At 40.1% G+C, this 115,343-nt stretch carries 104 protein-coding genes and 5 tRNA genes (2 of these 109 cut by a window edge); 51 read left to right on the forward strand and 58 right to left on the reverse strand.

The genetic code is table 11. The annotated features are described in order from the left end of the window. Window positions 1-32: the 5' end (the start) of a BlaI/MecI/CopY family transcriptional regulator gene (locus tag ABTV71_RS04965; protein WP_104385877.1), read on the reverse strand. The gene continues 343 nt to the left of window position 1, outside the view; the window shows 32 of its 375 coding nt (coding positions 1-32); its start codon is at window positions 30-32; the stop codon falls past the left edge of the window. Between the two features lie 172 nt (window positions 33-204). Then, window positions 205-597 (reverse strand): group III truncated hemoglobin, encoded by a 393-nt coding sequence (locus tag ABTV71_RS04970; RefSeq protein ID WP_121126524.1) that lies wholly within the window; start codon window positions 595-597, stop codon window positions 205-207. 185 nt (window positions 598-782) lie between these two features. Here ABTV71_RS04970 and ABTV71_RS04975 point away from each other — a divergent pair, with 185 nt between their 5' ends. Further along, entirely contained in the window at window positions 783-1,349 is a 567-nt protein-coding gene (locus ABTV71_RS04975; RefSeq protein WP_121126523.1) for a hypothetical protein, read from the forward strand. Between the two features lie 156 nt (window positions 1,350-1,505). On the opposite strand, the gene ABTV71_RS04980 is transcribed toward ABTV71_RS04975, so the two are convergent. Then, window positions 1,506-2,042, reverse strand: a complete 537-nt coding sequence (locus ABTV71_RS04980; RefSeq protein ID WP_121126522.1) for an ExbD/TolR family protein — start codon at window positions 2,040-2,042, stop codon at window positions 1,506-1,508. Window positions 2,043-2,261: 219 nt separating this feature from the next. Here ABTV71_RS04980 and ABTV71_RS04985 point away from each other — a divergent pair, with 219 nt between their 5' ends. After that, a complete protein-coding gene (locus ABTV71_RS04985) occupies window positions 2,262-2,777 on the forward strand; it encodes a methylated-DNA--[protein]-cysteine S-methyltransferase (protein WP_433902395.1) in 516 nt (171 codons plus the stop codon). A 132-nt stretch (window positions 2,778-2,909) separates the two neighbouring features. Here ABTV71_RS04985 and ABTV71_RS04990 read toward each other — a convergent pair. The 3 genes from ABTV71_RS04990 to ABTV71_RS05000 all read right to left on the reverse strand — a co-directional run bounded on the left by ABTV71_RS04990 (window position 2,910) and on the right by ABTV71_RS05000 (window position 4,383). After that, window positions 2,910-2,994 (reverse strand) — tRNA-Ser (locus tag ABTV71_RS04990). Window positions 2,995-3,320: 326 nt separating this feature from the next. After that, window positions 3,321-3,405, reverse strand: a tRNA-Ser gene (locus ABTV71_RS04995). A 93-nt stretch (window positions 3,406-3,498) separates the two neighbouring features. Continuing rightward, window positions 3,499-4,383, reverse strand: a complete 885-nt coding sequence (locus tag ABTV71_RS05000) for a bestrophin family protein (RefSeq protein ID WP_433902396.1) — start codon at window positions 4,381-4,383, stop codon at window positions 3,499-3,501. A 67-nt stretch (window positions 4,384-4,450) separates the two neighbouring features. On the opposite strand from ABTV71_RS05000, the gene ABTV71_RS05005 reads away from it, so the two are divergent. Genes ABTV71_RS05005 through trxA (ABTV71_RS05015) form a run of 3 tightly spaced genes read left to right on the forward strand, consistent with a single transcriptional unit; the run spans window position 4,451 to window position 6,335 of the window. After that, complete coding sequence (locus tag ABTV71_RS05005) at window positions 4,451-5,299, forward strand: glycoside hydrolase family 25 protein (protein WP_433902397.1); 849 nt, start codon at window positions 4,451-4,453, stop codon at window positions 5,297-5,299. Window positions 5,300-5,307: 8 nt separating this feature from the next. Continuing rightward, on the forward strand, window positions 5,308-6,036 hold the full coding sequence (locus tag ABTV71_RS05010) for a rhodanese-like domain-containing protein (RefSeq protein WP_433902398.1): 729 nt from the start codon (window positions 5,308-5,310) through the stop codon (window positions 6,034-6,036). 2 nt (window positions 6,037-6,038) lie between these two features. Continuing rightward, entirely contained in the window at window positions 6,039-6,335 is a 297-nt protein-coding gene (gene trxA, locus ABTV71_RS05015) for a thioredoxin (protein WP_108636998.1), read from the forward strand. A gap of 101 nt (window positions 6,336-6,436) precedes the next feature. Here the strand turns inward: trxA (ABTV71_RS05015) and ABTV71_RS05020 are convergent, their stop codons facing one another. From ABTV71_RS05020 to mqnC, 3 genes are all read right to left on the reverse strand, one after another. Continuing rightward, the gene (locus ABTV71_RS05020) at window positions 6,437-6,592 is read right to left on the reverse strand and encodes a hypothetical protein (protein WP_172395758.1); all 156 of its coding nucleotides are present in this window, start codon (window positions 6,590-6,592) and stop codon (window positions 6,437-6,439) included. 153 nt (window positions 6,593-6,745) lie between these two features. Further along, window positions 6,746-7,306 (reverse strand): SMC-Scp complex subunit ScpB, encoded by a 561-nt coding sequence (scpB, locus tag ABTV71_RS05025; protein WP_121126517.1) that lies wholly within the window; start codon window positions 7,304-7,306, stop codon window positions 6,746-6,748. A 9-nt stretch (window positions 7,307-7,315) separates the two neighbouring features. Then, complete coding sequence (gene mqnC / locus ABTV71_RS05030) at window positions 7,316-8,440, reverse strand: cyclic dehypoxanthinyl futalosine synthase (RefSeq protein ID WP_121126516.1); 1,125 nt, start codon at window positions 8,438-8,440, stop codon at window positions 7,316-7,318. Between the two features lie 419 nt (window positions 8,441-8,859). Between mqnC and ABTV71_RS05035 the strand changes: the two genes are divergently transcribed. The 8 genes from ABTV71_RS05035 (at window position 8,860) to ABTV71_RS05070 (ending at window position 21,796) form a co-directional block, all read left to right on the forward strand. Continuing rightward, entirely contained in the window at window positions 8,860-12,129 is a 3,270-nt protein-coding gene (locus tag ABTV71_RS05035; protein WP_433902399.1) for a SusC/RagA family TonB-linked outer membrane protein, read from the forward strand. Window positions 12,130-12,150: 21 nt separating this feature from the next. Then, a complete protein-coding gene (locus ABTV71_RS05040) occupies window positions 12,151-13,887 on the forward strand; it encodes a RagB/SusD family nutrient uptake outer membrane protein (protein ID WP_433902400.1) in 1,737 nt (578 codons plus the stop codon). 123 nt (window positions 13,888-14,010) lie between these two features. Next, the gene (locus ABTV71_RS05045; RefSeq protein WP_183078815.1) at window positions 14,011-15,330 is read left to right on the forward strand and encodes a D-alanyl-D-alanine carboxypeptidase; all 1,320 of its coding nucleotides are present in this window, start codon (window positions 14,011-14,013) and stop codon (window positions 15,328-15,330) included. A 10-nt stretch (window positions 15,331-15,340) separates the two neighbouring features. Further along, window positions 15,341-16,639, forward strand: coding sequence for an MFS transporter (locus ABTV71_RS05050; protein ID WP_433902401.1), 1,299 nt, complete (start codon window positions 15,341-15,343; stop codon window positions 16,637-16,639). A gap of 20 nt (window positions 16,640-16,659) precedes the next feature. Then, the gene (locus ABTV71_RS05055) at window positions 16,660-17,388 is read left to right on the forward strand and encodes a (Fe-S)-binding protein (RefSeq protein ID WP_433902402.1); all 729 of its coding nucleotides are present in this window, start codon (window positions 16,660-16,662) and stop codon (window positions 17,386-17,388) included. A 24-nt stretch (window positions 17,389-17,412) separates the two neighbouring features. Further along, on the forward strand, window positions 17,413-18,303 hold the full coding sequence (locus ABTV71_RS05060) for a TIM barrel protein (protein ID WP_433902403.1): 891 nt from the start codon (window positions 17,413-17,415) through the stop codon (window positions 18,301-18,303). A 245-nt stretch (window positions 18,304-18,548) separates the two neighbouring features. After that, a complete protein-coding gene (locus tag ABTV71_RS05065; RefSeq protein ID WP_121126510.1) occupies window positions 18,549-20,123 on the forward strand; it encodes a peptide MFS transporter in 1,575 nt (524 codons plus the stop codon). A gap of 83 nt (window positions 20,124-20,206) precedes the next feature. Continuing rightward, a complete protein-coding gene (locus ABTV71_RS05070) occupies window positions 20,207-21,796 on the forward strand; it encodes a peptide MFS transporter (protein ID WP_121126509.1) in 1,590 nt (529 codons plus the stop codon). A gap of 87 nt (window positions 21,797-21,883) precedes the next feature. Here the strand turns inward: ABTV71_RS05070 and ABTV71_RS05075 are convergent, their stop codons facing one another. Then, window positions 21,884-23,176 carry a hemolysin family protein gene (locus tag ABTV71_RS05075; protein ID WP_121126508.1) on the reverse strand — a complete coding sequence of 431 codons (1,293 nt, stop codon included), beginning with the start codon at window positions 23,174-23,176 and terminating at the stop codon, window positions 21,884-21,886. 149 nt (window positions 23,177-23,325) lie between these two features. Continuing rightward, entirely contained in the window at window positions 23,326-24,672 is a 1,347-nt protein-coding gene (locus ABTV71_RS05080; protein WP_121126507.1) for a Gfo/Idh/MocA family protein, read from the reverse strand. Window positions 24,673-24,903: 231 nt separating this feature from the next. On the opposite strand from ABTV71_RS05080, the gene ABTV71_RS05085 reads away from it, so the two are divergent. Together ABTV71_RS05085 and ABTV71_RS05090 are read left to right on the forward strand one after the other, a co-directional pair. Next, window positions 24,904-26,010: a phosphotransferase enzyme family protein gene (locus ABTV71_RS05085; protein WP_121126506.1), complete on the forward strand. Its 1,107-nt coding sequence runs from the start codon at window positions 24,904-24,906 to the stop codon at window positions 26,008-26,010. A gap of 73 nt (window positions 26,011-26,083) precedes the next feature. Then, the gene (locus ABTV71_RS05090) at window positions 26,084-26,731 is read left to right on the forward strand and encodes a carbohydrate-binding family 9-like protein (RefSeq protein WP_433902404.1); all 648 of its coding nucleotides are present in this window, start codon (window positions 26,084-26,086) and stop codon (window positions 26,729-26,731) included. 25 nt (window positions 26,732-26,756) lie between these two features. Here the strand turns inward: ABTV71_RS05090 and ABTV71_RS05095 are convergent, their stop codons facing one another. After that, the gene (locus ABTV71_RS05095) at window positions 26,757-27,095 is read right to left on the reverse strand and encodes a DUF2853 family protein (RefSeq protein WP_077437479.1); all 339 of its coding nucleotides are present in this window, start codon (window positions 27,093-27,095) and stop codon (window positions 26,757-26,759) included. 227 nt (window positions 27,096-27,322) lie between these two features. Here ABTV71_RS05095 and ABTV71_RS05100 point away from each other — a divergent pair, with 227 nt between their 5' ends. The 8 genes from ABTV71_RS05100 to ABTV71_RS05135 all read left to right on the forward strand — a co-directional run bounded on the left by ABTV71_RS05100 (window position 27,323) and on the right by ABTV71_RS05135 (window position 35,714). Then, window positions 27,323-27,571 (forward strand): type B 50S ribosomal protein L31, encoded by a 249-nt coding sequence (locus tag ABTV71_RS05100; RefSeq protein ID WP_077437478.1) that lies wholly within the window; start codon window positions 27,323-27,325, stop codon window positions 27,569-27,571. A 78-nt stretch (window positions 27,572-27,649) separates the two neighbouring features. Beyond that, window positions 27,650-28,816 carry a putative sugar nucleotidyl transferase gene (locus tag ABTV71_RS05105; protein WP_433902405.1) on the forward strand — a complete coding sequence of 389 codons (1,167 nt, stop codon included), beginning with the start codon at window positions 27,650-27,652 and terminating at the stop codon, window positions 28,814-28,816. Window positions 28,817-28,828: 12 nt separating this feature from the next. After that, window positions 28,829-29,596 carry a triose-phosphate isomerase gene (tpiA, locus tag ABTV71_RS05110; RefSeq protein WP_433902406.1) on the forward strand — a complete coding sequence of 256 codons (768 nt, stop codon included), beginning with the start codon at window positions 28,829-28,831 and terminating at the stop codon, window positions 29,594-29,596. 9 nt (window positions 29,597-29,605) lie between these two features. Beyond that, the gene (gene prmA, locus ABTV71_RS05115; protein WP_433902407.1) at window positions 29,606-30,445 is read left to right on the forward strand and encodes a 50S ribosomal protein L11 methyltransferase; all 840 of its coding nucleotides are present in this window, start codon (window positions 29,606-29,608) and stop codon (window positions 30,443-30,445) included. A 7-nt stretch (window positions 30,446-30,452) separates the two neighbouring features. Continuing rightward, window positions 30,453-31,823, forward strand: coding sequence for a Mur ligase domain-containing protein (locus ABTV71_RS05120; RefSeq protein WP_121126501.1), 1,371 nt, complete (start codon window positions 30,453-30,455; stop codon window positions 31,821-31,823). A 65-nt stretch (window positions 31,824-31,888) separates the two neighbouring features. Continuing rightward, complete coding sequence (locus ABTV71_RS05125; protein ID WP_070566095.1) at window positions 31,889-32,218, forward strand: helix-turn-helix domain-containing protein; 330 nt, start codon at window positions 31,889-31,891, stop codon at window positions 32,216-32,218. Window positions 32,219-32,353: 135 nt separating this feature from the next. After that, the gene (locus ABTV71_RS05130; RefSeq protein WP_433902408.1) at window positions 32,354-34,129 is read left to right on the forward strand and encodes a peptide MFS transporter; all 1,776 of its coding nucleotides are present in this window, start codon (window positions 32,354-32,356) and stop codon (window positions 34,127-34,129) included. A 55-nt stretch (window positions 34,130-34,184) separates the two neighbouring features. Further along, window positions 34,185-35,714 carry a peptide MFS transporter gene (locus tag ABTV71_RS05135; RefSeq protein ID WP_433902409.1) on the forward strand — a complete coding sequence of 510 codons (1,530 nt, stop codon included), beginning with the start codon at window positions 34,185-34,187 and terminating at the stop codon, window positions 35,712-35,714. A gap of 554 nt (window positions 35,715-36,268) precedes the next feature. On the opposite strand, the gene ABTV71_RS05140 is transcribed toward ABTV71_RS05135, so the two are convergent. Continuing rightward, entirely contained in the window at window positions 36,269-37,264 is a 996-nt protein-coding gene (locus ABTV71_RS05140; RefSeq protein WP_121126498.1) for an acyl-ACP desaturase, read from the reverse strand. Between the two features lie 209 nt (window positions 37,265-37,473). Here ABTV71_RS05140 and ABTV71_RS05145 point away from each other — a divergent pair, with 209 nt between their 5' ends. Beyond that, window positions 37,474-38,709, forward strand: coding sequence for a SufS family cysteine desulfurase (locus ABTV71_RS05145; protein ID WP_433902410.1), 1,236 nt, complete (start codon window positions 37,474-37,476; stop codon window positions 38,707-38,709). A gap of 11 nt (window positions 38,710-38,720) precedes the next feature. Next, the gene (locus ABTV71_RS05150) at window positions 38,721-39,140 is read left to right on the forward strand and encodes a SufE family protein (RefSeq protein ID WP_108636977.1); all 420 of its coding nucleotides are present in this window, start codon (window positions 38,721-38,723) and stop codon (window positions 39,138-39,140) included. Here ABTV71_RS05150 and ABTV71_RS05155 read toward each other — a convergent pair. Genes ABTV71_RS05155 through ABTV71_RS05175 form a run of 5 tightly spaced genes read right to left on the reverse strand, consistent with a single transcriptional unit; the run spans window position 39,137 to window position 41,644 of the window. After that, window positions 39,137-39,409: a VOC family protein gene (locus tag ABTV71_RS05155; protein ID WP_433902411.1), complete on the reverse strand. Its 273-nt coding sequence runs from the start codon at window positions 39,407-39,409 to the stop codon at window positions 39,137-39,139. The two genes, ABTV71_RS05150 and ABTV71_RS05155, sit on opposite strands and share 4 nt — an antisense overlap. A 27-nt stretch (window positions 39,410-39,436) precedes the next feature. Next, a complete protein-coding gene (locus ABTV71_RS05160; protein WP_433902412.1) occupies window positions 39,437-40,366 on the reverse strand; it encodes a DUF1801 domain-containing protein in 930 nt (309 codons plus the stop codon). Between the two features lie 4 nt (window positions 40,367-40,370). Continuing rightward, window positions 40,371-40,805, reverse strand: coding sequence for a DUF1801 domain-containing protein (locus ABTV71_RS05165; protein ID WP_433902413.1), 435 nt, complete (start codon window positions 40,803-40,805; stop codon window positions 40,371-40,373). A 14-nt stretch (window positions 40,806-40,819) separates the two neighbouring features. Next, window positions 40,820-41,266: an SRPBCC domain-containing protein gene (locus ABTV71_RS05170; RefSeq protein WP_121126494.1), complete on the reverse strand. Its 447-nt coding sequence runs from the start codon at window positions 41,264-41,266 to the stop codon at window positions 40,820-40,822. 27 nt (window positions 41,267-41,293) lie between these two features. Further along, the gene (locus tag ABTV71_RS05175) at window positions 41,294-41,644 is read right to left on the reverse strand and encodes a hypothetical protein (RefSeq protein WP_433902414.1); all 351 of its coding nucleotides are present in this window, start codon (window positions 41,642-41,644) and stop codon (window positions 41,294-41,296) included. 216 nt (window positions 41,645-41,860) lie between these two features. Between ABTV71_RS05175 and ABTV71_RS05180 the strand changes: the two genes are divergently transcribed. Then, entirely contained in the window at window positions 41,861-43,762 is a 1,902-nt protein-coding gene (locus tag ABTV71_RS05180; protein ID WP_433902415.1) for an alpha-L-fucosidase, read from the forward strand. Between the two features lie 82 nt (window positions 43,763-43,844). On the opposite strand, the gene ABTV71_RS05185 is transcribed toward ABTV71_RS05180, so the two are convergent. Together ABTV71_RS05185 and ABTV71_RS05190 are read right to left on the reverse strand one after the other, a co-directional pair. Next, window positions 43,845-43,917: transfer RNA gene (locus tag ABTV71_RS05185), tRNA-Lys, on the reverse strand. Between the two features lie 278 nt (window positions 43,918-44,195). Further along, a complete protein-coding gene (locus tag ABTV71_RS05190; protein WP_121126491.1) occupies window positions 44,196-45,149 on the reverse strand; it encodes an acetyl-CoA carboxylase carboxyltransferase subunit alpha in 954 nt (317 codons plus the stop codon). A gap of 160 nt (window positions 45,150-45,309) precedes the next feature. Between ABTV71_RS05190 and ABTV71_RS05195 the strand changes: the two genes are divergently transcribed. From ABTV71_RS05195 to ABTV71_RS05205, 3 genes are all read left to right on the forward strand, one after another. Continuing rightward, window positions 45,310-47,499, forward strand: coding sequence for a glucoamylase family protein (locus tag ABTV71_RS05195; protein WP_433902416.1), 2,190 nt, complete (start codon window positions 45,310-45,312; stop codon window positions 47,497-47,499). A 96-nt stretch (window positions 47,500-47,595) separates the two neighbouring features. Beyond that, window positions 47,596-48,117 (forward strand): OmpA family protein, encoded by a 522-nt coding sequence (locus ABTV71_RS05200; RefSeq protein WP_121126540.1) that lies wholly within the window; start codon window positions 47,596-47,598, stop codon window positions 48,115-48,117. A 233-nt stretch (window positions 48,118-48,350) separates the two neighbouring features. Next, window positions 48,351-48,944 (forward strand): chromate transporter, encoded by a 594-nt coding sequence (locus ABTV71_RS05205; protein ID WP_433902417.1) that lies wholly within the window; start codon window positions 48,351-48,353, stop codon window positions 48,942-48,944. A gap of 34 nt (window positions 48,945-48,978) precedes the next feature. Here ABTV71_RS05205 and ABTV71_RS05210 read toward each other — a convergent pair. The 3 genes from ABTV71_RS05210 to ABTV71_RS05220 all read right to left on the reverse strand — a co-directional run bounded on the left by ABTV71_RS05210 (window position 48,979) and on the right by ABTV71_RS05220 (window position 49,742). After that, window positions 48,979-49,063, reverse strand: a tRNA-Leu gene (locus ABTV71_RS05210). Between the two features lie 5 nt (window positions 49,064-49,068). Beyond that, window positions 49,069-49,141, reverse strand: a tRNA-Gly gene (locus ABTV71_RS05215). A gap of 112 nt (window positions 49,142-49,253) precedes the next feature. Further along, a complete protein-coding gene (locus ABTV71_RS05220) occupies window positions 49,254-49,742 on the reverse strand; it encodes a regulatory protein RecX (protein ID WP_121126488.1) in 489 nt (162 codons plus the stop codon). A gap of 75 nt (window positions 49,743-49,817) precedes the next feature. Between ABTV71_RS05220 and ABTV71_RS05225 the strand changes: the two genes are divergently transcribed. Together ABTV71_RS05225 and ABTV71_RS05230 are read left to right on the forward strand one after the other, a co-directional pair. Next, a complete protein-coding gene (locus ABTV71_RS05225) occupies window positions 49,818-52,259 on the forward strand; it encodes a bifunctional UDP-N-acetylmuramoyl-tripeptide:D-alanyl-D-alanine ligase/alanine racemase (protein WP_121126487.1) in 2,442 nt (813 codons plus the stop codon). 47 nt (window positions 52,260-52,306) lie between these two features. After that, the gene (locus ABTV71_RS05230) at window positions 52,307-52,909 is read left to right on the forward strand and encodes a DUF502 domain-containing protein (protein WP_121126486.1); all 603 of its coding nucleotides are present in this window, start codon (window positions 52,307-52,309) and stop codon (window positions 52,907-52,909) included. Between the two features lie 79 nt (window positions 52,910-52,988). Here ABTV71_RS05230 and ABTV71_RS05235 read toward each other — a convergent pair whose 3' ends face one another. Beyond that, window positions 52,989-53,888 carry a pirin family protein gene (locus ABTV71_RS05235; RefSeq protein WP_121126485.1) on the reverse strand — a complete coding sequence of 300 codons (900 nt, stop codon included), beginning with the start codon at window positions 53,886-53,888 and terminating at the stop codon, window positions 52,989-52,991. 45 nt (window positions 53,889-53,933) lie between these two features. On the opposite strand from ABTV71_RS05235, the gene ABTV71_RS05240 reads away from it, so the two are divergent. Then, window positions 53,934-54,533 (forward strand): hypothetical protein, encoded by a 600-nt coding sequence (locus tag ABTV71_RS05240; RefSeq protein WP_433902418.1) that lies wholly within the window; start codon window positions 53,934-53,936, stop codon window positions 54,531-54,533. On the opposite strand, the gene ABTV71_RS05245 is transcribed toward ABTV71_RS05240, so the two are convergent. Beyond that, a complete protein-coding gene (locus ABTV71_RS05245; protein ID WP_121126483.1) occupies window positions 54,530-55,312 on the reverse strand; it encodes a Cof-type HAD-IIB family hydrolase in 783 nt (260 codons plus the stop codon). The two genes, ABTV71_RS05240 and ABTV71_RS05245, sit on opposite strands and share 4 nt — an antisense overlap. Window positions 55,313-55,743: 431 nt before the next feature. Here ABTV71_RS05245 and dnaE point away from each other — a divergent pair, with 431 nt between their 5' ends. Both dnaE and trxA (ABTV71_RS05255) read left to right on the forward strand, forming a co-directional pair. After that, window positions 55,744-60,162 (forward strand): DNA polymerase III subunit alpha, encoded by a 4,419-nt coding sequence (gene dnaE / locus ABTV71_RS05250; RefSeq protein WP_433902419.1) that lies wholly within the window; start codon window positions 55,744-55,746, stop codon window positions 60,160-60,162. A gap of 125 nt (window positions 60,163-60,287) precedes the next feature. Beyond that, on the forward strand, window positions 60,288-60,608 hold the full coding sequence (gene trxA / locus ABTV71_RS05255) for a thioredoxin (RefSeq protein ID WP_121126481.1): 321 nt from the start codon (window positions 60,288-60,290) through the stop codon (window positions 60,606-60,608). A gap of 569 nt (window positions 60,609-61,177) precedes the next feature. Here the strand turns inward: trxA (ABTV71_RS05255) and rplI are convergent. The 7 genes from rplI to ABTV71_RS05290 form a co-directional block, all read right to left on the reverse strand. Then, window positions 61,178-61,621: a 50S ribosomal protein L9 gene (rplI, locus tag ABTV71_RS05260; RefSeq protein WP_121126477.1), complete on the reverse strand. Its 444-nt coding sequence runs from the start codon at window positions 61,619-61,621 to the stop codon at window positions 61,178-61,180. A 15-nt stretch (window positions 61,622-61,636) separates the two neighbouring features. Next, complete coding sequence (rpsR, locus tag ABTV71_RS05265) at window positions 61,637-61,900, reverse strand: 30S ribosomal protein S18 (protein ID WP_028071347.1); 264 nt, start codon at window positions 61,898-61,900, stop codon at window positions 61,637-61,639. After that, window positions 61,900-62,268: a 30S ribosomal protein S6 gene (gene rpsF / locus ABTV71_RS05270; RefSeq protein WP_104385828.1), complete on the reverse strand. Its 369-nt coding sequence runs from the start codon at window positions 62,266-62,268 to the stop codon at window positions 61,900-61,902. The genes rpsR and rpsF overlap by 1 nt, the downstream gene beginning before the upstream one ends. A gap of 144 nt (window positions 62,269-62,412) precedes the next feature. Continuing rightward, window positions 62,413-63,291, reverse strand: a complete 879-nt coding sequence (gene dapA, locus ABTV71_RS05275; protein WP_433902420.1) for a 4-hydroxy-tetrahydrodipicolinate synthase — start codon at window positions 63,289-63,291, stop codon at window positions 62,413-62,415. Between the two features lie 37 nt (window positions 63,292-63,328). Next, window positions 63,329-65,353 (reverse strand): NAD-dependent DNA ligase LigA, encoded by a 2,025-nt coding sequence (gene ligA / locus ABTV71_RS05280; protein WP_433902421.1) that lies wholly within the window; start codon window positions 65,351-65,353, stop codon window positions 63,329-63,331. 119 nt (window positions 65,354-65,472) lie between these two features. After that, the gene (locus ABTV71_RS05285) at window positions 65,473-66,504 is read right to left on the reverse strand and encodes a glycosyltransferase family 2 protein (RefSeq protein ID WP_433902422.1); all 1,032 of its coding nucleotides are present in this window, start codon (window positions 66,502-66,504) and stop codon (window positions 65,473-65,475) included. Beyond that, on the reverse strand, window positions 66,501-67,367 hold the full coding sequence (locus tag ABTV71_RS05290; RefSeq protein WP_121126473.1) for a lysophospholipid acyltransferase family protein: 867 nt from the start codon (window positions 67,365-67,367) through the stop codon (window positions 66,501-66,503). Before ABTV71_RS05290 ends, ABTV71_RS05285 begins: the two co-directional genes overlap by 4 nt. An 88-nt stretch (window positions 67,368-67,455) precedes the next feature. On the opposite strand from ABTV71_RS05290, the gene ABTV71_RS05295 reads away from it, so the two are divergent. Both ABTV71_RS05295 and ABTV71_RS05300 read left to right on the forward strand, forming a co-directional pair. Further along, window positions 67,456-68,067 carry a WbqC family protein gene (locus ABTV71_RS05295; RefSeq protein ID WP_433902423.1) on the forward strand — a complete coding sequence of 204 codons (612 nt, stop codon included), beginning with the start codon at window positions 67,456-67,458 and terminating at the stop codon, window positions 68,065-68,067. A gap of 66 nt (window positions 68,068-68,133) precedes the next feature. Further along, complete coding sequence (locus ABTV71_RS05300) at window positions 68,134-68,820, forward strand: hypothetical protein (protein ID WP_433902424.1); 687 nt, start codon at window positions 68,134-68,136, stop codon at window positions 68,818-68,820. A gap of 5 nt (window positions 68,821-68,825) precedes the next feature. On the opposite strand, the gene ABTV71_RS05305 is transcribed toward ABTV71_RS05300, so the two are convergent. After that, on the reverse strand, window positions 68,826-69,827 hold the full coding sequence (locus tag ABTV71_RS05305) for a YihY/virulence factor BrkB family protein (RefSeq protein WP_121126470.1): 1,002 nt from the start codon (window positions 69,825-69,827) through the stop codon (window positions 68,826-68,828). A gap of 35 nt (window positions 69,828-69,862) precedes the next feature. Beyond that, window positions 69,863-71,629, reverse strand: a complete 1,767-nt coding sequence (locus ABTV71_RS05310) for an AMP-dependent synthetase/ligase (protein ID WP_433902425.1) — start codon at window positions 71,627-71,629, stop codon at window positions 69,863-69,865. 169 nt (window positions 71,630-71,798) lie between these two features. Between ABTV71_RS05310 and ABTV71_RS05315 the strand changes: the two genes are divergently transcribed. Beyond that, complete coding sequence (locus ABTV71_RS05315) at window positions 71,799-72,299, forward strand: hypothetical protein (protein ID WP_121126468.1); 501 nt, start codon at window positions 71,799-71,801, stop codon at window positions 72,297-72,299. A gap of 99 nt (window positions 72,300-72,398) precedes the next feature. Here ABTV71_RS05315 and ABTV71_RS05320 read toward each other — a convergent pair whose 3' ends face one another. Continuing rightward, window positions 72,399-74,144 (reverse strand): M61 family metallopeptidase, encoded by a 1,746-nt coding sequence (locus tag ABTV71_RS05320; RefSeq protein WP_433902426.1) that lies wholly within the window; start codon window positions 74,142-74,144, stop codon window positions 72,399-72,401. A 260-nt stretch (window positions 74,145-74,404) separates the two neighbouring features. On the opposite strand from ABTV71_RS05320, the gene ABTV71_RS05325 reads away from it, so the two are divergent. Together ABTV71_RS05325 and ABTV71_RS05330 are read left to right on the forward strand one after the other, a co-directional pair. Next, window positions 74,405-75,271 (forward strand): N-acetylglucosamine kinase, encoded by an 867-nt coding sequence (locus ABTV71_RS05325; protein WP_108636951.1) that lies wholly within the window; start codon window positions 74,405-74,407, stop codon window positions 75,269-75,271. A gap of 12 nt (window positions 75,272-75,283) precedes the next feature. Further along, window positions 75,284-75,808: a glutathione peroxidase gene (locus ABTV71_RS05330; protein ID WP_121126466.1), complete on the forward strand. Its 525-nt coding sequence runs from the start codon at window positions 75,284-75,286 to the stop codon at window positions 75,806-75,808. Window positions 75,809-75,958: 150 nt separating this feature from the next. Here ABTV71_RS05330 and ABTV71_RS05335 read toward each other — a convergent pair whose 3' ends face one another. Both ABTV71_RS05335 and ABTV71_RS05340 read right to left on the reverse strand, forming a co-directional pair. Further along, the gene (locus ABTV71_RS05335) at window positions 75,959-77,095 is read right to left on the reverse strand and encodes a serine hydrolase domain-containing protein (protein ID WP_433902427.1); all 1,137 of its coding nucleotides are present in this window, start codon (window positions 77,093-77,095) and stop codon (window positions 75,959-75,961) included. 30 nt (window positions 77,096-77,125) lie between these two features. Next, window positions 77,126-78,010: a LysR family transcriptional regulator gene (locus ABTV71_RS05340; protein ID WP_121126464.1), complete on the reverse strand. Its 885-nt coding sequence runs from the start codon at window positions 78,008-78,010 to the stop codon at window positions 77,126-77,128. A gap of 196 nt (window positions 78,011-78,206) precedes the next feature. Here ABTV71_RS05340 and ABTV71_RS05345 point away from each other — a divergent pair, with 196 nt between their 5' ends. Then, entirely contained in the window at window positions 78,207-78,920 is a 714-nt protein-coding gene (locus ABTV71_RS05345; protein WP_433902428.1) for a class I SAM-dependent methyltransferase, read from the forward strand. 416 nt (window positions 78,921-79,336) lie between these two features. Here the strand turns inward: ABTV71_RS05345 and ABTV71_RS05350 are convergent, their stop codons facing one another. Genes ABTV71_RS05350 through ABTV71_RS05360 form a run of 3 tightly spaced genes read right to left on the reverse strand, consistent with a single transcriptional unit; the run spans window position 79,337 to window position 81,818 of the window. After that, the gene (locus ABTV71_RS05350) at window positions 79,337-79,792 is read right to left on the reverse strand and encodes an NUDIX domain-containing protein (RefSeq protein WP_433902429.1); all 456 of its coding nucleotides are present in this window, start codon (window positions 79,790-79,792) and stop codon (window positions 79,337-79,339) included. A 36-nt stretch (window positions 79,793-79,828) separates the two neighbouring features. Next, the gene (locus tag ABTV71_RS05355) at window positions 79,829-80,575 is read right to left on the reverse strand and encodes a hypothetical protein (RefSeq protein ID WP_433902430.1); all 747 of its coding nucleotides are present in this window, start codon (window positions 80,573-80,575) and stop codon (window positions 79,829-79,831) included. A gap of 52 nt (window positions 80,576-80,627) precedes the next feature. Next, a complete protein-coding gene (locus ABTV71_RS05360; RefSeq protein ID WP_433902431.1) occupies window positions 80,628-81,818 on the reverse strand; it encodes a DEAD/DEAH box helicase in 1,191 nt (396 codons plus the stop codon). Between the two features lie 278 nt (window positions 81,819-82,096). Between ABTV71_RS05360 and ABTV71_RS05365 the strand changes: the two genes are divergently transcribed. After that, the gene (locus tag ABTV71_RS05365; protein ID WP_433902432.1) at window positions 82,097-84,514 is read left to right on the forward strand and encodes an alpha-ketoacid dehydrogenase subunit alpha/beta; all 2,418 of its coding nucleotides are present in this window, start codon (window positions 82,097-82,099) and stop codon (window positions 84,512-84,514) included. 120 nt (window positions 84,515-84,634) lie between these two features. Here ABTV71_RS05365 and ABTV71_RS05370 read toward each other — a convergent pair whose 3' ends face one another. The 5 genes from ABTV71_RS05370 to ABTV71_RS05390 form a co-directional block, all read right to left on the reverse strand. Further along, complete coding sequence (locus ABTV71_RS05370) at window positions 84,635-85,489, reverse strand: ROK family protein (protein ID WP_433902433.1); 855 nt, start codon at window positions 85,487-85,489, stop codon at window positions 84,635-84,637. Continuing rightward, a complete protein-coding gene (aroC, locus tag ABTV71_RS05375) occupies window positions 85,476-86,582 on the reverse strand; it encodes a chorismate synthase (protein ID WP_121126457.1) in 1,107 nt (368 codons plus the stop codon). The genes ABTV71_RS05370 and aroC overlap by 14 nt, the downstream gene beginning before the upstream one ends. A gap of 216 nt (window positions 86,583-86,798) precedes the next feature. Continuing rightward, window positions 86,799-88,049, reverse strand: coding sequence for a 3-phosphoshikimate 1-carboxyvinyltransferase (gene aroA / locus ABTV71_RS05380; protein ID WP_433902434.1), 1,251 nt, complete (start codon window positions 88,047-88,049; stop codon window positions 86,799-86,801). Then, on the reverse strand, window positions 88,049-89,161 hold the full coding sequence (locus ABTV71_RS05385; protein ID WP_121126455.1) for a chorismate mutase: 1,113 nt from the start codon (window positions 89,159-89,161) through the stop codon (window positions 88,049-88,051). The genes aroA and ABTV71_RS05385 overlap by 1 nt, the downstream gene beginning before the upstream one ends. 117 nt (window positions 89,162-89,278) lie before the next feature. Continuing rightward, on the reverse strand, window positions 89,279-90,103 hold the full coding sequence (locus ABTV71_RS05390; protein ID WP_108636938.1) for a prephenate dehydratase: 825 nt from the start codon (window positions 90,101-90,103) through the stop codon (window positions 89,279-89,281). Window positions 90,104-90,646: 543 nt separating this feature from the next. Between ABTV71_RS05390 and ABTV71_RS05395 the strand changes: the two genes are divergently transcribed. The 4 genes from ABTV71_RS05395 to ABTV71_RS05410 are packed head-to-tail and all read left to right on the forward strand — an operon-like array spanning window position 90,647 to window position 93,476. Continuing rightward, the gene (locus tag ABTV71_RS05395) at window positions 90,647-91,123 is read left to right on the forward strand and encodes a thermonuclease family protein (protein ID WP_121126480.1); all 477 of its coding nucleotides are present in this window, start codon (window positions 90,647-90,649) and stop codon (window positions 91,121-91,123) included. A gap of 15 nt (window positions 91,124-91,138) precedes the next feature. Continuing rightward, window positions 91,139-92,011, forward strand: a complete 873-nt coding sequence (locus ABTV71_RS05400; RefSeq protein WP_433902435.1) for an EamA/RhaT family transporter — start codon at window positions 91,139-91,141, stop codon at window positions 92,009-92,011. Beyond that, window positions 92,008-92,625 (forward strand): IMPACT family protein, encoded by a 618-nt coding sequence (locus tag ABTV71_RS05405; protein ID WP_077437423.1) that lies wholly within the window; start codon window positions 92,008-92,010, stop codon window positions 92,623-92,625. The genes ABTV71_RS05400 and ABTV71_RS05405 overlap by 4 nt, the downstream gene beginning before the upstream one ends. After that, a complete protein-coding gene (locus ABTV71_RS05410; protein WP_433902436.1) occupies window positions 92,622-93,476 on the forward strand; it encodes a nucleoside phosphorylase in 855 nt (284 codons plus the stop codon). The genes ABTV71_RS05405 and ABTV71_RS05410 overlap by 4 nt, the downstream gene beginning before the upstream one ends. 28 nt (window positions 93,477-93,504) lie before the next feature. Here the strand turns inward: ABTV71_RS05410 and rodA are convergent, their stop codons facing one another. From rodA to ABTV71_RS05465, 11 genes are all read right to left on the reverse strand, one after another. Beyond that, window positions 93,505-94,770, reverse strand: coding sequence for a rod shape-determining protein RodA (gene rodA / locus ABTV71_RS05415; protein ID WP_121126451.1), 1,266 nt, complete (start codon window positions 94,768-94,770; stop codon window positions 93,505-93,507). Beyond that, on the reverse strand, window positions 94,763-96,745 hold the full coding sequence (gene mrdA, locus ABTV71_RS05420) for a penicillin-binding protein 2 (protein ID WP_121126450.1): 1,983 nt from the start codon (window positions 96,743-96,745) through the stop codon (window positions 94,763-94,765). The genes rodA and mrdA overlap by 8 nt, the downstream gene beginning before the upstream one ends. Before the next feature lie 27 nt (window positions 96,746-96,772). After that, on the reverse strand, window positions 96,773-97,291 hold the full coding sequence (locus ABTV71_RS05425) for a rod shape-determining protein MreD (RefSeq protein ID WP_104385799.1): 519 nt from the start codon (window positions 97,289-97,291) through the stop codon (window positions 96,773-96,775). Next, window positions 97,284-98,126 carry a rod shape-determining protein MreC gene (gene mreC, locus ABTV71_RS05430; RefSeq protein ID WP_433902437.1) on the reverse strand — a complete coding sequence of 281 codons (843 nt, stop codon included), beginning with the start codon at window positions 98,124-98,126 and terminating at the stop codon, window positions 97,284-97,286. The genes ABTV71_RS05425 and mreC overlap by 8 nt, the downstream gene beginning before the upstream one ends. Window positions 98,127-98,218: 92 nt before the next feature. Beyond that, window positions 98,219-99,241: a rod shape-determining protein gene (locus tag ABTV71_RS05435; protein WP_028071379.1), complete on the reverse strand. Its 1,023-nt coding sequence runs from the start codon at window positions 99,239-99,241 to the stop codon at window positions 98,219-98,221. A 451-nt stretch (window positions 99,242-99,692) separates the two neighbouring features. Beyond that, window positions 99,693-101,000: an NAD(P)/FAD-dependent oxidoreductase gene (locus ABTV71_RS05440; protein WP_121126448.1), complete on the reverse strand. Its 1,308-nt coding sequence runs from the start codon at window positions 100,998-101,000 to the stop codon at window positions 99,693-99,695. A gap of 252 nt (window positions 101,001-101,252) precedes the next feature. Further along, window positions 101,253-101,585 (reverse strand): 2Fe-2S iron-sulfur cluster-binding protein, encoded by a 333-nt coding sequence (locus ABTV71_RS05445; RefSeq protein WP_121126447.1) that lies wholly within the window; start codon window positions 101,583-101,585, stop codon window positions 101,253-101,255. Window positions 101,586-101,587: 2 nt separating this feature from the next. After that, window positions 101,588-102,592 (reverse strand): NAD(P)/FAD-dependent oxidoreductase, encoded by a 1,005-nt coding sequence (locus ABTV71_RS05450; protein WP_433902438.1) that lies wholly within the window; start codon window positions 102,590-102,592, stop codon window positions 101,588-101,590. 5 nt (window positions 102,593-102,597) lie between these two features. Then, on the reverse strand, window positions 102,598-103,032 hold the full coding sequence (locus ABTV71_RS05455) for a MarR family winged helix-turn-helix transcriptional regulator (protein ID WP_121126445.1): 435 nt from the start codon (window positions 103,030-103,032) through the stop codon (window positions 102,598-102,600). 114 nt (window positions 103,033-103,146) lie between these two features. Further along, a complete protein-coding gene (gene secDF / locus ABTV71_RS05460; RefSeq protein ID WP_433902439.1) occupies window positions 103,147-106,134 on the reverse strand; it encodes a protein translocase subunit SecDF in 2,988 nt (995 codons plus the stop codon). Window positions 106,135-106,391: 257 nt separating this feature from the next. Then, entirely contained in the window at window positions 106,392-106,868 is a 477-nt protein-coding gene (locus ABTV71_RS05465; RefSeq protein ID WP_121126443.1) for a hypothetical protein, read from the reverse strand. 224 nt (window positions 106,869-107,092) lie between these two features. Between ABTV71_RS05465 and guaB the strand changes: the two genes are divergently transcribed. The 4 genes from guaB to murA all read left to right on the forward strand — a co-directional run bounded on the left by guaB (window position 107,093) and on the right by murA (window position 113,438). Further along, window positions 107,093-108,568, forward strand: a complete 1,476-nt coding sequence (gene guaB / locus ABTV71_RS05470) for an IMP dehydrogenase (protein WP_433902440.1) — start codon at window positions 107,093-107,095, stop codon at window positions 108,566-108,568. Window positions 108,569-108,709: 141 nt separating this feature from the next. Beyond that, window positions 108,710-110,989, forward strand: coding sequence for an ATP-dependent helicase (locus ABTV71_RS05475; RefSeq protein ID WP_121126441.1), 2,280 nt, complete (start codon window positions 108,710-108,712; stop codon window positions 110,987-110,989). 52 nt (window positions 110,990-111,041) lie between these two features. Beyond that, window positions 111,042-111,842, forward strand: coding sequence for a DUF4290 domain-containing protein (locus ABTV71_RS05480; RefSeq protein WP_121126440.1), 801 nt, complete (start codon window positions 111,042-111,044; stop codon window positions 111,840-111,842). 270 nt (window positions 111,843-112,112) lie between these two features. Next, entirely contained in the window at window positions 112,113-113,438 is a 1,326-nt protein-coding gene (gene murA / locus ABTV71_RS05485) for a UDP-N-acetylglucosamine 1-carboxyvinyltransferase (protein ID WP_121126439.1), read from the forward strand. Window positions 113,439-113,532: 94 nt separating this feature from the next. Here murA and ABTV71_RS05490 read toward each other — a convergent pair whose 3' ends face one another. Together ABTV71_RS05490 and ABTV71_RS05495 are read right to left on the reverse strand one after the other, a co-directional pair. Next, window positions 113,533-113,937 carry a DUF5606 family protein gene (locus ABTV71_RS05490; RefSeq protein ID WP_104385787.1) on the reverse strand — a complete coding sequence of 135 codons (405 nt, stop codon included), beginning with the start codon at window positions 113,935-113,937 and terminating at the stop codon, window positions 113,533-113,535. Between the two features lie 25 nt (window positions 113,938-113,962). Next, on the reverse strand, window positions 113,963-114,421 hold the full coding sequence (locus ABTV71_RS05495; protein WP_104385786.1) for a peptidylprolyl isomerase: 459 nt from the start codon (window positions 114,419-114,421) through the stop codon (window positions 113,963-113,965). Between the two features lie 163 nt (window positions 114,422-114,584). On the opposite strand from ABTV71_RS05495, the gene radC reads away from it, so the two are divergent. Together radC and ABTV71_RS05505 are read left to right on the forward strand one after the other, a co-directional pair. Continuing rightward, window positions 114,585-115,283 carry a RadC family protein gene (gene radC / locus ABTV71_RS05500; RefSeq protein ID WP_121126438.1) on the forward strand — a complete coding sequence of 233 codons (699 nt, stop codon included), beginning with the start codon at window positions 114,585-114,587 and terminating at the stop codon, window positions 115,281-115,283. A 15-nt stretch (window positions 115,284-115,298) separates the two neighbouring features. Further along, window positions 115,299-115,343 carry the 5' end (the start) of a class I SAM-dependent methyltransferase gene (locus tag ABTV71_RS05505; protein WP_433902441.1) on the forward strand. 705 nt of this gene lie beyond the right edge of the window, so the window shows 45 of its 750 coding nt (coding positions 1-45); the start codon lies at window positions 115,299-115,301; the stop codon falls past the right edge of the window.

Consider the following 115,343-nt stretch of genomic DNA (forward strand, 5'->3'; position numbering starts at 1 on the left):
AATTGTTCCTCGGTCGCTGATAATTTATTCATACTACAAATATAGAATATATTCTACATTGTGTAGAATTAAAAAGTGTTAAAAATCTATTTTGCTATTTATTTTATTGATTTTGAATGTTTTTATTCGTGCTTGTTAGTCGCGGATAACCTTTTTAGTGGCAAAAATTGGGCGGGAGAGAACCTCAATATCGCGAAGACTTTTTTATAATAAAGGTTTCTTTTTAGGATTGGTATTGAAATATTCTTTTTTAAACTGGAACATTTGCGCCATTTTTTGAGCACGCCACTTAGCTTCTTCGGCTTTTTCACCCTTGTACAGACGGTCCACAGTCGCTTCAAATAACAGAAGCCAGTGGTCGAAATGCTTTGCTTCGATCGGCAGGGGAATATGAGGCGGAAATGGGCTGCCGAAGTAGGTGTGTTCATCCAGAAGTATGGTCTGCCAAAAGCGATACATCTTTTCCAGATGTTGGGCCCATCTGTCCTGGATACGTTCCTGAAAAATTGGTCCAAGAAGACTGTCCTGACGGACAGTGCCATAAAACTGATCGACTAATATTTTAATGTCCGCAATGGTCTGAATATCCTGCTTCATGGGAATACGTGTAAAGTTTTGTGAAGCGGATACGAATTAACTATAGCTGCCCCACAGTATATAATAAAGTTAAATTTAAGTAGAATAATGGAGAAATGAATCAGGCTGATGTAAAGAAGCCTGTTAAAAATATTGGATTTTTCTTTTATTGTCAGTAATTTGAATGCACATTTAGGGAAAAACAGATGGGAAAATACACTTTTTTTGCCCTGCTGCTGCTGGGATGCTCCGTCGCGCAGGCACAGATTACCGATATTACGGTCAATAAAGAAAACTTTCAATCTTCGGGCTTTCCGTTTAAAGGCAAACGGGTGTTGCAAGTTGAGCGTATTCAGACCCCAAAGGAAGATAATTATATCATTTTTTCAAAAGAGGAACGTGGAGCAGATCCGGATAAACTGTATGCGCAGCAATTTCAACGAATCGATGGTATGTGGGTGCCGATAGTGGAAGAAACTATTCAGGAAGATGGTATTATTACTTCCGTCTGGGAATCCCGAAAAGCTTTTTTTGATGCAGACAAAGACGGAAAATTGGATGCGGTGTTTATTTATTCCCGACATCCGAAGGATAATGTCGAAAAGCAGTTGAGCTGTATTGCCCTGATTTTATACAAAGGACAATTTTATCGTATGCGAGCAGAGGCGGAGGACGGGTACGAAAAAACGACGTACTCGGATAATTATGCTTCTTTGCCCGCGGAAGTAAAAGAAAATGCGGAACGTTACTGGCAAAACCTGGACAAAAGATAATTTATTATTGTTGGAATAATATTGAACAGGGCTGCCCATTTTTTGGATAACCCTGTTTTATTTCATTGTCCATATGTCTGCGATTCTGCTTTAAAAGATAAAGATTGCTCGGACTGGTTATTGTTGCGGATATAAACTTTTGATCGCTGGGAGCCTTTATTGAATGGATGCCAATAATTGCTTTTCCTCTTCGTTTTGAGTTTTACCTATGACATAACGGGTAATGTTCTGATGTTTGAGCTCGTCAATCGTTCGAATGACATCTTTCGTCCGTGCTTCTTTGCTCGGTTTGATCAGGACAATCATATCTTTCGTATTGGGCATGGTACTGATCTTGCCTTTGAGCTGTGCGACCACCTGTGCCAATGTCTTTTCTATATCGGCCGGTTTTTCAGATGAAGCAATGGGTTTCTTAAAGTCACCATGATACCACATAAATTTTCCATCGCCAAGGATCAGGGTTGCTGTCCGGTTTTCATCAATAAAGACCGGGCTATCCACATCGTCTTTTGTTTTGTCTGGCATGGCAATATCCATCGCCGCAGGTTTGTTTAGGGTCGTGGTCAGCATGAAGAAGGTAATCAGAAGGAAGGCAAGATCTACCATTGCTGTCAGATCCACCTTTGGTGCCATTTTCCGGCTTCTAATTTTTTTCTTTCCGCTTTCCTGTGTTTTTTGGTTTAATTCTGCCATGATCTTTATTTTTTAGGTAACAACTATTGTTCATTCTTATGGATATGATGTTCAACGTGCGTGAATTCCATATTTTTTATAACAAAATCCATTTTTTTCTTAGTTATTTTTAGAAGTAATTTAGGATTAAGGTAAGATAGGAATGGCATTATAAAAAGAGAAGCAATGTTTCCTTTTTCGGAAATGGAATAAAAAAGATTAGTAACTTGGTAAAAAAATATGGCACAGGATAATGGACTTGTCTATACGGATATTGCATCACCTTTAGGGAAAATAAGGCTTGTAGCTACCATTCGTGGTCTTACTGCCGTATTGTGGGAAGGAGAAGATTATACCCGTGCAAAGATATCAATACCTCATAGAGATGATGGTGCGCAAATATTATTGCTTGCAGCGCAACAACTTTTTGAGTATTTTGAACGCAAACGCACTATTTTTGATCTGCCGCTGGATATGCAGGGCACAGCTTTTCAGCTTAAAGTTTGGAAAGCTTTATTGGCTATTCCATACGGTCACACAACAACTTATGGAGATTTGGCGCGCCAGCTAGGTGATATAAAAGCTGTGCGGGCAGTCGGAGGTGCATTGAATAAAAATCCAATATCTATTATTGTACCTTGTCATCGGATCATTGGTGGATCTGGTAAACTTGTTGGTTTTGCTGGTAGTCTGAAAAACAAATCTATTCTTATTGATCTGGAGAGCAAAGATCGGACACCTACGCTTTTTGATTGAAAACAAATCGACCAGTCCTTATTTAAGTACCCCTTAAAATTTTCATCGAAGAGAGCATTCAAATCCCGTTTCCGTTTGTTTCGAAGCCCGATAACATGCAAAAAGCCTTTCATTTCTGAAAGGCTTTTTCTGCGGAGAGTGAGGGATTCGAACCCCCGAACCTGTGACAGTTAACGGTTTTCAAGACCGCCGCATTCGACCACTCTGCCAACTCTCCGCGACAAAAGTAGAAATTCTGAACAGATTTACAAAACTTATTTTGCATTTTTCTCTGTTTAATGTGCTATATGAATGGCTTGTTCTAGGGATATGATTGTGTATCAGGTTTTTATTTCAATGTCTTATTTAGATCATTAAAACTTTGTCATACGAATCAGTCCTTTTCAGCCGGATATCAACGATAAAAAAAGTTAGTGAAAGAAATTCCAGTTGGGATTTATAGTTCTGATAAGGAATGCGGTTCATTTTTCGGTCTTCGGCCGGCCCTTTTTTCCGAAGCCGATAGCATGCAAAAAGCCTTTCATTTCTGAAAGGCTTTTTCTGCGGAGAGTGAGGGATTCGAACCCCCGAACCTGTGACAGTTAACGGTTTTCAAGACCGCCGCATTCGACCACTCTGCCAACTCTCCGCGACAAAAGTAGAAATTCTGTATAGATTTGCAAAACTTATTTTTGTAATGATGTCTTATGGTTTGAAAATGAGCTAGATTATTTTCAAAACTCTATGCCATAATAATCTCGTGGCAGTGTTTTTTTATATTAGCCGCGATTTTGTCAATCGGTAGGTCGTCCTGGTCTATACCAAAAGGCTCCTCGATGGACTCCCCGATTAATTCCAGTGATGCAAGTACATATAGGATGAACGGAACGGCAACAACGACAAAGTATCCGATCGAGAAAACATAGCCTACAGGCAGTGTCATCGTATAGAAGATAATGAACTTCTTGATAAAAGCACTGTACGCCAAGGGAATCGGTGTATTTTTAATCCGTTCACATGCGCCACAGACATTGGTCATTGATACGATTTCCTCGTTGAGTATAATCAATTGGTCTCCGCTGACTATACGTTCCTTATAGAGCTGGTTTATCTTCTGAAAAATCATATTGGAAACCTGATTTGGACCATGCTTTTTGCTATCCAATGATTTAAGCTCAGGATGTTCATTTTCATCCAGCATAAACTTGGTATAGTCAGACCGTAAAAAGTCATACAGGGTCTCCGCAAAAAGCGGGATACTTTTTCGGAAGAAGCTGCGATTGACCTTGTCTTCCTCATCAAGAATCGCATTAAGCTTATAGGCAAAAGCACGGCTGACATTGGTCAATGTACCCCATTGTTTGCGCGCCTCCCACCAACGGTCATAAGCCGAGTTGGTTCTAAAGACCAACAGTAAGGAGATAACGAAACCTAAGAGATTATGGACGATAGTGATATTTTTGACCCAGCTCCTTTCACTCAATTTGAGGTATTCCAATTCGAGGTAAGCAATACCCCAAGAATAGATAGCGATAAAAATAAGAAAGGGAAACAGCTTTTTGAAGGTGTCTGATTTATGCAATTTGAAAGTTGCTGACAGCCAGTCTTTAGGATTGTATACGATCATGTACAAAAATATAAATTGTTGCGAAAATTTTGCGAGTTAATTGTGATTCCCGTAACTTCATCATCGTATGGGGCAACGGCAAACAAAACGAACAAAAACTGGCAGGAAGCAGCAGCAGTCTCGAGAGACCAGATGGATCTGGGTGATGGCAGGGATGCTTATGTTTCTCTTATGTCTTGTTGCATGGCACTATAAGGCTGGAATCATGTATTACTTCCGCGTGGCGACATCAAAAAATAAAGCGTTAACAAAGGATGCTAAATATGATATCCGTAATATCGAAATCATGAGTAAGCATGATGATAAGGTGTTTGGTATTGATGTTTCGACTTATCAGGAAGATATCGACTGGCAGAAAGTGAATACGATCAACGATCAATTTCCAATAGATTTCGTGTTTATCCGTGCGACAATGGGGGAGAAGGGGATAGACGATAAATTTAGCCGGAATTGGTCCAAAATACAAAATCGTGCCATCCTAAGGGGAGCATATCATTACTTTCGACCAAATGAAAATTCGGTTAAACAAGCCAAAAATTTCATCCGTAAGGTACAGCTTCATCCGGGGGATCTTCCGCCGGTACTGGATATCGAGGAACATCCGAAGCAACAGTCCATGGATAGCCTTAAAGTAGGATTGAAACGTTGGCTAGAAGAGGTGGAAATGCATTATAAAGTCAAGCCCATCCTGTATTCCGGAGATAAATTCTATAGTGATTTTTTAGAGAATGAATTCGCGAACTATACCCTATGGATCGCGAACTATAATTTCTGGATCGAAAACCCAAAAGAGCATTGGGCATTTTGGCAATTTTCGGAGAAAGGAACAGTAACCGGTATCCGTGGAAATGTCGATCTGAATATTTACAATGGAAAAATAACGGAATTGGAAAAATTGCTTATTCCCTTTAAATAGTAAATAAGATGAACAAAGTTTTTATAACCACGCTTATATGGGGTATCTTGACATGTCATAGTGTGCTGCCCGCCCAAACAAAATCACATCCAGGACAGGGAGTGCCGCAATATACGGTAACAGGCTTGCCTGTACTTTCCCTGAAGCAATTTAAAAAATTACGTGCTCAGGGCGATGTAGTTGTTTTGGACACACGATCTGCTGATGACTTCTTAAAAGGATTTATTCCGGGAGCGATTAATATTGGTTTTAAAGGCCCTTTTGATACCTTTTTGGCAGAAGTCATTCCGAATAGAAATCAAAAACTTTTGCTTGTGATAGAGCAGGGGAATCATACGGCAGTGGGGGAACGTTTGATACAATTGGGGTATACTGCGGCGATTGGTGTATTGGACGGAGGCATGGGGCGCTGGAAAGAGCGAGAATCAGTAGATTCGGTTGTTAACCTGTCAGTACAGAAATTTGGAGAAAGATCAGATGCAGGTCATATTGTTGACGTACGGACGGAGAAAGAATTTGATAAAGGACATATTGACAATGCAATGAACATTCCGTTGTCGGATTTCGCTAATTTTGGTAACACGCTGGAAAAAGATGGTACACAGTTGTATGTGCATTGTCAATCGGGCTATCGCAGCGCGGTCGCCGTGTCTATCTTGCGTGCAAAGGGATTTAAAAATGTGTGCAATATTCAGGGTGGATATAAGGCATTGAAAGATGAAATAAAGGAGAATTAATAATGGCAACTTTTGACCAGATTATTCAATCAAATTCGCTGGTTTTAGTGGATTTTTTTGCGACGTGGTGCGGTCCATGCCAGACGATGGCGCCGGTATTACAGGATGTGAAGGAATTTTATCAGGAAGATCTTTCCATCATAAAGATTGATGTGGATAAAAATCCGAAAATCGCTTCCATTTATAAAGTAAGTGGTGTGCCTACATTTATCTTATTTAAAAATGGTCAACAAGTGTGGCGCCAAAGCGGGATGATCCCAAAAATGGAATTGCATAAGTTGATAGACCAGGCGAAGTAGATCGGAAGGCTTAAAAAAATAAGGCGTTCAATCAAATTGAACGCCTTATTTTTTTAAATGATTCGCTGGTTTTAATAGGTAGTGTTATATCGCACTAAATATTAAAATTCATCATCATCATCGAAGTCATCCAATCCTTCAATTTCAGGGATTTCGAAATCATCGTTATCGAAATCATCGTCATCGTCATCAGGTCCATTGAAAGATGCGAATTTTACTTCTTCAAGATCTTCGGTAGCTAATATTGCCGTGTTCATAAAATAATACTTTATTGTTTCTTATTCAATGTTGTAAAATTAGAGAAGAAAACTATTTTTTAAAACTTTTTTTAAAAAAAATATTAGTCTTTATTTTTCTGTTAATCAGTATGTTGGATTGTTTTTTGAAAATAAAAATTTATTTTATTTTATTTACTCATTTGTTTCGCCAATTGCGTTGTCCTCTGTGACGATATCTTTTAGCTGTGGAAGATCGCGAACGCCATTGATTCCGAAATGATCCATAAACTGTTGGCTGGTCGCATACAACAATGGTTTACCAATTGTATCGGCTTTTCCGGCTATTTTGATCAGTTTCTTTTCTAAAAGTCTCTGGACAGAATAATCGCAGCTGACCCCTCTGATCTGTTCGATCTCAAGCTTTGTAATCGGCTGTCTGTAGGCGATGATGGCAAGTGTTTCGAGTGCCGACTGACTGAGCTTACGTTTGTTGTTGTGATTTTGTAATTGCTGTATTGCCTCATGATAAACTGCTTTGGTCAAAAACTGATAAGCATTATTGATATACCGTAATTCCAGAACATGCTCTTCATCCCGATATTTATCTTCGATCTTTTTAATCAATTCACGCAGTTCCTCTCTGGATACTTCAATAGCAAGCGCCTCCTGCAAGATGTGTTTGATATCCGCAAGATCTATTCCTTCTGCAGAAGCAAAAATAATTGCTTCAATATTTCTGATAACGTCTTTCAATGTCGGGTATTAATAGTTAATGACTTGCTCGACCATGTGAGCAGGCAGTTCTCTAAAATCATATTTTTGTGTTCTCAGCTGGGGGTCAAAGCCCGCTTCCAAAATCGCTTCCTGTATAGATTTAGAAGTGAATCGATGGGGAGCACCGGCTGCTGAAACAACATTTTCTTCAATCATGATGGATCCAAAATCGTTGGCTCCGGCATGCAGGCACAACTGCGCTGTACGTTTTCCAACTGTAAGCCAAGATGCTTGAATATTTTTAATATTGGGCAGCATAATTCTGCTCAAGGCAATCATACGGATATACTCTTCTCCCGTCACATCATTGGTAATGCCGCGCAGTCTTTTCAATAATGTACCGTCATCTTGGAAAGGCCATGGAATAAATGCAATAAAGCCGTAGGAATCCTGCGGTTTTTCATCCTGTACTTCTCTGATCCAGACCAAATGCTCGAATCGCTCTTCGATGGTTTCGATATGGCCAAACATCATTGTGGCAGAAGTAGGCAAATTGATTTTATGTGCGGCACGCATCACATCAAGCCATTCTTTGCCGCCACATTTTCCTTTGGATATCAAACGCCGGACCCGGTCATTTAGAATTTCTGCTCCGGCTCCGGGCAACGAATCTAACCCCGCCTCTTTCAGCTGCGTCAATACCTCGATATGACTCATATGTTCTAACTTGGAAATATGTGCGATTTCAGGGGGACCGAGTGAATGTAGTTTTAAGTTAGGGTAAAGCTCCTTTAATTGCCTATATAAATTTTTGTAAAATTCAATGCCCAAATCAGGGTGATGACCGCCCTGTAAAAGGAGTTGATCTCCGCCATACTTAAAGGTCTCTTCAATCTTCTGTTTGTAGCTCTCGATATCGGTGATGTAACTGTCTTCGTGGCCCGGACGACGAAAGAAATTGCAAAATTTGCAATTTGCAACACAGACGTTGGTCGTATTGACATTCCTGTCGATCTGCCAGGTTACCTTGCCGTGTGGTACTTGTATCTTACGCAATTCATTGGCTACGAAAGTCAAATCAGCTGTCGGTGCATTTTGATATAAAAAAACACCTTCTTCCTTGGAAAGGAACTCAAATCGGAGCGCCCGTTCTAATAAACTACTTACATTCATCAGAACAAATATAAGTACCTTTTAGCGTATTTAAATGTATTTGGCGAATATTTGACATTCAGGCTTGCTATAAGAAGAAACCGGATCAAAGAAAATCCGTGAATTGTCTTTTGTAACAAAAGTATAGCGATAAGACTTAGTGTATTAATTACAATAACTTGATTTATAGTGGTTTGTAATTTAATTATGATTTTTCTTTTTTTTTATATTTATTATTCTTTACATTTATTTAACAGATTTTAACATTTCTACGAATAACCAAACTAAAGGAAAAAATGATAACCAAAGGGCTCGCTGCCTGAAACAATGCATATTGTTCCTGCTAGAGCAGAATGACCAATAACTGAACAACCAATATCAAATTAAAAACAAACAGAGAAATAAACATAAATTTTTTTAAACCACCTATTTATAAAATTATGATGAAAAAAACGGACCAAAAACGCTGTTTTGATCTCATATTGGGCCAAAAGTTCAATAAGAGTTTTCTGCTTATGAGTTCTCTTCTCATTGCAGGAGGAATGAACGCTCAAGTGTCAGCCAATGGGGTAGTTGCCCATGGCAGAATTGAAGTCGTTTCGTTAACGAAATCCAAAGGGTTACAAGAAATACCCATTAAAGGTGTGGTGAAGGATGCTACTACGGGGCAGACCATCACGGGTGTCTCCGTTAAGATCAAGGGAACCAACAAAGGTACATCAACAGATGGGGACGGCGCATTTACGATCCAGGGGAAGGTAGGTGATGTATTGGTTGTGAGCTACATCGGTTACACAAGCTCCGAAGTTACGGTCACGGGAAAGGCTGATTTGACAATTTCCTTAAACTCTTCAGAAGATGCATTGGAAGAGGTTGTCGTGACAGGCTATTCAACGCAACGCAAGAAAGATCTGACGGGATCTGTTGCTGTAGTCAATACGGACCAATTGAAAACAACACCGGCAGCAAGTGCGGTGGAGTCCCTGCAAGGTCGCGCCACGGGTGTTCAAGTTGTCACAGATGGAGCTCCGGGCTCTACACCACAGATTAAAATCCGGGGCTATAGTACCATTAATAATAACGAACCACTATATGTGATTGATGGCGTGCCATTTGAAGGTAAATTGAGCTGGCTAAATCAGAATGACATTGAAACAATGCAGGTGCTGAAAGATGCATCGGCAGCTTCTATCTATGGTTCACGTGCCAACAATGGTGTCGTTATCATTACAACAAAATCTGGCAAATCTGGCAAACCACAGATTAATTTTGATGCGTATTACGGTGTTCAGGTGCCTAATAGTGGCCGTTTCCCCAAGATGCTGAGTCCGCAACAGATCTATGATTTGAATGGGAATAAAGATCCTCTTCCTGATTATCTCCTTTATGGTTCACTTTCTGGAAATAAAATTGATCCTAAGAGTGTTGATATGTCCAAATATAACTATGCGGACAACAAAGAAGAATTTTTTCAAATTACCAAAGCGAACAAAGCGGGAACGGATTGGTTCAAAGAATTGAGCCAGAATGCGCCGACACAATCTTATCAATTAAATACTGTTGGAGGTGGCGAAAATGCTTCTTATGCGGTTTCTGGAGGATATTTGGGCCAAAAAGGAACGGTGGTCCATACGGGATTTGAACGCTTTAATGTACGTTCGAATACGAATTTTTCCGCTTTTAATAAAAAACTGCGTTTTGGTGAAAATATGCAGTATAGCATGACCAAAGGGCATGGTATCGGTGTAAATACAAATACGGCCGGCGATTATATCGGTGAGGGCAGTGCGATCGGATTTGCATACCGTATCAAGAATATTATTCCTGTATACGATGAAGGCGGTAATTTCGCTGGTTCCAGAGGCGGCTGGGGAAATGGTGAGAATCCCGTGGCGATCGCTTACCGCGCGAAAGATAATGTGAACAAAAGCAATTTCTTCTTCGGGAATGCTTTTGGAGAGTATGACATATTAAAAGGATTAACATTTAGAACAAGCTTTGGTATCAAATATGAAAATTATTACAATTTAAGTTATACCTATCCAAATCTGGAGTTTACAGAGGGTAGCGCAAATAGTGCATCGTCAGAGACCTCAGGTTATAATACGGAATGGACTTGGACAAATACATTGAACTATAAGGCTAACTTTAATGATGCCCATAGCTTAAATGTGTTATTGGGAACAGAGGCGATCGATAATACCTATCGTCAGGTTCAAGGAAATGGAAATGGTTACTTCATTACCAATAGCACGGATTTCTTTTACGTGAGTCAGGCTTCCAAAAATTCGGCATCAAGTGAGGGTGCTTTGGGATCGTTGTTCTCCATTTTTGGAAAAGTAGATTATTCCTATAAAGATCGCTATATCTTAAGTGGAACAGTCAGAAGAGACGGATCGTCAAACTTTGGCTCCAAAAACAAATATGGTACTTTTCCTGGGGTGAGTGGGGCATGGCGGATATCCCAAGAGGAGTTTATGAAAAATGTAAGCTGGTTAAGTGACCTGAAATTGAGAGCAGGTTACGGTATTACGGGGAACCAACGTATTCCGTCTTATCAATATTTAAAGCGTTATGCGACTTCTATTAATTCGGCTTCTTATCCAATAAATAATGAATTAGTAAGCGGGTTATGGGTAAACAACTACCAAAATGAAAATGTAAAATGGGAACAGGTTGCTTCCTTAAACTTAGGAGTGGACTTCTCGATTTTGGGAGGTAAAATTGATGGTGCTTTTGACTGGTATAATAAGAAAACTTCAGACATGTTATTTGCATTGCCGCTGCCTGCTACTGCTGTGGGGCGTGCTGCGTCACCTTATGTGAATATTGGCGATATGCAAAACAAAGGGGTGGAGTTTTCGTTGAATTATCACCATAAACAAACTGATCCGAACAAATTCAACTTCGATATTGGAGCAAACATCTCAAGAAACAAAAATACAATTGTTGGTTTGGCACCGGGTATCAATGACGTGGTATACGGTGCTTTCCGAAGCATGGAAACCTCGATTTTGAGAACAGGGCAACCTTTTGGTGCATTTTATGGATTCAAAGTAGCAGGAATTTATCAAAACGAAGCTGAGCTGACACAATACCCTTCTTACGAAAAAGCCCGTGTGGGAGGTTTTAGATTTGAAGATGTGAATGGTGATGGGATCATTGATGCAAAAGATAATACCGTTATCGGAAGCCCACATCCGGATTTTACGTATTCACTTAATTTCAATGCCAATTACAAAAACTTCGATATCATGATGTATTTCTATGGCTCGAAGGGAAATGAGAACTATGAGGCAACACGTTACTTTACGGATTTTGGCGTGTTTGATGGTCAAAAGAGCGTACGCGTATTGGATGCATGGAGTCCAAGCAATACATCAAGTTTAATTCCATCGCAAACGAAAGAAGAGGTATCGGCCAATGAGTATGCATCTTCTAGCTATTTCGTACAGGATGCAAGCTTCTTTAAGATGAAAAACTTACAGATCGGTTATAATTTCTCTACAGATAAACTCTTTGGCGCAAATACAGGCGTGAAAAGATTAAGGGCTTATGTCGGAGTAACAAATCTATTCACCATTACAAAATACGAAGGTCTTGATCCGGAAGTATCGGCAACGCCATCGGATTATCCAGCATTGGGGGTTGATTTTGGGGTATATCCGCAATCTAGGCAGTATATGTTGGGTGTAAGTTTAGGTTTTTAACGAAATTATAAAGCAATTAAAATGAAAAAGAGAACTATTCTATTATACAGTCTGTTGGGACTGACAACTTTTGGCATGTTTGGATGCAGTAAAGGGTTTTTGGAAAAAAATCCCCAAGGGGAATTGATCGAAGAGCAAATAGAGGGAAAAAAAGGGGTAGAAGCCACTCTGATCGGCGCTTATGGAATTATGAACGGTAATATAAATGGGACCTGGGGGAACTATGGGTCGGCGCCAAGTCAATGGATTTTCGGAGAAATTACATCCGATAATGCGCACAAAGGATCGGTGATCACCGACCAGCCGAACATGAATATGATCGAATCTTTTACTACCATTTCCTCCAACGACAACCTGAGCACCATGTGGCAGGTGTATTATGAAGGGGTACTTCGTGCGAATACCACTCTTCGCTTGTTGAAGCAAGATCAAGATGGTGGCAAAACAGTTAAAGCCGAGCGTGCAAAAGAAATCGAAGGTGAAGCGAAATTGTTGCGTGCGCACTACTACTTTTTTCTGTGGCGTGTATTTAAAAATATTCCCTATATAGATGAAAATACAAGCATTGATGATGCAAAGGTTGTTAAAAATGACAAGGATGTACAACCGATGATTGAAAGCGATCTGAAAATTGCTATAGCAAATCTACCAGATAAGAAGATCAATGATGAAGGGGGACGCATGGATCAGCGTATTGCAAAAGCCTATTTGGGAAAATTATATCTCTATCAGAAAAAATATGCTGAAGCTTTGGTTTTATTTAAGGAGGTCATTGGCAGTCGGGACATCACAACAATGCCTTTTCAGGATAATTATGACGTGAATAAGGAAAATGGCCCTGAAGCGCTTTTGGTGGCCAAGCATGCCATCAATCCTGATGGTGGGGGTGACAATGCCAATGTGGGCGATATGTTGAGCGGATTGAATGGAACGAATCCTGTCGGTTGTTGTGGTTTTTACCAACCGTCCATAGATCTTGTTAACGCTTATAAGGTAGGTGCAGATGGACTTCCAATGTTAGATGATTCATACCGTGATAACCCTTATACATCCGATATCCTGCTGACTGATACAGCAGCGATCAAAAAATACGAATTAAATCTGAATTTGCGATTTGATCCACGTCTTGATTATACGGTCGGCCGTCGGGGTGTCAACTTCCTGGATTATGGGGAGTTTCCCGGTGATGCTTGGTTGCGGCCTGAAGAAGGTCGTCGCCCGCATGGAGGTCCATTTACAGGTATAAAGACGATGATTCCAAAAAGTCAACATGCTGCCCATACTCAGGCCGGTGCAGCTTATGTAACCGATTTAGATGTGAATATCATGCGTTTGGCGGACGTCATTCTCATGGCTGCGGAATGCGAGATTGAACTGGGGAATCTCCCAAATGCTTTACAATATGTTAACTCTATTCGGTTGCGTGCCGCAAAACTGCCTGCAAAAAGAACTGGAAGCGGGGCCGTCGCAGCGCAGTATCTGGTTAAACCCTATCCAGCGTTTTCGAGTCCAGATCAGGCGCGCAAAGCTGTCCGATTTGAAAGAAGATTGGAACTTGCCATGGAAGGTCACCGTTTCTTTGACTTGGTGCGCTGGGGTATAGCAAAAGAGGTTATCGCAAATTATGCAAAGTTTGAAGGCGGTATTCTCCCCGTCTTTAAAAGCAAAGCATATGCGGATAAAAATGCTTATTTCCCAATTCCACAGGAGGAAATCAATAAAAGTAACGGTAGCCTCACACAGAACCCAGGCTACTAATAACTGATGTAATAAATGCAAAAGGAGGAAATTAATCCTCCTTTTGCTGTTTTAACTGATTTGTATCTGAATTTTGGCAATGGGAGAAATGGAGTTAGTGCTCTTTTTTGTATGTTTGAACCAATGAAAAATTCCCTGCGTACAATATTACTGCTTTGGCTTGCCCTATTTTCTACCCGTATTGTAAAGTCCCAGGATTTTGAAGACGTCTATCGGATGCTTCAGGAATCCAAAATATTGAATGACCATTTTTATGGATTTTCATTATATGATTTAACGGCAAATAAGTTTGTCATGGACGTCAATGGCAATAAACATTTTACACCGGCTTCGAATACTAAAATGTATACGACTTATGCCGCACTGGAGCTTCTGGGAGACTCCATACCCGGGTTGGAGTACGTCGAACGCGGCGATTCTTTACTGATCTGGGGAACAGGTGATCCGACTTTTTTGCACAATCGGCTGGATACGCGGGTGGTCTATAATTTTCTGAAAAGAACGAACAAAACGATCTATATGGTGCCCGGAACAATGAAGAATAAGTTCTACGCACATGGTTGGGCAATGGAGGATTTTGAGGCATATTATCAGCCTGAAATAAGTACCTTCCCGATCTATGGAAATGTGGTTACTTTTCGTCAAAAGGGATACAACCATTTAAACACTTCTCCGGGGTATTTTCAAAAGGATCTGGATTTTTTACCGCAACCTAAATTGGGTGACTTTGAACTTTCACGCTCGTTTCGGAGCAATACTTTCTGGATGTCAAAACGACCCGTACCAAATGATTATGTCAATGAGGTACCTTTTATCTATTCCGATAGTTTATTTGTGAAATTGTTGTCGGATACGCTGGGCAAGAAGGTAAATCTGTTGGCCTATAAAAAACCAAATGATACAAAAATATTGTATTCAGGAGAAACCAAAAATCTCCTACGTGAAATGATGTTGCCCAGTGATAATTTTATTGCTGAGCAATTTTTGATGATGTGTACCCGGAAACAATTTGGACAGTTCGATACTTATCTTGTGCGGGATTGGATGAAAAATAAGGTCTATAGCTTTTTTTCAGATGAAGTGGCAATTTTTGATGGGTCGGGGCTGTCTTCCTATAACAAGGTTACACCACAGAATAACGTTGACCTTCTGGTGCTTCTGAAAAATAAGATACCCGATGAAAAGGTGCTGTTTCGGCTGTTTCCTGCCGGCGGAGTAGATGGTACCTTGAAACGGACCTATAGTAAAGACCAAGGGGAGCCTTTTGTATTTGCAAAAACCGGAACAATTACCTCAGTGTATAATCAGAGCGGTTATCTGATCACACGATCCGGAAGACGGCTTGCTTTCTCTTTTATGAATAATAATTATATTGATGATCGCGCAGCTGTAATTCGTAAAGAAATGGCTAAAATAATTACTTATATTCGTCAAACTTATTAAGCCAATTTAAATGGAAGCAATTGCAAAAAACAATAAAAAACTCATTCGTTCCTGGGCGATGTTTGATTGGGCCAATTCTGCTTATAACCTCGTAATTACCTCAACCATCTTTCCTGTATATTATACAGCAATAACAACGACAAAAGAGCATGGTGATGTCGTTAAATTTTTTGGTATTGAGATTGTCAATACAGCGCTTTCCAATTTTTCACTGGCTGCAGCTTACTTGCTGATGTCATTTTCTTTGCCTTTTATATCATCCTACGCTGATGCGAAGGGTTTAAAGAAACAGATCATGAAACTCTTTACCTATGTTGGTGCGATCGCATGTATGTGTCTGTTTTTCTTTAAACTGGAAACCTTGGAGATCGGTATTGTATGTTTTGCTTTAGCTGCAATGGGCTATATTGGTGGTGTTTTGTTCAATAATTCATACCTGCCCCTGTTAGCGACGGTAGATCAGCAGGACCGTGTGAGCGCACAGGGCTTTGCTTTTGGCTATATCGGTTGTGTAACTTTACAGATTCTTTGTTTTATCGTGGTCCTGAAGCCGGAATGGTTTGGAATTACAGATCCATCGTTGCCTGCCCGAATATCTTTTCTGATGGTAGGGCTGTGGTGGCTGGGATTCTCCATGATCCCATTTAAATATTTACCTAAAATTGAACCCACGGGCAATAATTTAGGGAAAAGCTTTATACAGAATGTACGGGACGAATTTAACCACGTGATCCATGAAATCAAAGGCATCCCTGAGATTAAACAGTTTTTGCCCGCTTTTTTCTTTTATGCGATCGGGGTACAGACACTGATGATTGTCGCCTCATCATTTGGTGAAAAAATTCTTCATCTTGGTGCCGAGCGGCTCATTGCAACCATTCTTTTAATCCAGCTTGTCGCAATTTTAGGAGCTTTTTTGATGTCTTATTTATCGAAGCTTTTTGGAAATATTAAGGTGTTGATCGTCGTTGTGATGATTTGGATCTCAATTTGTATTGCTGCATTTTATCTGTCCACTCCGATGCAATTTTATATTATTGCTGCATTGGTCGGTCTGGTCATGGGGGGAATACAGTCCTTATCGAGATCGACATACTCTAAACTGATCCCAACAGATATTAAGGACACGACGGCCTTTTTCTCTTTTTATGATGTTACAGAAAAAGTGGCAATCGTCATCGGTCTGTTCTCCTTTGGCCTGATTGAACAGATCACGCACAATATTCGTTATTCTGCACTGGTACTTTCTTTATTTTTTGTAATTGGATTGTTACTTTTGGTGCGGATATTAATATCCAATAAATCTTAATTTTATTGATTGAATTAAATATGAAGGTAGAACTTTTTGTTCCTTGTTTTATAGATCAGCTTTATCCGGAGACTGCTTTTAATACGATTCGTTTATTGGAAAAAGTAGGTTGTGAAGTGCTTTATAACCCCGGTCAGACCTGTTGTGGACAGCCTGCTTATAATGCTGGTTTTTGGGACGATGCAAAGCAGGTAGGAAAGAAGTTTCTAGAAGATTTTTCGGGCGATCATGTCATTATTTCTCCTTCGGCTTCCTGTACCGGTATGGTCAGAAATAGTTATAGCGACCTGTTCGCGAATTCGGCCGATTCTCACCAATGTCATAAAATACAACAACAGGTCATGGAGATTTCCGATTTTTTGGTCAATGTACTGAAAAAGGATTATTTCGGAGCTGAGTTGGAGGGTGTTGGGGTATATCATGACTCTTGCTCGGCCCTGCGTGAATGCAAGATCAAGGATGAACCCCGGAAGTTGCTGAGTAAGGTGCTGGGATTGGAAATGCTGGAGGTAAAGGATAGTGAAACCTGTTGTGGTTTTGGTGGAAGTTTTGCTGTTAAGTTTGAAGGGATATCGGCCGCCATGGCAGAACAAAAAGTCAGAAATGCCATGGCATTGAATGCTGACTATATTATTTCGACGGATTCGTCCTGCTTGTTGCAGCTGCAAGCTTATATTGATAAACATAAATTACCTATCCAGACCATGCACCTTGTGGATGTACTGACCACTGGCTGGGGGAATATATAAATAACACACTTTAAATCTAAACACATGAATTCTAGAAGAGATTTTCTTAAAAACCTTGCATTAGCCTCTGCCGGTATAGCATTGGCGCCATCGCTGGAGAGTTTTGCCGCAGCAAAGAAAGATTGGTTTGACATTTCCTTAGCAGAATGGTCATTGCATAAAACATTGTTTAAAGGTGATTTGAACAATTTGGACTTTCCGGTCGTAGCGGCAAAAAAATATGGTATCTATGGTGTAGAGTATGTCAATCAGTTCTTTAAAGACAAGGCTAATGACAACAATTATCTGACTGAACTCAACATGCGCGCAAAAGATAATGGTGTAAGAAACGTCTTGATTATGATTGATGGTGAGGGAAATCTAGGTGATGAAGATGAAACGAAAAGAAAGCAGGCGGTACAAAATCACTATAAATGGATTTCTGCAGCGAACTTTTTGGGTTGTCATGCCATCCGTGTAAATGCTGCCGGCAAGGGAACTCCCGATGAGGTCAGCAAGCGTGTAGTGGAGAGCCTGACAACTTTATCTGATATCGGAAAAAAAGCAGGTATTAGTATTATCGTGGAAAATCACGGCGGTATTTCTTCACATGGTGACTGGTTGGCCAAAACTTTAAAAGCTGTAGGAAGCAAATATTGCGGAAGCTTACCTGATTTGGGTAATTTCTATGAATATGACCGTTACCAGGGTGTGACTGACTTGATGACTTATGCGCATGGGGTCAGTGCCAAAACACATGATTTTGATGCTAATGGTAATGAAACCCAAATCGACTATGAACGCATGCTAAAGATCGTGAAAAAGGCAAAATTCAAAGGATATGTGGGCATTGAATATGAAGGAAGTAAATTAAGTGAAGAAGAAGGAATCTTCGCAACTAAAAAATTATTGGAACGATTGCGTCCATTGATCTAATATAAAAACACAAAGTTCTTTTCATGCGATTGAAAAGAACTTTGCTTTTAAAAAAGTCTTTCCTTTGAACGGATGGACCCTTTTAAATTAAATCTAGATTTTTGTCCATATTTAACTTGTAAACTGATTCGGTTGTCGGATGTGTTGTAACAGCCTTGATAACTTAACATAGCGTAATTTGGCTGGCTAAAAATGGATAAGCTGAAATCGCACTACCTGATATTGAAAAATAACGATTAGAAAACATGAATTTTGAAAAAGATGCTGTTCTGGAATCTCATTTAAATAAAGTGGGCGCTGAACAAGTGTTGGTGAAAGGACATCCAGCAGGATTATTTGTCTTGTTTTTTACGGAGATGTGGGAACGTTTTAGTTACTATGGCATGCGAGCGCTATTGGTAAACTTTTTGGTTTCCACCATTGCTCAACATGGCTGGGGCTGGACAAATTCGGAAGCAATGAAACTGTATGGTCTATATACAGGGATGGTGTTTTTAACACCGTTGTTTGGTGGAATTATTGCGGATCGGCTGACTGGCTATAAAAAGTCCATTATGGTAGGCGCGATCATCATGACCCTCGGCCATATTTCGATGGCCATGGAGGGATTCAACAAAAATTTCTTTCTCGCAGGATTGGTACTTATCGTTCTGGGAAATGGTCTGTTCAAACCCAATATTTCTTCGATGGTGGGTAAACTTTATCCCGATAGAGGCGGGAAAAAAGATGCCGGATATACGATCTTCTACATGGGGATCAATGGTGGTGCTTTTCTGGGAATGATGCTGTGCGGTTATATTGGGGAGAAGATAGGCTGGCATTATGGTTTTGGACTTGCCGGGATATTTATGTTTCTGGGGATGTTGCAGTTTTATTTTGCACAACGCATTTTTGGAAAAATAGGCGATACACCAGAAAAAGAAAACACTGTTTCGGAGGAGCTGAATTCCGATGATGAACATCCAAAACATATTGTACGTGACCGCCTATTAGTCATTGCGATTTTCATGTTTTCAAGTATTGTATTCCATTTGGCTTTTGAACAGGCGGGAGGCTCAATGACCATATTCGCTAAAAATTACACCCAGCGGGTATTGAGCGGAGAGGCTGCTACTATTTTTAAATGGGCGGATTTTGCATTAACGATTGTGCCCATTATCGTGATTACTGTTGTATTGCTTGTCTTGGCGAAAAAGATAATTCGTAAATATCCCTTAATTATACTCTTCTCCAGCATTTCATTTGTGATTATTTGGTCTTTGTGCCTATGGAAGGTTTATCGCGAATACCATGGTATGAATTCAGAAGTGACAGTTTCCTGGTTTCCCATGCTCAATTCTTTCTTTATTATTACACTGGCCACTTCTTTTAGCAAGATCTGGGAGCGCGTCTGGAACCCATCGGGACCGATTAAGTTCGCCATGGGCTTGACCTTGGTGGGAGTTGGATTTGCTGCCCTTTCCATAGGAAGCGCCGAGATTCCAACGGGAGCGAAGACGGCTTCGGTCAGTATGATCTGGTTGGTATCGGCCTATTTTTTTCATACCGTTGGTGAGCTGTGCATTGGCCCGGTGGGCTTGTCTTATGTAAGTAAATTGTCGCCAAAGAAATTCTTAGGACTGTTATTTGGCTTCTGGTTTTGTGCCAATGCCATCGCTAATTTTATCGGTGGATTTATTGGTTCTTACATTGATAAGATAACCGAGTCCCATTCCATGTCATTTTTCTTTGCAGTGTTTACCCTGATACCCATGATAGCAGCTGTATTTCTGCTGCTTGGTAATAAAAAAATAAAAAAGATGATGCATGGAATTGACTAATTCATAGAAAAATAGTGTATCTTCATGCGATTTTTATCAAATTAAAAACAAAACCTGAGTTATAAAACAATTATTGAAATTATATGAATCAAGAAAAAGATCAAGTTCTTGTAGCACATCTGGCCAAGCAGGGGATAGATGACAAGATGGTAAATGGGCATCCTGCCGGATTATTTGTGCTGTTCTTTACGGAAATGTGGGAGCGTTTTAGTTATTATGGAATGCGGGCGCTGTTGACTTTATTTTTAATCAGTACGATCGCTGATGGGGGATGGGAATGGAGCAATGAACGCGCAATGAAGTTATATGGTTTATATACAGGGTTTGTTTATTTGACCCCGCTGATTGGTGGTATGATTGCGGATAAATTGACCGGTTTTAAAAAGGCTATCTTGATCGGTGCGTTGATTATGACGCTGGGTCACCTATCCATGGCATTTGAGGCTGTCAATTCAGGCTTCTTTTTCTTAGGTCTACTCTTGATGATCTTGGGAAATGGGATGTTTAAACCAAATATCTCCTCAATGGTTGGAAACCTATACCCAGATAAAAGTGCGAAGAAAGATGCAGGTTATACGATTTTCTATATGGGTATCAATGCTGGTTCATTTTTAGGAATGCTTTTGTGTGGCTATATCGGTGAGAAGATAGGTTGGCACTATGGATTTGGTTTAGCAGGGGTTTTTATGTTCTTTGGAATGTTACAATTCTATTTTGGACAGAAAATATTCGGAATTATTGGCGATACTCCCAAAGCTCTACAGGCTCATCATGACGAGAAAGTCAAAAATAAAGAAGAGGTTGATGAGGTTATTCCCGGTAATGTCGTTAGAGACCGCCTTATTGTCGTTACAATATTCATGCTTGCCAGTGTGGTATTCTTTTTATCTTTTGAGCAAGCCGGAGGTTCCATGTCTATTTTTGCCAAAGATTATACACAGCGTATACTTTCAGGTGACTCAGCAGTAGCCTTTAAATGGATTGATACTATCCTAACGATTGTTCCTATTGTTATTGTAACTATTGTATTGACTGCTCTTGCCAGAAAGATCTATAAACAATATCCATTGACGATTTTGTTTACAGCGATTTCCTTTGGTATTATCTGGTGCCTGGGCTTATGGAAAGTATTTCGTGAGATTGGTATAACCGGTTCCGAGGTTGGCGCTTCCTGGTTCCAGATATTGAATGCATTTTTTATTATTTCGTTGGCCTCATCCTTCAGTAAATTCTGGGAAAAAATCTGGAACCCTTCTGGACCGGTCAAATTTGCTTTGGGCCTGATCTTGGTCGGTATTGGCTTCGCTGCGCTGGCTTATGGCGCAAGTGATATCCCACAGGGAGCGAAAACTGCCTCAGTTAGCATGATCTGGCTTGTTATCGCCTATTTTTTCCATTCAGCTGGAGAACTTTGTCTATCTCCGGTAGGACTCTCCTATGTCAGTAAACTCTCTCCAAAGAAGTTTTTAGGTTTACTTTTTGGCTGCTGGTTTTGTGCCTCAGCTATCGCTAATTTCATTGGTGGATTTTTAGGATCCTATATCGATAAAATTACAGCGGAACATTCGATGTCTTATTTCTTTATGATTTTTGCCATTGTTCCAGGGGTGACCGCGCTATTACTGATTGTTTTCAATCCTATTCTGAAAAAGATGATGCATGGCATTAACTAAGATGGCTGTCATAATATTATAGTAACAACAGAGGGCCGATCATTTATGATCGGCCCTCTGTTGTTACTGAAAGGGATAATCCTCTTTTTATTCCTCGATTTTTAACAATAATTTATCTATACGGTTGCCATCCATATCCAATACTTCAAATATCATATTTTTGAAACGTACGCGTTCGCCTTCTTCTGGGACGTGGTCCAGTAGCAGGAAAACCAATCCGCCGACTGTAGTGACGTTATTGATGTCATCTTCATCTTCTTCGGAAAGTCCTATTTCAAATTCATCCAGGAGGTCCTCAATCTGATACTGCCCGTCCACGACATAATCCCCGTTGTCCAGTTGACGGATGGTCGGGCGTACACTGATATCGCTTTCGGTGATGTTACCAACGAGATCGCCTACGATATCGCGTAGTGTTATGATACCCTGTAGCGAGCCGTATTCGTCGATTACAACAGCCTGGTGTACCCGAGATGTTCGTAAGGTATTCATGATGCTGTAGGAAGAGCTGAATTCATTGACAAATTTGATCGGAAGCAGGAGCTCCCGGAGATTAAAAGGCTTATTCTGAAAACATTGCCTAAGCAGGGATTTGACATGGACTACCCCTTTGATATTGTCAAGCCCACCTTCGCAGACGGGATAGATAGAATGGTCATTATCAAGGATAATCTGTCTATTTTCCTCGAAGCTGTCCTCCAGATCCAAAAATACAATGTGTTTACGGTGAGTCATCAGGTTGATGGCCTTTTTGTCGCCTAAACTTAGGAGACGATCTACAATATCATGCTCAATACCTTCAATTACGCCACTATCGACCCCCTCATCCACCAATGCTTTGATCTCCTCTTCGGTGACACTGTTTCCCGTACTCTTGATATTGAGGATCTTGACAATAAATTCAGTAGAGGCACTTAATAACCAGACAAAAGGCTTTACGATCTTGCTGAGCAAATTCATGGGGTAGGCAATGAGCATGGCATATTTTTCAGGAATAGCCATCCCGATACGCTTTGGCACCAGTTCACCAAGAACTAATGAAAAATAGGTAATGATCAGCACCACCAGAATAACTGCCAGCTGCTGACTGTAGGGGGCGAGTATGCTCGATTTATTAAAAACTTCGATCAGGTACGCAGAGATGCTGCCTCCAGAAAAGAAACCTGTTAAGATACCGATCAAGGTGATCCCAATCTGCACTGTTGAAAGGAAACTATTGGGAGACTCCTTGAGATGCAATGCAATTTTGGCGGCAGGATTATCCTTGTCGCTCTCGGCCTGTAAACGCGCTTTTCTGCTGGATACGATTGAAATCTCAGAGGCAGACAGGATTCCATTTAAGATGATTAATACTAAGATTATAATTGCTTCAGTGAGCATAATGTTATCGAAAAATTGTTTGTGAAGGCTAATTTAAGAAAAAGGAAGGCTAAATGGTAGAACTATCGGGATTATATTAAAGGGTACAACGAAAGAAGCTGTATCTTTTCGAGATACAGCTTCTTTCGTTTATATTATTTTTTGGGGTCTTACATACCGCTATCATCAAGCATAAAGGTATTTTTCTTTGTTCTCCATTTTCCTTTTGTAAAATCTGGGAACGCTAAGGTTTTATTACCTTTTTCGATGGACTCCGTAGAGAGTGGGAATACTGCGCTCATGGTCACCGAATCATAAACGTCGATCGGCGTTTGGACTTTTTGTTTTACAGCTTGGATAAACGCGTTGAACACAAACCAGTCCATCCCCCCATGGCCTGAACCAGTCGCTAATTCTTCATATTTTTTCCAGATCGGGTGGTCATATTTTTTAACCCATTCGTCTGCTGAATCCCAGGTATGCGGTTTGGATTTCCCTTCAATGTGAATGCCTTTAGCGACGTCCATCCAGATGCCTTCAGTACCCTGTACACGGAAGCCGATAGAATAAGGTCTTGGTAAGTGCGTATCGTGTGTCAATAACATCGTTTCCCCATTTGCACATTGCAACATGGTTTGTGTAATATCGCCGTTTTTATAGTTTAATTTACTATTTGGATGTCCCGGTGATACTTTATTGACATATGCTGCCAAGCCACGCGCTTTGCTTGAGTAAGATGTAATGTGAGTAAATCTATTGCCTTTGTTGATGTCAACAAATTGCATGATCGGGCCTAAACCGTGTGTTGGGTATAGGTCACCATCTTGGTCAATGTTGAATTGCGTACGCCATTGCGCTTCCGAAATTGCTTTCGTTCCGTATTCAACACCGTGTCCGTAATAATTTTTTCCGTCATTGAAAAGAACTTCACGTAAATCATGTTGATACCCCCCTTCAAGGTGTAACAATTCACCGAATAAGCCCTGTCTGTGCATATTTAAAACTGCAAGTACATCGCGACGGAAAGCAACATTTTCCAATGTCATGTAAGGCTTGCCAGTTTCTTCAGATGCTTTTACGACATCCCAGTGGTCTTGAACGGTTAGGCCAGCGATAACCTCACAGCCTACATATAAACCAGCTTTCATGGCATCAATAGCCTGGTCTTTGTGAAACTGCCAAGGTGTTGCGATGATTATGGCATCTAATTTTTCACTGCTCAGCATTTTTTTATAAGCATCTACTCCTCCTGTATACTCTTTTGGAAGTTTGGTGCCTTTGGCATTGAACTGTTTGCGGCATTGTGCAAGAGATTCTTCTTGTGTGTCGCATACAGCAACAATTTCTAAATCGTCTCTGTTTAAGGCAATCTGAACATGGTTACGGCCGCGTAGGCCAACTCCGATAAAGCCGATTTTTATTTTCCCATTTGTTTGGGCGAATAAGTCTGTGCTTGAAAGAACGCCTATTCCAGCGGTAGTGATGGCAGTTGATTTAATGAAATTTCTTCTATCCATTGTTTTGAGATATGAGGAGTTTGTATATTAGTTATTTCTTCTTGATAAGAACCATCTATGAGACTGGCTCTTATCAACAAATATATTATTTCATTTGCTATAAATGAAAGTGCAAACGATTGTTTAAATTTATTAAATTTCATGCAATCGTTTGATTGAAATAAAAATTCTCATTTATTAATTCAATTTGTGATATTGCAAGCACATTGATGATTTAAAAAACATAGTTTAATGTCTGATTTTAACCAATTAGTAGTAGAGAACGCAGCAAAACAATTCACATTAGAAGGAGATATCATTTCAGTGCAGCCTTTTGGTTCTGGTCATATCAATGATACTTACCGCGTAATTACTTCCATAAATAGTGGAATATCGCATTTATTGCAACGCATTAACCATCACGTTTTCCCAAATGTGGACGGTTTAATGCATAATATAGAAATTGTAACAAAACATCTTAGTAAGAAAGTAAAAGTTGCTGAAGGAAAACGGGTCAGTGATCATGTCCTGACGATCATTCCTACACTGGAGGGTAAGTTATATACAAAGGACAGTCAGGGGAATTACTGGCGTATGTTTATCCTGATTGAGGGCACTAAGAGTTATGATATCGTGGAGACTGAGGTGCAGGCAGCCGAAGGTGGACGTGCCTTTGGACTGTTTCAGAAGCAGCTTTCTGACCTCGATGCTTCCCGGATTGTTGAAGTACTTCCTAATTTTCATAATATCGAATTTCGGCTTGATAATCTTCGGAAAGCTATCGCACTGGACGTTTGCCAACGTGTGGAACAGATAAAGGATAAACTGGATTTTATCTTTAGCCGTGAAGACCGTATGAAGACAATCCTGGATTTGGGAAATAAAGGTGCATTGCCCTTGCGTATTACACATAACGATACAAAATTTAATAATGTATTACTTGATGTCCATGATAAAATGCAATGTGTGATCGATCTGGATACAGTAATGCCTGGATATGTTGCCTATGATTTTGGGGATGCTATCCGTACCATTATTAACCCTGTTGCCGAAGATGAGAAAGATGTGTCGAAGATCGTACTGAACCTTTCGTTGTATAAAGCCTATGCAGAGGGCTATTTGGAAGAGGCAAACGAATTTTTGACGACACTGGAAAAAGAAACCTTGGTCGACGGTGCCTTTTTATTGCCTTATATGCAAGGGGTACGTTTCCTGACTGATTACATCGAAGGTGACCATTATTATAAGACCAAATATGACGATCATAATTTGGTGCGCACAAATACACAGTTGAAATTGGTGGAGGAGATGGAAAAGAATGAGGTATTTATGAGAAAGGTAATTTTTGATTGTATTTAGTGATTTTATACCTTTAATATGTTGAGAAGCTTCCATCGGATGATGAAGCTTCTTTTTCTTAACTTTATTGCATATGAAGAAACTAACCATGCTGCCCATCGCATCAAATTTGACAGGCAGTCTCAATTTTAATCAGCTTTCGGACCTTGTCGGCGATTTCGAATGGCATACGTTAGACCATTGTAATTGGAGTGAGCTGTATCCTTATAGACCACAGGTACAGTTTAAGATCGGTTATACAAAAAATGAGCTGTTATTGCAGTTTGATGTCGCAGAGGAGCAATTGCGTGGGAATTACTCGGATGTCAATCAAAATGTTTGGGAGGATAGTTGTGTGGAATTTTTTATTTCGTTTGACGATCGTAAACATTATTATAACATCGAATTTAATCTAATAGGAACTGGTTTGATCGGCTATGGATCACCTGATAAATCAACGAGAAACAGACTCAGTGCAGCTGAAATAGAGACGGTAAAGGCATTTTCCATGATTGAGCGCCATAGCGGCACTGATAAGCGGTGGAGCATGATTCAGGTTATTCCGCTAGCTGTGTTTAAATTTGATGATACAAGTGAGCTGAAGGGGAAAAAAATACACGGAAACTTCTATAAATGTGGGGATAACCTGAAAAATCCGCATTTTTTGTCATGGAATAAAATAGATAATCCAACTCCTAATTTCCATTTGCCTCAATTCTTTGGAGAATTGGTCTTTGGATAGAAGTTGGATTACAAATTGTTGATGCTTATTGGTAAACGGATTCTTTTTTGAATTTTTTTGCCAATAAAGCATACACCAAAACACGGTATTTATTTTTATTGGATTTACCAATAGTGGTAATGACTTCTTCTAATGCTTTGTCTAAATCAGGGCCATCTTTAAGACCTAATTTTTTGATCAGGAAATTTTGCTTGACACGTTTAAGCTCCTCGGGATCTGATGCTGCAATAGTTTCTGAATCTGCATTGTAAATGGAAGGTCCCATCCCTTTGGTCACTTTGGCGATAAATGCATCATCTAGTGAAAGACCTAGTTTTTTTGATTCTGCAGTATATGCAGCAATTTTTTCATCTAATTTGCTCATAATTATGTAAATGATTTAATTGTAGTAAGTTAAGTTAGGAGAAAAAAGTTGGAAAACAAAATAATTCTTGAGGGATAAATAAAGATTGTTACATTTGTAATCGTTTAAGTGCCGGTAACTGAAAGTGTGGAAAAATTCAGTGAATTATTCTTTGCAATTGTTGCAAATTACATTTTTATAAATTATCTTTGCACCTCAATAATTGAATATACGTAATCATAATAATAATGAAAAAAGATTTGCATCCTTCAAATTACAGATTAGTTGTATTTAAAGATATGTCAAACGACTATGCTTTTATTACTAAATCTTGTGTTGACACGAAAGAGACTATTCAGTGGGAAGATGGTAATGAGTATCCAGTTGTAAAATTAGAGATTTCTCATACATCACACCCTTTCTATACAGGTAAAATGAAATTGGTTGATACTGCTGGACGTATTGACAAATTCCGTAGCCGTTACAACAAAAAATAATTGTAGCAGATCTGTATATTACAATATTAAGAACTCGATAAATGTTATTTGTCGGGTTTTTTTTGTTATTTTTATTTTGTGAAAATCTTTTTTGTAGATTGTTTTGATGCTGTCCGACCGTTGGATAAGCTTACTTTCCCGTTGACTTCTTTTAATAAAAAGAGCTTATATCCTTTTACTTTTATTAAATCCTGTCTTGACTTACGTGTCGGTATTCTGACGCTAAGGGAGAAATGGCATAGGTTGACCTCAGTATTCGATTTGGAACTTGCTGAAGGCGAAGTGCTGGAGGACGGAGCCGTTTGGGTGACCAAACATGTTGTTCCTTCTGAGACGTTTTTACGGGCTGTGTTGGCCATGGAGGAAGGAGATGTCTTGCGGTGCGGCGGAATGATTATTGCCTTGCGGTATAACAGAAGCTGTGCGCTTAAGTTGAAAGATATAACCGAAGGAATTGCGCTGTTGAAAGGGGTGGAGGATTTATTTTTATTGACAGGCGCTGAAATTGAGCATGATTTCAAGCTTTTGGCAGCTAAGACATCTATTACCAATGTTTCCCCGACAAATCAGCTGATAGGGACGGCGTTTTATATTGCGGAACAGGTCACGATGGAATGCGCGACGCTCAATTCGACTTCCGGACCTATTTACATTGATGAAGGCGTCACCATCATGGAGGGAGCACATTTACGCGGGCCTTTATACTTAGGAAAAGGGGCCGTCGTAAAAATGGGGGCAACCATCTATGGAAATGTATCAGTTGGCAGGAAGAGTGTCGTTGGCGGCGAGGTGGGCAATGCGGTTATCGGTGATTTTTCGGCAAAAGGTCATCACGGCTATCTGGGCTGCTCAGTTATTGGCGATTGGTGTAACCTCGGTGCAGGAACATCCAATTCGAACCTTAAAAATAATCTGAAAACAGTCTCAATTTATGATTATAAGCTGGAAGGGTTTAGAGATACCGGTTTATTAAAGTGCGGCGTTTTCATGGGAGATTATACGCGAACGGGTATTAATTCTTCTTTAAACACCGGAACGGTAATTGGAATTGCAAGTATGCTGGCAGATACAAGTTTTTATGCTAAATTTGTACCGTCGTTTGCTTGGGTGTTTAATGGGGATACGCAACACTATAACTTTGATAAGTTTATGGAGTATCTGGAAACGCTATATATGTCAAAAAATGAAGAACTGCCCGAACGGCACAAGAGGGAATTGAATCAACTTAACAAAAAATATAATTAAATCGTAAAAATCATGCGTAAGAAAATCGTAGCTGGTAACTGGAAAATGAATTTAGACTATCAATCGGGACTAAGTTTATTCTCTGAAATTATCAATATGGCCAAAGATGAGGTAATCGGAAATCAAGAATTGGTTGTTTGTAGCCCTTTTATCCATTTGTCAAGTCTTGGACAACTATCCAAGAATGTGACAAATGTAAATATTGGTGCACAAAATATTCATCAGGTAGAATCTGGAGCATACACAGGTGAGATTTCAGCAGTTCAGGTAAAATCGGTCGGTGCTTCACATGTTATTTTGGGACACTCTGAAAGACGTGCTTATTTTGGTGAAACAGATGCTTTGTTGGCTGCAAAGGTAGATATCGCTTTGAAACATGGCTTGACACCGATATTTTGTATTGGAGAAACGAAAGAAGAACGCGAGTCCGGTGATTTCTTTGAAATAATTAAAACACAATTGACTGATGGATTGTTCCATCTATCCAATGAAGCTTTTGCAGCTGTGGTATTGGCCTATGAGCCAGTTTGGGCAATTGGTACAGGACTTACTGCAAGTCCGGAACAAGCACAGGAGGTACATCAGTTTATTCGTCAGGTTGTGGCCGAGAAATATGGGCAGGAAATAGCTGATAATACAAGTATCCTTTACGGTGGATCCTGTAATCCGGGCAATGCAAAGGATTTGTTTGCGCAAGCGGATATCGACGGTGGTTTGATCGGAGGAGCTTCTTTGAAATCGAGAGATTTTATTGATATTGCCAAGGTGTTTAACGGCTAATTTTTAGAAATGAAATACACAGAGGTTATCTTTCAAATGCTATCAGGGGAGGAGTGGCAAAAGGATCTATTGGTATCTGATTTGGCAGACATTGGTTTTGATACTTTTGAAGATACCGAATTCGGATTTGCAGCCTATATACCGGCTGCAAACCTTGATTTGCAAGCATTAGAAACGTTAATGCTAAATCTTAATGCTGGACTTGAAGTGGACTATAAGGTTCAGGAAATAGAAAACCAGAACTGGAATAGACTTTGGGAAAGTAACTTTAATCCCATAGAAGTCGGTGGACAGTGTTATGTGCGGGCTACATTTCATGAGTCAAAACCTGATTTCCCTTATGAAATCATCATAGATCCTAAAATGTCTTTTGGAACAGGGCACCATCAGACTACATCAATGATGCTTCAATATATCCTGGAAAATGATTTTGAAGGCAAGCACGTATTGGATATGGGCTGTGGTACAGGTATCCTGGCGATTCTGGCGTCAAAAAAAGGTGCTAAGGCCGTATTGGCAGTGGACTATGACGAAATCTGCGTAGAAAGTGTCGCTGAAAATAACGGGCTTAATCAAGTTGGCAACATAGAGGCTATATGTGGTTCCTTTGAGGTGTTAAAAGATCGTCTTTTCGATACGATATTAGCAAATATTAATCGAAATATCCTGCTGGAGCAGTTGCCGCAGTATGCATTAAGTATCAATAAAAATGGAGAGTTGTACTTAAGTGGATTTTATGAACAGGAAGATTTGGCGATGTTGCTTGATGCCGCTGAGTCTTTGGGGTTTGAATTTATCTCCAAAAAAGTTTTAAATAATTGGTGTGCAGCCAAGTTTGTGAAACGGTAATAGAGCGATGCGTATTCATTTTATAGCGATAGGTGGTAGTGTGATGCATAACCTTGCCATTTCATTGGCAAAACAAGGGCATCAGATTACTGGATCTGATGATCAGATTGTGGAACCTTCCCGTTCCCATCTTATCGAAGCTGGATTATTGCCAGATCAATTGGGATGGTTTTCCGACAAGGTGACGGATGATATTGATGCTGTTATTTTGGGAGCACATGCGGAAGCAAATAATCCCGAATTAAAAAAAGCACAGGAACTAGGTTTAAAGATCTATTCTTTTCCTGAGTTTATACAAGAACTCTCGCAGGATAAGATCCGTGTAGTTATCGCAGGTAGCTATGGGAAGACAACGATCACGAGCATGGTCATGCATGTGATGCGATTCTTAGGTAAAGATTTTGACTATTTAGTAGGGGCTCAGTTGAGAGGCTTTGATAAATTAGTAGATATTACAAAAAATAATAAGATTATTATTATCGAGGGAGATGAATATGTTTCGTCCAAAATTGATCCTAAGTCCAAATTTTTGTATTATAAGCCCAATATTGCCTTAATTTCGGGTATTGTATGGAATGAATTTAATTCCAAAATATCCAAAGAGGAATATATTAAACAGTTTGAAGATTTTATTGACTCCATACCCCCTAAAGGTACGCTGATCTATAATAAAGAAGATGCTGTCCTTCAGGGTGTTTTACAGGACACCAAAGACTGTAAGATCAATAGACATGGTTATAAAATACCTGATTATACCATTAACAAGGGGGTTACTTATCTGAATACAGCAGATGGAGATGTCCCTTTACAAATATTCGGAAAGCATAATCTGTCTAACATTGCCGGCGCCTATACAGTATGTGAATGGCTTGGTATTAAAAAGAAAGAGTTCTTTGACGCGATTAAGAGTTTCAATACCTCCATCCGCTATCTGGAATTTGTAGCCAGTTCTGAGGGATCTGTGGTTTACCAGGATTATGCTTGTAATGCAGATAAGGTTAAATCAAGTATTCACGCCGTAAAAGAACAATTTCCTAATCAGAAATTGGTCACAATTATCGAATTAAACTCGTATGATAGTTTGGATTCAAGCTTTTTGTTACAATATGCTGACTCCATGCGTGAGTCGGATCTCTCTGTTGTCTACGTGAATATCAACTCCTGTAAGGAAATGAACAAAAATATTGAAAGTGTTCCTGAGAATATCAAGAAGAGTTTTAATAATACTGATTTAGAGGTTGTTGTGAGTTTGGATGGCTTGTATTCTTTTTTAGATGGAGTAAAATCCAGAGGTTATAATTTACTACTTATGAGTTTAAATAATTATAACGGGGTTAATCTGTCCGTTCTTGCCGATCGTTTTTTTAGGGATTTTTAAAGAAAAAATTATAATTTAATGTAAATTAATTTTTATTTGCTATTTTTGTTTAAAATATCTACCAGATGAATGCATTAGGAAAAAAAATTAGATTACTTAGACACCAAAAAGGGTGGAGTCAAGAGGATGTTGCAAAGCGATTGGATATCTCAATCCCGGCATTTTCAAAAATTGAAACAGGAATTACAGATGTGAATCTGTCTCGCCTGAATCAGATCTCAAAATTATTCAATTTGACAGTTGTCCAACTATTATCTACTTCTGATTCAGAAGAGGATAAAGAGTATGTTAATGAGGTCAATGCGTTAACGCAAAAGTTGCAACAACGCGATGGCGAAGTTATCGAACTTCAAAAAAAGGTCATTGATCTTTACGAACAATTGCACAAAAGATAGGGCATATTAAAAATGTTACTGAAAAGGTAATCCAAAAGGGTTACCTTTTTTTGTTTATGCAACTTTATTTTGGTCAAAAGTGATTTTGTTTTTGTTTCTTTGTAAGTATTTTATAAAAATAAAGGTTGATTACTTATGGGGAGACTAAACGGGGAAATCACTACAAGCCCGTCGAATGATTTTTTTAAATCAAATGTACTAGGGCAGCGCTCAGGGCTGTTTGTACTTTTCTTTACAGAAATGTGGGAACGATTCTCGTTCTATGGAATGCGGGTCCTATTGATGCAATTTTTAACTGCTGCGGTTATCCAAGGGAGTCCATTCTCTGGCTGGGCATGGACTGCTCAACAGGCAGGCGCATTGTATGGGACTTATGCCATGATGCTTTATTTGACACCGATCCTCGGAGGAATCATTGCTGATAAATATATCGGATCCCGGAAAGCCGTTATTATAGGTTCGGCGATTATGACTTTAGGGCATGCCGCAATGGCTTTTGATACCGCCATTATGTTTTTCTTGGGGTTGATCTGTCTGGTTATCGGAACGGGCTTTTTCAAGCCGAATATGCCTTCAATCCTTGGTGAGATGTATAAAGACCTTCCTGAAAAGAAGGATGGCGCATATACCATATTCTATATGGGGGTTAATGCGGGCGCTTTCTTTGGGATGATGCTCTGCGGTTATATCGCTGAAACGTATGGATGGCATTGGGGTTTTGGATTAGCCGGTATTTTTATGCTCTTAGGTACACTTCAGTTTGTTTTCGCAAAACCGCTCATGGGCAACCTCGGTATTTTGGACAAGTCTGTGACCGGTGAAAAGAAAGAAGCCAAGGTTAGCGATACGGATACCAAAAATCCGTTTACATTAAGAGATTATGTGCTGATCGCTATCGTATCCATTATAGGTTTTTTATATGCTTTTAATGACCCATTGTCGAAAAATGACATTATTGATGTTTTCGAGAGGCTGGATACTTCCTTTTTGAGAGGCCAATATATCATGGTCATTATTGCATTGATCTTGTTTATTTATTTGATCGTTTCCCGGATTTTGCGTTATGACAAGACTGTTCGGGACAGGATGTTTGCCGTGGTGCTTTTGGCATTTTTTCTTATTTTCTTTTTCATGAGCTTTGAACAGGGCGCAACTTCACTGGTTATTGTCGCAAGAGATAATATCGACAGAGCGCTTACAGGCACTGCATTGATGACATTTAATGTGGTCAATGGTTTATTAACCATTGTACCGCTGTCAATTATCAGTTGGGTCTTAATTAAATTGGCTAGGGTTACTTGGAACAAGATCGCAATATCCAATATCGTTTTATTTGTCTGTTTTGGACTGATCTGGGGTGCAGCAATCTGGATGCTTTATCAGGAGTTTAACAAAGAGGCTTCAGAAATCAAAGTCTCTTGGTTCTCAATTCTTAACTCCTTTTTTATTATTGCATTAGCGTCCACAGTTTCCAAGATCTGGGAATCGAAATATAATCCTTCGGCAGCATTTAAATATGGATTTGGTCTGATTCTGGTTGCCATCGGATTCCTGATTATCGGATTGGGATCATGGGGGATAGCTCCTGGAGTAAAAATCTCCATGGTATTTCTTGTCCTGACTTACCTATTCCATACTTTGGGTGAATTGTTTATTTCACCAGTGGGTTTGTCTTATGTTTCTAAATTGGTTCCAGCACGGATGTTGGCTTTTATGTTCGGTATCTGGTATCTAGCGATCGCTATTGCACAAAAGGTTGCAGCGGTATTGGGCGGACAGGTGGAAACAATTCAACAAGAATATTCGTTGAGTCACTTTTTCTTTTTATTTACAGCGATTCCAGCTTTGGCCGGATTGCTTGTCATGCTGTTCAATCCTTTGATCAAAAGATTGATGCACGGAATTAAATAATAACTATATAAGCTTCTTTTGCGAAAGAAGCTTTTTTGATTAATATAAATACAGTATGGAGGCGAGTAAACACGAGTCATTAGAGGAGATTCAAAATTTTAAGGGCAAGTACCCACGGCAAATCTGGAGCCTATTTTTCTCAGAAATGTGGGAGCGGTTTTGTTTTTATGGCATGCGGGGCATGTTGGTGTTTTTTATGATCACACAACTGAATTTTGCAGAGAAAGAGGCTAATTTACAGTATGGAGCTACTCAGGCATTTGTCTATGCTTTTACATTTATTGGTGGTCTTTTCGCTGACAAGATTTTGGGTTTTAGAAAATCATTGTTCTGGGGCGGTATACTAATGATTGTAGGGAGTCTTTTCCTGGCGGCAGATCCACATCAATATTTCTTTTTTGGTCTCTCATTTATTATTATTGGTACCGGATTTTTTAAACCGAATATCTCTACGATGGTGGGAGAACTCTATCGTGATGGAGATAGCCGTCGTGATGGTGGTTTCTCGCTGTTTTATGCCGGGATCAATCTAGGTGCATTTTTAGGAGGCTATGTTTGTGTCGCTATCGGTAAAGGGTATATGTTGAGCTCGGTTATCTCCGAACCTCACCGTTGGAATGTTGCCTTTGGTTTAGCTGCAATCGGGATGCTGGCAAGTTTGATTAATTTTCACTTTACCAAAAGACACCTTGGACCTATCGGGCTTCAACCCGGGCACCCAGATGCTATCGTAAAGACGAAAGCCTTGCCAAAATGGGTTGAATATGCGGTATACGCGCTGACCTTGATCTTTATACCTGTAATTCAGATCATGGTGTCGAAAACCCAATATACGGACTACTTTATGTATACTATTGGCCCATTAACACTTTTATACCTGTTTTATGAAATGTCACAAGTGACCAAGGAGGAACGTAAGAAATTAATTGCTGCACTGGTATTTATTTTGTTTTCCATTATCTTTTGGGGGATATATGAACAGAGTGGTGGTTCATTGAGCATCTTTGCTGCCAAGCACCTGAATGACTCTTTATTCGGGGCCGTGACACTTGATCCAAACGGTGTCAATAATTCTGGGGGTGCATTATTTATTATCGCCTTAGCACCATTATTTGGACTATTCTGGATCTGGTTGGGAAAACGTAAACTTGAACCGAATACCATTATCAAGTTTGGATTGGGCTTTGTTTTCCTAGGGCTAGGATACTATGTGCTTTTTGCTACACGTCTTTTTGCCCATGATGGGATGACCTCATTGGATATCTTTACACTTGCCCTATTAGTGATTACCGTCGGGGAGCTCTGTCTTTCGCCAATTGGACTGTCCATTATGACGAAACTGTCTCCGGCAAGGTTACAGGGTATTATGATGGGAATGTGGTTTTTGGCGAGTGCTTATGGACAATATGTGGCGGGCTTGATCGGTGCGGGTATGGCTGAAGCAAAAGAAGGAAGTTCGCTGACGGATAACTTAGTGACCTACACCGAAAGTTATAAGCAATTGGGCTTGTATTCGTTAATCGCAGGTGTGGTGCTCATCGCATTGTCGCCTGTTGTGCGGAAGCTCATGGGAAATGTGAAATAATTTCTGACTATTTAAAGTCCGCTATTCCTACGATAGTGATTCGTGTCTGTTTCGTATCTGCTTCGGGATATAGTCGTATCAGCTTCGGGGTGTTACAGTGATGAGAGCGTGGTGAGTCCGTGGTGAGTCCGAGTATAACACGGATTCACCACGCGAGTAAAGCATTGACAGCTCTCTCTTACCTGCTCTCAGGGGCGGAGGTGGGCCAAATATGTCCCGAAGTATAGTCGAAAGATAGTCGAATCATGGGGGATACTCGGACTCTGTTCAGGGGAATTAATGTATGTGTGTGTTTATCGGCTTATTTGTAACATATTTACATGTAATAAATTTTATTATTTATATTTTGTTGTATAATGGCGTAGGTGTTATGTGTAAATAAAAATTTCAAAGCACTGCGGACATTTGGAGAAGTCTAGTAATTCTTGTGCTAAGATTTCCCATTTTCCTAACGTATATATAAGGCCCGAGGTATAAGAATAAGACTGCCGCAGAAATTAAGGAGGCAAGGAGTAAACAAAAAAGCCTGATTAGAAATAACCAGGCTTTTTTGTTTATCCATATATCCATTTGAATTTATATTCTTTTTCGGGAACCTTCATGCGATCTGCTAATCTTGCAAGACGATCCGGTAATTTGAGGAGATAGTCTCTTGCTTTTTCTCCCTGATCATTCAGTCCTGAAACTTGATCAATCTTCCACTCATTATTAAGTTCTTTCAAGATATCAACATAATCTAAAGCGGTATATACGCCTAATCGCTGTGCAGCATCTGAAAAATGGGCAAAGGCGTCACCCTGAGGTTCGCCTGCTTCTCTTAAAAACTGTGCCGGCATAACGATTTTCTTACGCATCATATCTTCAAAAGCTATCATCACTTCGCTAGGGTCTACAGTCAGGGCTTTTGATATGAAAGACATATAGGCCTTGGCGTGACGTGCTTCATCCGATGCAATGACACCACACATCTTCGCTAGAAGCTTATCGCCACTTTTTTTGGAAAGTCCCGATACCCGACGGTGGGATACGTTGGTGGCAAGTTCCTGGAATGAGGTATAGATAAAGTTACGGTAAGGATCAGCACCAGTCCCAATATCAAAACCATCTTGTATCAGATATTGTGTGGACATCTCAAACTGACGCATATCTATTCTTCCGGATAAGTAAAGATATTTATTCAATAGATCCCCGTGGCGGTTTTCTTCGGCAGTCCAGGCACGAACCCATTTCATCCATCCACCTTGTTCATTTTTATCGACATCCTCGACCATAGTCAACCACGATTCGTAGGTCGGAAGCGCTTCTTCGGTAATTGTATCGCCAATTAATACCGCGACCAAGTCATACGAAAGTTCTTTGGCACTTTCCTGTAAATCTCTTATTTCCTCAAAAAACGTATCCCTTGAAGCGTCTGGAAGGAAATCAGCGGGTTGCCACATTTCTTCTACAGGCTTCAGGTATTCGCTCATTTCATTTAACATGAAAGGCTCCAAGTAGGCCATCACTTCTTTACGTGAGCCTTCTGGTAAATTTAGAGGTAATTCTTGCATATCATTACAAAGGTAAATAAATAGCGTCAATAAATTATAAAAGCATGAGAGAATTGTTTAAAATGGTAAAAGGGGATAAAAGGAGCTTCTTTAACCGGATTGAGCCACGTTATATTGCGGGGGACAGCCGGCTTGGGCAATTGATAATGACATAAAAAACAGATTGCTCAGCCCGTATTCGATAAAATACTATTAACTTTGTATAAATTATGGAGACGACTTTGGAAACATATAACATAGATAAAATACGGGCAGATTTTCCTATTCTAAAAAGAGAGGTGAATGGCAAACCTCTGGTTTATCTGGATAATGGTGCGACGACACAAAAGCCCAAGGCGGTAATAGATGCCATTGCACATTATTATACGGATATGAACAGTAATGTACACCGAGGTGTTCACTACCTGAGCCAGATATCAACGGATGCTTTTGAGGTTACCCGTAAAAAGCTTCAATCTTTTATCAATGCCCCCGAAGATAAACAAGTGATCATTACCAAGGGTACGACTGACAGCATCAATCTGGTAGCAACTTGTTATGGAAGGGCATTTATACATGCAGGAGATGAGATCATCATTTCTGCGATGGAACACCATTCCAATATTGTTCCCTGGCAGATGCTCTGCGATGAGAAAGGATGTAAAATCCGTGTTATCCCTATGAATGACAAGGGGGAGCTTGATATGGAAGCTTACCAAAATTTATTCAATGAAAGGACCAAGCTAGTTGCAGTAACCTACGTTTCCAATGCATTGGGAACGATCAACCCGGTGAAGGAGATGATCTCGATCGCACATGGCAAGGGAGTGGTTGTCCTGGTTGACGCGGCACAAGCTGTTCAGCATATTCAGGTGGATGTGCAGGATCTTGATGTTGATTTTTTGGCGTTTTCTGGACATAAAATGTACGGGCCGACAGGTGTCGGTGTGTTGTATGGTAAGGAAGAGTTATTGAATGCGATGCCTCCTTATCAGGGTGGCGGTGATATGATCAAAGAGGTGACTTTTGAAAAGACAACTTATAATGAATTGCCTTTTAAATTTGAAGCTGGAACACCGAATATCGAAGCTGGAATCTGTTTAAACGAAGCTATTGACTATATCAATTCAATCGGCTTAAAGAATATCGAAGCTTATGAGCACGAGCTGTTGGACTATACCTTGGAAAAATTGTCCCAGATTCCTGGAATGAAATTTATCGGCACCGCAGACCAAAAATGCTCCGTCATTTCATTCATTATCGAAGGTACGCACCCCTATGATGTAGGTGTAATTTTGGATAAATTGGGAATAGCGGTGCGAACCGGTCACCACTGTGCACAGCCTGTAATGGACCGTTTTGGTATTCCGGGCACAATTCGGGCTTCATTGGCACTTTACAATACAAAAGAAGAAATAGATATCTTGGTGGCAGGCATTCAGCGTGCTGTCAATATGTTGGTGTAATAAAAATGGTTATGACAATTAATGAAATACAAAATGAATTAATTGAGGATTTTGCTTTCTTTACCGATTGGATGGAAAAATATGAGTACATCATTCAGCTTGGGAAAGAGGTTCCTTTAATTGATGAGCAATATAAGACAGAAGAATATATTATTAAAGGCTGCCAGTCCAAGGTATGGCTGTATCCTGAGGTCAAAGACGGAAAAGTGTATTTCACGGCTGATAGTGATGCAATTATCACCAAAGGTCTGGTTAGTCTGATGGTCAAAGTACTGTCTGGACATACGGCAAAAGAAATTGTTGATGCAGACCTGTATTTCGTTGATGAAATAGGGTTAAAAGAGCATTTGTCGCCGACCCGTGCTAACGGTTTATTGTCGATGATCAAACAAATGAAATTATATGCACTGGCATTGCAGGTCAATGCTTAGCTGATACAGAAAAGGGGATGATCGTTATCCCCTTTTTTTATACACATTATAAGCATAAGCGCTTGGCCATTGGCTGATAAGTTTATCCCGTTAAATCTTTTATAATGATTTTTTTTCATCTTCATCAGCGCTTCTCCGGCTCCGGAAGTCTCGACAACGATCGGGGAGTTGCCGGTTACACGGCTGTTTGAAACGGTCTGACAGTATAGATCAAAAGCCTCTTTCGCATTTTGATCAAACCAGATCGACGGTATAATAGAATTTCCCATATGCGTATATTTTTTGGTTGAAATTCATTATTTATATTTATCATTTAATCCTTTATTGGCAATAATCATCGGCCTGATTTTTTCCAGGCGGGATAATTTAGTTTTTTCCTGTTTAGCCTCGCTAATATATTGGATATATTCTTTTTGTTTTCCGGGAGTTAAGGCATTGAAATGCTCATGAAATACCTTATCTGAACGAAGCGCTTCCTGTAACAGACCGGATGGAGGGATAACTTCTTTTTTAACCGGTTTAATTTCTTTTCCTTCGTCAACAGTTTGAATAGATTCTTGGATGTATGCTTCAATTTTGGCACTATCCATCTCATTCACATCCTTAAAACGCCATTGGCGAAGTGCTTTGGTTTTTCCTTCTGAAGCACTGATCAGAACATTTTCCTTATCTTCTAAAAATACGCCGTTATAGAACCAGAGGGAGAAAAAGTTTTTGAAACCGCCCCATCCGATAACATTCTTTCCTTTGTGTGTATAAACGTAACTTCCCCATTTGAATTCTTTTTTCAGTGTGGTTTTTAACACGATCTGTTGCATCATTTCTTCTGCTTGCAGCCAATTCCCACGGTTTTTATGCCAGTTGGGACCTTGCTTATCTCTGAATTTTTCGATATTGAAGGCAACAATATCCAGAATGATTTTTTCGGGTATGGGTTGGTCTATGGGAATCTGAATGGCGCCTTTTGTTGTTTTGAAAGCTTTGAGCCGGGGAGCGAAATGTTCAATGGCGTCCGGCCCCGGGTATATTCCGAGATGCTGCTTATTCATGGCAAAATGAATCAGATTGCCATTCAATCGAAAGGTAGGCATCTGGTAGGAAATGGTTTCTGTGGCCGCGGTGGGGACCATCCCGGCAATAAGTTTGTAGATCTGGATGAGATATGCTTTCTTATCCCCCTCAAATTGGTTTATATACGCGTCGATTGTTGAAATGCTGCTTGTCATACTATTATTCCTGATCCTTGATCCTTGTGTATTTTGTTGATAAAAATTGGATAGTCTCCTGCATTAATGTGGTCAGATGATCCGTATTGATATCAGTTAGTTTTTTAATATAAATACAGGCTTTTCCCTGTTTGAATTTACCCAATTTTTCCACCAGTAGTCTATGTTCGTCAAGTCCGGTATACACATAAAGCGAGATCGCAGCTTTTCGCGGGCTGAAGCCTATCAAAGGCGCATAACCTTCGTGTCCGTTCGCGTATATATAATGATACTGCCCAAAGCCAATGATGGATCCGCCAAACATCTTTGGGGCTTCATTTGAGACGGAATGCATCAGATGGATAAGCCGGATACTGTCTTCTCTTTTTTGCACGTCCGATATTTCTTGAATAAAGTCATTTACATCCTTTTCTGTATAGGAAGTTTTGTTTACCGCCATTGCCCTAATTGTTGTTAAAACATAAAATCAAACGCACCTTTTCGAAGATTGATATTATATTCGAGATAAGCCTTCATGCAAGCCAGAAAGTTTGCCCATCCTTCCGTTTGTCGCATCATGATCAAAATGCCATCTTGATCGTTGTTCATTTCATGTTCCGTAATTTTGACGACGGTAGCGTCTTCCCCAAAGGCAGACAGGTTGATTTCAACCAGCTGGTTGGCGATCCCACCGCTCCAGTCAAACGAAATATAGCTGTCCGGGTGAATTGTTTTTCCGGTTACTGGAAAACTGTCGGGGAATTCGGGGAAAGTCCATTCTACGGTTTTCCCGGTCTCTAATCGTCCAGTTGAGGACTTAATAAAATAATGGTTCATTTTATTCGGATCAACGATGGCTTCAAAAACTTCATGGACGGGTTTTTGAATCTGAATGCTTGCTTTTGCAGTTAGCTTTTCCATGATTTTAAAATAAATTTTAAACAAATATTATATAAATACCGATAGCTTGTATCTCCTTGGAATAAAAATAGGCCAAAGAGACAACATCTTAGAAACAGTAAATGTCAAGATGCAATTTTTGAGCGTACCTATTGAGCCCATGCTGAAATTCCATGGAAGCATGTTTACCATCTCGAAAATGGTTTGTTGGCCGATTGCCCACAACAGCAAAGGGTCTGACGGTCTGGGGCCCAGAGGATCCGGAATGATGTATTGCAAATGAAAGGGTACTTGTCCGTGTAAAATATACTGACCGTCTTTGGTGACTTTGATAAAGATTTCACTGGTGTTGCCTTTCGACCCGGTTTGAACATGCCAATAATCTGAAGAATTGCTCATGCGTCCTTAAGTTTATAATATAAGATAAACAGTGCAGGGCTGGATAGGTTTTATCTTTTTTGACTTATGTGCTTATTACCCTAAAATGAACAAAAATTACACCTTATTCATTTCGTTTTAGGTTATTTTTGGCAATAGTATACATGATTACAGTTGAACCATACGCCTCTCTGTGCTTGCGTTCGGCTTAAAGAGACAATTATAATATCGAAACTTATGATCAATACTAGGTATTGCCTTGTTTTAGTGCTTTCAGCAGCTGTGATGGTGGGCGTTGGGCAGGTTAAAAATGCCAATAGGGGAAATGAAGCAGCAGCGATGTTTAATGATCCTACTGCAAGGGACAGTCTTGCGATATCAGCTGCGGAGACAGGCTGGTGGAAGCAATCTGTAACAGGACAAAGACGGCGTGTTCAAAAATGGAAAAAGGCCACCTTTGGCATGTTTGTTCACTGGGGTGTTTATTCGCAATATGGTAATGTCTGGAAGGGGAAAAAAGGAGGAGGGTATGCCGAACATCTTATGCGTGTCATGCAAATCCCTCGTCAGGAATACCTGGATTCTGCCGCCAGATTTAATCCCGAAAAATTTAACGCTGAAGAATGGGTAATCTTGGCGAAAAATGCCGGTATGAAGTATTTTATGATCACCGCGAAACATCATGATGGCTTTGCCATGTATCCATCACAATATGCTAGTGTTTATTCGATAAAGAGTACTGCATTAAAAAAGGATCCATTGATGCAACTGGCACAAGCTTGCCATAAACATGGTTTGTTATTCGGATTTTATTATTCTCATGCATTCGACTGGGAGCATCCCGATGCACCGGGAAATGACTGGGATTATAATAACCCGGGTGGGGACAAATTGCTGGGAGGAGCAAATTGGTTTGACAGTCATCCGGAATGGTTGCCTAAAGCAAAACGCTACGTCGATGAAAAGGCGATTCCGCAAATAAAAGAGCTGATCCATAGATATCATCCCGATTTGCTCTGGTTCGATACACCGCATAAGCTGCCGTTATCCGAGAATTTAAGAATTCTGCAAGCAATCCGGGATACTGACCCCGCTATCGTTGTTAACGGACGATTAGCGCGTACAGGTGACCGGAATTACGGTGATTATTTGAATACTGCTGATCGACCGGAAGAGTTTTATCCCGTCCCTGCAGGAGCTTATTGGGAGGCTATTCCCACGACGAATGATTCATACGGCTATTCCTCGACGGATAAAAATCATAAACCAGCGGCACATTTTATCCAATTGTTGGCCAAAGCCACTGCTATGGGTGGAAATATCCTAATGAATATTGGCCCGAAAGGCGATGGTAGCATTGATGCAGCTGATGTGACTATTTTGGAAGGAATAGCCACATGGATGGCAAAGAATAAGGAAAGTGTCGTCGATGTGATGCTTTCGCCCTTACCGCGTCAACAATGGGGAGTGATCACAAAAAGAAACAGCACTTTGTATTTGCATGTCTTTAAAAAGCCGAAAGGAGAGAGATTAACTGTAGGTGGACTTACGATGGCGGTTAAATCCATTTCTCTGCTGTCTTCAAAGAGAAGGATCAAAGGTCATACTTCAGATACTGCCGGACTCCATATTCCATTGGATCAAATAGGAGATGATTGGGCAGACGAAGTTATTGCTGTTCAGTTAAAGCGGGATAGCGTTGCGCCTGAATCTAATGGTCTGATTTACGTTGATGTGCAAATTGCGGAAAATCGTTTATTGTCATTTTACGCAAAACAATATGGAGAACCGATGAAATTCGGGGATGGAAAAAGAGACCGTTACTATGTCTCCGGATGGAAAAATAGCAATCAGTATCTCGGATGGGATATTAATGTGTTGAAATCTGCGCGGTTTAAAGTCGCGGTACGCTATGTCAAGGATGTGGAAAATACAGGCGGGGATATGGTTTTAAAAATAGCCGGAAAAGAAATCAACTTCACCATTGATCCGGCATCGCCTAAAAGCAGCTATGGAAACTCCCTTATGCTCGGACAAATAGATATTCCGGCCGGAAAGCAGTCAATGGAACTCCATGTAAAAAATATTGTTGGGATGGAGGCCGTTAAGTTTTTGGAGGTGGTTCTGACACATGATTAAAAATGGAACTCGGCCGGCCCCATGTTCGAATCCTAATTCCCTTAAACAAGAAAAGCTAATCTCGTGATTAGCTTTTCTTTTGTGATCCCGCTGGGATTCGAACCCAGGACCCATACATTAAAAGTGTATTGCTCTACCAGCTGAGCTACGGAATCCTTTCTGTTTTTGAAAGTGATGCAAAGGTATAAAAAGATGTGATTGTGTCCAAATGTTTTTGTTCTTTTTGTTTAAATATTTTGTAACAGTTTATAAATTACGCTTTTATTTTTTTAGAAGAACGGCTTCTTGTTTTAAAATGGCAGGAATCTGATTGTGAATCGAGCGATTTTGTTTAGGCTTTTCGCTTTTTTAGAAGAAACGGGGGTGTTTTAAAATAAAAAAAGTCGGCAACAGCTGCCGACTTTTTTTATTGTGAGAAATAGAGCAAGTCACATTATTCCGTGACAACGCCCATATTACTGAATTTGTCAATACGTTCTTTGATCAATGTATCGCTGTCTTTTGCTGTCAATTCAGCTAGATCTTTCAATAATTGTTCTTTCAGATGAGCTGCTGCCTGTGCTGGATCTTGATGAGCACCGCCCAATGGCTCAGGAATGATTCCATCTATTAATCCGTTGCCCAACATATCAGTGGAAGTTAGTTTTAATGCTTCCGCTGCTTTTTCCTTGTGATCCCAGCTTCTCCATAAAATCGAAGAGCAAGATTCTGGCGAAATAACGGAATACCAAGTATGTTCCATCATATATACACGGTTGCCTACTCCGATACCTAAGGCCCCGCCCGAAGCACCTTCACCTATGACTACACAGATGATAGGAACTTTAAGTACAGCCATTTCCATTAGGTTGCGTGCAATAGCTTCACCTTGTCCGCGCTCCTCAGCTTCTAAACCCGGGTAAGCACCCATGGTGTCGATTAATGTAATGACTGGCTTATTGAATTTTTCAGCCATTTTCATCAGGCGCAATGCTTTACGGTAACCTTCCGGATTGGCCATGCCAAAATTATGGTATTGACGCTCTTTGGTGTTTTTACCTTTTTGATGACCAATGATCATAACGGGATTGCCATCGATGGAGGCCATGCCGCCTACAATCGCCTTGTCGTCTTTTACCGTACGATCACCATGCAATTCGATAAACTCATCGCAGATTGCTTCGATATAATCATAGGTCTGTGGACGATCCGGATGACGTGACATTTGAACATTCTGCCATCCTGTTAAATTGCTGTATATTTCTTTTTCCGTAGAAGCAAGTTTTTCCTCAAGTTCACGAACGGTTGCGCTCATATCAACTTGAGTTTTTTCGGCAACTTGTGTTACCTTTTCAATCTGCAATTGCAAATCTGCAATTGGCTTTTCAAAATCAAAAGTGGTTTTCATATATCTATTTTATGAAAATATTCAGGGGGCTAATTTAGCGCATTTTTTCCGAAATTAAAATTTGAGCATACAATATCATTGGAAATCCTTTGTTACATTTGCGTTATAATCATTGTGGTGGCTTAGTTTTTGATTGTAAGCCTGTGAAAAATGTTGACTTATGCTGAAAAAATACTTTTACTTTCTTTTTCTATTGATTTCGCCCATACTTGCCAGATCAGAAAGCTATCCGGAGGTACTGTTTGATAATAGTATAATTAATGGAAGTTATGCGAAAAGCATGGCACATTATACAGGCGAGTCCTGGATACAAAATGTGAATCACAGCCTTCCGGTTTCAGATAGCTTGTTTTTTACTCCGGGGAATTCACTTTCCCTACGTTACGTCTCTTCTCCAAATGGAAAATGGGAGACCAGTATATTAAATGATAAGCAGAAATTTCAGTATATGATTGCCAAGGATGATCATTTAACATTTAAATTATTCATCCAAAGTAATACTGAAAAGGGGCAGTTGCCTAAAGTTGCCCTACAACAAAATGATGTACGCTCCAATGCATTGGATATTAGTTATTACATTGATGACTTTGCGTATGATACCTGGCTCAATGTTTCTATTCCTGTGTCAAAATTTGAAGGAATTGTCACGGGAAAGGCGGTGTCTTCGTTGCTACTTGAACAAAATGGTACCGGTACCACTACGCATCAGCTTTTTATAGATCAAATCGAGTTCCTCCCGAAAAACTACCCAAAGGTTAAGCTATCATCGGCTGCTATCTTGTCTAAAATAGGTGCGGTGGACAAACAGGTTGAACTTGTATGGCAATTGCCATTAACTCCGAGTATTCGCTACGTGAAAATTTATAGATCCGAAGATAAGCTGAATTATCAGCCAATCGCAGTCTTACCGATTTATGTGCAGAAATGTCTCGACAGGGTGAACGAGTATAATAAAAGCTATTATTATAAAATAGCCTGGGTGGATTACAATTACGTAGAATCTCCATTTTCAGATGTAAAGGAAATACAGACCAAAAAGGGAACCGATGCGGAAATGTTAAGTTTTATTCGCAATGCCCACGTGAATTATTTTATTGATAATTATGATGTGAACAGTGGGATGTACCTTCCTGACCGTGGAAATCGTCAGGCTATAGTTTCAACCAATGAAACTGGCTATGCTATCCTGGGTTTACTTGTTGCTGCTGAAAACCAACTGATATCGAGACAGGCTTTGTTGGCACGGATGACACGGATGGTGAAATTTTTGAGCGCGGCGCAAAATCATCAGGGCGTGTTTACTGCCTTCTATGATGGGAGATTGGGGGTGCCTTACTATCGTGATTCTGTACCGACCTATGATGTAAGAGGTACTTCACATCTGATGGAGTCATTATTGATCGCCCGCGAATACTTCAGTAAAGATGATCCGCAGGAGCAATCCCTACGGAAATCAATTACGGCATTATGGGAACGAATTAATTGGAGGTATTTTACTGATCCAAATAACTCGGATGTTCTTTGGAACAAGTGGTCTCCTATAGATACTACGGCGAGATCCCGTCAATTGGGCGGGTTTAACGAGAGTCTTAGTACTTATGTGCTTGCCATGTCGTCTCCAACACATCCTTTGGCTGCTTCAGCTTACACAAATGGATTTGCAACTAAACATGCAGACGGAATAGATTTTAGTGATGAATTGAGCGCTTTGGTACCGGAGATAAGGACAAAGTTGATTGATTCTCTTGCGCAAACCATAAGTAGCAATCCCCTGATCGGTAGCATAGGGAATGTACCCGTTTCCATTTATTCGGACGATAAGGTGATTTTTGCTAAAAGTATTGCTGGAGGTAATCTGACGGAATCGTTGATGTCTGTTTATCGGCCATTTTTGATCATGAATCCGAATGGGAAGGTGGATAATTTTGTGGACTATAAAAAGTACCTCTCAGACTATATACTTGCCTATAAACGGAGAGACAATGAATTGAATATCGGGACGAGATTTACGGATATCTGGGGTGTTGAACAAGTGGATAATGCTTACCAGGACCAGGGATATTTTGTAAATCCGGCCATTTCAATAGCCTCCTATCCCTTTGAAAAGGAAATCGGTCTGAAAGCCTTGCGTAAATTTTATGAGGAGTATGCAGATGTTCTGTTTACACAATATGGATTCAGGGCTTGGATCGATCTCAAAAATAATGATGTTTCTGAAAGTTACCGGGCGAGAAATCAGGCCACGATAGCTGTAATGATTGAAAATGCCAATTCAGGCCTGATCTGGAAGCTGTATGAGCAAATTCCTGAAATTAAAAAGACATTGGATATGGTATATTTGAAGAAATAGATTTGTTACGATCCGATGAACGGAAAGGAGCTCCTTTTCTGGTCTTTTTTCCTTATATTTACCCTGTTTAAATCGACAATAAATACGTTAAAAACGATGCTTAGAAAAATTAATTTGGGACTATTGGCCGTATGTGCAGGTTTATCATTATTTTCTTGTAAACAACAGGCTATTGTAGTAAATCCTGGAGCTGTTGTCACAAAAGATGGAACTGATGATGGTTTGAAAAATGTGAAAAAGGACTTTAATGATGCGAAAAGGACTGACGAAGGAATTAAATTCAGTATTTCGTCGGATCTATTGTTCCCAACAAATTCTTCCTATTTATCTGAAAAAGCAAAGGCTGAAGTAAGTAAGCTGGCCTTAATCCTAAAAGAGAACGACAATAAAATTAAAGTTGACGGCTATACAGATGCTACCGGCACTGTCGAGTATAACCAATGGCTTTCTGATAAACGTGCTGCTTCCGTAAAAAAGTTCCTTGTAGATTCGGGTGTACAAGAGTCTCGTATTACAGCAAAAGGTTTTGGCCAGTCAAATCCTGTTGGTGATAACAAGTCACCAGAGGGACGTCAAAAAAATCGAAGAGTGGAAGTAACTATCTTGGATAAAAAATAAATTATCAGGATCTTTTTCCTGAATGAAAAGCGAGATATTTTATAAATATATCGCTTTTTTTATGCCTTAAATGGAAGATGATGGCTTCTTTAACGGATTTAATTGGGTAGCTCATACCCTTACATGTCAATTCCCTGGAGACGGTGCCGTTAATTTCCGTACGTAAGATTTGCGTTCAGTTTTTTGTGTTTTTTTTGTTGTGGTTGGGGCCATTTATTGCGCTATATCTGTTTATGCCCGACACCGCATTTTGGAAAGATCTCTCTTTCTTGTTTACAAAATCGGCGTACTTTACAATCGGGGGGTCTTATACCGTTATTCCCTATGTTGCAAATTTGGTGACGGAAAAATTTCTCTGGCTGACAAAGACACAAATGATAGACGGTTTCGCATTGGCAGAAACAACGCCGGGGCCATTGGTTATTGTGTTGGCCTATGTGGGATTTATGGCTGGATTTAATCATTTTGACCACTCTTATGCAATGGCTGCGGTAGGTCTGGCGGCTACAGCTTACTTTACTTTTTTGCCCAATTTTGCATTGATCTTTATCGGTGCGCCGCTTATCGAACGCTCTCAAAAAAATAAAGCCATCCAGTATGTACTCTCCTTGGTCACCGCTTCTGTAGTAGGTGTGATTGTTAATTTAGCTTTTTATCTAGGGCAGGGAATTTTGTTTCCAACAACGTCCGGTTCGGTAAATTTGGACTGGAAGGCGTTACTTTGGGTAGCTATTTCAATTTTTCTCTTATTTAGATATCGGATAGGAATGCTGCAGCTTATACTTTTGAGCCTCGTTTACGGATTTTTACTGTACCTGTTGCCATAAACAAGAAAAGCCCATCGACTGATGGGCTTTCTTGTACCTAGGGCGGGAATCGAACCCGCACTCCCTTAACGGGAACAGGATTTTAAGTCCTGCGTGTCTACCAGTTCCACCACCTAGGCAGGTGAGCGAAAAACGAGATTCGAACTCGCGACCCCAACCTTGGCAAGGTTGTGCTCTACCAACTGAGCTATTTTCGCATGGAATTTTTATTTCAACTTTAAAAAGAACCTCGTGTTCCTTTTTGGTGATGCAAATATAGAGCGAAAAATTAATATTGCAAAATATTTATTTACTTTATTTTGTTGTTTTTTATAACTCCTTTGAATTCAGTATAGAAAAAATTAGATCGCTTTCAAATCCTCTGGAGAGGGCAAATTGATAGACTTTGTTCTTGACGATGAACGAATCTTTGTCTTTGATCTCCCGAATTTTCTTGTCAATAATATTTTCCAAGATGTTCTCATATTCATCGGGGTCGATCTGTTTGAAAGCAATTTTTATCAGCTGTTCTGAAACACGCTTTCCTTTTAACGCTTGTTTGATTTTAATTTTCCCCCAGCCTTTCATGCGTAGTTTACCGTTGCAATAGGCGATGGCAAAGCGTTCTTCGTTCAGAAAGTTTTCTGCAATTAAATTCGCTATACTATTTTCAACGTCTGCCTCGTGTAACCCCCAGCTATAGAGTTTGTCCCTTACTTCCTGCTGGGATCTTTCCTGATAAGCACAATAGCTTTCAGCTTTTAACTTAGCCTGACCGGGGGTCAGTATCTTTTTGTTTTTTCTATCTTCGTCAAACATATTGTCAAAATTTCAAAAATAATATGAAATAACTAAAAAAATGTTCAGTTTTGATCCAATCAAAATACCAGGAGAATGTACAAAATATCGGAAATCGTCCAGATTTTACATCCTAATCGCACGTTTATCACGGATCCCAATTCTTTAGTCCAACATTTATTTTATGATAGCCGCAAGATTGTTCAGGCAGATAACGGTGTGTTTTTCGCGCTGCAGAAGAGTAGGGATGGCCATCATTATATCAAAGAGGCCTATGATAAGGGGGTAAGAAACTTTGTCCTGCAAATTGATGAAGAACAGGAACAGTTATTTCCGGATGCAAATTTGATATGGGTCAACGACAGCCTCGAATCCTTGCAGGTATTGGCGGCTTATCATCGGCAGAAGTTTAGCTTTCCTGTCATTGGGATCACTGGCAGCAATGGGAAGACAATAGTCAAGGAATGGTTATATCAACTGATGTCCCCGGAATATAAGATCTACCGAAGTCCCAAAAGCTATAACTCTCAATTGGGGGTAGCGCTTTCTTTATGGGGCTTATCTGATCAGTATAATCTTGCCATTATCGAAGCAGGCATTTCGGAAAAAGGCGAAATGGTTAAGCTTGAAAATATGATAAAACCAACGATCGGTCTGCTAACAAATGTGGGCGTGGCTCATAAAGCTGGTTTTGAATCAAAGAAGGAAAAGATCTATGAAAAGATAAATCTGTTCAAGGACGTCGAGACGATGATCTTTCCCAGCCGTTATGTAGAGGATATTCAACTGCCTTATCGTCCTCGAAAATTTTCATGGGGATACGATGAAGGGCTCTCATTGGAGGTTTATTCGCTCAAACAGGTGGACGATAAATTTACAGTGGCCACACTTTTCTATGGTGGACGGACATTTGCCGTTGAGGTACCTTTTGTTGATAAAGGGAATGTAGAAAATGCCATCAACTGTGTTGCAGTAATGTTGCGTTTTGGCTATGAAAAAGAGGTTATCGCATCGAGAATTAAAGAGCTGCAGCCTGTCGCCATGCGGCTTGAACTGAAGAAGGGTAAAAAAAACAGCTCTATTATTGATGATTCCTATAGTAACGATTTGGATGCTCTCCAAATTGCACTTGAATTTTTAAATCAACAGGGACAGCATCCGCGCAAAATCCTCATTCTTTCGGATTTGCCCGGGGTTAGTTTAACGGATGAGAAAAGTTTGTCAAAACTGAAACGGTTACTTTCGGAGTACCATTTGGATCAGTTGATCTTGATCGGTGAGATCTTAACCCAAGTCGCTGATCAATTTGCTGTTCCATCGGTTTCTTATACCAGTACCACAGCATTTTTGGACGATATAAGGTCACTTCAATTTGAGGATTCTACCGTTTTATTAAAGGGGGGACGGGAATTTCATTTTGAACGGATCAGCCGCTTATTGGTGGCAAAATCCCATGATACAGTGCTTGAGATCAACCTCAATGCGATGGAGAATAATCTGAATGTCTATCGTCAGCTGTTGCCAAAACATGTGAAACTGATGTCGATGGTCAAGGCTTTTTCCTATGGGAGCGGAAGTTTTGAGATTGCGAACCTGTTACAGTTCAATAGGGTGGATTACCTTACAGTGGCTTTTGCAGATGAAGGTGTCGATCTAAGGGGGGCTGGAATCACACTGCCTATTGTTGTGATGAGCCCTGATGAAAATACCTTTGAATCTATCGTCCAGTATAATCTTGAACCTGAAATTTACAGCTTTAGAGTACTTTCTTCATTTTTGAATTACCTGAAGGGAAGAGGGATTTCATCCTTTCCGGTGCATATCAAAGTGGATACGGGAATGCATCGCCTCGGTTTTATGCCGGATGAGGTGGATAAACTGATTACTGAATTAAACACCGACGCCATACTGCAGGTAAGGTCGGTCTTTTCCCATTTGGCTTCTGCCGGAAATAAAGAAGACAACGCTTTTACCCAACAGCAGATTGATCTTCTCGATCAGTTTACAAGGCGCCTTGAAGAGGGGCTGGGATATTCTTTTCTGCGCCACATTGCCGCTACTTCGGGTATCGAACTATGGCCGCAGGCCTATTTTGATCTGGTTCGGCTCGGGATCGGACTGTATGGGATTGACGTCGAACGGCATGATCTCCCCCTTCGGGAGGTCAGTAGTCTGAAGACCAATGTAACTCAAATAAAGCACTTGGCGGCGGGAGAGACCGTTGGTTATAATCGGCATGGGGTATTGCATCGGGATAGCAAAACGGCAACGATAAAAATTGGATATGCGGATGGATATGACAGGCGTTTTGGGAACGGTGTAGGCAAGATGATGGTTAATGGCCAGCTTGTACCAACAATAGGAGATATCTGCATGGATATGTGTATGCTTGACGTGACAGATATCGAAGTGGCAGAGGAAGATGAAGTGATTGTTTATCCGGATATTAAACTCGCGGCAAAAGCTATCGGTACTATCCCTTACGAACTCCTGACGAGCATTTCGCAGCGGGTAAAAAGAGTATATTTTTATGAATAATAAAGGATATTCTGCATTTTTGTATAAATATATTTGATTTCTAACTCATGCTCGGTAAATTATTCAGGGGATTTATTAATTATTTAATTCGCGGTATTCTCGTTGTTGTGCCATTGGCGGGTGCTGTTTTTCTGATCTTATGGGTTTTTGCATCGATTGATTCAGCGCTGAACCTGACAGAACATTTTCTACAGGACGAAAAGGGACATCCCTTATATATTCCCGGAATCGGAATCTTAACTGTGATCCTTATCCTTGTTCTGGCTGGCGTGATATTTACGAATTTTGTGACGGACCCGATCAAAGTCTGGATCAACCATCAGATCAAGAGAATACCGCTCTTAAATACCTTGTACACGTCAATTAAGGATTTTACCGAAGCCTTTGTTGGGGATGCCAAGAAATTCAATGAACCTGTGCTGGTCACCGTCAATGAGTTTGGGCTCAAGAAGATCGGTTTTCTGACACAGCATGATTTAAAAAGTTTAGGTCTTGACGATGAGGTTATGGTTTATTTTCCATATTCTTATTCTTTTGCCGGGCAGGTAGTTATTATTAGTGCGGATAAGGTTAAAAAATTAAACATGTCGCCTACCGATGCAATGAAACTTGTTGTCTCCGGGGGAGTCAGTGGTATTGAGCATTCGTAGGCTAATACAACGCATAAAAAGGGCTGGAAATTTAAATTTCCAGCCCTTTTTATGCGTTGTAAACTGTTGCATTGATTTATTAGGACTTCCTTTGGCCTAAAGTTGGATTCACAGGTGGAATGGGAATATAACCATCATCCCCCGGAACTTTTGGAAATTCGTGTTGTTCCCATTTAGCCCTAGCGGTTTTTAAGGTTTCGATGTCAGAAGCGACAAAATTCCAGTCGATGTAGCGTTGTTCAGGGAAGGGTTCACCGCCAAAGATATATACGGAGGTGCCTGCTTTCATTTCGAACTCACATAACTTGGCATCCTTTGCGACCAAAATTTGCTTTGGACCAAATTCCTGGCCTTCAGCCTGTACTGAGCCCTGAAGAATATACAAACCGCTTTCACCATAGAGATGTTCGCCCAGTTTAATGCGGGAATCCTTTTCTGCTTTAATTTCAATAAGATATAAAGGGCTGTAAACCGGTACTTCCGAACGGTGGCTGTTGATCTCGCCAGCAATCAGACGATAACTTACACCATCTTCGGTCCAATGCGGAAGCTGTGGTTCTTCAATATGAACGAAGTTGGGCTCCATCTGTTCAAGATCCTTTGGCAAAGCGACCCAGATCTGTAAACCATGGAGGTCATGTTGTGTAGACCGTAGGTAATCCGGCGTGCGCTCGGAATGAGTTACTCCTTTTCCGGCTGTCATCCAGTTTACTGCTCCGGGTTTTATTTCAACGGCATTGCCTAAACTATCTCGGTGCATGATACTTCCCTCAAAGAGATAAGTTAACGTGGATAATCCGATATGAGGGTGTGGAGCAATATCCATGAAGTGAGGTTCGGAGATGGTGTCAGGCCCCATATGGTCAATAAATATAAACGGACCGACCATACGTTTTTGTCTGAAAGGAAGTAGTCTTCCTACCAAGAAATTGCCTATATCTGCGGCTCTTTCTTCAATCACTATTGCAATATTTGACATAATGTTTCCTTATTTTTGTGTGTTTATTCTAAAGCAATTTAAGAAATGTCAGGTATAATTGATCGTATTCTAGGTAAAAAGTCTGTAAGAAATGAGGTGGCAATGGCGCTATCCAATAGATTGTCATTTGAGAACAGTCAATGCGACCGTTTTCTGCTGACGAAGGTGTTGACGGAGGGTACGGTATCAGAAACAGAATATATGCTGTTTCAAAAAAAGCTTTTGCTTTTGGAATTGGATAAACAGCAGGCTATCGAAGCTGAGCTGGATCTGCTGTCGCAATATATCGCAATGGTCAAGATGTTGATGCCTGCTGGTTTTTTACTCAAATGGGAAAATCGTTTTCAGCCGGAAAAAGAGCTGCTGCTGCCTCCGCTGATCTTATTTCCCATGGTGCAACATGCCGTAACAAACGGATATAATGGTATGTCTTCCCATCCCATCCGGGTTCGTCTATCAGGGTCTTCAAAAGTGCTGCTATTTGAGGTCAGCCATCGTGCAAACCATTATCTGGAGGGCCAATTTAAGCATACCTTGATTGAAGATTTTCGAAATAGGCTAGAGTTTCTTTTTCCAGAACGACATAGTTTGCTCTTGAATAGCAACAGCAATACCTGTCGCGCTACACTCACAATTCATTTCTAGATAACCCCAAAATGCTTTAAGGCATTCCAGATGCCGTTGCTGTCCACATCGTCGGTAATATAGTCCGCGATTTCCTTTACTTCGGGATTCGCATTTCCCATAGCTATACCAAGCTGTGTGTGCGCAAGCATGGTAATGTCATTTCCTCCATCACCAAAAGACATGGTTTCGGAAAGCTCAATACCGAAATGTTTTAGAAAAACATCTATACCTACTTTTTTACTTTGCCCCATCGGGTTAACATCTGCAAAAATGGGCGTCCACCGGGAAGCAACAGAGTTGGGCATAACATTTTCCATAAACTCAGCCTCTTGTTCCGGGTTGATAAATACATTGACCTGCATGACGGATTCCAGATCAAAGTTGTCTTCATAGTTGCGTATCGGCGGGGTTTTTACGTTAACTTGCTGATACATCCTAAGCACTTCGGGCGTAACCTGATTTAAGGAGATCTCTTTGTCTGACATAAATGAAAACGTGAGTTCGGGATGATGCTTCGCGTAATCAAGTAATGAAAGGATGTCTTCTTGAATAATATTATTTTTATAAATAACCTGTTCATCTTTGGTGACACAGTATCCGCCATTGAACGTGATAAAACCGTCGAAGTCAAGGTAACGGATATGTCCTAATTGATTAAAGGACCGGCCGGTAGAAACGAAAACTTTTATATTTTTTTCTTTTAATAATTGAAATGCCTGCTGTGTGGAGTCGGGGACTTGATGTGTTTTGAAACTTAACAGTGTCCCGTCTATATCAAAAAAAATCGCTTTAATCATAGAAATTCGAGTCGAATTCAAATATAGTAAATAACCGGGATAGTGTAGTAGATACAATATTAAATAGCTGTTATGTTTGTGTGGGATTCAATGCATTTTTACCTCTTGAGCTTTCGTTGAAATACTTTGCTTTCTTCCTAAACCTATGAAGATGCTAAAAGTGGTCATTCCGAATGGCTGTCAAATGGTCTGCCCAAGTAGCAATGGGAGCCACCGATAAGAGCTGTGGATCATTTATGTAAATTAATTTTTTGGAACGGCGAATTTGGCGATGCCGGACAGCTGCCATAGTTGATAAAAGCCAGATTTTATGCTGTTATTTTTCGCAAAAATCTGACAGAATGTTCCCTAAGAATTTTGTAAATTTCAAGTTCAAATAAATGTAAATTTAATTACATTTAACGTATTGTATTAAAGAGGTTTAGAAATTTATGTATATTATTTTCGATACAGAGACAACGGGTTTGCCGAAGCGTTGGGACGCGCCAATTACGGACACAGATAATTGGCCGCGTTGTATCCAGCTGGCATGGCAGATTCACGATGAGATGGGAAATTTGGTCGAACATCAGGACTTTTTGATTAAACCCGATGGATTTGATATACCCTACGACTCTGAAAAAATACACGGTATATCTACCGCATTGGCTGAAGAACAGGGGGTGCCACTACAGGTTGCTCTTGAAAAATTCAATACAGCGTTAAATAAAGCGAAATTTGTTGTGGGGCAGAACATCGGTTTTGACCTCAATATCATGGGCTGTGAGTTCTATCGTTATGGTATGGATTCCAAAATGGCGGACATGCCTGTTTTGGATACCTGTACCGAGGTGACTGCTGATCTGTTGAAAATTCCGGGTGGGCGTGGTGGTCGGTATAAACTGCCTAATCTGACCGAATTACACTCCTATTTGTTTGGGGTTCCGTTTGCTGAGGCCCACAATGCAACGGCCGACGTTGAGGCGACAACACGTTGTTTTCTGGAACTGGTCAGAAGGGAGGTCTTTACGGCCGAGGAACTTCAGGTGGATACGGGGTATTTTGTGGAATTCAAAACGAGTAACCCCGGCCCTGTTCCTACTGCTGGACTTAAACATATCAATCTTAAAGCGGCCTCTGATGAGATCAGAAAACGCGCTACGCCAGACGAAGTTAGTGTTGTCGTAGATGAAGATACCCTATCCGCCCTTAAGGAAGCTAAATTTGCTCACTTACATAACCATTCACAGTTTTCTATTCTACAGTCGACCATGTCGTATGATAAGTTGGTCTCGGCTGCGGTCAAAGACAATATGCCTGCGGTTGCGCTTACCGATCATGGAAATATGATGGGGGCTTTTGAATTTGTTTCTAGGGTTATCAGTCATAATAAAGAGGTGGAGGCACAAAATGCCGAAGCGGTCGAAAATGGGCATGAGCCTACCGGTCAGATTCTAAAACCTATTGTAGGTTGCGAATTCTTTGTTTGTGAAGACCATACAGATAAAACCAGAAAGGATAACGGTTACCAGATTGTGCTGTTGGCAAAGAATAAGCGTGGTTATCATAACTTAGCCAAGTTGGCTTCTTTTGCCTATACAGCAGGATTCTATTATGTCCCCCGCATAGACAAAAATCTTATTCTACAATATAAAGAAGATGTGATCGTACTCTCGGGAAACCTGCAGGGAGAGGTGCCCAGCAAGGTGCTAAATATTGGTGAAAATCAGGCGGAGGAAGCTTTGCAATGGTGGAAAGAACATTTTGGAGATGATTTCTATCTCGAGCTCATGCGGCATGGACAAGAAGATGAGGATAGGGTCAACCAAACTTTATTGAGGTTTGCCCGTAAATATGGGATTAAAGTTGTAGCAACCAATAATACCTATTACGAAAAGAAAGGGGATGCACACGCCCATGATATCCTGTTATGCGTGAAGGATGGCGAGAAACTTTCCACACCCAAAGGGAGGGGACGGGGCTTCCGGTTCGGTTTGCCCAATCAGGAGTATTATTTTAAATCTTCTGAAGAAATGAAAAGCCTGTTTAAAGATTTACCTGAGGCAATTCTCAATATACAGGAGATCGTGGATAAGGTAGAGGTCTTTAAATTGAACAGGGATGTGCTCTTGCCCAAATTTGATATACCCGAGGAATTCCAGGTTGCAGAAGATAATGAGGACGGGGGAAAAAGAGGGGAAAATAAATATCTCGCCCACTTATGTTATGTAGGTGCCGAGAAACGCTATGAGGAAATAACGGATGATATTCGAGAACGTCTGGATTTTGAATTGGCGACAATCGAAAAAACGGGATATCCAGGATACTTTTTGATTGTACAGGACTTTATTGCTGCAGCACGTGATATGGGTGTTTCTGTTGGGCCTGGTCGGGGATCTGCGGCGGGATCTGCCGTTGCGTACTGTCTGGGGATTACAAATATTGACCCCATAAAATACGATTTGCTATTTGAGCGTTTTTTAAATCCCGACCGTGTATCCATGCCTGATATTGATATTGACTTTGATGATGAGGGGCGTGGACGGGTGATGCAGTATGTGATCAATAAATATGGTGCAAGTCAGGTGGCCCAGATCATTACTTACGGTACGATGGCCGCGAAGTCTTCGATTAAAGATACCGCACGTGTGCTCGACCTGCCTTTGGGCGATGCGAATGAAATAGCCAAACTGATTCCCAATCTGAAGCTTTCCAAAATCTTTACGCTGGATGAGGCAGGTCTAAAGGAGAAATTGCGAACAGAGGAGATCGAGGCAGTCAACCGGTTAAAGTCAATCGCAGAGGGTGCCGGACTTGAAGCTGAAACGATCCGTCAGGCACGTGTATTGGAAGGCTCGGTCCGAAATACAGGTATTCATGCCTGTGGTGTGATCATTACGCCGGATGATATTACGAATTTCGTTCCTGTTTCTTTGGCCAAGGATTCCGACTTGTATGTGACACAGTTTGATAACCACGTCGTTGAAAGTGCCGGACTATTGAAAATGGACTTTTTGGGGTTGAAGACCCTGACGCTTATCAAGGATACTGTTGAGAACGTTAAATTAAGTCATGGTATCGTCTTGGATCCGGATAAATTTCCGATAGATGATGTGTTGACTTACGAGCTTTTCCAGCGTGGAGAAACAATCGGTGTATTCCAATATGAATCGCCGGGAATGCAAAAATATATGCGCGATCTGAAACCAACGGTATTTGCCGATTTGATTGCGATGAATGCTTTATATCGTCCGGGGCCAATTGAGTATATCCCGAGTTTTATCAAGCGTAAGCATGGGATAGATCCTATTGTATATGATTTGGATGCCTGTGAGGAATATTTAAAAGAAACCTACGGAATTACGGTATATCAGGAACAGGTAATGCTTTTATCCCAGAAGCTTGCGGGTTTTTCTAAAGGCGATGCCGATGTTTTGCGTAAAGCGATGGGTAAGAAGCAAAAGGCTGTACTTGATAAAATGAAACCGAAGTTTGTTTCACAGGCTGAAGAGAAAGGACACAACGCGAAAGTGCTGGAGAAAATCTGGACTGACTGGGAAGCTTTTGCCAGTTATGCCTTCAATAAATCCCACTCCACCTGTTATGCATGGGTAGCTTATCAGACCGCTTATTTAAAGGCGCATTTTCCGGCGGAATATATGGCAGCGGTACTTTCCAATAATATGAATGATATCAAGCAGGTGACATTCTTTATGGAGGAATGTAAGCGTATGGGCTTGGAGGTATTGGGACCTGATGTAAATGAATCATACTATAAGTTTACGGTCAACGAACGTGGAGCGATTCGCTTTGGTATCGGTGCTGTCAAGGGAGTCGGTGCCGGTGCGGTAGATGCTATTGTGCAAACGAGACAGTCTGGATTGTATAAATCTGTTTTTGATATGGCTAAGCGCATAGATCTACGTGCGGTCAATAAAAAAGCTTTTGAGAGTTTGGCGTATGCCGGTGGTTTTGATAGTTTCGAAAGTACACATCGTGCGCAGTATTTTCATGCCGAGGATAATTCAACGGGAATGGAAAAGGCGATTCGGTTTGGACAACGTTATAAAGAAAATGAAAACTCGGCACAGGCAAGTTTGTTTGGTGCGGGTGAGGCTGCGGAACTGCCGGAGCCTGTGCTGGCGCCTTGCCCACAATGGGGATTGATCGAAAAGCTTAAATACGAAAAAGATGTCATTGGTATTTACCTGACTAGTCACCCCCTGGATACCTATCGGTTTGAGATTGAACATTTCTGCCATAATCCGGTGTCTGACCTGTCGTTGATCAATAAAGCTAAAGCAGCTGAGGTGGATGAGGAAACTCTGCTGGAGTTTAACCGTATTAAAAATAAAGAATTGGTTATCGGTGGAATTATAGCCTCGGCAAGCCACCGGTTGACCAAAAATGGTAAGCCCTTTGCTTCATTTATAATCGAAGATTATAGTGACTCTTATGATATGGCGGTGTTTGGCGAGGAGTATGTGAAATTAAAAGGATATTTACAGGAAGGTTATTTTGTTCAATTGCGTGGATTGGTGCAGGAGCGTTTTAGGCAGGTCGGAAATTGGGGCTTTGAGCTGAGAAGTGTGCAGTTGCTTTCAGAGCTTCGTGAAAAAATGGCAAAGAGTTTTACAATTAATATTCCTTTACCAAAACTGAATGAAGAATTCTTGGATGGAATTAAAGATATCTTAGCACAGAATGAGATTGAAGGTGTTGTGCCAAATTGTCAATTAAAATTTAAAATCTGGGATCCCCAAGATGAAATCTCTGTCGAAATGCCAGCTAAAAGTCTAAAAATAAATCTTACGAATGAGTTTTTGGACTGTATAGACAAGTTTGAAGGTATTAATTACCGATTGAATTAGTTTGGATTAGATTTTGTGTAATTAAGATTACAATTACATTGACAGTTGTTTACTATCTTTGTTTATTGATTTTAGCAATTAAGTAGTATCATAAATATAACTTCGGTTTATAAAATTAAAAGATTATGGCATTAGAAATTACAGATAGCAACTTCGAAGAAGTTGTTTTGAAAGCGGAAAAACCCGTATTAATTGATTTTTGGGCAGAATGGTGTGGTCCATGTCGTATGGTAGGTCCTGTTGTCGAAGAACTGGCTAAAGATTATGAAGGTAAGGCTGTGATAGGAAAAGTAAACGTGGATGAAAATCCAGAAATTTCAGTTCGTTACGGTATTCGTAATATCCCTGCTTTATTGTTCTTCAAAAATGGAGAAATCGTAGATAAACAAATTGGAGCGGTTCCAAAATCAGTTTTAAATGAAAAATTAGAAAAGCAATTAGTGTAATAATTTGTTTTTTAACACAAAGAGACCTGAAATAATCTGATTTCAGGTCTTTTTTTTGTTTTTATATTTTTTTTATGTGTTTTTATTTTGATTTTCTTGTTGTTTTTGTTTGTTTTTTATATTTATATTGATTTTTCTAGTGATTTCTAGTGGTTTTAAGTTGTTTTTATGGTTTTTGATCTATTTTATCAAAATAAAATAGATTTTATTTTGATAAATGGATAATTTTTACTTCTTTTGAATATGAAAACGATGTAAAAACGGATATTTAATTGAATTATTTGTTTTATTATATGTTTTTTATTGATGTTTTGATATAAATAAAGATTTTCCCTTTCAAATACCCTAGATTATGCCTCGCGTTGTTCTCAGCAGCGCGAGTTTTTTTTGTTTTAAGGTAAGGTAAGGTAAGGTAAGGTAAGGTAAGGTAAGGTAAGGTAAGGTAAGGTAAGGTAAGGTAAGGTAAGGTAAGGTAAGGTAAGGTAAGGTAAGGTAAGGTAAGGTAAGGAGCAAATAAAAGCAGCTCTCCTATGGAGAGCTGCTTTTTTATCTTGTACTAAATAATAAACTTATTCAGCTACTACTTCGAAAGGAACTTGAACTTTAACTTCTTTGTGTAAGTTTAAGTTAGCGATATATTCACCTAATTCTTTAGGTTCAACTTCGAATGTAATACGACGACGATCTACGTCAAAACCTTTTGCTTTCAATGCATCAGCAATCTGGATGCTATTTACTTTACCGAAGATTTTACCAGATTCACCTGCTTTAGCGCCGATTGAAAGTTTTACAGCTTCCAATTTACCAGCTAATTCAGTTGCGTCTTTTTTGATTTTATCTTGTTTGAACTGAGCTTGTTTGATGTTCTCAGCTAAAACTTTCTTTGCAGATTCAGTCGCTTGAATAGCAAATCCTTGAGGGATTAAGTAGTTACGACCGAAACCTGGTTTTACATTAACGATATCGTTTTGCTCACCTAAGCCTTTGATATCTTGTTTTAAAATTACTTCCATTTTCTATCGTCCTCCTTATTTAATTGCATCAGCTAAGTAAGGTAACAAACCGATGTGACGAGCACGTTTAACAGCTTGAGCTACTTTACGTTGAAATTTCAAAGATGTACCAGTTAAACGACGAGGTAAGATTTTACCTTGATCATTCACAAATTTCATCAAGAAGTTAGCATCTTTATAATCGATATATTTGATACCATTCTTTTTGAAACGACAGTATTTTTTACGGTTGTCCTCTACTTTAGGAGCAGTTACGTATTGGATATTTTCGTTAGCCATTAGTTTGCGCCCTCCTCAGTTTTAGTTTCAGCTTTTTTGTTGAATGCACCGCTACGTTTTTTCTCGTTGTAAGCTCTAGCATGTTTGTCTAAACTTACAGTCAAGAAACGCATAATGCGCTCATCACGTTTGTATTCAACCTCTAATTTGTTGATTAATTCACCTGGAGCCTTGAATTCAGTTAAGTGATAAAATCCAGTAGATTTTTTCTGGATTGGATACGCTAATTTTTTCAAACCCCAATTGTCTTCAGCGACAATCTCGGCTCCGCCTTCTGTTAAGATGTTTTTGAATTTTGCGATTACTTCTTTCGCAGCATCTTCAGAAAGCAACGGGGTAAGAACGATTACAGATTCGTACTGTTGCATTGTGTTAATTAATTTTGTTATTTAAAATTCCACTTTTGTGGAAGTGCAAAGGTAGGTATTATATTGTTATGTTGCAATCCTTTGAAGCAAAAAAGTTTAGATCCTTTGGGAATCTAAACTTTTCTCCGCTGAACACAGTTGCTGCTAGTTCAATTTCTTCAGTTCTTCTTTTATAGCCACCTGTACTTTCTCGGTGACAGGTACTAGAGGAAGACGTAAAACATCTTTTCCTATCCCCAGTTCTTGAAGGATATATTTCACCCCCGCTGGGTTTCCCTCAATAAAACATAAGTCTGTGATCTTGAGTAAGCCATTGTGTATTGGTCTGGCCTCGCTATATTTTCCCTCAGCACATAATTTGGCCAATGTGGCTACCTTTTTTGGTAAAGCGTTTCCAATCACCGAAATAATACCCGCCGCACCGAGCGCCATCATCGGTAAGGTTACCGGATCGTCGCCGGAAATCAATAAAAAATCTGTCGGTTTGTCCCGCAAGATTTCGCTGAATTGGGCAAAATTGCCGGAAGCTTCTTTTATCGCAACAATATTTGAAAAATCATTGGCCAGGCGCAAGGTTGTCTGTGCGGTCATATTACTGCCCGTACGCCCCGGTACATTATATAATATAACCGGCAATGGAGAAACTTGTGCGATAGCTTTATAATGTTGGTAAATTCCCTCCTGTGTTGGTTTATTATAATAAGGTGATACAGATAAAATAGCACAGAAACCGGTCGGATCAAATGCTTCGATCTGTTCTATAATCTCTGCCGTATTGTTGCCGCCTATACCCGCCACCAAAGGAAGTCTACCGTTCACGCGCTTGACAGTGAAATCCCAGATACGCTTTCGTTCTTCTTTAGTCAATGTGGCAACTTCTCCAGTTGTACCTAAAGAAACCAAATAATCCATACCCGCGTTAATCTGCAAGTCAATGAGTTGACCCAATGCCTCGAAATCAACAGATTCATCTGAGTTGAAAGGAGTGACCAATGCTACTCCTGCGCCGTGAAGCTCGTTCATCTTGTTTTTGTATTTATATAAATTTAATTAAAAAATCCTATTTGGAATGAATAAGGTCTAATAGATCTTGCTCATTAATCATCGGGATGCCCAGTTTCTCTGCCTTCGCTAATTTGGAAGGGCCCATTTTATCTCCTGCCACCAGATAATTCAATTTTGCAGAAATGGAGGAGAGCATTTTCCCCCCGTTGCTCTCGATTAATTCCGCTAGCTGTTCTCTGGAATAATCTGCAAATACACCTGAAATCAAGAACGTTTTTCCGCTGAGATTTTCACTGGCCAGAATAATTTCCCTTTCTTCAATTTCCAGCTTTAAGCCATAATTTCTTAAGCTAATGATCTGTTGCTGATGGATGGGATTGTCTAAATATTCTTTGACACTTTCGGCAATACGACGGCCAATATCCTGAACCCCTTCGATTTCTTCTGTAGAAGCTTGTGCGAGAGCGTCAATATTTTTGAAATGCTGCGCCAATTTTTTTGCGATAGTTTCACCGACATGACGTATGCCTAAAGAAAACAGCACTTTTTCAAACGGTTTTTCTTTGGATTTTTCAATACCGGCAAGCATGTTATCTATGGATTTCTGGCCAAAACGGTCCAGTTGTTGTAGGGCTTCCTGATGATCCTTTAAGCCATAGATGTCAACAATGTTATGCAATAGTCCCTTTTTGAAGAAAGTCTCAACCGTCTCGTCGCCCATACCCTCGATATCCATCATTTTACGTCCGATAAAATGCTGCATTTTACCAACAATTTGCGGTGGACATCCGGTTTCATTGGGGCAGTAATGCACGGCTTCGCCTTCTTGTCTATTTAATGTTGTGCCACATTCCGGACAGCTGTTCGGGTAGATGAAAGCTGTTGTATCCGGTAATCTTTTTTCAAGGTTGACTCCAATGATTTTAGGAATAATTTCGCCTCCTTTTTCTACATAGACAGTATCGCCCTGATGTAAATCTAAACGGGCAATTTCATTGGCGTTATGCAAAGAGGCGCGTTTGACCGTCGTTCCCGCCAACAGGACAGGTTGGAGATTTGCTACAGGTGTGACTGCGCCGGTACGCCCTACTTGGTAGCTAATGGTATTGAGTGTTGTCTCAACACGTTCCGCTTTGAATTTATAGGATATAGCCCATCTCGGATTCTTCGCCGTAAAACCTAAATCTTCCTGTTGGGCATAATCATTCACTTTGATAACGATACCGTCGATTTCATAGCCGAGATTATGTCGTTCGGTGTCCCAATAGTCAATAAATTCAAAGACATCTGCCAGTAAATTACACTTTTTTGTGTGTTCACAGACGTGAAATCCCCAGCTTTTTACATGTTCTAAGCTATTCCAGTGATCATGAAATAGGTTGGTTCTATTGTCGCAGTATAAAAAGTACAGAAAACAATCTAAGGGTCTTTTGGCTACCTCTGCAGAATCCTGAAGTTTTATTGTGCCCGAAGCAAAATTGCGTGGATTGGCATAAGTTTGTTCCGCGTTCTGTTCGCGTTCTTTATTTAGGCGAAGGAATGCAGATTTGTGCATAAATATCTCTCCCCGGATTTCAAACTGGCTAGGATAGTCACCCTCTTTGAGTCTGATCGGAATGGATCGAATCGTTTTGATATTGTTTGTCACCACATCACCTTGAGTTCCATCCCCACGGGTAACTGCTTTTTTGAGCAGTCCATTTTCATATGTTAAGCTTATGGAAAGCCCGTCGAATTTTAATTCACAAACATACTCAAACTGATCACCAATGATCTTTCGGATCCGTTGATCAAAATCAAAAAGTTCCTCTTGGCTGTAGGTATTGCCCAATGAAAGCATGGGCCAACGATGTTTCTCTGTTTTGAATTTGGAGGTGATGTCTCCTCCTACGCGTTGTGTAGGAGAGTTAGGATCAGCGAACTCTGGATATTGACGTTCCAGTGCTTCGAGTTCCTTTAGCTTAAGATCGAAGTCATAATCTGAAATAAGACTATCTGCCAATACATAGTATTGATAGTTATAATGATTGAGTTCTGCTGTTAAGTCTTTTATCTTTTTTTCAATATCCATCACCGACATGTTGCAAAATTACAAATAAAAAGTACGTTTAAATAAAATAAATAAAGAATCTTATTGATAAGGGTGCCTTATTTTTAAAATGCGTTTTTGTGCATTTTGTGTTTGGGGGGCTCAATACCCTATTTAAAATCTTTCGGATTTAATTGCGAAAATTTATGTTTATTATTCGCGTAAAAATCAATAATGACAGAACTATTATACAGCCCTTTCTGATTTTCTGTCGCCCGGTATTTCTTTCGTTTTCTAGCATTTTTGAAAATATTCAGGAGGAAATACTGATGGGCACGACTAATCGCCCAGGCATCTTTCGGCTTTCGGTCAATGAGAAATTTCATCAATGCGGCAAAATCAAACCATAGGCGCAGGAAAATTATCCAAATTGCCTTACCCAAAGGTAGATTCTTTTGCAACATAACCAGATTATTCCTAAAATTCAAATAGGTCTTCTTGGGGTTACTAGCATTTAATGTGCCACCACCGACATGGTAAACGACAGATGTCGGGCAGTAGCCAATAGCATAGCCCATTTTTTTTAACCGCCAACACAGATCAATTTCCTCCATATGGGCAAAAAAATCCTCATCTAAACCGTTTGCTTCTTTCCAGGCTTTTTCCCGAATAAAAAGTGCAGCTCCCGATGCCCAAAAAATTTCAGATTCCTGATCATATTGACCATGGTCTTCCTCAACTTCATGCAAAATTCTTCCTCTACAGAATGGGAAGCCCAAATAGTCCATATAACCTCCGGCTGCACCGGCATGCTCAAATTTCTCTTTACTATGGAAGGAGAGGATCTTGGGCTGGGCGGCCGCAATATTCGGATTGCTTTCCATATAAGCAACAACCGGTTCTATCCAGTTTTGAGATACTTCCACATCTGAATTCAGCAAGATATAATAATCTGCATCTACACGTTCCAGGACCTTGTTATAACCTCCGGCAAAACCATAATTCTTGTCGTTTTCAAGAATGCTGATGGTCGGGTAGTACTGTTTGACAAACAGTATAGAATCATCATCGGATGCGTTGTCACCGATGACGAACTCAATATTTGGATAAGAACTGTTGTAGACGGAAGGCAAGAATTTCTCCAGGAAGAAACGGCCATTCCAATTGAGTATGACAACAGCTACTCTTGGTAATTTACTCATTTTCTGCGTTTCCTTTTCCAGCGATTATGTGACCACAGCCAATATTCGGGATTTTCACGAATAAGTTGCTCCGCAAATCGGTTGTGTAAGTCGGTTATTTCATGTTCAGTATATTCGGAAGGGTCTTCTACCAAAGTAACAAACTTACAGAAGTATTGTCCTCTTTTTTTCTTCCGGCCAATATAACAAAATACGACCGGGGCCTTGCTTATTCTTGATAGCCGCTCGGCGCCTGTGTAGACCAATGTTTCTTGATTCAGCCAATTGATAAAATAGTCGGAATCAGAATACATCGGCGTCTGGTCAGCGACCAGTATACTAATGTTAGGTTGGCCTTTTAATTTGACGATATGTCTAAGAATCTGTTTCATTGGAACCATTTCAGCGCCAAAGCGCCCCCGCATGGTATTATATACCGTATCGATATCTTTATTATTTAGCGGCTTATAAACTATCAGGGTCGGGAAATCAGTAATCAGACTCAAGCGATGAATTCCAAGTTCCCAATTGGCATAATGTGAGGTGACTCCAATTACATTTTTTCCGGCAGCGAGATGACGGATTAATTCTTCCTCATTATCCAAAGTCATTTTTTTTCTGACCTCACCAGCGGTAATTGTTTTTAATTTGATGGATTCTATAAGTAAGTCCGGAAAAAAGCGATAGAATTTTTTTGCTATTGCTATTCGTTCGGCATCGCTCTTTTCAGGAAAAGCATTTTCTAAATTTTGAAATACAATATTCTTTCTATATCCAATAATGTAATAAAGAATATAATATAACCCATCGGAAATCAAATATAGAAACCAATAGGGGAAAAGAGAGATGATATAGATTAATGCGCTTAACGCTTTTTGTTTCATGCTATAGCTAAAATTCCCAGTAGTATTTTACAAATATCCTTAATTTAAGTTATTTTTGCGTCACTTATAACAAAAATCATCAGTTTTTATGGAATCGCAGTTATTACTTCCAGCATGTTATCTTCCGCCGATATCTTATTTTCATACCATACAGGAGCATAATCTTCCGCTAGTGATCGAAAAATACGAACATTTTCAAAAACAAAGCTATCGCACACGGGCCCGTATTGCTTCTGCCAATGGGGTACAGGATCTAATCGTTCCGATCCAACATGGCAACAAAGATCGGGTTCCGATGAAAGATATCCGGATCAGTTATGAATTTGACTGGCAACGTTTACATTGGCTGAGTATTCAGACAGCCTACAGAAGCTCTGCGTATTTTGAATATTATGAAGATGATTTTAGTCATTTTTATCACGAAAAATTTGATTATCTGTTGGACTTTAATATGGCGCAACTGGAACTCATACTCAAGTCAATTAAGCTACGACGAACACTTGCCTTTACAGAGGAATATCGTATAAATGATTCGGCAATAATTGACTATCGCGAAGTGATCCATCCAAAAAAGGAAAGCATTTTGGACGCTCCCAAAGAATATTATCAGGTTTTCCAGGACAAAAACGGTTTTTATCCGGATTTGAGTATTATTGATCTTTTGTTTAATCAGGGACCACAATCCAAAAGCTATCTCTAAAATATTTTTGAGGGCTTGAACATTATGCGTTTAATATTGTTCTTATTCAGTATTAAACGCTTTTAAATGAAAAGATTTCTTCTTGCTTTTATTGTTCTTTTGTTGCTGAGCATGAATACCTATGCTCAGGGCGGTGTTGACACGATTCATTACCGAAAAGTTTATTATTGGGGTACAACTGGAATGGGGTTCCCCATAGGCAAGACCAAAGATATACTTTCCCAAAAATTTTCAGGTAGCATTGGTTTGGATATCTCCCTCAAAAACTCGATGTTTTTTGTTTCCCCGACATTGTATACATTGTCATTCAAATACAAGCAACTTCTGCCTGATCCCGATTTTGCCTATCGTATCGAAGATGCAAATACGAACTTCTATACCTTTGCTTTTTCAGGTGGCGTGCGCAAACAGATGCGCAGGTTGAATGTTTACGGTTTCCTGGGACCGGGGGTGGGATTGACCAGTGAGCCTCGTGCGAATGTGCTCACCGAACAGAAACTCGTTAAGATGGAAAATAAAAATCATTTTAATCTGTCGAGTAAATTAGGTGCTGGAGCTGATTATAAATTTAACGGCTTTTTTCTTGGCTTGGAATTGGGGTATCTGCATAATTTTAGAAAAATACAGCATACACCCGTCAATATTTTTACCGTAATGATCGGCCTGAAATCAGATATCACACAAATTGGTGATAGAGTCATTGATGTGATTGGCATAGATGGTTCCATTAGCGGGAAAAAAGAGAAAAAATAGTAGGGTTATTTTGATATCTGGATTGTATCGCCGATATGGGCCTCAGCATCGGGGCCCATTTTCTTTACTTTTTCTGTTTGTTCAATGGCAACGGCAAATGCAGAAGGGACAATACCTGCACCAAATTTGATCGCATAAAATTTGGTAAATTCTGCTCCAAAGTAAAGTATCGCGGCTGAATAATAGATCCACAATAACATGATGATGATCGAACCAGCTGCACCGTAAAAACTTGCCGTGGAAGAAAGATTGAGATAAAGCGAGATGCCGTAGCGGCCCAACATAAAAAGAAGGCCGGTGAAAATCGCTCCGCCGAGCATATCACGGAATTTGACCTTAGCATCGGGCAGAAACGAAAAGATAAATCCAAACAGGATCACTATGACAGAAAACGTAATACCGGTATTTACCCAAGATATCAGTGCAATCGGAATAATGGGGAAATAGGTCATAACCAAGTTGGTGACTGCGACTATAACTCCATTTATCATCAATGAAGCAATTAACAAGAAGCCTAAAGCAATTACGATGGAAAAGGAAATTAGTCTATTGATGATTAATTTTAGCCAGCCTTTCTTAGGCTTAGGCTTCACTTTCCAGATATTGTTTATTGAATCTTGAATATCCACAAACAAAGTTGTGGAGGAAATGACCAAGGTAACAATACCGATTGTGATCCCCATATTGGATTTATTTTCAAAAGTAATTTTCTGAAGATAGGACTGAATCTGCGTGGTCACATCTTGCCCAAAAAGTACCATGACCTCTTCGAGTACCTGATCCTGTGCAGAAGAACCACTTTCAAGATGTTCTCCATAAAAGAAACCGATACACCAAATGACGATCATCAGCAGCGGACCTATGGAAAAGACTGTATAATAAGCCAGTGATGCACTTTTCTTCATGCATTTGTCATCGTTGAATCCATTGAAGGCGTCAATCATGACTCGCCAAATATTTTTCCAGTATCCGAATGTAAATAGATCTTTTAGTGTAACGTGCTTCATAATAAGATTAACAGCTCCAATAATCGTGCAAATTGTTATTCTTGATTCTGCTCTATATATAATTTGTCGATCGCGGCTTCATTCTCTTTTAAAATAACTTTTCGTTTCAAACTTAATTTTGGGGTCAGCTGGCCCTCATTTATTGTCCATTCTTTTGGTAGAAGAACGAATTTCTTGACAATCTCCCAATGGCCAAAGTTACTTGATAATCGGTTTATCTCGTCTTGATATTTTTTAATAACTTCAGGATTTTTGATGATTTCTTCATTGGAATTACTGGATATCCCTTTTTGAGCGGCCCATTTTGAAAGGACATCAAAGGCGGGAACGATCAGTGCGCTCGGGAATTTTTTGTTTTCACCGATCACCATGACCTGTCCGATCATAGTGGATTCCATTAATTTATTTTCGATAGACTGGGGAGCAATGTATTTTCCGCCCGCAGTTTTAAACATCTCCTTCTTCCGGTCCGTGATTTTTAGGAAACCATCCGGAGTAATTTCGCCGATATCTCCGGTTTTGAAGAATCCATTTTCATCGAAAGCTTCTTTCGTGGCCTCCTCATTTTGATAATATCCGATAGTAATACTAGGACCTTTCACAAGAATCTCACCATCTGAAGCGATTTTTACGTCAAGGTTTTTAAGCGGCTTTCCAACTGTTCCAAATTTTAACCCATTGGGTAAATAGGAGTTTACAGCAATAACTGGCGAAGTTTCTGTTAGGCCATAGCCTTCAAGTACCTTCAGGTCAGCTGCCCAAAATATGCGTGCTAAGCGCTCTTGAAGCGCTGCTCCACCGGATACGATAATCTTAATATTGCCGCCTAAGGCTTCTTGCCATTTAGAAAAAATGAGTTTGCGGGCAATACCTAGTTTCAAATTATAGAATAGTCCATTTTTACCCGGCTCCTGAAATTTTAGCCCCAAGTCCACGGCCCAGAAGAACAACTTCTTTTTAATTCCGGTGAGCGCTTTGCCTTTTTCAATAATCTTGTCATAGACCTTTTCCAGTACGCGCGGTACCGTGGTAAAGACGTCTGGTTTTACATCATTGATATCGGCAACCACATTATCCAAGGTTTCTGAAAAGTAAATTTGGATACCTTTCGAGTAGTACATATACACCACCATGCGCTCAAAAATATGGCATAGCGGAAGAAAGCTAAGTGCGGTTTTGAAATCCTCCCGTATCAAATAATTACAGGCCATGACATTGCTATATACGTTTTTATGCGAGAGGTACACCCCTTTTGGACGTCCTGTAGTTCCTGAAGTATAAATTAAGGTCAACAGGTCATCCTCCGTGACGCTATCGCGATGGGCGGATAGATCAGTGGTTTCATCTACTGCGCTGGCTATTAATTCGTTTAGAGGTGTATGATTTTCAATCTGGTCAAAGGTATACACCTGTGGCTGTATGCCATGTTCTTTGATTGCTTGCCCAATACGTGCAGTCAATTCTTTATTGCTTACAAATAGTACTTTGACATCCGAATCGTTGACGATAAATGACAGGTCCTGTGCCGACAAAGTAGGATAGAGGGGTACAGTTGCAAGTCCTATTTGATTGCAGGCAAAATCAACCAAATTCCATTCAGGCCTATTCCCGGACATTATTCCCACACGGTCCCCCTTCTTCAGGTCCAACTTTAGTAGTGCCCTACTCAAAGTGTCAATTGCTGCTATATATTCTTTGGTGGAATACGTTTTCCAGCTGCCACTGGCATCTCGGCCTGCCACCATAATGTCCTTTGCGTATTTTTCTTTATATAAGGTTATAAAGTCAAAAATTCTGCCCATATCACTTGAGTTTATTTGGTTACCACTATTGACTTAAATATAAAAAAAATATCAGAAATAAAGTTGTTGATATTGGGATTAATGTCATAACAAATTAAACATTGTGTCGTTATAGCTGTAATTGTTACTTTTGGTATATATAAAGAAGCATATAACGCGTTCAATTTTTATGAGAAAAATATTTTTGGCTGTCGGTGGAATGCTGATGTTTGGTGCATTGTCCAATAAAGCTGTAGCTCAGTTGGATAATAGAGGCGCTATTGGAGGGCGATTTGGCTCTGCTCAAGGAATTACTTACCGTCATACGCTTAATTCGAATCACGCTTTGGAAGGTATTATGAGTATTCAGAGCAATTCCAATTATCGACGATTTCGTGTCGTTGGATTATACGAGATTTACAAACCTTTGACAGCAGGTCTAAATTGGTACTATGGCTTTGGTGGAAGTATCGGTTCTTACAAAGAAAAGGATAAAATTATAGCGGGGCAGCGCTATTCGTTTGACTCCCATCTTAATTTAAGTATAGACGGTATCGTGGGGATTGAATATAATATTCCTCAGGCTCCATTTCAGATTTCCCTGGATGTAAAACCCTATTTTGACTTTTTGAATGAGTCGAGCATCAAAGTGTTCGATCCGATTGGTTTTTCGGTGAGATATAAGTTCTAAATAAACAGCCCCGGCAAAAATATATTTTTGCCGGGGCTGTTTAAATGATTGCCGGTGACTAAAGTGTCATGATGTGTAATCGTCTCAGGAATAGTCCCGTCAGGCCATCCAGATTTTTCCCAGCAGCTCCTGTAAGAAAGTCTGGTCTTTTAGCTGGCGGATCTCATAGATTTTCTTGTTGTTCTTTCTGATTTGGACCGGTATTTCCCGCACGATCCCATCTCTTGCAATAAGGAAATTCAATAGGTCGCCGTCAGCAGCATGCTGTGTAATGAAATCCATCTCCTTGTCTTTTACATCTAATCTGACATTATTTATTGCAATCAATTCATCTTTCACGCTCAATCCCGCATCATAGGCGCCAGTTCCTTTTTCAACTGTCGCGATGCTGATCAGTCCATCTATTTTGTTGGTCGTGATGCCCAACGTTAAGGCATCCTTATCTTTGTTGCTGTCTACAATTTCATAGCCCACCAAATTGAAGTAGGCATTGTAATCGAGTTCACCGTCCTGGTGGGCTGCCTGGAATATGTCATCCAGTGAAGTGCCGGCAATACGTTCCGCAAGGTTCTGGAATTCGTTTTCTTCAAATCCACGGTTGAGGTTTAAGAAAAACTCTTCGTAAGCCGCCCGGATGATATCATCCAATTTTATTTTTCCATCTGTGGCTGCGATGACTTTGATGTCCAGTAATGCTGTAAGCATTGCTCCTTTATTATAATAGGAGATGGAGGAATTGATTGCATTTTCATCCGGCCTATAATATTTGATCCAAGTGTCAAAACTCGATGCTGCCGCGGATTGTATTTCATGCCCGGGACGGTTCAGGACAATATTGAAATCATTTGCTAATAATGTCAGGTATTCCTTTTCATCGTAGAATCCACAGCGTTTAATGATTAAATTGTCGTAATATGAGGTGAAACCTTCCATGATCCACAAGCCCGTGGTATAGTTCTCTCTATCATAGTCAAACGGTCCCAGTGCTTTAGGGCGAAGTCGCTTTACATTCCATAAATGAAAATATTCATGGGCAACGAGACTCAGGTATGTTTTGTAGCTATTTTCATTTCGGTAGGCATTTCTCGACGCACCCAATACCGTGGAGTTGAGGTGTTCAAGCCCCCCGCCACCAGACTGATAATTGTGGGTGATGATGACGTAACGTTTATTGGGATTTGATCCCCAGATACGGGTTTCTTCTTCCACAATACGGGTAATGTCTTTTGTAAGGCGTTCTTTATCATAGGATCCACCCCCTACCATGGCACACTCGTGTTCTACTCCCGCAGCCTGAAACTTCCAGATGTCCTGATTTCCTACTTCAATCGGACTATCATATAAAACATCAAAATTAGGTGCATGAAAAGTATGTTGTGTCAGTCGTTCCAGTCCCGTTGATATACTTTTCCAAGTCTCTTTTGGCACGATAACAATTTGCGAAGGAATGTTGATATAACCGTCAATATGTAGAAATGTGGCTGTTGGAACTATAAATGCGTGGTCGCTGTCAAAAAAATTCGTGCGGACAGAAACTTCAAAGCCATATACGGCATAGCTTATATGCAGCTGATCCAGTGCATTTGTTGTAACACGCCAGGTATTTTTTGAAATTTTGCAGAAGGGAACGGGATTTCCATCAGTATCAACAGGTTTAAATCGCTCTACATTTTTTGCATATTCACGAATTAAATAGGAGCCTGGTGACCAAACTGGCATTTTGAGATCAACATAAGGCTGATTGAGTTTTTTTATGCTCATATTTACGTTAATGTAATGAGCCTGTACTTCTGGAAAAGATACCTCAAAGTTTATTATGGGTATATTTAAATGGTCACTATCCATGAAAGATGATTTTGGTATGCGCTTACAAAATTAAAATTATCTTATGCTTAAATCAAAACAAAAAAATGTTTTATTGGTTCTTCAATAGTTCATTAAATCCGTCAGCCTTTAATTGATTTAAAAAGTTTCATTGGATTGTAAAGATATCACATAAAAAATCCAAGATACGTATTTTCTTTAAGAACCGTCGTTTCAGTTTGGACGTAATTTTCGTATATTTGATACACTAGTTTATCAGGGGAAAATAATCAAGAATTTGTATGATCTTAGTTGTTGATAGTGGCTCGTCAAAGTCAGATTGGAAATTGGAATTGCCCGACAGCGCACCTATTTCGTTCAGTACAAATGGACTCAATCCTTTTTTCGTTAACGAAAAAGAAATTACACGGGTTATTAAAGAGATACCCGAAATAATACCTTATGCGGATGAGGTTACGGAGCTTTATTTTTTTGGAGCTGGCTGCATTACCCCAGATCGCCGTGAAATGGTTTCAAATGCCTTGACTCCCTTGTTCGAAAATGCCTATATCGCTGTTGAGAATGATCTTTTCGGATGTGCGCTGGCAACCTGTGGCAATAAAAAAGGATATGTTGCCACGCTTGGTACAGGATCGGACCTGAGTTTTTTTGATGGCGAAGAGTTGATGCCTTCGCATAACGGCAACGGTTATGTGTTGGGAGATGAAGGCTCTGGGGCCTATTTTGGGAAAAAGCTTCTTCGTTTATTTCTTTACGGGCGTATGCCGAAAGATCTGAACGAGAAATTTGCGGTCAAATACCGCATTAATAAAGAGATTGTTATAAAAAACGTGTACCAGAAAGAACGACCAAATGCTTTTTTAGCATCTTTTGCGCCTTTCATGTCTGATAATATTACCCATCCATTTATCATCGACCTGGTAAAAGGAGGTTTTGAAGAGTTCGTTCAGGCATCTATTTTAACTTATGCTGATTACAATCAGTATGAGTGTCACTTTGTGGGGTCAATTGCTTACAGTTTTGATTTATTATTACGAGAAGTGTGTGAAACGCATCAGATTAAGGTCGGAACAATCCTCAAGTCCCCTATAAATGAATTGTTTAATGCTGTATTGGAAAGAGAGAGTAACTCATTGTTGAGTCTTTAAACTAAAAAAAATATGATTATAGCAACTATTATGGTGTATATGTCAATGTTATTTGGCAATCCCGAAATTTATAATTTCACTTTTAAGACCCTGGATGGGCAGGAAGTGAAAATGTCCGATTTCAAAGGCAAGAAAATCTTGATCGTCAATACAGCGTCTAAATGCGGTTTTACGAAACAGTATAAAGACCTGGAAGAACTACACAAGACCTTTGGCGATAAATTGGTGATCATTGGTTTTCCAGCGAATAACTTTGGACAACAGGAGCCGGGTTCCAACACCGAGATTCAAGAATTTTGTGAGCAGAATTATGGTGTGGATTTTTTAATGGCAGAAAAGGTAGATGTGAAAGGTGATCAGATTTCGCCATTATTTAAATATTTGATCACACAAAACAATCCGGATTTTACCGGCGATATCAAATGGAACTTTGAAAAATTCCTGATTGATGAAAATGGTCAATTGGTACACCGCTTTCGATCAGCAACCAATCCATTGGATCCGGCAATTGTAAACTGGGTTGAGAATAAAAAATAAATCAATCCATACGCTCAACGATACGATACCCCCAAAAAGTCGAATACTATTTGGGGGTATTTTTATGCGTTGTTGTGGAAGCTGCTATCCATTTAATTGTTTTCTTTCCTGCTTGAGGCAGACAGTCAGACTTTGTCCTTAGACTTCAGCCTATTTTATAAAGCTATCATATAGGGCTTGGATACAGTCTTTGAGCAAAGGATTGAAATTATCGCTATCTGGCAAGTTGCAACCGTTGGTGATCACTACGAATCCATATTTTTTTGTGGGATTAAAAAATAGCGCACTGTATAATCCATAGGCAGATCCCGTATGCCCCGTTAGGGTGAGGCCGGGAATAATGCTGCTTTCGTTCATGATCGCGAGACCATAACCAGATTGCTTGTTAACCGCCGTTTGCATGATCTTTGCATATTTTTTATCCATTATTTTTTTCCCTTTGGTCGTACCATAGTTCATGTGCATGAGCATGTATTTTGCGAGATCGAGTGCTGATATTTTCATACCACCAGTGGGAGAGAGTATCGGAGTCGTATAGCCCAGGTGATAAGTTGCAAGTTCATCGCGTCTTGGAGCATAGGCATTTGCTTCTTCTATAAAATTAGCTTTTTCATCGAATGAGTATAAAGGGACTAATCTTGAATGATCCAGTGAGTCAACACAATATCCACCATAAAGCTGCAATGGCTTGAGAATGTTTTTGGAGATATAGTTATCAAAACGCATCTGTGTCAGTTTCTCCAATACGGCTCCCGCCATATTGAAATTTAGATTACAATACTGATATCGGCTGCCCGGGGCATAACTGTTGTATGAATCTTTCCAGTTCGGATTTTTGGACGGGTTGATCACATCTAGGTTAAAATAACCGTTTTTATCATTCATACTGGAAGTGTGGGAAAGTACCATCCGCAGGGTGATTTTTACCTCAGGGTAGTTTGGATTTCTAATCGGGAAACCGATTAGATCCCCGAAATCATCATCTAAAGAACAGAGGCCCTGTTTTAAGAGTTGCATAAAAGCCGTGGCGGTAAATGACTTTGATATGGAAGCTATCCGGAAGATGTCGTTGTCCTGTAATGGGGTTTTGTCTTTTATATTTTTGTAACCATAGTTTTTATGAAAGTCAATCTGGTTGTTTTTGACGAGTACGACACTCAATCCTATCGCTTGATAGCGCTGCATAATGGCCTGCAATTTCTGGTCAATTTCTGATGCCCGCTGTCCGAACAATAGTACGGGGAGCAACAGTGTTAATGGAAGAAGGGAAATGATGGTTTTTTTCATTGTTTGAATCGGGACAAACCAGTCCTTTTTTTAATATGCTTTATTAAATTTAAGGTATTCCTTTTGAATACATTGAATGAACTCTCCGAGCGCACTGTTCTTACTTTTTATATTGGAAACCAAAATAACTTCTGTTTTGCTATCTATATCATCGAGTTTCATAATTTTTAATTTCAGATGGGGATACTGTTTTATCGTAGATGCAGGTACTACAGCTAATCCTAAGCCTTGTGATACCAATTCGAGGATCGAAGACATGGAATTGCTCTGGTGCACAATCTTGGGTTCAAATCCCATGCGATTACAAGTATTGATTGTTAAGCGATGGTATTCAGAGGCGTATTTTTGGTTGAAGGAGATGAAATTCTCGTTGAAAAAATTGATATCCTTGAAGTCTACTGCTGTGGATCCCACAATGACCATTGGGTCTTCGAACAGCGGTGTGATCAGGAGCTCGCTAGCGTATATGGGCGCACGCATAATTCCGAGATCCAATTTTCCGTTTTCTAACGCTGCTTTTTGTTTTTGTGTAGATGTCTCAAATAGGCTGACCCGTAGATAGGGGAATTTTTGCTGAATCTGTTTCAATACTGTTGCCAACATCTGTTTTGGTGTGGAACTGATATAACCTAATTTAAATTCCCCTGAGATATTGTTATGGATCTGTTTTGTGATTGTTTTGCTATGCTCTAAATTTTGAAGGATTTCGATGACCTCTTCCAAAAAGTATTTACCGGCTTCGGTCAGTTCCACCCTTTTGTTTGTTCTGAAGAAGAGAATAACACCAAGCTCATCTTCAAGATCTTTGATCTGTCTACTGAGCGGTGGTTGGGACATAAATAAACGCTCGGCTGCTCTTCCGAAGTGAAGCTCCTCGGCTACTGTTTTGAAATAAATAAGATGTCTGATTTCCATTGATACTTTTTTGGTATGAATCGATGACAAAATAAATATTTTTAATGAATTCGAGTTAACACTACCTTTAAATAATTAAAATTTATATGTCCTATCTTATCGGAAAAAGCCCGACATGCTTTTCAAAACGATCCGGATACGATGTAGTCATTGAAAGACAACAGAGCATAGTCAGCTCGTAAATAAATATATTACTATGAATAAAGCAACATTACAGGAGATTGAAACGCGATTTGACAAGGATGTTGAGCGGTTTGCTAATTTAGAGACGGGGCAGGCGACGACATTGGATGCCGTGTGGAATATGGAACTTATAACGGATGCAATTTCATCCCTTTACCCGGGGCTCGAGCAGGTATTGGATATTGGCTGCGGTGCAGGTAACTATGATGTCAAATTATTGCAAAAAGTCAGTTCCAATCCAGATGTTACCTTAGTTGATCTGAGTTTACCGATGTTAGAACGTGCTAAAGAACGTGTCGGAGCACTTACCAGTGGACGGGTACATCAGGTGAAAAGCGATTTTCGGCAGGCCGATCTGTCCGAGGGAAAATATGATGTAATAATTGCGACGGCGGTATTACATCATCTGCGGGACGATCAGGATTGGGAGACTGCATTCCAGAAACTTTTTAGATTACTCAAAAGTGGTGGTAGTGTATGGATTTTCGATCTAATCGAACAAAATAGTGCGCCTCTCCAGCAGCTGATCTATCGCGAAAAATATGGAGCCTACTTAACGAATTTGCAAAATGAAGCATATCGCGATTATGTCTTTGCCTATATCGAACATGAGGACACACCGAGGCCGTTGGTATATCAGCTTGAGCTATTGGCAAAAGTCGGATTTAAAGATATAGATGTATTGCATAAAAATTTGTGTTTTGCCTCTTTCGTCGCATTCAAATAGGATCCGCAATTGTTGCTGTCGTTGCTGAGGTTTTAGCAGGGGTAGAGATCTCTAAAAAAGAAATGAGAGTGAGTCCCTGACCGTGCTCTCCGGATGTGTAAATACTCTAAATAAAGGCGACAGAGACAGCGCGTAATAAGACAAAAAATAAGGCGATACGGGGAGTATCGCCATAAAATCACACTAACTATTAAAAAACCTATAGGACTAGGAATTTACAAATTCAATAAACCAATGTCTGTTTGATATCGCTTTTCTCTTCACTCATCTCGTCTTACGAGATATCAAAAAAATAATAAAATGTAATTATTAAGGTCAATACTTTAAAAAAACAAAGTATTTCCATTGGTTTACGTAAAGATATGTGTTTATTTTTTAAATACAAATAAAATTGACGAAAATTAAAAAAAATCTTATCATTTCAGCGTTTTCAAAAATTCTGTCCAGGCAACTTGATCCGTTTTAAATGTTAGATCTGCTGTCCTAAGCACAGGGACAGGAACCCATCGGAAAGACTGACGCTTATTGTCTTCCACTATCTCGTTCGGATCAAAGTCAAATGCCTTGGTGGTTGTTCTGATCTGAATGGCTGAAGTATTTTTGACCTGATAATAAATTGATATGATCTGGCTATCATTGAAACTTGATTTCTCGTAAAAATCAGTTGTATAGATATGTTTTACGACGTTAATGTCAAATGCGCACTCTTCTTGGTATTCTCTGATTAGGGCCTCTAATAGCCCCTCTCCATATTCTAATCCTCCGCCCGGAAATTTAGTAAATGAAACATTTTCCGTCCTTTCGTCACTGATCAGCACTTCTTCTTTCTCGTTGATCAATATTCCGTATACTCTTACGTTAAATGGAAACATTATTTATTCGCTGTTTATATAATCAAATTTTTTCTTTTACAATGGCATAAAGCCATTCTCAATCGCAAATTCATCCAATCCGATATAGGAATAATGTCTGGGCAGGAACCAGCCGATTGCTTCCATGATATCCGTGAATTCTTTTTCTGTCCTAAATTGATTGGCAACGATATTAAAGACCAGATCTTGGGACACTTTTTCTTCGTCTTTATAGTTACGTGCAATAAGCATAATTTTGGCGTTCTTTACACCATAATAATCCAAAAACTCGCGAAGTTGTGTCCGGACGTGACGCGGTAGGATGGTTTCCGATGGTTGACCAACTAATATTTCTTCATCTTTACCAATGGTGGTCTGTTCATTTTTTTGTGAAAAAATGCTCCGGTCAGTATAAAACTCGTCATTCAAGAAATAATTAACCAAATCTCCATAAGTAAAGATCCAATCCGGATTTCCATTTTGTGTATTGATGGCGATACCAAAACCTTTCGGCAATACAAAATCCTTCAAGCGGTTTTTGATGACGAAAGCCTGGAAATTTTGGTCCTTGGGCACACTTTCCAACTGAAAATAAGGAAATCCGTCCGGGCCGATCACAACTTCAGTTTCAGCAAGCTTTAGGGTGCATTCTGCTATGTTGTTTAAGAAAGTATCGCGCCATAATTCATCCCGCTCGTCAAAAGGAACCTCCATCAGATTATTCATGATGATGGTTTTTTCGAGATCCCCCAGGCGATTGTCGTTCGCATTATTACTATCGTCAAATAAATGTATTGTACTCATCTTGGACTGTGATTTTGTTAATTGCAGGTAAAAGTAAAAGAATAATTATAATTTAACGACGTTTTCTCGATTTTGATTGGCCTTTTCGGGTATTGCTTTGACTGCTGGACAGCATTTTTTCCCAACTCAATAAAAATGGATGCTGATCGTCAATCTGTATCTGTTTATTTAGTGCTAATTGTAGCTTTATCCATTTCTGATTGTCTTCTGCGTCGCAGAGTGTGATAGCCATGCCGTCAGCCTGAGAACGGCCTGTTCTTCCGATACGATGTGTGTATGTTTCAGGGGAGTCTGGTACTTCATAATTAATAATAGCTTCAAGATTTGGGAAATCTATGCCTCTTGCTAATAAATCCGTCGCTATTAATACCCTGTTTTCACTGCTTCTAAATTTACTGACGATATCCTCCCGTTGCTGTTGCGACTTATCGCCATATAGAGCGAGAGCCGAAATGCCATTTCGCTGAAGGTCTGTGACAATTCGTTCGGCAGCATGCACAGTACGTGTGAAAATAAGCACTTGTGAATTTATCCTGTTTTCAAGCAGATGTCGGATGAGATTTTTCTTGTCATTTTTATCAACGTACATCACATATTCGTGTATTTTTCCTTTTTTTAGTTGATTTTCTACGACGATTTCGATTGGATTTTTGAGTCTTTTCTGAACGATCTTATCCATTTCAGCTGTGCGAGTTGCCGATACGAAAATAGACTGTCTTTCCGTAGGAAGTGCCTGCATAATTTTATTGATTTCTAGTGCGAAACCCAGATCGAGCAGTTGATCAAATTCATCAATGACCAGGGTGTTTATCGATTTCAGATCAATAACCTGTTGTTCCAGAAAGTCAAGCAGTCTGCCTGGAGTAGCCAGGACCAGGTGAGCGTTAGGGTAGTCCGCAAGTTGGCTTTCGTAAGTTCCGCCACCATAAAAGCATGCGATACCGAGGCTGGTACCTTCAATCAGCTTAGCGATTCTATCTTTCGTTTGGATGCAGAGTTCACGTGTTGGAAGCAGAATAAGGACGGAGGCATGTTCCCTTTGACCCTTTTCTAATAAATGTTGAACGAGCGGAATGGCGAAAGCTTCGGTTTTTCCGGTGCCCGTAGGGGCAATCGCCAGACAATCTTTGCCATCCAATAGGGCAGGGATAACTCGTTCCTGGACAGCTGTTAGTACCGAAAGCTTCTGTTTTTCAATGTTCGAAAAAAGAAGCTTATTGAGTTGAAGTGCTGAAAAATTCACAGTAAAAAAATAAAATTAAAAAGAAGATCTATCGCAATCTCATGTTTACTATCTGTTGAGAGAAAAGAAAGTATAATTTCTGATCCCTATCGCTAGACTTTAATCCTTATGTATAATAATTAAAAATCTACAAAAATTAGGAATTTTTCTCAAAAAGTACTAATTTGAGAAATTAGAATATTCTATTTCAAATACGAACCATTGATTGTCAATTTATTTGACAAACACCAATTATATAGAATAATATTTTTGTTAAATTTGTTGAAACAAAAAAGAATATGCTTGATACTGCATTTGACCAAAACAATGAATCTATTTCCACTTTGAGCTTTGACGAGTTCAAAAAGATTATTGTGAATGATTATCGAACTGCCTTGGAGAGTCGTTACGTGAGTTTATTGGGACGTAAAGAAGTGCTTACCGGTAAGGCGAAGTTTGGTATTTTTGGCGATGGAAAAGAGTTGGCACAAATTGCGATGGCTAAGGTCTTCAGAAATGGCGATTGGCGGTCGGGATATTACCGTGACCAAACATTTATATTTGCTTCGGGCATCAGTGATGTTTACCGTTTTTTTTCTCAATTGTATGCACATCCGGATGTTGAGGCAGATCCTTCTTCCGCCGGTCGGCAAATGAACTGTCATTTTTCTACGCGGGTATTGGATGATCAGGGGAATTGGCTTGATCAAACCGTGCAGAAGAATTCCTTCTCAGATATATCCACCACAGGTGGGCAGATGGCGCGGGTGCTGGGACTCGGATTGGCCTCTAAATTGTATAAGCAAAACAGAAATTTGGATTATTTGTCCTATTTCTCGAATAAAGGAAATGAAGTTACCTTCTGTACCATAGGGAATGCCGCAACTTCGGAGGGGGTATTTTTTGAAGTTATCAATGCTGCCGGAGTGCATCAGATACCTACAGTTATTTCTATCTGGGATGATGGTTACGGAATTTCAGTGTCCAATGAAATACAGACCACGAAAGGTGATATTTCTGAAATCCTAAAGGGTTTTCAAAAAGAGGAGCTGACCAACGGAATCGAAATTTTCAAGGTCAGAGGTTGGGACTATGCGGGCTTGTGTGAAACTTACGAGCAGGCTGCCAGCATTGCAAGAGAAAAACATATCCCTTGTTTGATTCATGTGACCGAACTGACACAGCCACAAGGGCATTCCTCTTCGGGATCCCACGAGCGTTATAAATCTCAGGAACGCCTGCAGTGGGAAACGGACTTCGACTGTATCGCCAAAATGAAGGAATGGATTCAAAGTTCGGGCATTGCTACGGATGAAGAGTTGGATCAATTGGATCGTGAGGCCAAAGATTTTGTTCGTCAGGAACAAAAAAGGGCTTGGGCTGACTATATCAGAACGTTGACGCTGGAAGCAAAAGAAGCCATTGATTTATTGGCTCGAATTCCAAATGAGAAAGCGGACTTCGCAGCAAAAAAACTGCAATCGATGGTAGAACCTTCGTTGAAAGAGGTGTATGGACAGGTCCGGAAGATCTTGCATGAGCTAAAGGGAAAACAGACAGAAGGTCGTCAGGAATTGTTGAATTGGTATAAAGTTAAGCAGGAGATTAACGAGAAACGGTACAATTCGAAATTATTTACTGATGGTGTTGATTCTCCCTTCAATGTCCCTGCAGTAGCAGCGATTTATAATGAAGATTCTAAAATCGTGGATGGTCGGGAAGTGTTGAATCTTTGTTTTGAAGAAAATTTTCGACGTGATGAACGTTTATTGGCATTCGGGGAAGATGTGGGGAAAATAGGGGATGTCAACCAAGGATTTGCAGGTCTACAGGATAAGCTCGGTGCACATCGCGTATTTGATACCGGGATCCGCGAAAATTCAATTATCGGTAAAGGGATCGGATTGGCGATCCGTGGGTTAAAACCAATTGCTGAAATTCAATACTTAGATTATCTGATCTACGGTATCACGGTTGCCAGTGACGATTTAGCCAGCTTAAGTTACCGTACGTTCGGCGGACAAAAAGCACCGGTCATTATCCGTACCCGCGGACACCGACTGGAAGGTGTATGGCATTCGGGATCACCGATGTCTGTGATATTGGGCTCCTTAAGAGGATTGCATGTCTGTGTACCTCGTAATATGACACAAGCTGCTGGAATGTATAATACGCTTTTCCGCTCAGATGAACCGGCTATTGTCGTTGAATGTTTGAATGGATATCGCCTCAAAGAACGTTTGCCAGAAAATGTTGGTGAATTTACGGTGCCGATCGGTTATGCAGAGCGTATTAAAGAAGGACAAGATATTACGGTAGTCTCCTACGGTTCAACGTTACGCGTTGTCGAAGAAGCTGCTGTAGAATTGGAACGTCTTGGGGTATTTATCGAGATTATCGATGCCCAGACCTTGTTGCCGTTTGACAAAGCACAATTATGTGCGGAGTCTCTGAAAAAAACAAATAAGTTGTTAGTGGTAGATGAGGATGTACCCGGAGGTGCTGCCGCATTTATATTACAAGAAATACTTGAAAATCAAAATGGTTATTATTTGCTTGATAGCCAACCTCGGACATTGTCAGCAAAAGCGCACCGACCTCCTTATGGTTCGGATGGTGACTATTTTTCGAAGCCATCTTCGGATGATGTTGTCGAAACGGTATATGCAATCATGCATGAGGCTAATCCAGAAAAATATCCATCTATGTTTGAATAGATGGATATTTCTTGGGATCTGTTATTTTAGCGATACTATTCAAAGAGCTGCTTGCAAGAAGCTCTTTGAATAGTATTCTTTTTCAGGGGGAACGCTATTTTGTGTTTTTAAGTCCCTGAACTAACTGAATATGCTTGCGGCGCCAATCATGGCTGCCTTTTCCCCCAATATAGCTGTATGCATGGTGAATCTATTGAATTCTTCCCGGTCCGCGATAAAGATAGGAAGTGCTTTTGCGATGTTGCCACCAATAATAAAGATATTCGTCTGGTATTTTTCTTCAAAAAATTGCATAAAATCAAAGAGATGTGTTGCGTATTCATCCTTGATTGTTGTGAATGCAGCCGTTTCTCTATGATTGTCCAAGATTTCCTTTAAACCGGTGACATTTTTCCCTGTGATCTCTTTGAAGCGTTTGACAAACCATCTTGTCACAAGATATTCTTCAAAGATACTTTCCTTGTAAGGTGTATTCCATAGATCTGCATCGAAAGCTTTTTCGCCGTTATTCCATACGGCAGACCCTAAGCCAGTCCCCAATGTAATCCCGAGTATCCTCGGGTTGGTCTGAAGGTGCTGTACAAATATCTCCCCTTGTAGGAAAGCAGCTGCATCATTGATAAAGTGAATGGCGGTAGGCGGTAAACCCAGCTCAGCAGATAAAAGGCTTTTAATGTCTTGATCGTACAAGTTGTCGTACTTGCTTTGTCCTAACATTTTAGAAATCCCATTTTCATAGTCAAAAGGCCCCGGCATTGCTATGCCAATGAATTGAATAGCAGTGGGTGAGGTGGTCATACTATCCCGTATTGCGGAGGCCCAGGTGTGTAAAATCGTTTTAGCATCTCCTTGAGAAAAAACGTGGTTTCTGACCACGTTCTCTAAATGTATATTCCATTGTTTGGTGTCAATGATACAGGCGGAAATATGAGTGCCTCCAATGTCAACACCTACGACATAATTATCTTGCAGCATGTTTGTAACTTTGATGTTTAAGTAGATGATCCGCAATTACAAGTGCCGCCATGGCTTCTACAATAATTACCGCCCTCGAAACAACACAAGGATCATGTCTTCCCTTTCCACTTGCGATGGCCGGGTTGCCATGGATATCGACTGTTTCTTGATCTCTCATGATGGTGGCAACAGGCTTAAATGCTACTTTAAAAGTAATATCCATACCGTTTGATATACCGCCCTGTATTCCCCCGGAGAAATTGGTATGTGTATGCACTTGATTTAAATCATGGTCATCTGCTACAAATATATCATTATGTTCGGAACCTCGCAACTCCGAACCCGCAAAACCTGATCCATATTCGAATCCGTGTACGGCATTGATACTCATCATTGCTTTGGCGAGGTCAGCATGGAGTTTGTCAAATACAGGTTCTCCAAGTCCAACGGGAACATGTCTTATCACTGCCGAAATGCGTCCACCTACTGTATCACCAGCTTTTCTTACGGAATCTATAAATGCGACCATTTCATTGGCTGTGGCCGGATCAGCGCAGCGCGCGATATTGGATTCGCGTAGCTCAAGCAAGGCTTTAAGATCTTTGGTGTCCAAATTCGGAGCTTCGATCGTGCCTACACCGGAAACATGGGCAAAGATTTCAATGCCAAATTGTTGTAGAAAGCTCTTCGCAACAGCACCTGCAGCAACACGGGCAGCTGTCTCGCGGGCCGAGGAACGGCCACCGCCGCGGTAGTCACGGATGCCATATTTCATCTGGTAGGTGAAGTCCGCATGTGAAGGTCTGAAGATATCTTTAATGTGGGTATAGTCCTTGGAACGTTGATCTTCATTAGGTATAACAATGGCAATCGGTGTTCCGGTTGACTTGCCTTCGAATACGCCCGATAATATCTGAGCAGTATCGCTTTCTTTTCGTTGTGTGGTAATCCTGGACTGTCCGGGTTTCCGTTTATCTAGTTCAGACTGTATAAACTCTTCGTCTATCGTTATATTTGAGGGGCAACCATCAATAATTACACCGATCGCTTTACCGTGTGATTCACCAAAAGTGCTGATTCTGAATAAATCGCCAAATGAGTTTCCTGCCATAAAAATTAAATTTCAATAAACTTAGATAAATTTGCCTTTAAATGCAATGAAAACACTATCATAAAACCTTACTTTGTCAATTTTGATTATTTTAAATCATATCTACGTCCGTCTGCGGATAGTCTTCCTTTTGTCGTCATTAAAGCTATTAAAAGCGTGTATATAGGTTGTAAAAACCGGGAACTTATAATTATACTCTCCCGGTTTCTTTTAATATTAGTCGATGCTAAAAGATTGGGCCTGTAGATGTTTCCAGAAATCAGGATACGATTTTTCCACAACCATTGGCTCCGCAATCTTGATCTGGTCAAAAACCAATGCAAGGGGGGCAAAAGCCATTGCCATACGGTGATCCTCATAGGTATTAAAGGTCACGTCTTCTGGCCGGAATACCCCTGCTGTTTTAAGATGATAGGTTTCATTATCTGCGATCAGTTCAGCGCCAAATTTAGCTATTTCAGTCTGGAGAGCTGCAATTCGATCCGTTTCTTTGATCTTTAATGTTTCAAGACCTGTAAAGGAAACCTCACGCCCTAAAGCTGCCGCGACAACGACGACAGTCTGCGCAAGATCCGGGCATTCTTTGAAATCAAATAACGTTTTTTCCGAATCTATTGCTGTTTTATGAAGATGCAAGCCATCGGCTTCAAAACTGGATTGCACGCCAAAATGGGTCATGATATCGACAATTGCAATATCTCCTTGCAGACTGTCTTTTTTTAGTCCAGGTAAGACGATAGATGCTCCGTCTTCTGCCAGCGCTACAATAGCGTACCAGTAAGAAGCTGCACTCCAATCTGGCTCCACATAAATTGTGCTTTTTGAAAAAGTCTGCGGGGCAATATGTATTTCATTCGCTGTCCACTCATGCTGTATGCCTACGCTTTTTAGCATATCGAGGGTCATGGATACGTAAGGTCTGGAAGTCAGTTCGCCCTCAATTTCCAATGTGAGCCCCTTTTTCAATGCGGGAGCAATTAATAGTAGGGCAGAGATGTATTGGCTACTGATATTCCCTTTTATCCGGACACGGTCCTTCCCCTGAAATAAACCTCCGTCTATTTTTAGGGGCGGATAGCCGGATTTCTTCTCGTAATGAATGTCGGCGCCGATCTCCTTCATGGCATCAACCAATATACCGATTGGCCGTTGTTGCATGCGTTCGGTCCCCGTAAGGATAAAGTTTCCTTGAACAAGGTTGAGGTAGGCCGTTAAAAAGCGCATTGCTGTACCCGCCGGACCGATGTCAATCGTGTTGTAGCCAGGTTGAGGATCTGATGCGATCTGTAAGACACGGTTTAACGTCACCGTATCGGCAGCCTCGGAAAGGTTTGCTATATCAACTTGCCCCTTGCTCAACGAGCGGATAATAAGAGCACGGTTGCTCTCGGATTTTGATCCTGTCAGTTGAACCGTGCCTTTTATTTTTTTCGATGGATGCGTCAGCTTGATGACTTGTTGATTCATTATGCTTCGGCTGTTGGTTGTTCCTGTGAATTCATGACCGCATTTTGTTTACGGATAGATTCGTTGTGAATTAATTCTAGGAATTTTGTTGCAAATTCACTGCCCAAAGATAGCGCTTCAGCAAGTTTTGTGCGTTTTTGAACAATCTCATCCCAACGGTTTACCTGTAAGATCGTCACATTGTTATCGCGTTTGTATTCACCGATTTTCTCTGCAATTTTCATCCGCTCACCGATTTTTTGGATAATTAAGTCATCCAATTTGTCAATGTTACTACGCAATTCGGCTAATTTATCCTCGAATGAAGGGTTGTTAGAATCAGCTTTACGTAATGTCAAATGATTGATCAACTCTGCTAGGGCTGCTGGTGTAACCTGTTGCTTGGCATCTGTCCATGCAACAGAAGGATCAATATGTGATTCAATGATCAAACCTTGCATATCCATATCCATAGCTTTTTGGGCGATGTACGGTAGCAATTCACGGTTACCACAGATGTGGCTAGGGTCATTGATGATCGGCAAATTAGGGCAAGCAGTTTTTAACTGGATGGCTAAATCCCACATCGGTTCATTACGGAATGCTGTTTTCTCGTAAGAAGAGAAACCGCGGTGGATCGCACCTAATTTTTTGATACCAGCACGATTGATACGCTCCAAAGCACCGATCCATAACGATAAATCAGGGTTAACAGGGTTTTTGACGAAAACAGGTACATCTACGCCCTGTAGTGCATCAGCAATTTCTTGTACCGTGAATGGATTTGCAGTGGAACGTGCACCTACCCAAAGTACATCAACACCAGCTGCCAAAGCTTCTTCGACATGTTTTGCTGTTGCAACCTCTGTAGCTGTTAATAAACCTGTTTCTTCTTTCGCTCTCTTCAACCACTCCAGACCAATGGAACCGATACCTTCAAATTCGCCCGGACGCGTACGTGGCTTCCAGATTCCTGCACGTAAAATATTTACTTTTCCAGTATTTGCCAATAGGTGTGCTGTAGATACCAATTGTTCTTCTGTCTCTGCACTACAAGGGCCTGCGATAATTAAAGGCTTGTCTCCAGTATCCAACCATGATTTCAAAGGAGTGATTTCTAATGTATTTTTCATCGGAATAAATTTTTAAAAGTATTTGAGTCTGTTAAGCTGTTAAGCTTGTTTTGTAAGTTTTTATAGCTCCAACAGATTCAGGGTAAGTTGATTGTTTTATAAGTATTAATTTGTTGATTATAGTTTCTCGTTTTTGATGTACTCGCCCATAATATTGAAATTGACACTATGTTTGAGTACTTTTCGGATCGCAGCTTCATAGTCTGATTGTTTTTTCCATTCAACATCAACGAAAAAGTCATATTCGTTGCGTTTTCCGATAACAGGCATAGACTGAATCTTGCTCAGGTTGATATTTTGCTCAGCAAAACACTGTAAAATTGTCGCTAAGGAACCAACAGTATTTCCCGTTTGGAACGATAAGGATGCTTTATTCGCATTTTTATGTTCAACCACCTCATTCGAAAGAACTAAAAAACGTGTTGCATTCTTTTTATTGGTTTCGATTCTTTTTTCTAAAATCTCAAGACCGTAAATCTCTGCAGCCAAGGTACCCGCAATAGCAGCGGTATCAGTCAATTTCCGCTCAGCAATCATCTTTGCTGTGGCCGCGGTGTCTGACCCTTCGGTAATACGTACACCTTCCAGCTCCGAAAGAAATTCTTCGCATTGACGGATGGCGATCGGATGTGATTCGATATGCTTGATGTCTTTCAATTTTACACCCGGTAATACCATCAGATTCTGTTGAATGTTGAGATAGACTTCACCTGTGATATGAAATTTATAATCCCGAAGCAGATTGTAGTTTGGTAATAGGCTACCCGCAATCGAATTCTCGATCGCCATAACAATGTAATCTACTTTTCTTTGCTTAAGCAATTCACAGGTTTTTTTGAATGAATCACATTCAACAATCTCGACTTCGCGTCCAAAATATTTAAATGCTGCTTCCTCGTGAAATGAAGCTTTTGCTCCTTGTATCGCAATTTTTAAACTCATTTTTTTTGTTACTATTTTGCCCTTAAACAAGAAAGAGTCCCGATGATCTAAACCGGGACTCTTTCTTGTTATATTTTAATGTATACACAATCTAATCCCGGCTCTTATTTTTAAAATAAAAGAAGTTAAAATAGAAATATGTATATGATCTGTTCATCCTTGTGTTGTTTGACATTTCAAATGTACGAATGTTTTTGGAATATCAAAGAAAAAATAATTTTTTTCATATAAAATATATCATTTATAGGTGTGTTTTTGGTTATTTTTTTTGCTTTTTTTTGTGTTAAAAATAAATGTTTTTTTTAGGTTTTTTGAAGTTGTTTGTTTTTGTAATCTTCTTTTATATAGGCTTTTATTGTTTTTGTTATCTCTTTTATGTCTGTTTTTTTTAATGATTTTTTAATAAAAAAAGCATGTTTAAAACAGCTATTTTTTTAGTGTTTTTTTTATTGAAAATACCGTTTTTTTTTGTTGAAATATGGAGTACTTTATAGGTTGTTTGCTGAAAAAGTATTTTATTACCTTTGCCCAAATTTGATTTTTATGCTAAAGCGATTTAATTTTTTGGTGAGTACCGCGATTATCTGTTTCTTGTTTTTAGGTTTTTCTTATAAAGGGGAGGAGCGGTATGTGAAAGTGAGACGTGTAATAGACGGGGATACCTTTGTGATTGAAAATGGTAGCAAAAAAGGAGAACGGGTACGCTTGATCGGGATTGATGCTCCCGAAACAAGGAAGACAGCACGTAAAGAGGTTGGTTACTATGGCATGGAGGCAAAAGAATATCTAAAAACTTTGTTGACCGGAAAAAATGTGAAGCTGGTATTTGATGTCGGTAAAAAGGATCGTTATGGAAGACTTCTTGCTTATGTGTATCTTCGGGAGAAATTTGTTAACGCGGAGCTGATCGAGCAGGGCTATGCGGTGACCTACACCTTGGCGCCGAATGTTCAGTATGCTGATTTTTTTGTGAAATTAGAACGACAGGCCCGTCAGGCTAAGCGTGGACTTTGGAAGTAATTTAGTAACAGAACAATGATTTTTGTCCTTATAAGTGTTATCTGTAGTGTCACTGTAGCCGTATTGTTAAAACTGGCGAAACAGTATGGCGTGGAAACAAAACAAGTGATCGTTTGGAATTATCCGATGGCGGTTGCTTTGACCTACTTTATATTACGGCCCCAAATAAAGGAAATTAGCTTGACGACCTTACCATTCCCGCTGTATGCGGCATTGGCTGTCCTGTTACCGGGGATGTTTGTATTTATTGCACTATCTATCCGTTACAGTGGTTTGGTAAAAACAGAGGTGGCTCAGCGGCTGTCTTTATTTATTCCCCTACTGGCAGCGTTTTTTCTATTCCAGGAAAAGCTACAGGGAAACAAGCTGTTGGGGATAGGGATAGGTCTATTGGCGATTATATGTTCCATCGGTTGGCGGAAATCTCTTCCTACAATAACGCAGTCAAATGCAAAGTATAGAAATGGCCTCTACCCATTGCTTGTTTTTATTGGTATGGGGATTATTGATATCCTCTTTAAACAGGTGGCATTGCATGTGACGATACCTTATGTCAGTTCGATGTTTATTATATTTGTTATGGCCATGCTGATCGCATTTGGTTTATTAGGTTATTTTATCTTCGTTGACAAGCAGACCTTTTCACCTAAAGCAGTCGTCTATGGTCTAATTTTAGGTGCTTTCAATTTTTGTAATATATTATTTTATATGAAAGCCCATCGGGCATTGCCTGAAAACCCTTCCATCGTATTCACCGGGATGAATATTGGTGTTATCTCGCTGGGTGCTTTGGTCGGTGTACTATTTTTTAAAGAAAGACTCTCATGGTTGAATTACCTCGGGATAGTTCTTTCCATTGTTTCAGTTTTAATTATCGCATATCAGTGAGTTTATTTGAAGATACTTATCGGACGATCGATGCAAACTATGAGGGAATTTTTAGAGATAAGGGAAGTAAATTTATCGCTTATGCATTTCCTTTTAAATCTGAGGAGAAATTAAAAGATGTTTTACAGGAAGTGAAATCCCTGCATCCGAAGGCAAGACACCACTGCTGGGCCTATCGGCTGACTCCGGATCGGAATGTCTTTCGGATAAACGATGACGGTGAACCCTCTGGGACTGCAGGGCGTCCTATTTTAAATGCTTTGCTCTCGGCAGATATTACAAATATAATCGTCGTTGTTGTCCGTTATTTCGGTGGAACCCTATTGGGTGTACCAGGCTTGATTAATGCTTATAAATCGGCTACACAGGATGCCTTGGACCAAGCTCAGATCATCGAACGTACAGTTAACGATAGCTATGGGTTGACCTTTGATTATCTAAATATGAATGATGTTATGCGTATTATTAAGGAAGAAGGACTGGAAATCGAAAAGCAGGAATTTGACAATAATTGCTATCTGGAATTTGAGGTACGTAAAATGCAGGTGAACCGTGTCGTGGAACGTTTTTCCAAAATTGAAGGTTGTCAATTGAATTATTTAAGAACGATATGATAAACAATTCAGAACTCATTTTGAATTCAGATGGAAGTATTTACCATTTGAATTTATTGCCGGAGGACTTAGCCCATACGATCATTACGGTAGGAGACCCGGACCGTGTCGCCAAGGTGTCGAAATATTTTGACCGTATTGAACTCAAAAAAGGGAAGCGTGAGTTTATCACCCATACGGGATATATTGGTGCCAAACGGCTGAGCGTGATCTCTACGGGTATAGGTACAGATAATATCGATATCGTATTGAATGAATTGGATGCTTTGGTGAACATCGATTTTCAGCGTAGGGAAGTAAGGAGCGAACTGACCGTTTTGGAAATCGTGCGTATCGGTACTTCCGGTGCTGTACTGACGGATGTTGAAATGGGAAGTATATTGGCTTCGGAATATGGGGTTGGCTTTGATGCATTGATGCAGTTCTACCAAAAACCTTATGATGAAATTGAATTGAATATCCAGCAGGCTCTAATTCGTTATTTTCCACAGTTAAGTTTAAAACCTTATGTAGCACGTGCCGGAGAGCGATTATTGGACCGAATTGCTTTCGATCTACCTAAAGGGATAACGTTGACGGCACCGGGATTTTATGCGCCACAGGGACGTTGTCTACGATCAGACAATACGATCCCGGATCTGATTTCTTTGATAAATTCATTTCGGCATAACGATTTCCGTTTGACCAATCTGGAAATGGAAACTGCCGGTATCTATGCGCTGGCGAACATGTTCGGTCATCAGGCTTTATCCATTAATGCCATTTTAGCAAGTAGGGTAGCGGGAGAATTTTCTGCAGATCCTGAAGCGGTCGTGGAAAAGGCGATTCAACTGGTACTGGAAAGGATTTAGTAAAATCTCTCCCAGTACCAACTGCAAACTATACGACTCCTTTTCTATTGGAGTCAAATTTGAGCATGATAAAGAGCAGTATCGTGAAACTCCAGAGTGAAGAGCCTCCATAGCTGACAAAAGGTAATGGAATTCCAATGACAGGGATGATTCCTATAGTCATTCCGATATTGATAAACAAGTGAAAAAATAGGATGGAGGCCACGCCGTAAGCGTAGATGCGGGCAAATGCCGAACGCTGTCGCTCCGCGATATGAATGATACGCAAGAGTAAGGTGAGATAGATTGTTATCAGTGTTACTGAACCGACAAATCCCCATTCTTCCCCTACGGTACAGAAGATAAAATCTGTACTCTGTTCGGGAACAAAATTATACTTGGTTTGTGTGCCCTGTAAGTAGCCCTTGCCCCAAAATTGACCTGAACCAATGGCAATTTTAGACTGGTTCAAATTATAGCCCTTTCCTCGGAGGTCTTGCGTTTTGCCAAGAATGATATCGATCCGATCACGTTGGTGTGGTTGCAATACATGGTCGTAAACCAAGTCGACGCATAGTATAAACGCGGTACAGGCAGCGAAAAGAATACTTAAATTAATGATGTATTTCCTCTTTTTTCGGAAACTCCACATAAAAAATCCAATGATAAGGGCTAATACCAAGATTAATATCCACGGGTTGAACAGCAAAGCCAAAACGAAAAGCAAAATACACAGTCCACCGAATATCAATAACTCGTTGTTTACATACCCTTCACGGTAAAATACGAAAATTAAGGAAAAGAAAGCCAATGCAGATCCCGTGTCGGGCTGTAGCATAACCAAGAATACAGGAAATAGTACAATACCTGCGCCCATGGCCAAGGTTTGCATAGTGGGTGCTTTATTGCTTTGGGCGCTTAAAAAATTGGCCAGCAACAGACAGGTTGAAAGTTTGGCAAACTCGGACGGTTGCAGCCGGAAGAATCCCAAATCAATCCAGGCCTGATTTCCACCTACATTTCGGCCCACAACCAAAACAATAACAAGTAAGATGGCCGTTATTCCGTAGAATATCGGCGAAGCTGAACTGAAAAACTTGGCATCTATAATCAAAATGGATATACCTAATATAATCGCCGAAACAAGATACAAAGACTGTTTTCCATAGTTGGTCCCCAAGCTGAAGAAACCGGGCATATCTGGATTAAAAACAGCCGCACGGATATTGAAAAGACCGATTATACACAACGAAAGCCAAAGCATGATTGTCAGCCAATCAATTTTTCCAAAGAAACTATTTTTTTGATTATTCATATCTTCTCTTTACCTCGCTATGGTGAACAATTGTTTCCTTTGGTTTTACCAGGGCTGCCACTTGACGCTTTGCTTTAACAGTATCTGTTTTTGATTTGATCGAATCCGCCTTCTTGACATCTTTACTTTTGGGATCTATTACTTTTTTTGGCGCCGGGAGAAAGTTTGCTTTATAGATCCGATCCTGAATATATTTTGGTGCCGTAATGGTATCTTTTAAGTATTTCTCCACCATCATGCTGGCGATTGGGCCAGCCCAAGTGCCGCCATAACCTGCATTTTCAACAAATACCGCTATGGCAATTTTAGGATTTTCCCGCGGGGCAAATGCGAAAAATACGGCGTGATTTTCACCATGTGGATTTTGTGCCGTACCTGTTTTTCCGCACATTTCAATCCCGGGAATACGATTTGACCAAGCTGTACCTTCAGGTGTGTTTACGGCATCACTCATCCCCTGGATCACGACAGGATAATATCGTTCATCCACCCCAGCGCTTATCTTTTCCGTGAATTCCTTTTTGGCGATTTTTTGCGCACCGATTCCTTTAATAAGGTGGGGTCTATAATAAAAGCCTCTATTCGCGACAATAGCCATGATATTGGCCATTTGTAATGGCGTGATGCCCATTTCACCTTGTCCAATGGATAAAGAGATATTAAAACTTGAACGCCACTTGTCATTGCCGTAACGTTTTGTATAAAACTCCGATGTAGGCAATAAACCTGCTTTCTCCCCAGGTAGATCTATCCCTAATTTGTGTCCGATTCCAAACTGTGTGACTGCATTTCGCCAGAGGTCGTAAGCTTTCGGGCCGGAAAGACCACGGCCATCGATCATCTTTGCATAAGTAAACCCGTAGTATGTGTTACAGGAAACAGCGACAGAACGTTGTAAGGTCGTTGATCCATGATAGTGGGTACAGCCCATCCAGCCACGTCCACCACCATAGCTATAACCGTGCGGACAGAAAAATACCGTATTGCGGTCGATTACTCCGGCTTGTTGCGCCGTTAAGGCCGAAACGACCTTAAAAACAGAACCTGGAGGATAGGATGCTTGAATGGGGCGGTTAAAAAGGGGCTTGGTCTCATCGTTCAGCAATTTCATGTAATTGTTGCCCACCTGACGGCCAACCATCAGATTCGGATTGTAACTTGGACTACTCACATAAGCCAGGATTTCTCCTGTTGCCGGTTCAATGGCAACGATGGAACCTAATTTATTTTTCATGAGGTTTTCACCTAATATTTGTAGATCCTTGTCCAAGGAGGAAACCAAACCTTCACCGGCCACGGCCAAGGTGTCATATTTACCCTCCATAAATATACCTTTAGGACGATTCAATGCATCCACCATTAAGTTGTTAACACCTCTTTTCCCCCGGATCAGATCTTCATATGAACGTTCAACACCACTTCTGCCGATATAGTCGCCACTACGGTAAAATCCATTCGATCGCTCAATATCTTTATCATTTACCTCACTGACATAACCTAAAAATTGAGCAGCAATACTATCGGGATAACTCCGGATCGTTCTCTTTTGTACATAAAACCCGCGAAACTGATATTGATATTCCTGATACTGAGCCCAAGTCCGGACAGATAGCTGTTTTTCAAAAATTGATGCCCTGTACGGGGAGTGTGCCCTAGCTTTATCCATTCGTTTAATAAAGCCTTCTTTGTCGATCTCGATTAATTTGCAAAACAGAGCAGTATCAATTTCTTTCACCTCGCGTGGCGTTACCATCAAATCATAGACAGGCTCATTTTGTACCAATACCTTACCCTTGCGGTCCAAAATTACACCCCTTGCAGGGTAAACAATGACCTTGCGCATGACATTGCTATTGGCTGAATGTATATAGGAATCGTCAATGATCTGTAAATAAAATAGGCGGGCGACCAAAGTCAGCGCAATGGCAACAAAGATTCCGGAAACGACGTACTTGCGAGCAAAAAAACTATTCATAGAAATAAATTTCTATCCATCGATCTACTACAACCGATCTTTCTTTTTGTAGAATAATATGCTAAATAATAGCATGATAATTACTGTAAATATACAACTTAAAACAATACTGAGCAGTGTGTATTGAATATGTTGAAAGGAGAAAGATTCCAGCAGATACAGGAAAGTATGGTGAATCAATGTACCGAAAAAGATATAGGAAAAAAACCATCTCACATTCATCAATCCCAACATTGGGGTAAGAAAGGAGTCCCGTTCCTCCACTTCAAGCGTGATTTTCATAAAGAAAATGCGGAAGGCCGCCAGGGCTACACATGCGGCAGTATTGACCCCCAGCGTATCGTAAAAAGAATCTACCGTTAGTCCCGTTAGAAATGCGATCAGGTACACCAGAAAATTAGGTGTTCCCGTTGGTAGCAAGAAGACAAACAAAATATAAGGAAACGCTGCAACCAAGTTGTAATAACCGATATTTTGGAACAAAAATACCTGCATTCCAATCAAGACGATAAATCGAATAATGTTAAATATTAAAATCCTAGCCATTGTCCTTAGTCGATTCCTCCAATGTTTTTAATTCATTACTTAATAAATCTTTTACGACATATACATGTTGTAGATTGGAGAAATTGGTGCTTAAAAGAATGCGAAGATCCAAGAACGCATCCCCGGATGAAATACCCGTTTGAATAACTGTCCCTACAAAAATGCCCTTTGGAAAGTGTCCTGAATATCCAGAGGTATAGACTTTATCGCCTTTGTTTACTTTGATATGATTGGGAATTTCCTTCACTGTTGCGGCACGATAATCTATATTGTTGCCCCAAACTAAAGATCCAAAGACTTCACTATGGCCCAAGGTTACTGATATGCGGGTATCGGGATGTAGAAGGGACTGTACTGTTGAAAAATTCGGCGAAACGTTTAATACGATACCAACAACACCATTGGGTGCGATGACCCCCATTCCTTTTTCTATCCCATCTTTACTGCCCTTATCCAGGGTAATTGTATTCGCTTTTTGATGGATACTATTGTTGATTACATTTGCAATTAGAAATTGGTAACGGCCGAATTCGCTGCTGTCCATAACCGGCACAGGGCCAATTTTAATACTGTCGGTCGATTTATATGCCTGGAGGTCTTTCCGTAACTGAGCGTTTTCTTTTGCTAATGCATCATTTGTCTCCCCTAGATGTAAATAGCTTTTCCAGGAGTTTATCTTTGCATAAAGACTACCGATTACATGATTGGAAGAGTTTAACACAGAATTGCGTTGAAACGAATTGTTGGTAATAATCATAAATAATGAGAATCCAAAAAATAGGATAAACCAAAAGAATGCATTATATCGTCTCAGGAATAACCAAAGGTTTCTCATTTTTTATTGCGGGTATTTAATAAGCAAGCGATATAATAGTTTTGCATATTATATCGCTCTTTAATAAAATCTTGTTAATTATCGAACGTTAATTATTGCATCAAGAATTTGAATCGGCCAATATTTTTAAGCGCAATACCGGTGCCTCTGACAACAGCACGAAGGGGATCTTCGGCAATGTGTACTGGAAGTTTTGTTTTCGCTTGAATACGACGATCTAAACCACGTAATAACGCACCGCCACCAGTCAGGTAGATACCTGTTTGATAGATATCGGCAGATAGCTCCGGTGGCGTAATTTCAAGTGCTTTTAAGATGGCTTCTTCGATTTTAGAAATTGATTTATCCAAACAATGGGCAATTTCTGTATAAGAAACCGTAATCTGTTTAGGGACACCTGTCATGAGGTCACGACCTTGTACAGCAAAATCTGCAGGTGGCTCCTGTAACTCAGGAAGTGCTGCCCCAACTTCAATCTTAATCTTCTCCGCAGTACGTTCACCGATCATGATATTATGTTGTCTACGGATGTATTGAACAATGTCAGAGTCAAAGTTGTCGCCTGCTACGCGGATGGATTGATCACAGACGATACCAGATAGTGCGATGACCGCAATTTCTGTCGTCCCGCCACCAATATCTATAATCATGTTACCCATCGGTTCTTCCACGTCGATGCCAATACCTACAGCAGCAGCCATTGGTTCGTGGATCAGATAAACTTCTTTGGCTCCGGCGATCTCCGCAGAATCACGTACAGCTCTTTTTTCCACCTCAGTGATACCCGATGGAATACAGACCACCATGCGTAAAGATGGGAAAAACCAACTCTTACCATTGTTGACCAATTTTACCATCCCTCTGATCAAATGTTCAGCAGCCGTAAAATCAGCAATTACTCCATCACGTAAAGGTCGTACCGTTTTTATATTGTCGTGTGTTTTACCTTCCATTTGCATGGCCTGTCGACCGATGGCAATCACTTTGTTTGTGGTGCGGTCAAATGCAACAATAGAAGGCTCATCCACTACTACTTTGTCATTATGAATTATTAGGGTATTTGCAGTACCCAAGTCAATCGCAACTTCTTGCGTAAACCAATTAAATAAGCCCATTTGCTAATTCTTAAGCTATTTTAAAATAATATGCAAACCTACACAAAAAAAATTAATCTTTTTGAGGTTATACATCAAAAAAAACTATATTCTGCAAGTAAATTCTATCTGGAAAAAACCGTTTCTAAATTTAACGAATATAATCTACAATTGTTACTTCTTGTGCTAACTTATTTTTTATTGGATGCAATACGAAATGTGAATTAAAAATGTGTCTTTGAAATATTTGCCATCTAAATAAGTGCTGATGTTCTCTAGATAGTAGCTTTGACAACTATATGAAATTGGCCGTCAATTTTTTTATTGAATAATTTTTTTTTGATCAGCTTTCGATCGTTTTTAGAGGTGGAGAGAAAAGAAGAATGCCATTATTCTTATTGAAAATAATGGCATTCTTCTTTGACTAAAAAGCAAGGTTATGCTGCTTTTTATAATGATTTGGTGATCGAATTTATTGGATCGTTTTAGCTTGCTCTTCCGGTTTAGGCTCATTATACTTATGGAAGATTAAGCGGACGCCACTGTTTTTTGTGAAAAACTTCACCGACCAATTTACAAATGTGATCAACTTATTTCTAAATCCATAAATGGACATCAAGTGGACGAACATCCAGGTCATCCATCCGAAGAAGCCGCTGAAGTGAATTTTGCCCATGTCAACGACAGCCTTGTTACGCCCTACTGTGGCCATTGAACCCTTGTCAAAATAGCTGAATTTTTCCGTGGGTTGATTGGACATTGTCTGAAGGATGTGTTTTGCCACATATCCTCCCTGCTGTTGTGCTACTGGAGCAACACCCGGTAAACCACGAGGTAGGTCATCTGTAATAAATGCAGATACGTCACCGATGGCATAAACCCCCGGCATGTCAATAACACGACATTGATCATCTGTCTGTATACGGTTACCACGCTGGATAACTTCCTTTTTGAATCCATCGGGATATTGACCTGCAACACCTGCACCCCAGATGACTGTTTTTGTTTCGATGCTTCTGCCATCGGCGAAAGTAATGGAGTTACCGTCATATCCGGTTACCTGTACGTTCAATAGTACTTCAACACCAAGATCTTTTAAATATTTCTCCGAATTTTTTGATGCTTTCTCCGAGAGATTGGCCAAAACTTTTGGTAGACCTTCCACCAGGTAAACAGACATTTCTGATTTCTTCAATTCAGGATAGTCTTTTTCCAGCACATTATTCTTAATTTCCGCAATAGCACCAGAAAGCTCTACTCCGGTAGGACCACCACCCACGATCACAAAGTTCAGGTTAGGCTTGCGGTCTTCAGGATTAGGGATCATTACCGCTTCTTCAAGATTTTGAAGAACGTAGCTCCGAATATTAAGGGCCTCCTGAATATTTTTCATCGGCAAAGCATATTTGGTGATCTGCTGATTGCCGAAAAAATTTGTCGTTGCACCAGTGGCGACAACCAGATAATCGTAGTCGAAATCTCCAATATCAGTCTTAACAATTTTAGCCTCGTTATCGATGCTTTTGACGTCGGCAAGTCTAAAATGGAAGTTATCCTGATTTTTGAACATTTTGCGAACAGGGAAGGAGATAGAGTCCGCCGAAAGAGTACCCGTAGCAACTTGGTACATTAATGGTTGAAAAGTGTGAAAGTTGTTTCTATCTAATAAGAGAACTTCAACCTCCTTATTTTTAAGCTTTTTAGCAACTTCAATTCCTCCAAATCCAGCACCAATAATGATTACTCTTGGGAATTTTCTATTTGAACTATTGCTTGGCATATTTTTAATAGTTTGTTGTAAAAATTCGTACAATCGAATTAAGCTGCAAATATCTTAAATTTTGAACCAAAAAGCTAAAAAATATTTATTTATTATGGCAATACGTTGTGAAATTTATCGTTACGAGGTCAATTCTTTTAATAAAATATTTTGTAGTGTTTTGGTTTTAAGTCTTTTATGGCCCGTAAAGGCGTATAAAAAAAACTTGCACAGATAACCAAGTCATTGTGTATTTTATACACAATGACTTGGTTATTGCAACGAACCTTTCAGCTTGATTTTCATGCCATTGTTATTCGGATGGAGGTGCAGCTGACAGGCGAGCCGGCTTTGTTCGTCTGCATCAGGTAAGGTGTCCAGCATATCCAATTCCTGATCGTTGGCTTCCGGAAGATTATCCAGCCCCTCAAGGACTTCGACATGGCATGTGGCACATAGCGCCATGCCGCCGCAGGAGGCCAGTATATCGTATTCAGATGCTTTCAGAATTTCCATTAGGGAAAGGTTGATATCTGTCGGAACGTCTATTGTATTTTCTGTACCGTCACGATCGATAACGGTTACTTGGATCAAATTATCTTCCATGGTTAAAATGTATTTATACCATTAACGGTTGTATATTTAAAGGTTAATTTTTGATCCGGATAAACAAACTTAAAAGCACTTTGGCACATTAAGGCCGCCTCATGGTATCCGCATAGGATGAGTTTGAGCTTGCCCGGATAAGTGTTGATATCACCAATGGCATAGATGCGTTCGACATTGGTCGAGTAATCAAAGGTATTGACTTCAATCGCATTTTTATCAATATTTAGCCCCCAGTCAGCAATTGGACCAAGCTTGGGTGTCAGGCCATATAACGGAATAAAATAATCCGCTTCGACCGCAATTGTTTCTTTTTCCTTACTTACGGTTTCAATGGCCGTAAGGCTTCCGTTACCTTGTAGATTACTTAAATTATGGGATAAAAATAAATTGATTTTACCTTCTTGTGCCAATTTAAAGACTTTTTCCGCGGAATCGGGGGCGCCGCGGAAAGAGTCGCTCCGGTGAATAAGTGTAACTTGCTGGGCAATATCAGCCAAATGATAAGTCCAATCCAGTGCAGAATCACCTCCACCGGCAATAACGATCCGTTTGTCCTTGTATTTTGTAGGATCTTTTACCATATAATCCACACCGTTACCTTCATAGAGATGCAGGTTTTGAATTTCAGGCTTACGAGGTTCAAAGCAGCCCAATCCCCCTGCAATGACAATCACTTGCGCATGAACTTTTGTTTGATCGCCCGTGGAGAGGATAAAGGAACCATCATCCTGCCGTTCGATATGTTCGACACGCTCGCCTAATGTGAAACTAGGGGCAAAAGGTTTTATCTGCTCAAGTTGATTATTAATAAGTTCCTGTGCGGTGATGCTCGGGTAGCCAGGTATATCATAAATCGGTTTGTGTGGATATATTTCGGACAACTGTCCGCCAACCTGAGGTAAAACGTCAATCAAATGGCACCTCATTTTTAGAAGTCCAGCTTCGAATACAGCAAACAATCCTACTGGTCCAGCACCGATGATACAGATGTCAGTATTTATCATAGCTATTATGCATTTAAATTGTGATAGATCGTGTTTAATATTCTTGTAAAATCCTCGAAATCTTTTTCCGTAAGTTTCTCCCAAGCTTTCATCCGGATTTCTGCAACGATAGGGGATAGGGATGCAACCTTAAGTTTTCCTTCTTCAGTCAAATGGAGATAAAGGCTCCGGCGATCTGTCTCATCAATGAAACGCTCAGCCAGACCTTTCTTAAGCAGGATATCCACGATACGGGTCAATGTGGGCTGGTCTTTGCCGCATCGTTTGGCCAATTCTTTCTGCGATAGCTGTTCGTTTTCGTATAGCGCCTTTAAGACAGCCCATTGATCTACTGTAATGTCAAATCCCTTTTCCGTAAAAGAAGATTGTGCAAATTGTTTTACCTTCTTGGCGGTTTGATCCAGGATGAAGGAATAACGGTCGAATTTTTCGTTTAGCATACAAATATTTAGTATGACAAATATATTTAAAATATTTAGTACAACAAGTAATCTGAATGCAATAAAAAAGGCGTTCAAAAAATTGAACGCCCTCTTATGATATTTCAAAGCTTATTATGGTCTTACTACTTCAGCTTTTTTTGCAGCATTACCTTCAGCTAGATGCTTTCCTTTACGTAAGTCGTATACAGAAGGCGCAGCCAGGATAATGGAAGAATAGGTACCTACAATAACACCGATCAAGATCGCGAACGAGAATCCACGGATAACTTCACCACCAAAGATGAACAAGACCGCAAGAACGAAAATGATCGTCAATGAAGTAATGATTGTTCTACTTAATGTAGAGTTGATTGCGTGATTTACAACCTCGCCAAGATCTTCATTATGTGCATTAGGTTTTGATACGAACTCTCTCAAGCGGTCAAATACAACCACGGTATCATTTACCGAGTATGCGATTACCGTTAAGATGGCCGCCACAAAGTGTTGGTCAATGTCCAATGAGAATGGCACAATACCATCTAATATGGAGAATAAGCCCAATAGAATAATCGCATCGTGGATGGTTGCAATAGCTGCACCCACCGAGTATTCCCATTTGTGGAAACGGATTAAGATGTAAGCCGCTACGATGATAATGGAGAAAATTGCTGAACTGGTCGCTCTTGACTTGATGTCTGATGCGATACTAGGTCCTACTTTTTGTGAAGACAGGATCTCATGTTTATTGGAGGCATCTACCTTAGCTAGTCCTTGATTTAATTTATCCAATACTTCTTTATCGGCCGCATCGGAAGTTTCTTCAATATGATATGTTGTCGTCACACGAAGTTGGTTGGATGCACCAAATACTTTTACTTCTGTTGTTTTTTGGAAAATATCGTCCAAACTGGTACGAACCGCTTCCGGATCAACTGGTTTATCGAAACGAACAGTATAAGTACGTCCACCTTGGAAATCCACACCTAAACTGAAGCCTTTTGAGAAAATTGAAGCTGCAGAAATTAATACTGCTACAACAGAGATCGCATAGAATACTTTACGTTTTTGAACAAATTTGAAGTTTGCATTATGCAAGGTATTTGCAGACCAAGGGAAAGATACTTTAATTTTAATATCTTTTTCCAGCATCCATTCAAAAATAACACGTGTTACAAGTATTGCTGTAAACAATGATGTGATAATACCCACCATCAATGTAGTTGCGAAACCTAAAATTGGACCACTACCAAATAAGAATAAGATGATACCAATTAGGAATGTCGTAATCTGTGAATCTAAGATTGAAGGTAAAGCATGTTTATAACCATCAGCAACCGCCTGACGAACTGATTTTCCTAAGCCCAATTCCTCACGGATACGTTCATAGATCAGTACGTTAGCATCGACGGCAGTACCCATTGTCAATACGATACCGGCAATACCGGGTAAAGTCAGTACGGCATTGAGTGAGGCTAATACCCCCATGATAATGAATACGTTCAACAACACAGCAATGTTAGCCACAATACCTGCAGTGTTGTAGTACGCAATCATGAAGATCATCACAACGATAATACCGATTACCGCTGAGTTGATACCTGCATCAATCGCTGCTTGTCCCAACGTAGGACCGACAACTGCTTCTTCAACGATTTTGGCTGTAGTCGGAAGACGACCAGCTTTCAATACGTTTGCTAAATCTTTTGTATCCTCAACAGTAAAGGATCCAGAGATCGATGAGCTTCCGTTTGGAATTTCACCATTAACAGATGGCGCGGAATAAACTACATTATCTAAGACAATTGCAATGGCATCTCTGTTCTGAGCAGCTTTTGCCGTGATTTTCTTCCATTCGCGAGCACCTTCATTATTCATTTGCATACCAACAACAGGTTGGTTTTTTTCATCAAAGTTTGCATTGGCATCAGTGATGACGTCACCTGTCAATACAGCACCATTATCTGCCCCTACGGCTTTGATGGCATATAAGGAAAGTTGCTCTGGTGTTTTTTGCTCTGGTTTTACAGCCCATAAAAGCTTTAAGTTGCCCGGAAGGATTGATTTTACTTCTGGACGTTGCAAATAAGCGTTTACTTTGGCTGTATCTTTTAATGAAGCAATACCGACCATTGGACCTGGGGCCAATGTAGGTTGTTGGTTTTCATTTAAATAAGCACTAGGTTTTAATAAATCAAACAATGGTCTTTTCTGACCTAGATTAAGTGCCGCACTGTCTTTTTTCGCTTTACTGTCGTTTTGACCACCGGTTAAGTTAGATAATAAATCGTCAGACTTTTTCGTTGTGTCAGCAGTAACATTGTTGGTCGCAGTCGGAGCAGCTTTTAAAGTAGTTGCTAATGTTCGGTCAATATTCTCTAATAACGGATAAACTTCTTGATTGGTGAAAGTTTCGTAGAACTCCAATTTAGCCGAACCTTGAAGTAGGTTACGGACACGGCTTTCGTCTTTTACACCAGGGAGCTCAACTAAGATACGGTTTGTCCCCTGTTGAATCTGGATGTTTGGCGAAGCAACACCGAATTTATCAATACGTGTACGTAGTACTTTGTACGAATTTTGAATGGCGTTGTCGGCTTCTTTTTGAAGGAATGATTCCACTTTTGAGTCAGAATCACCTGGTTTAATCAAAGAAGCGTTGTCTTTTGTCGAAAAGAATGTTGAAAGTGGGGTAGAAGCTCCAATGGATTTGTACTCTTCCATGAATAAAGCAACGACCGTTTTTTGACTGGTTTTGCTTTTTGCTACCGCTTGTTCCAACGCTTTGTTGAATTTCTCATCTTTTGGATTGTTGGCCAGATTACGGATCAACTCATCCAATGAGATCTCCATGGTAACGTTCATACCACCTTTCAAATCCAATCCTAAAGCCAGTTCATTTGCTTTTGCTTCCCGATAGGTGTATTTCGCAAAACCTAAATTGTACACTACTTCACCTGCCATGGAGTCTAGATAGCTCTTCTCTTTTGCCAAATCTCCTTTGGCAAATTTCTCAGCATCCTGCTCCACCTTGCGGGTCACCCAAGTAAATGATAGGGAGTATAGACACGCTAATGACACCACTATCACTAAAAGTTTAATCAGCCCTTTACCTTGCATCGTCTGTTATTAATTGTATTAATTTTAATGTTAAATACTGTTTATGTAATTGATAATTAGTTCTTGTTTAATCACACTTTACCAAGAATGGCAAAGGTATAAAATTTTTGTAGAATGAAAAGCTTTATTTATGCCATTTAGGTCAAAGGCATAAAATTAGAAGAATTGCTGAAAAAAAGAAATACTTAATGGATTTATTTTACAAAAAAAGGCTCTGTTCAAACTTGAACAGAGCCTTTTTTTTCTTTTTTTTTCTACTATCTCAATGTATATTTAATACCGAAAGTGAAAGTTGAAGCGTCGAAATCATTACCGTGATTTAATCTCCAGTCTGGTTTCCAGTCTGCGTGAAATCCGATAGGAGCAGCAGGGATTTTAAATTCCAAACCCAATTGCGGTCTTAAGCCAACAAGAGTCATATCATCATTTCCAGCGTCAAGAAATGTCAGCTGCGCACCAATACCTGCATACCATCCTAATCCGTTTACACCACGGAACGGTCTAGCGTATTGATAGTCCGCACCTACAGCAACAACGTTGTCATCAAACATCACTTGCGCTTGACCATTATTTGTTCCGCCAAAAGATTGCTTGTATTGAACACCCCAAAGATCACCACCTGTTCCGTCAAAAACAACACCGATAGCGGCACGTTGTGGAGATTGAGCTTTCGCTTCTTGTGCTCCAAATGCTAATGCTGCAACAGCAGCTAATGAGAGTAATGTCTTTTTCATAATTATCTTTACTTTATATTTTCATTAATTAAAAATTACTTTTCGTGTTACATAAAAGCAAATAGCTTGCCAAAAAAAAGAGGCAATCCGTTGGAAGGGCTAATTGCATCAATTCATAATCGTTCTAATTTGTCTTAAGATTGTAATTTGTATATTTTATTTTTTAATATTGCTTATTTTTCTTAGATTTGCCTGGCAAATAGAAAACCCAATACATATTTGCCATGCAATTAGATCCACAAAAATTCGTAGCAGAAGGTCTCACTTACGATGACGTCTTATTAATTCCAGCTTATTCTGAAATTTTACCACGTGACGTCGATACGAGTACCTCGCTGACAAAAAAAATCAAATTAAATATTCCATTGGTTTCTGCTGCAATGGATACGGTAACTGGTGCTGATTTAGCAATTGCGATCGCACAAGCGGGCGGTATTGGTATGTTACATAAGAACATGACGATTGCAGAACAAGCCGCTGAGGTGCGCAAAGTAAAGCGTTCTGAGAGTGGTATGATCCAAGATCCGGTAACACTATTAGCGTCTGCTAATGTTGGAGATGCCTTTAATATTATGAAGGAACATAAGATCGGGGGAATTCCAGTAGTGAATGAAAAAGGACAATTGGTGGGTATCGTGACCAATCGTGACCTTCGTTTTCAGAAAGATATGACTCGTCCGATCAATGAGTTAATGACAAAAGATAATCTTGTCGTAGCTCCTGAAGGGACGGATTTGGTCAAAGCAGAGGAAATCCTTCAGAACGAAAAAATAGAGAAACTTCCAGTTGTCAATAATGAAGGCATCTTGAAGGGTTTGATCACCTTTAAGGATATACAAAAATATAAACATTATCCCAATGCTGCCAAAGATAGCCACGGCCGTTTGTTAGTAGGTGCTGCAGTAGGTGTTACGCCAGATACCTTGGACAGGGTTGAAGCTTTGGTAAAAGCCGGTGTGGACGTGGTGACCATTGATACTGCACATGGGCATTCTAAAGGTGTAATCGATAAATTGAAATTGGTAAAATCCAAGTTTCCGGAACTACAGGTGATCGTAGGGAATATCGCAACAGGTGCAGCTGCAACAGCGTTGGCTGAAGCTGGTGCTGATGCCGTAAAAGTAGGTATCGGACCCGGTTCGATCTGCACAACACGTATTATCGCAGGTGTCGGCGTCCCTCAGCTTTACGCTGTATATGAAGTTGCTAAAGCACTTAAAGGAACGGGAGTACCATTGATCGCCGATGGTGGTATCAAACAAACAGGTGATATAGCAAAGGCTATTGCTGCTGGAGCAAGCACGATTATGGCGGGTTCTTTATTTGCGGGAGTAGAAGAGGCTCCGGGCGAGACAATCATTTACGAAGGTCGTAAATTTAAATCGTACCGTGGTATGGGATCGATCGAAGCAATGGAAAAAGGTTCCAAAGATCGTTATTTCCAGGATGTGGAGGATGATATCAAAAAGTTGGTTCCGGAAGGTATCGTCGGACGTGTTCCTTACAAAGGTACATTGGCTGAAGTCGTCTATCAGTATATCGGTGGCTTGCGTGCTTCAATGGGCTATTGTGGTGCTGCAACAATCGAGAAGCTACAGCAGGCGCAATTTGTTCGCATTACAGGCGCTGGCTTGAGAGAGTCTCATCCACATAATATCTCTATTACAAAAGAGGCGCCAAACTATAATAGCAGAGGCTAAACAAGTGACACTATAAAAATCCGACGATTTTAAATTGTCGGATTTTTTTATGCAAAAATATTGGCTTGATTGCCTTAGTGATCGATAGGAAATTTGTACTTTTATACCCTATTCTCAGGTTTTAAAATTTAAGGAGTTAATTTGGATTATTTAGCGGGTTTAAACCCTTCACAACGAGGAGCCGTAGAGCAAACAGAGGGCCCTGTCATGATTGTTGCAGGAGCTGGTTCAGGAAAAACACGGGTAATTACGTTCCGTGTAGCACACTTGATTCAAAAAGGCGTTGATCCATTCAATATTTTGGTATTGACATTTACGAATAAAGCGGCCAAAGAGATGCGCGCGCGTATTGTTTCTGTCGTAGGAAGCGAAGCGAAAAATATTTGGATGGGGACATTCCACTCCGTTTTCGCAAAGATACTTCGGGTAGAAGCTGAACTGATCGGATACCCCCGAAATTTTACCATCTACGATACAGATGATACCAAAAGTCTGCTGCGTGCCATCCTAAAGGAAATGAACCTGGATGACAAATTATACAATGTCAATCATGTCTATGGCCGGATATCCCAAGCCAAGAATAACTTGATCTCGCCACAGGAGTACAATAAAAATGAAGCTATATTAGCTGAAGATATTTCGAATGGACGAGGGCAGCTGGGGCAGATTTATATGACCTACGCACAGCGCTGTTATCGCGCGGGTGCCATGGATTTTGATGATCTCCTGTTCAAGACAAATGTTTTATTGAACAAACATCCGGAGGTATTGCACAAATACCAGCATCAATTTCGCTACCTGATGGTTGATGAGTATCAGGATACCAACTTTTCGCAATACCTAATCGTCAAACGATTAGCCGCCGTAAATGAAAATATATGTGTCGTTGGTGATGATGCGCAGTCAATATATGCCTTCAGGGGGGCTAATATTCAGAATATCCTGAACTTCCAGAAAGATTATCCGGATGTCAAGATCTTTAAATTGGAGCAGAATTACAGATCCACCAAAATGATTGTCAATGCGGCAAATTCGGTGATCGCCAATAATCAGAACCAGCTGGAAAAGAATGTTTTTTCGGATAATGAAGAAGGTGAAAAAATTAAGGTTTCACGTGCTTTTTCCGATAATGAAGAAGGGAAAATCGTTGCAGATCAGATTATTGAAGAGAAATCCCTGAAAGGACTTAATTACAAAGATTTTGCTATTCTTTATCGGACCAATGCGCAATCACGGGCGATGGAAGAAGCCCTGCGCAAGATCAATATACCTTATAAGATCTATGGTGGAACGTCTTTCTACCAACGGAAGGAAATTAAAGACCTGATCGCTTATTTCCGTCTTACCTTCAATCCCAATGATGAGGAAGCATTGAAACGGGTTATTAACTACCCACGTCGGGGAATCGGAGATACAACCATAGAGAAGATTATGATTGCTGCCGATCAAAACCAATATCGCATTTGGGATGTGGTAGCCAATGCGGCACATTTTCTGGACGGTCGCAGTGCGACTTCCGTGGGAGGTTTCGCACAGATGATACAGAGTTTTCAGGCATTGGCTAAAAATAACAACGCATTTGATACCGCTATGCATATCGCACAGCACTGTGGTATATTGAAAGAACTATACGAAGATAAATCTGTCGAAGGATTAGCGCGTTATGAAAATATTCAGGAGCTACTTAACGGTATTAAGGAGTTTTCGGAACGCGAGGATATTGAAGACCGTGGTCTTGATATATACATGCAGGATATTGCTTTGTTGACCAATGATGACAACGATAAAGATCCAAATGCAGATACGGTTTCGTTAATGACAATACACTCTTCAAAAGGACTTGAGTTTCCAATTGTATTTATTGTAGGTCTTGAAGAAAACTTGTTTCCGTCTCAGTTGTCATTGAATTCCAGAACAGAATTAGAGGAAGAACGAAGACTTTTTTACGTTGCTGTTACCAGAGCTGAAAAAAAATTACTACTTTCGTATGCTACTTCGCGATATCGTTGGGGGACGTTGAATAACTGCGAACCCAGTCGTTTCTTGGATGAACTGAATCCTGCTTGTCTTGCATTGGATTTTAAACCCCGACAAACTTCCGCCTCAGCCGGGAGTTTTCAAGGCGAACGAGTTGCGTGGCAACAAAAGGACAGTGATGATGTGTTTTCGAAACCTAAGCCCAAGCCAATGGTTAAAACAACGTCTATACTGCCCAAAGCCCACAAACCTACTGCGGGTTTTGCTCCTTCTGATACATCAAATCTTCAGGTCGGCATGGAAGTTGAACATGAACGCTTTGGATTTGGTAAAGTTGTCAACCTAGAAGGAAATAAAGGAGATATAAAAGCAACTATTTTCTTTAAGGAGTTGGGACAGAAACAATTGTTGCTTAAATTTGCAAAACTTAGAATAATTCAATAATAAAATACCAAAACGAGATCTTAACCGTTTAATAGGTACTTATATTAGCTATATGAACTTTGACTACAACAGCACTAGGCCAAAATTGATCCTTGCAGAATATGGCCGCAACGTGCAAAATATGGTAGATTACATTTGTACTTTACCCACAAAGGAAGAAAGAAATAAACATGCCCAAATCGTGATCGACATGATGGGGGTGTTGAATCCACACTTAAGAGACGTTTCAGATTTTAAGCATAAACTTTGGGATCACCTACAGATTATCTCGGATTTTAAGCTTGATATTGACTCACCATATCCAATCGCTACTGCAAAAAGTGTGAAGCATGAGGTTGAACATTTGGGCTATCCGCAACATTCCATCAAATTCAAACACTATGGATTTACGGTGGAGAAAATGATTGATAAGGCCTTGAAGGTGACCGATGAGTCTAAACGGGAGCAGATGGTGATTGGTATCGCCAACTTTATGAAAATGGCCTATGTCACCTGGAACAAGGATTCCGTATCCGATGAATTGATTATTCAGGATCTGAAGGAATTGTCTGGCTACCAATTGACTTTACCCGAAGGTACGGTATTGACTAAACTTGATTTTAAAACTCCGCCTCCGGGAAACCGTGTAAAAGGCCCTACAACAGGCAATTCAAACGGGAACAATAATAATAGCAACAGCAACAATAACAACTCTTCAGGTTATCAGTCGAAAGGCGGCGGTGGCAGTGGCAAGCCTCGTATGTCAAACAACAATAACAACATGAAGCGGAACAATTTTGGTGGCAGCAATAACAATAACAACAATAGAAATAGAAAACCTCAGAATAATTACAATAATAATAAAAGAGGCTAGTTCTTTAAGTTTTTAATTTATAAGTAGCGGGCAATTGCGAAGTGATTCATATATTTCTTTACAATTGCCTTCTTTATTTATGGAATGGATTTGTTTATCAGTTCCGGTCAATAGGATCTGACTGAACCGAATCTGTGCATTGGAAAATTCCATAAACTTTTTTCAATACAATTTTGTTGATTTTAAGAAGTCCGGATTTTCATTTAGTGACATCAGGAAACTAAATTATACCTCGGGTTTTGTTGTAATAAGAAGATATCAGTTATATAAATGAATGCATTTGAAATAATCGGTGGAAAACCGTTAAAGGGAGAGATTATTCCACAAGGAGCAAAAAATGAAGCTTTACAGATTCTGTCAGCAGTTTTACTGACTGAAGAACCCATGACCATCAGTAATATTCCGGATATTAAAGATGTCAATAAGTTAATCGATCTGTTGGCTGCATTGGGTGTTAAAATTGATCGTATAGATAAGGATACTTACGTTTTTGAAGCCAAAGACATTAATATAGATTATTTCCAATCGGCAGAGTTTAAGGAAAAGGGTGGGGGCTTACGTGGTTCGATCATGATTGTAGGACCATTATTGGCTCGCTTTGGCAAAGCTGCCATTCCAAAACCGGGAGGTGATAAAATCGGGCGCAGACGTCTCGATACACACTTTCTGGGTTTTGAAAAACTAGGCGCCAAATTTGTCTATGACGCATCCACACACTTCTTTAACGTAGATGCTACCGAATTAAAAGGTAATTATATTTTATTGGATGAAGCGTCCGTAACCGGTACGGCAAATATAGTTATGGCTGCTGTATTGGCCAAAGGAACAACAACAATTTATAATGCGGCCTGTGAACCTTATCTGCAACAACTCTGTAAAATGTTGAATCGTATGGGGGCTAAGATATCGGGTATCGGATCTAATTTGCTGACCATAGAAGGGGTACAACGTCTTGGCGGAACATCGCATCGTATGTTGCCTGATATGATTGAGATCGGTTCTTTTATAGGTTTGGCGGCAATGACAGGTTCAGAAATTACGATTAAAGATGTCTGTTTTCAGGAATTGGGCATAATACCTTCGGTATTTTCCCGTTTGGGTATTCAATTTGAATTGAGAGGGGACGATATATTTATTCCAGCACAGGATTCTTACGAAATTGATACCTTTATTGATGGTTCTATCTTAACAATCTCAGATGCCCCATGGCCCGGATTTACACCAGATCTATTGAGTATCATTTTGGTGGTCGCAACGCAGGCGAAAGGGAATGTATTGATTCACCAAAAGATGTTTGAAAGCAGATTGTTCTTTGTCGATAAATTAATAGATATGGGGGCACAGATCATTTTGTGTGATCCGCACCGCGCGACCGTAATCGGAATGAATAAATCCCATCCTTTGAGAGGTATCGAAATGACATCTCCTGATATTCGTGCGGGAGTATCTCTATTGATTGCGGCTTTATCTGCGAAAGGAAAGTCCGTGATCCACAATATCGAACAGATCGAGCGTGGATATCAAGACATCGAGGAACGCTTACGCAAGCTAGGTGCAGATATCAAACGTGTGGACGTCGAACCCAAAGGCCACTAGTCAAATATTTGTATAGCACGCATAAAAGATTATTGTGAAAAGCTAAAAAAGCCCCGGAACTTGTTCCGGGGCTTTTCTTATCCGGCTATCCGGACTATACCAAAGGAGCTGGTGCTTCTTCTTCAAATAATGGGAATTCCTTGATAATGTTGTACCAAGTGATTACCTTCTTGATATCTGATGTATATACACGAGATTCATCATGGCCAGGAGCAACTTCACGGAAAAAATCCCGCAATGTAGCACCATCTGATTTCGTGTCAGGTAATGTTAAACCTTTTTCTTTAATGGTTTCGAAGATATCCAAAAGACGGATTTCCTCTTCGTCACCATAAATGGTAATATCTTCCAATGTTGCCATTTTTGTCGAAGATAAACTTACCACAGTCTTAATTTTTGCTTGATCAAGGGTTTCTAAAATAAAACCACCTTTGTTTTGTCCAACCAATTTGAACAATCCTGGCTTACCAGTTACAGATACTAATGCTCTTAAATTCATCTTAATTTTTTTAAATCTCCAAGAATTAATCTTCGATTACTTCAATTGATAAAATACGGTCTCCTTGTCTGATATCGTCTACTACATCAACATTCTCGATTACTTTTCCGAAACAAGTATGGTTGCGGTCCAAGTGGGCAGTGTTATTGCGGCTGTGGCAAATGAAAAATTGAGAACCTCCTGTATTGCGACCAGCGTGAGCCATTGACAATACACCTCTGTCATGGTATTGATTTTCACCAGTTAATTCACAATCGATTTTATAACCGGGACCACCTGTTCCGGGGATACCTGCAGCACCTTCACGTGAATTTGGGCAGCCACCTTGAATAACAAAATCAGGAATAACACGGTGGAAAGCCAATCCATCATAATATCCTGATTTAGCAAGTTTAATAAAATTTGCTACTGTATTTGGAGCATCAGCTGTGTAGAATTGCACAGTCATGTCGCCTTTTTCTGTTTTAATAATCGCTTTACTCATGTTCAAAAATTTTTATGAAATACAAAGATAATGTTTCAGAGTGAAATGCGAAGTAAATCCCAATCTCCATTTTTCAAAATCGCGTTATTTGTAGCAATACGACCGGAAAAAAATGCGAAATATTTTATATATTTATGTTAGCTAGCCGGTTATAGTTTTAACAATGTCAAATCTACATAAATTAGTTATCAGGGAGTGGTCCGAGGCGGACCGTCCCCGCGAGAAATTATTGAATCAGGGACGAAGGGCCCTTTCCGATGCGGAGCTATTGGCGATTCTGATTGGATCTGGTTCAATGGAGGAAAGTGCGGTAGGACTTTGCCGGCGTATTTTAGCAGATGCCAACAATAGCCTGGATACACTTTCCAAGATGGAGGTCAATGAATTGAGTCGATATAAAGGCATCGGTGACGCCAAGGCCATATCGATTATTGCAGCCTTGGAGCTGGCGCGCCGTAAGAAAGAATCTCCGGTAGAGGAAAAGAAAATGTTAAATAGCAGCAAGCGGGTCTATGACTTTATGAAACCGATCCTGCAGGATTTGCCCCATGAGGAATTTTGGACCCTCTACCTGAATACGGGATGCAAATTGTTGGATCAACAGCTTATTGGTCGTGGCGGAAATGATTTTACACCGGTCGATGTCCGGATTATTCTGAGAAATGCCCTCGCAACAAAAGCACACGCGATCGTCCTGATCCACAATCATCCCTCAGGGACTTTGCTTCCCAGTAATGCTGACAGAATTCTGACGCAAAAAATTGTCGAAGCATCAAAAATTATGGATATTAGGGTAAACGACCACCTGATATTTACAGACAATGGATATTATAGCTTCAGAGATGAAGATATAATCGATTAGCTATAGCAATCTGATATGAGCAAAAATAGTATTGAACGATTTACCGACAGGGTTGTGGAT

This window comes from Sphingobacterium puteale (assembly GCF_050986225.1).
In the GTDB taxonomy this organism is placed as follows: Bacteria; Bacteroidota; Bacteroidia; order Sphingobacteriales; family Sphingobacteriaceae; genus Sphingobacterium; species Sphingobacterium puteale.

Excerpts from the sequence above, each read along its gene's own strand:
- ABTV71_RS04970 (WP_121126524.1), bottom strand. The coding sequence starts at position 597 with ATGAAGCAGGATATTCAGACCATTGCGGACATTAAAATATTAGTCGAT.
- ABTV71_RS04975 (WP_121126523.1), top strand. The coding sequence starts at position 783 with ATGGGAAAATACACTTTTTTTGCCCTGCTGCTGCTGGGATGCTCCGTC.
- ABTV71_RS04980 (WP_121126522.1), bottom strand. The coding sequence starts at position 2,042 with ATGGCAGAATTAAACCAAAAAACACAGGAAAGCGGAAAGAAAAAAATT.
- ABTV71_RS04985 (WP_433902395.1), top strand. The coding sequence starts at position 2,262 with ATGGCACAGGATAATGGACTTGTCTATACGGATATTGCATCACCTTTA.
- ABTV71_RS05000 (WP_433902396.1), bottom strand. The coding sequence starts at position 4,383 with ATGATCGTATACAATCCTAAAGACTGGCTGTCAGCAACTTTCAAATTG.
- ABTV71_RS05005 (WP_433902397.1), top strand. The coding sequence starts at position 4,451 with ATGGGGCAACGGCAAACAAAACGAACAAAAACTGGCAGGAAGCAGCAG.
- ABTV71_RS05010 (WP_433902398.1), top strand. The coding sequence starts at position 5,308 with ATGAACAAAGTTTTTATAACCACGCTTATATGGGGTATCTTGACATGT.
- trxA (WP_108636998.1), top strand. The coding sequence starts at position 6,039 with ATGGCAACTTTTGACCAGATTATTCAATCAAATTCGCTGGTTTTAGTG.
- ABTV71_RS05020 (WP_172395758.1), bottom strand. The coding sequence starts at position 6,592 with ATGAACACGGCAATATTAGCTACCGAAGATCTTGAAGAAGTAAAATTC.
- mqnC (WP_121126516.1), bottom strand. The coding sequence starts at position 8,440 with ATGAATGTAAGTAGTTTATTAGAACGGGCGCTCCGATTTGAGTTCCTT.
- ABTV71_RS05035 (WP_433902399.1), top strand. The coding sequence starts at position 8,860 with ATGATGAAAAAAACGGACCAAAAACGCTGTTTTGATCTCATATTGGGC.
- ABTV71_RS05040 (WP_433902400.1), top strand. The coding sequence starts at position 12,151 with ATGAAAAAGAGAACTATTCTATTATACAGTCTGTTGGGACTGACAACT.
- ABTV71_RS05045 (WP_183078815.1), top strand. The coding sequence starts at position 14,011 with ATGAAAAATTCCCTGCGTACAATATTACTGCTTTGGCTTGCCCTATTT.
- ABTV71_RS05050 (WP_433902401.1), top strand. The coding sequence starts at position 15,341 with ATGGAAGCAATTGCAAAAAACAATAAAAAACTCATTCGTTCCTGGGCG.
- ABTV71_RS05055 (WP_433902402.1), top strand. The coding sequence starts at position 16,660 with ATGAAGGTAGAACTTTTTGTTCCTTGTTTTATAGATCAGCTTTATCCG.
- ABTV71_RS05060 (WP_433902403.1), top strand. The coding sequence starts at position 17,413 with ATGAATTCTAGAAGAGATTTTCTTAAAAACCTTGCATTAGCCTCTGCC.
- ABTV71_RS05065 (WP_121126510.1), top strand. The coding sequence starts at position 18,549 with ATGAATTTTGAAAAAGATGCTGTTCTGGAATCTCATTTAAATAAAGTG.
- ABTV71_RS05070 (WP_121126509.1), top strand. The coding sequence starts at position 20,207 with ATGAATCAAGAAAAAGATCAAGTTCTTGTAGCACATCTGGCCAAGCAG.
- ABTV71_RS05075 (WP_121126508.1), bottom strand. The coding sequence starts at position 23,176 with ATGCTCACTGAAGCAATTATAATCTTAGTATTAATCATCTTAAATGGA.
- ABTV71_RS05080 (WP_121126507.1), bottom strand. The coding sequence starts at position 24,672 with ATGGATAGAAGAAATTTCATTAAATCAACTGCCATCACTACCGCTGGA.
- ABTV71_RS05085 (WP_121126506.1), top strand. The coding sequence starts at position 24,904 with ATGTCTGATTTTAACCAATTAGTAGTAGAGAACGCAGCAAAACAATTC.
- ABTV71_RS05090 (WP_433902404.1), top strand. The coding sequence starts at position 26,084 with ATGAAGAAACTAACCATGCTGCCCATCGCATCAAATTTGACAGGCAGT.
- ABTV71_RS05095 (WP_077437479.1), bottom strand. The coding sequence starts at position 27,095 with ATGAGCAAATTAGATGAAAAAATTGCTGCATATACTGCAGAATCAAAA.
- ABTV71_RS05100 (WP_077437478.1), top strand. The coding sequence starts at position 27,323 with ATGAAAAAAGATTTGCATCCTTCAAATTACAGATTAGTTGTATTTAAA.
- tpiA (WP_433902406.1), top strand. The coding sequence starts at position 28,829 with ATGCGTAAGAAAATCGTAGCTGGTAACTGGAAAATGAATTTAGACTAT.
- prmA (WP_433902407.1), top strand. The coding sequence starts at position 29,606 with ATGAAATACACAGAGGTTATCTTTCAAATGCTATCAGGGGAGGAGTGG.
- ABTV71_RS05120 (WP_121126501.1), top strand. The coding sequence starts at position 30,453 with ATGCGTATTCATTTTATAGCGATAGGTGGTAGTGTGATGCATAACCTT.
- ABTV71_RS05125 (WP_070566095.1), top strand. The coding sequence starts at position 31,889 with ATGAATGCATTAGGAAAAAAAATTAGATTACTTAGACACCAAAAAGGG.
- ABTV71_RS05130 (WP_433902408.1), top strand. The coding sequence starts at position 32,354 with ATGGGGAGACTAAACGGGGAAATCACTACAAGCCCGTCGAATGATTTT.
- ABTV71_RS05135 (WP_433902409.1), top strand. The coding sequence starts at position 34,185 with ATGGAGGCGAGTAAACACGAGTCATTAGAGGAGATTCAAAATTTTAAG.
- ABTV71_RS05140 (WP_121126498.1), bottom strand. The coding sequence starts at position 37,264 with ATGCAAGAATTACCTCTAAATTTACCAGAAGGCTCACGTAAAGAAGTG.
- ABTV71_RS05145 (WP_433902410.1), top strand. The coding sequence starts at position 37,474 with ATGGAGACGACTTTGGAAACATATAACATAGATAAAATACGGGCAGAT.
- ABTV71_RS05150 (WP_108636977.1), top strand. The coding sequence starts at position 38,721 with ATGACAATTAATGAAATACAAAATGAATTAATTGAGGATTTTGCTTTC.
- ABTV71_RS05155 (WP_433902411.1), bottom strand. The coding sequence starts at position 39,409 with ATGGGAAATTCTATTATACCGTCGATCTGGTTTGATCAAAATGCGAAA.
- ABTV71_RS05160 (WP_433902412.1), bottom strand. The coding sequence starts at position 40,366 with ATGACAAGCAGCATTTCAACAATCGACGCGTATATAAACCAATTTGAG.
- ABTV71_RS05165 (WP_433902413.1), bottom strand. The coding sequence starts at position 40,805 with ATGGCGGTAAACAAAACTTCCTATACAGAAAAGGATGTAAATGACTTT.
- ABTV71_RS05170 (WP_121126494.1), bottom strand. The coding sequence starts at position 41,266 with ATGGAAAAGCTAACTGCAAAAGCAAGCATTCAGATTCAAAAACCCGTC.
- ABTV71_RS05175 (WP_433902414.1), bottom strand. The coding sequence starts at position 41,644 with ATGAGCAATTCTTCAGATTATTGGCATGTTCAAACCGGGTCGAAAGGC.
- ABTV71_RS05180 (WP_433902415.1), top strand. The coding sequence starts at position 41,861 with ATGATCAATACTAGGTATTGCCTTGTTTTAGTGCTTTCAGCAGCTGTG.
- ABTV71_RS05190 (WP_121126491.1), bottom strand. The coding sequence starts at position 45,149 with ATGAAAACCACTTTTGATTTTGAAAAGCCAATTGCAGATTTGCAATTG.
- ABTV71_RS05195 (WP_433902416.1), top strand. The coding sequence starts at position 45,310 with ATGCTGAAAAAATACTTTTACTTTCTTTTTCTATTGATTTCGCCCATA.
- ABTV71_RS05200 (WP_121126540.1), top strand. The coding sequence starts at position 47,596 with ATGCTTAGAAAAATTAATTTGGGACTATTGGCCGTATGTGCAGGTTTA.
- ABTV71_RS05205 (WP_433902417.1), top strand. The coding sequence starts at position 48,351 with ATGCCCGACACCGCATTTTGGAAAGATCTCTCTTTCTTGTTTACAAAA.
- ABTV71_RS05220 (WP_121126488.1), bottom strand. The coding sequence starts at position 49,742 with ATGTTTGACGAAGATAGAAAAAACAAAAAGATACTGACCCCCGGTCAG.
- ABTV71_RS05225 (WP_121126487.1), top strand. The coding sequence starts at position 49,818 with ATGTACAAAATATCGGAAATCGTCCAGATTTTACATCCTAATCGCACG.
- ABTV71_RS05230 (WP_121126486.1), top strand. The coding sequence starts at position 52,307 with ATGCTCGGTAAATTATTCAGGGGATTTATTAATTATTTAATTCGCGGT.
- ABTV71_RS05235 (WP_121126485.1), bottom strand. The coding sequence starts at position 53,888 with ATGTCAAATATTGCAATAGTGATTGAAGAAAGAGCCGCAGATATAGGC.
- ABTV71_RS05240 (WP_433902418.1), top strand. The coding sequence starts at position 53,934 with ATGTCAGGTATAATTGATCGTATTCTAGGTAAAAAGTCTGTAAGAAAT.
- ABTV71_RS05245 (WP_121126483.1), bottom strand. The coding sequence starts at position 55,312 with ATGATTAAAGCGATTTTTTTTGATATAGACGGGACACTGTTAAGTTTC.
- dnaE (WP_433902419.1), top strand. The coding sequence starts at position 55,744 with ATGTATATTATTTTCGATACAGAGACAACGGGTTTGCCGAAGCGTTGG.
- trxA (WP_121126481.1), top strand. The coding sequence starts at position 60,288 with ATGGCATTAGAAATTACAGATAGCAACTTCGAAGAAGTTGTTTTGAAA.
- rplI (WP_121126477.1), bottom strand. The coding sequence starts at position 61,621 with ATGGAAGTAATTTTAAAACAAGATATCAAAGGCTTAGGTGAGCAAAAC.
- rpsR (WP_028071347.1), bottom strand. The coding sequence starts at position 61,900 with ATGGCTAACGAAAATATCCAATACGTAACTGCTCCTAAAGTAGAGGAC.
- rpsF (WP_104385828.1), bottom strand. The coding sequence starts at position 62,268 with ATGCAACAGTACGAATCTGTAATCGTTCTTACCCCGTTGCTTTCTGAA.
- dapA (WP_433902420.1), bottom strand. The coding sequence starts at position 63,291 with ATGAACGAGCTTCACGGCGCAGGAGTAGCATTGGTCACTCCTTTCAAC.
- ligA (WP_433902421.1), bottom strand. The coding sequence starts at position 65,353 with ATGTCGGTGATGGATATTGAAAAAAAGATAAAAGACTTAACAGCAGAA.
- ABTV71_RS05285 (WP_433902422.1), bottom strand. The coding sequence starts at position 66,504 with ATGAGTAAATTACCAAGAGTAGCTGTTGTCATACTCAATTGGAATGGC.
- ABTV71_RS05290 (WP_121126473.1), bottom strand. The coding sequence starts at position 67,367 with ATGAAACAAAAAGCGTTAAGCGCATTAATCTATATCATCTCTCTTTTC.
- ABTV71_RS05295 (WP_433902423.1), top strand. The coding sequence starts at position 67,456 with ATGGAATCGCAGTTATTACTTCCAGCATGTTATCTTCCGCCGATATCT.
- ABTV71_RS05300 (WP_433902424.1), top strand. The coding sequence starts at position 68,134 with ATGAAAAGATTTCTTCTTGCTTTTATTGTTCTTTTGTTGCTGAGCATG.
- ABTV71_RS05305 (WP_121126470.1), bottom strand. The coding sequence starts at position 69,827 with ATGAAGCACGTTACACTAAAAGATCTATTTACATTCGGATACTGGAAA.
- ABTV71_RS05310 (WP_433902425.1), bottom strand. The coding sequence starts at position 71,629 with ATGGGCAGAATTTTTGACTTTATAACCTTATATAAAGAAAAATACGCA.
- ABTV71_RS05315 (WP_121126468.1), top strand. The coding sequence starts at position 71,799 with ATGAGAAAAATATTTTTGGCTGTCGGTGGAATGCTGATGTTTGGTGCA.
- ABTV71_RS05320 (WP_433902426.1), bottom strand. The coding sequence starts at position 74,144 with ATGGATAGTGACCATTTAAATATACCCATAATAAACTTTGAGGTATCT.
- ABTV71_RS05325 (WP_108636951.1), top strand. The coding sequence starts at position 74,405 with ATGATCTTAGTTGTTGATAGTGGCTCGTCAAAGTCAGATTGGAAATTG.
- ABTV71_RS05330 (WP_121126466.1), top strand. The coding sequence starts at position 75,284 with ATGATTATAGCAACTATTATGGTGTATATGTCAATGTTATTTGGCAAT.
- ABTV71_RS05335 (WP_433902427.1), bottom strand. The coding sequence starts at position 77,095 with ATGAAAAAAACCATCATTTCCCTTCTTCCATTAACACTGTTGCTCCCC.
- ABTV71_RS05340 (WP_121126464.1), bottom strand. The coding sequence starts at position 78,010 with ATGGAAATCAGACATCTTATTTATTTCAAAACAGTAGCCGAGGAGCTT.
- ABTV71_RS05345 (WP_433902428.1), top strand. The coding sequence starts at position 78,207 with ATGAATAAAGCAACATTACAGGAGATTGAAACGCGATTTGACAAGGAT.
- ABTV71_RS05350 (WP_433902429.1), bottom strand. The coding sequence starts at position 79,792 with ATGTTTCCATTTAACGTAAGAGTATACGGAATATTGATCAACGAGAAA.
- ABTV71_RS05355 (WP_433902430.1), bottom strand. The coding sequence starts at position 80,575 with ATGAGTACAATACATTTATTTGACGATAGTAATAATGCGAACGACAAT.
- ABTV71_RS05365 (WP_433902432.1), top strand. The coding sequence starts at position 82,097 with ATGCTTGATACTGCATTTGACCAAAACAATGAATCTATTTCCACTTTG.
- ABTV71_RS05370 (WP_433902433.1), bottom strand. The coding sequence starts at position 85,489 with ATGCTGCAAGATAATTATGTCGTAGGTGTTGACATTGGAGGCACTCAT.
- aroC (WP_121126457.1), bottom strand. The coding sequence starts at position 86,582 with ATGGCAGGAAACTCATTTGGCGATTTATTCAGAATCAGCACTTTTGGT.
- aroA (WP_433902434.1), bottom strand. The coding sequence starts at position 88,049 with ATGAATCAACAAGTCATCAAGCTGACGCATCCATCGAAAAAAATAAAA.
- ABTV71_RS05385 (WP_121126455.1), bottom strand. The coding sequence starts at position 89,161 with ATGAAAAATACATTAGAAATCACTCCTTTGAAATCATGGTTGGATACT.
- ABTV71_RS05390 (WP_108636938.1), bottom strand. The coding sequence starts at position 90,103 with ATGAGTTTAAAAATTGCGATACAAGGAGCAAAAGCTTCATTTCACGAG.
- ABTV71_RS05395 (WP_121126480.1), top strand. The coding sequence starts at position 90,647 with ATGCTAAAGCGATTTAATTTTTTGGTGAGTACCGCGATTATCTGTTTC.
- ABTV71_RS05400 (WP_433902435.1), top strand. The coding sequence starts at position 91,139 with ATGATTTTTGTCCTTATAAGTGTTATCTGTAGTGTCACTGTAGCCGTA.
- ABTV71_RS05410 (WP_433902436.1), top strand. The coding sequence starts at position 92,622 with ATGATAAACAATTCAGAACTCATTTTGAATTCAGATGGAAGTATTTAC.
- rodA (WP_121126451.1), bottom strand. The coding sequence starts at position 94,770 with ATGAATAATCAAAAAAATAGTTTCTTTGGAAAAATTGATTGGCTGACA.
- mrdA (WP_121126450.1), bottom strand. The coding sequence starts at position 96,745 with ATGAATAGTTTTTTTGCTCGCAAGTACGTCGTTTCCGGAATCTTTGTT.
- ABTV71_RS05425 (WP_104385799.1), bottom strand. The coding sequence starts at position 97,291 with ATGGCTAGGATTTTAATATTTAACATTATTCGATTTATCGTCTTGATT.
- mreC (WP_433902437.1), bottom strand. The coding sequence starts at position 98,126 with ATGAGAAACCTTTGGTTATTCCTGAGACGATATAATGCATTCTTTTGG.
- ABTV71_RS05435 (WP_028071379.1), bottom strand. The coding sequence starts at position 99,241 with ATGGGCTTATTTAATTGGTTTACGCAAGAAGTTGCGATTGACTTGGGT.
- ABTV71_RS05440 (WP_121126448.1), bottom strand. The coding sequence starts at position 101,000 with ATGCCAAGCAATAGTTCAAATAGAAAATTCCCAAGAGTAATCATTATT.
- ABTV71_RS05445 (WP_121126447.1), bottom strand. The coding sequence starts at position 101,585 with ATGGAAGATAATTTGATCCAAGTAACCGTTATCGATCGTGACGGTACA.
- ABTV71_RS05450 (WP_433902438.1), bottom strand. The coding sequence starts at position 102,592 with ATGATAAATACTGACATCTGTATCATCGGTGCTGGACCAGTAGGATTG.
- ABTV71_RS05455 (WP_121126445.1), bottom strand. The coding sequence starts at position 103,032 with ATGCTAAACGAAAAATTCGACCGTTATTCCTTCATCCTGGATCAAACC.
- secDF (WP_433902439.1), bottom strand. The coding sequence starts at position 106,134 with ATGCAAGGTAAAGGGCTGATTAAACTTTTAGTGATAGTGGTGTCATTA.
- ABTV71_RS05465 (WP_121126443.1), bottom strand. The coding sequence starts at position 106,868 with ATGAAAAAGACATTACTCTCATTAGCTGCTGTTGCAGCATTAGCATTT.
- guaB (WP_433902440.1), top strand. The coding sequence starts at position 107,093 with ATGCAATTAGATCCACAAAAATTCGTAGCAGAAGGTCTCACTTACGAT.
- ABTV71_RS05480 (WP_121126440.1), top strand. The coding sequence starts at position 111,042 with ATGAACTTTGACTACAACAGCACTAGGCCAAAATTGATCCTTGCAGAA.
- murA (WP_121126439.1), top strand. The coding sequence starts at position 112,113 with ATGAATGCATTTGAAATAATCGGTGGAAAACCGTTAAAGGGAGAGATT.
- ABTV71_RS05490 (WP_104385787.1), bottom strand. The coding sequence starts at position 113,937 with ATGAATTTAAGAGCATTAGTATCTGTAACTGGTAAGCCAGGATTGTTC.
- ABTV71_RS05495 (WP_104385786.1), bottom strand. The coding sequence starts at position 114,421 with ATGAGTAAAGCGATTATTAAAACAGAAAAAGGCGACATGACTGTGCAA.
- radC (WP_121126438.1), top strand. The coding sequence starts at position 114,585 with ATGTCAAATCTACATAAATTAGTTATCAGGGAGTGGTCCGAGGCGGAC.